102 protein-coding genes, 3 tRNA genes and 1 riboswitch (1 of these 106 running past the window's edge) are annotated in these 114,110 nt (G+C 72.5%); of the genes, 45 read left to right on the forward strand and 60 right to left on the reverse strand.

All coding sequences use genetic code 11. The annotated features are described in order from the left end of the window. Positions 1–220: 220 nt before the first annotated feature. From AB0O09_RS16445 to AB0O09_RS16455, 3 genes are all read right to left on the reverse strand, one after another. Positions 221–2,629, reverse strand: a complete 2,409-nt coding sequence (locus AB0O09_RS16445) for a non-reducing end alpha-L-arabinofuranosidase family hydrolase (RefSeq protein ID WP_363542461.1) — start codon at positions 2,627–2,629, stop codon at positions 221–223. A gap of 265 nt (positions 2,630–2,894) precedes the next feature. Beyond that, positions 2,895–5,525 (reverse strand): RICIN domain-containing protein, encoded by a 2,631-nt coding sequence (locus tag AB0O09_RS16450; protein WP_363542371.1) that lies wholly within the window; start codon positions 5,523–5,525, stop codon positions 2,895–2,897. A 295-nt stretch (positions 5,526–5,820) separates the two neighbouring features. Beyond that, positions 5,821–5,973, reverse strand: coding sequence for a thiamine biosynthesis protein ThiC (locus tag AB0O09_RS16455; protein WP_363542470.1), 153 nt, complete (start codon positions 5,971–5,973; stop codon positions 5,821–5,823). Positions 5,974–6,049: 76 nt separating this feature from the next. Here AB0O09_RS16455 and AB0O09_RS16460 point away from each other — a divergent pair, with 76 nt between their 5' ends. After that, complete coding sequence (locus AB0O09_RS16460; protein ID WP_363542372.1) at positions 6,050–7,621, forward strand: recombinase family protein; 1,572 nt, start codon at positions 6,050–6,052, stop codon at positions 7,619–7,621. A 123-nt stretch (positions 7,622–7,744) separates the two neighbouring features. Here the strand turns inward: AB0O09_RS16460 and AB0O09_RS16465 are convergent, their stop codons facing one another. The 5 genes from AB0O09_RS16465 to AB0O09_RS16485 all read right to left on the reverse strand — a co-directional run bounded on the left by AB0O09_RS16465 (position 7,745) and on the right by AB0O09_RS16485 (position 12,357). Then, entirely contained in the window at positions 7,745–9,205 is a 1,461-nt protein-coding gene (locus AB0O09_RS16465) for a replication initiator (protein WP_363542373.1), read from the reverse strand. Between the two features lie 107 nt (positions 9,206–9,312). After that, positions 9,313–10,221, reverse strand: coding sequence for a DUF2637 domain-containing protein (locus tag AB0O09_RS16470; protein WP_363542374.1), 909 nt, complete (start codon positions 10,219–10,221; stop codon positions 9,313–9,315). A 44-nt stretch (positions 10,222–10,265) separates the two neighbouring features. Then, positions 10,266–11,726 (reverse strand): cell division protein FtsK, encoded by a 1,461-nt coding sequence (locus AB0O09_RS16475; RefSeq protein ID WP_363542375.1) that lies wholly within the window; start codon positions 11,724–11,726, stop codon positions 10,266–10,268. Beyond that, positions 11,726–11,929 carry a hypothetical protein gene (locus AB0O09_RS16480; RefSeq protein WP_363542376.1) on the reverse strand — a complete coding sequence of 68 codons (204 nt, stop codon included), beginning with the start codon at positions 11,927–11,929 and terminating at the stop codon, positions 11,726–11,728. Before AB0O09_RS16480 ends, AB0O09_RS16475 begins: the two co-directional genes overlap by 1 nt. 29 nt (positions 11,930–11,958) lie before the next feature. Next, on the reverse strand, positions 11,959–12,357 hold the full coding sequence (locus AB0O09_RS16485; RefSeq protein WP_363542377.1) for a hypothetical protein: 399 nt from the start codon (positions 12,355–12,357) through the stop codon (positions 11,959–11,961). A gap of 201 nt (positions 12,358–12,558) precedes the next feature. Here AB0O09_RS16485 and AB0O09_RS16490 point away from each other — a divergent pair, with 201 nt between their 5' ends. After that, entirely contained in the window at positions 12,559–12,972 is a 414-nt protein-coding gene (locus AB0O09_RS16490; RefSeq protein ID WP_363542378.1) for a GntR family transcriptional regulator, read from the forward strand. A 1,820-nt stretch (positions 12,973–14,792) separates the two neighbouring features. Here AB0O09_RS16490 and AB0O09_RS16495 read toward each other — a convergent pair. The 3 genes from AB0O09_RS16495 to AB0O09_RS16505 form a co-directional block, all read right to left on the reverse strand. Further along, a complete protein-coding gene (locus AB0O09_RS16495) occupies positions 14,793–15,494 on the reverse strand; it encodes an alpha/beta fold hydrolase (protein ID WP_363542379.1) in 702 nt (233 codons plus the stop codon). A gap of 76 nt (positions 15,495–15,570) precedes the next feature. Further along, a complete protein-coding gene (locus tag AB0O09_RS16500; RefSeq protein WP_363542380.1) occupies positions 15,571–16,548 on the reverse strand; it encodes a TauD/TfdA family dioxygenase in 978 nt (325 codons plus the stop codon). 126 nt (positions 16,549–16,674) lie between these two features. Further along, positions 16,675–17,172 (reverse strand): ATP-binding protein, encoded by a 498-nt coding sequence (locus AB0O09_RS16505; protein ID WP_363542381.1) that lies wholly within the window; start codon positions 17,170–17,172, stop codon positions 16,675–16,677. Positions 17,173–17,357: 185 nt separating this feature from the next. Here AB0O09_RS16505 and AB0O09_RS16510 point away from each other — a divergent pair, with 185 nt between their 5' ends. Continuing rightward, complete coding sequence (locus AB0O09_RS16510) at positions 17,358–18,119, forward strand: DUF5919 domain-containing protein (RefSeq protein ID WP_363542382.1); 762 nt, start codon at positions 17,358–17,360, stop codon at positions 18,117–18,119. Beyond that, positions 18,106–18,573 carry an NUDIX domain-containing protein gene (locus AB0O09_RS16515; protein WP_363542383.1) on the forward strand — a complete coding sequence of 156 codons (468 nt, stop codon included), beginning with the start codon at positions 18,106–18,108 and terminating at the stop codon, positions 18,571–18,573. The genes AB0O09_RS16510 and AB0O09_RS16515 overlap by 14 nt, the downstream gene beginning before the upstream one ends. Before the next feature lie 347 nt (positions 18,574–18,920). On the opposite strand, the gene AB0O09_RS16520 is transcribed toward AB0O09_RS16515, so the two are convergent. Further along, positions 18,921–19,370, reverse strand: coding sequence for a DUF5994 family protein (locus AB0O09_RS16520; protein WP_363542384.1), 450 nt, complete (start codon positions 19,368–19,370; stop codon positions 18,921–18,923). A gap of 255 nt (positions 19,371–19,625) precedes the next feature. Here AB0O09_RS16520 and AB0O09_RS16525 point away from each other — a divergent pair, with 255 nt between their 5' ends. Then, positions 19,626–20,051, forward strand: coding sequence for a CBS domain-containing protein (locus tag AB0O09_RS16525; protein ID WP_363542385.1), 426 nt, complete (start codon positions 19,626–19,628; stop codon positions 20,049–20,051). 77 nt (positions 20,052–20,128) lie between these two features. Here the strand turns inward: AB0O09_RS16525 and thiC are convergent, their stop codons facing one another. After that, the gene (gene thiC, locus AB0O09_RS16530) at positions 20,129–21,940 is read right to left on the reverse strand and encodes a phosphomethylpyrimidine synthase ThiC (protein WP_363542386.1); all 1,812 of its coding nucleotides are present in this window, start codon (positions 21,938–21,940) and stop codon (positions 20,129–20,131) included. After that, positions 21,936–22,067: riboswitch (TPP riboswitch) on the reverse strand. Its footprint overlaps the gene before it by 5 nt. A gap of 98 nt (positions 22,068–22,165) precedes the next feature. Between thiC and AB0O09_RS16535 the strand changes: the two genes are divergently transcribed. Both AB0O09_RS16535 and AB0O09_RS16540 read left to right on the forward strand, forming a co-directional pair. Then, positions 22,166–22,369, forward strand: a complete 204-nt coding sequence (locus AB0O09_RS16535; protein ID WP_179419414.1) for a hypothetical protein — start codon at positions 22,166–22,168, stop codon at positions 22,367–22,369. A gap of 159 nt (positions 22,370–22,528) precedes the next feature. Further along, positions 22,529–24,001, forward strand: a complete 1,473-nt coding sequence (locus tag AB0O09_RS16540; RefSeq protein ID WP_363542387.1) for an SPFH domain-containing protein — start codon at positions 22,529–22,531, stop codon at positions 23,999–24,001. A 74-nt stretch (positions 24,002–24,075) separates the two neighbouring features. Here the strand turns inward: AB0O09_RS16540 and AB0O09_RS16545 are convergent, their stop codons facing one another. Further along, positions 24,076–24,243 (reverse strand): hypothetical protein, encoded by a 168-nt coding sequence (locus AB0O09_RS16545; protein ID WP_363542388.1) that lies wholly within the window; start codon positions 24,241–24,243, stop codon positions 24,076–24,078. Here AB0O09_RS16545 and AB0O09_RS16550 point away from each other — a divergent pair. Further along, positions 24,221–25,036: a hypothetical protein gene (locus AB0O09_RS16550; protein WP_363542389.1), complete on the forward strand. Its 816-nt coding sequence runs from the start codon at positions 24,221–24,223 to the stop codon at positions 25,034–25,036. The genes AB0O09_RS16545 and AB0O09_RS16550 overlap by 23 nt on opposite strands. A gap of 82 nt (positions 25,037–25,118) precedes the next feature. On the opposite strand, the gene AB0O09_RS16555 is transcribed toward AB0O09_RS16550, so the two are convergent. Continuing rightward, positions 25,119–25,829, reverse strand: a complete 711-nt coding sequence (locus AB0O09_RS16555; protein WP_363542390.1) for a VC0807 family protein — start codon at positions 25,827–25,829, stop codon at positions 25,119–25,121. Positions 25,830–26,037: 208 nt separating this feature from the next. Here AB0O09_RS16555 and AB0O09_RS16560 point away from each other — a divergent pair, with 208 nt between their 5' ends. From AB0O09_RS16560 to AB0O09_RS16580, 5 genes are read left to right on the forward strand one after another with little or no spacing between them, the layout of a single operon-like run. After that, a complete protein-coding gene (locus AB0O09_RS16560) occupies positions 26,038–27,048 on the forward strand; it encodes a ketoacyl-ACP synthase III (protein ID WP_363542391.1) in 1,011 nt (336 codons plus the stop codon). After that, complete coding sequence (locus AB0O09_RS16565) at positions 27,045–27,785, forward strand: glycosyltransferase family 2 protein (RefSeq protein ID WP_344623068.1); 741 nt, start codon at positions 27,045–27,047, stop codon at positions 27,783–27,785. The genes AB0O09_RS16560 and AB0O09_RS16565 overlap by 4 nt, the downstream gene beginning before the upstream one ends. Positions 27,786–27,796: 11 nt before the next feature. Continuing rightward, a complete protein-coding gene (locus AB0O09_RS16570) occupies positions 27,797–29,251 on the forward strand; it encodes a class I adenylate-forming enzyme family protein (protein WP_363542392.1) in 1,455 nt (484 codons plus the stop codon). Continuing rightward, positions 29,248–30,294, forward strand: coding sequence for a cytochrome P450 (locus tag AB0O09_RS16575; RefSeq protein ID WP_363542393.1), 1,047 nt, complete (start codon positions 29,248–29,250; stop codon positions 30,292–30,294). Before AB0O09_RS16570 ends, AB0O09_RS16575 begins: the two co-directional genes overlap by 4 nt. A 4-nt stretch (positions 30,295–30,298) precedes the next feature. After that, complete coding sequence (locus tag AB0O09_RS16580; RefSeq protein WP_363542394.1) at positions 30,299–31,174, forward strand: NAD(P)-dependent oxidoreductase; 876 nt, start codon at positions 30,299–30,301, stop codon at positions 31,172–31,174. Between the two features lie 53 nt (positions 31,175–31,227). On the opposite strand, the gene AB0O09_RS16585 is transcribed toward AB0O09_RS16580, so the two are convergent. The 4 genes from AB0O09_RS16585 to AB0O09_RS16600 all read right to left on the reverse strand — a co-directional run bounded on the left by AB0O09_RS16585 (position 31,228) and on the right by AB0O09_RS16600 (position 33,661). Beyond that, on the reverse strand, positions 31,228–31,428 hold the full coding sequence (locus tag AB0O09_RS16585; RefSeq protein WP_030270022.1) for a DUF5326 family protein: 201 nt from the start codon (positions 31,426–31,428) through the stop codon (positions 31,228–31,230). Between the two features lie 171 nt (positions 31,429–31,599). After that, positions 31,600–32,262: a thiaminase II gene (tenA, locus tag AB0O09_RS16590; RefSeq protein ID WP_363542395.1), complete on the reverse strand. Its 663-nt coding sequence runs from the start codon at positions 32,260–32,262 to the stop codon at positions 31,600–31,602. Between the two features lie 55 nt (positions 32,263–32,317). Beyond that, positions 32,318–32,635, reverse strand: coding sequence for a cupin domain-containing protein (locus AB0O09_RS16595; protein WP_030270025.1), 318 nt, complete (start codon positions 32,633–32,635; stop codon positions 32,318–32,320). Positions 32,636–32,731: 96 nt separating this feature from the next. Beyond that, positions 32,732–33,661 (reverse strand): LPXTG cell wall anchor domain-containing protein, encoded by a 930-nt coding sequence (locus AB0O09_RS16600; RefSeq protein ID WP_363542396.1) that lies wholly within the window; start codon positions 33,659–33,661, stop codon positions 32,732–32,734. A gap of 474 nt (positions 33,662–34,135) precedes the next feature. On the opposite strand from AB0O09_RS16600, the gene AB0O09_RS16605 reads away from it, so the two are divergent. Next, the gene (locus AB0O09_RS16605; protein WP_030270030.1) at positions 34,136–34,513 is read left to right on the forward strand and encodes a phage holin family protein; all 378 of its coding nucleotides are present in this window, start codon (positions 34,136–34,138) and stop codon (positions 34,511–34,513) included. 16 nt (positions 34,514–34,529) lie between these two features. On the opposite strand, the gene AB0O09_RS16610 is transcribed toward AB0O09_RS16605, so the two are convergent. Further along, positions 34,530–34,958, reverse strand: coding sequence for an SsgA family sporulation/cell division regulator (locus AB0O09_RS16610; RefSeq protein WP_363542397.1), 429 nt, complete (start codon positions 34,956–34,958; stop codon positions 34,530–34,532). 344 nt (positions 34,959–35,302) lie between these two features. On the opposite strand from AB0O09_RS16610, the gene AB0O09_RS16615 reads away from it, so the two are divergent. Continuing rightward, positions 35,303–35,830, forward strand: a complete 528-nt coding sequence (locus AB0O09_RS16615) for an NUDIX domain-containing protein (RefSeq protein ID WP_344623060.1) — start codon at positions 35,303–35,305, stop codon at positions 35,828–35,830. A 47-nt stretch (positions 35,831–35,877) separates the two neighbouring features. Here AB0O09_RS16615 and AB0O09_RS16620 read toward each other — a convergent pair whose 3' ends face one another. The 4 genes from AB0O09_RS16620 to pdhA form a co-directional block, all read right to left on the reverse strand. Next, positions 35,878–37,563, reverse strand: coding sequence for a globin domain-containing protein (locus tag AB0O09_RS16620; RefSeq protein WP_363542398.1), 1,686 nt, complete (start codon positions 37,561–37,563; stop codon positions 35,878–35,880). 337 nt (positions 37,564–37,900) lie between these two features. Beyond that, positions 37,901–39,232, reverse strand: coding sequence for a dihydrolipoamide acetyltransferase family protein (locus AB0O09_RS16625; RefSeq protein ID WP_363542399.1), 1,332 nt, complete (start codon positions 39,230–39,232; stop codon positions 37,901–37,903). Positions 39,233–39,237: 5 nt separating this feature from the next. After that, a complete protein-coding gene (locus AB0O09_RS16630) occupies positions 39,238–40,233 on the reverse strand; it encodes an alpha-ketoacid dehydrogenase subunit beta (protein WP_263104355.1) in 996 nt (331 codons plus the stop codon). Continuing rightward, positions 40,233–41,375, reverse strand: a complete 1,143-nt coding sequence (gene pdhA / locus AB0O09_RS16635; protein WP_363542400.1) for a pyruvate dehydrogenase (acetyl-transferring) E1 component subunit alpha — start codon at positions 41,373–41,375, stop codon at positions 40,233–40,235. The genes AB0O09_RS16630 and pdhA overlap by 1 nt, the downstream gene beginning before the upstream one ends. Before the next feature lie 148 nt (positions 41,376–41,523). Here pdhA and AB0O09_RS16640 point away from each other — a divergent pair, with 148 nt between their 5' ends. Then, positions 41,524–41,988, forward strand: coding sequence for an Lrp/AsnC family transcriptional regulator (locus AB0O09_RS16640; RefSeq protein WP_344623056.1), 465 nt, complete (start codon positions 41,524–41,526; stop codon positions 41,986–41,988). Positions 41,989–42,058: 70 nt separating this feature from the next. Here AB0O09_RS16640 and AB0O09_RS16645 read toward each other — a convergent pair whose 3' ends face one another. After that, positions 42,059–42,643: a TetR/AcrR family transcriptional regulator gene (locus tag AB0O09_RS16645; RefSeq protein WP_344623055.1), complete on the reverse strand. Its 585-nt coding sequence runs from the start codon at positions 42,641–42,643 to the stop codon at positions 42,059–42,061. Positions 42,644–42,879: 236 nt separating this feature from the next. Here AB0O09_RS16645 and AB0O09_RS16650 point away from each other — a divergent pair, with 236 nt between their 5' ends. The 3 genes from AB0O09_RS16650 (at position 42,880) to paaN (ending at position 46,625) form a co-directional block, all read left to right on the forward strand. Continuing rightward, the gene (locus AB0O09_RS16650) at positions 42,880–43,386 is read left to right on the forward strand and encodes an RICIN domain-containing protein (protein ID WP_363542401.1); all 507 of its coding nucleotides are present in this window, start codon (positions 42,880–42,882) and stop codon (positions 43,384–43,386) included. Between the two features lie 147 nt (positions 43,387–43,533). Further along, a complete protein-coding gene (locus tag AB0O09_RS16655) occupies positions 43,534–44,823 on the forward strand; it encodes a hypothetical protein (protein WP_363542402.1) in 1,290 nt (429 codons plus the stop codon). Positions 44,824–44,924: 101 nt separating this feature from the next. Next, positions 44,925–46,625 carry a phenylacetic acid degradation protein PaaN gene (paaN, locus tag AB0O09_RS16660; RefSeq protein WP_363542403.1) on the forward strand — a complete coding sequence of 567 codons (1,701 nt, stop codon included), beginning with the start codon at positions 44,925–44,927 and terminating at the stop codon, positions 46,623–46,625. A gap of 76 nt (positions 46,626–46,701) precedes the next feature. Here paaN and AB0O09_RS16665 read toward each other — a convergent pair whose 3' ends face one another. Further along, positions 46,702–47,919, reverse strand: a complete 1,218-nt coding sequence (locus tag AB0O09_RS16665; protein WP_363542404.1) for a dolichyl-phosphate beta-glucosyltransferase — start codon at positions 47,917–47,919, stop codon at positions 46,702–46,704. A 104-nt stretch (positions 47,920–48,023) separates the two neighbouring features. Between AB0O09_RS16665 and AB0O09_RS16670 the strand changes: the two genes are divergently transcribed. Next, positions 48,024–49,508: an FAD-dependent monooxygenase gene (locus tag AB0O09_RS16670; protein WP_363542405.1), complete on the forward strand. Its 1,485-nt coding sequence runs from the start codon at positions 48,024–48,026 to the stop codon at positions 49,506–49,508. Between the two features lie 12 nt (positions 49,509–49,520). On the opposite strand, the gene AB0O09_RS16675 is transcribed toward AB0O09_RS16670, so the two are convergent. Beyond that, positions 49,521–50,078: a CGNR zinc finger domain-containing protein gene (locus tag AB0O09_RS16675; RefSeq protein WP_363542406.1), complete on the reverse strand. Its 558-nt coding sequence runs from the start codon at positions 50,076–50,078 to the stop codon at positions 49,521–49,523. Between the two features lie 199 nt (positions 50,079–50,277). On the opposite strand from AB0O09_RS16675, the gene AB0O09_RS16680 reads away from it, so the two are divergent. From AB0O09_RS16680 to AB0O09_RS16700, 5 genes are all read left to right on the forward strand, one after another. Then, positions 50,278–52,425: a protease pro-enzyme activation domain-containing protein gene (locus AB0O09_RS16680; RefSeq protein ID WP_363542407.1), complete on the forward strand. Its 2,148-nt coding sequence runs from the start codon at positions 50,278–50,280 to the stop codon at positions 52,423–52,425. Between the two features lie 237 nt (positions 52,426–52,662). After that, the gene (locus AB0O09_RS16685; protein ID WP_363542408.1) at positions 52,663–53,745 is read left to right on the forward strand and encodes a hypothetical protein; all 1,083 of its coding nucleotides are present in this window, start codon (positions 52,663–52,665) and stop codon (positions 53,743–53,745) included. Positions 53,746–53,864: 119 nt separating this feature from the next. After that, positions 53,865–54,338 carry a VOC family protein gene (locus AB0O09_RS16690; RefSeq protein ID WP_363542409.1) on the forward strand — a complete coding sequence of 158 codons (474 nt, stop codon included), beginning with the start codon at positions 53,865–53,867 and terminating at the stop codon, positions 54,336–54,338. An 8-nt stretch (positions 54,339–54,346) separates the two neighbouring features. Further along, positions 54,347–55,222, forward strand: a complete 876-nt coding sequence (locus tag AB0O09_RS16695; RefSeq protein ID WP_363542410.1) for a pyridoxamine 5'-phosphate oxidase family protein — start codon at positions 54,347–54,349, stop codon at positions 55,220–55,222. Between the two features lie 126 nt (positions 55,223–55,348). Beyond that, positions 55,349–56,689: a peptidoglycan-binding protein gene (locus AB0O09_RS16700; protein ID WP_363542462.1), complete on the forward strand. Its 1,341-nt coding sequence runs from the start codon at positions 55,349–55,351 to the stop codon at positions 56,687–56,689. Between the two features lie 7 nt (positions 56,690–56,696). Here the strand turns inward: AB0O09_RS16700 and AB0O09_RS16705 are convergent, their stop codons facing one another. From AB0O09_RS16705 to AB0O09_RS16725, 5 genes are all read right to left on the reverse strand, one after another. Continuing rightward, positions 56,697–57,356, reverse strand: a complete 660-nt coding sequence (locus tag AB0O09_RS16705; protein ID WP_363542463.1) for a TrmH family RNA methyltransferase — start codon at positions 57,354–57,356, stop codon at positions 56,697–56,699. Positions 57,357–57,367: 11 nt separating this feature from the next. Next, positions 57,368–59,482, reverse strand: a complete 2,115-nt coding sequence (locus AB0O09_RS16710) for an FUSC family protein (RefSeq protein ID WP_363542411.1) — start codon at positions 59,480–59,482, stop codon at positions 57,368–57,370. A gap of 10 nt (positions 59,483–59,492) precedes the next feature. Then, positions 59,493–60,545, reverse strand: coding sequence for an HTTM domain-containing protein (locus AB0O09_RS16715; protein ID WP_363542412.1), 1,053 nt, complete (start codon positions 60,543–60,545; stop codon positions 59,493–59,495). Then, the gene (locus AB0O09_RS16720; protein ID WP_363542413.1) at positions 60,542–61,171 is read right to left on the reverse strand and encodes a DUF5819 family protein; all 630 of its coding nucleotides are present in this window, start codon (positions 61,169–61,171) and stop codon (positions 60,542–60,544) included. Before AB0O09_RS16720 ends, AB0O09_RS16715 begins: the two co-directional genes overlap by 4 nt. A gap of 154 nt (positions 61,172–61,325) precedes the next feature. Continuing rightward, positions 61,326–62,510 carry a rhodanese-like domain-containing protein gene (locus tag AB0O09_RS16725; RefSeq protein ID WP_344623040.1) on the reverse strand — a complete coding sequence of 395 codons (1,185 nt, stop codon included), beginning with the start codon at positions 62,508–62,510 and terminating at the stop codon, positions 61,326–61,328. A gap of 361 nt (positions 62,511–62,871) precedes the next feature. On the opposite strand from AB0O09_RS16725, the gene AB0O09_RS16730 reads away from it, so the two are divergent. Beyond that, the gene (locus tag AB0O09_RS16730) at positions 62,872–65,643 is read left to right on the forward strand and encodes a SpoIIE family protein phosphatase (protein ID WP_363542414.1); all 2,772 of its coding nucleotides are present in this window, start codon (positions 62,872–62,874) and stop codon (positions 65,641–65,643) included. A gap of 60 nt (positions 65,644–65,703) precedes the next feature. On the opposite strand, the gene AB0O09_RS16735 is transcribed toward AB0O09_RS16730, so the two are convergent. Further along, positions 65,704–66,432, reverse strand: a complete 729-nt coding sequence (locus tag AB0O09_RS16735) for a hypothetical protein (RefSeq protein WP_363542415.1) — start codon at positions 66,430–66,432, stop codon at positions 65,704–65,706. 293 nt (positions 66,433–66,725) lie between these two features. Next, on the reverse strand, positions 66,726–68,495 hold the full coding sequence (locus AB0O09_RS16740) for a phosphatidylglycerol lysyltransferase domain-containing protein (protein WP_363542464.1): 1,770 nt from the start codon (positions 68,493–68,495) through the stop codon (positions 66,726–66,728). A gap of 328 nt (positions 68,496–68,823) precedes the next feature. On the opposite strand from AB0O09_RS16740, the gene AB0O09_RS16745 reads away from it, so the two are divergent. Then, complete coding sequence (locus AB0O09_RS16745) at positions 68,824–69,495, forward strand: response regulator transcription factor (RefSeq protein ID WP_363542416.1); 672 nt, start codon at positions 68,824–68,826, stop codon at positions 69,493–69,495. Next, positions 69,492–70,628, forward strand: coding sequence for a histidine kinase (locus tag AB0O09_RS16750; protein ID WP_344623036.1), 1,137 nt, complete (start codon positions 69,492–69,494; stop codon positions 70,626–70,628). The genes AB0O09_RS16745 and AB0O09_RS16750 overlap by 4 nt, the downstream gene beginning before the upstream one ends. Before the next feature lie 152 nt (positions 70,629–70,780). Here AB0O09_RS16750 and AB0O09_RS16755 read toward each other — a convergent pair. Next, positions 70,781–70,864 (reverse strand) — tRNA-Leu (locus AB0O09_RS16755). A gap of 453 nt (positions 70,865–71,317) precedes the next feature. On the opposite strand from AB0O09_RS16755, the gene AB0O09_RS16760 reads away from it, so the two are divergent. The 6 genes from AB0O09_RS16760 (at position 71,318) to pknB (ending at position 79,750) form a co-directional block, all read left to right on the forward strand. Beyond that, positions 71,318–72,187 carry a DUF3662 and FHA domain-containing protein gene (locus AB0O09_RS16760; RefSeq protein WP_363542417.1) on the forward strand — a complete coding sequence of 290 codons (870 nt, stop codon included), beginning with the start codon at positions 71,318–71,320 and terminating at the stop codon, positions 72,185–72,187. A gap of 12 nt (positions 72,188–72,199) precedes the next feature. After that, a complete protein-coding gene (locus AB0O09_RS16765; RefSeq protein WP_363542418.1) occupies positions 72,200–72,712 on the forward strand; it encodes an FHA domain-containing protein in 513 nt (170 codons plus the stop codon). Positions 72,713–72,834: 122 nt separating this feature from the next. Then, the gene (locus AB0O09_RS16770; protein WP_363542419.1) at positions 72,835–74,445 is read left to right on the forward strand and encodes a protein phosphatase 2C domain-containing protein; all 1,611 of its coding nucleotides are present in this window, start codon (positions 72,835–72,837) and stop codon (positions 74,443–74,445) included. A 111-nt stretch (positions 74,446–74,556) separates the two neighbouring features. Next, positions 74,557–75,924: an FtsW/RodA/SpoVE family cell cycle protein gene (locus AB0O09_RS16775; protein WP_344623085.1), complete on the forward strand. Its 1,368-nt coding sequence runs from the start codon at positions 74,557–74,559 to the stop codon at positions 75,922–75,924. Between the two features lie 14 nt (positions 75,925–75,938). Continuing rightward, positions 75,939–77,402 carry a penicillin-binding protein 2 gene (locus tag AB0O09_RS16780; RefSeq protein ID WP_363542420.1) on the forward strand — a complete coding sequence of 488 codons (1,464 nt, stop codon included), beginning with the start codon at positions 75,939–75,941 and terminating at the stop codon, positions 77,400–77,402. Between the two features lie 287 nt (positions 77,403–77,689). Continuing rightward, entirely contained in the window at positions 77,690–79,750 is a 2,061-nt protein-coding gene (gene pknB, locus AB0O09_RS16785) for a Stk1 family PASTA domain-containing Ser/Thr kinase (RefSeq protein WP_363542421.1), read from the forward strand. Positions 79,751–79,827: 77 nt separating this feature from the next. Here the strand turns inward: pknB and AB0O09_RS16790 are convergent, their stop codons facing one another. The 5 genes from AB0O09_RS16790 to AB0O09_RS16810 form a co-directional block, all read right to left on the reverse strand. After that, positions 79,828–80,523 (reverse strand): class E sortase, encoded by a 696-nt coding sequence (locus AB0O09_RS16790; RefSeq protein WP_363542422.1) that lies wholly within the window; start codon positions 80,521–80,523, stop codon positions 79,828–79,830. A gap of 24 nt (positions 80,524–80,547) precedes the next feature. After that, positions 80,548–81,630 (reverse strand): class E sortase, encoded by a 1,083-nt coding sequence (locus AB0O09_RS16795; RefSeq protein WP_363542423.1) that lies wholly within the window; start codon positions 81,628–81,630, stop codon positions 80,548–80,550. Positions 81,631–81,634: 4 nt separating this feature from the next. Continuing rightward, entirely contained in the window at positions 81,635–82,294 is a 660-nt protein-coding gene (locus AB0O09_RS16800) for an aminodeoxychorismate/anthranilate synthase component II (RefSeq protein ID WP_363542424.1), read from the reverse strand. A gap of 62 nt (positions 82,295–82,356) precedes the next feature. After that, entirely contained in the window at positions 82,357–82,524 is a 168-nt protein-coding gene (locus AB0O09_RS16805) for a hypothetical protein (protein WP_363542425.1), read from the reverse strand. A 79-nt stretch (positions 82,525–82,603) separates the two neighbouring features. Beyond that, positions 82,604–83,362: a DUF881 domain-containing protein gene (locus AB0O09_RS16810; protein ID WP_363542426.1), complete on the reverse strand. Its 759-nt coding sequence runs from the start codon at positions 83,360–83,362 to the stop codon at positions 82,604–82,606. Between the two features lie 166 nt (positions 83,363–83,528). On the opposite strand from AB0O09_RS16810, the gene crgA reads away from it, so the two are divergent. After that, positions 83,529–83,777 carry a cell division protein CrgA gene (crgA, locus tag AB0O09_RS16815; RefSeq protein WP_344623025.1) on the forward strand — a complete coding sequence of 83 codons (249 nt, stop codon included), beginning with the start codon at positions 83,529–83,531 and terminating at the stop codon, positions 83,775–83,777. A 296-nt stretch (positions 83,778–84,073) separates the two neighbouring features. Here crgA and AB0O09_RS16820 read toward each other — a convergent pair whose 3' ends face one another. Both AB0O09_RS16820 and AB0O09_RS16825 read right to left on the reverse strand, forming a co-directional pair. Beyond that, positions 84,074–84,964: a rhomboid family intramembrane serine protease gene (locus AB0O09_RS16820; RefSeq protein WP_363542427.1), complete on the reverse strand. Its 891-nt coding sequence runs from the start codon at positions 84,962–84,964 to the stop codon at positions 84,074–84,076. An 81-nt stretch (positions 84,965–85,045) separates the two neighbouring features. Further along, positions 85,046–85,570: a peptidylprolyl isomerase gene (locus tag AB0O09_RS16825; protein ID WP_363542428.1), complete on the reverse strand. Its 525-nt coding sequence runs from the start codon at positions 85,568–85,570 to the stop codon at positions 85,046–85,048. A gap of 175 nt (positions 85,571–85,745) precedes the next feature. Here AB0O09_RS16825 and AB0O09_RS16830 point away from each other — a divergent pair, with 175 nt between their 5' ends. Beyond that, complete coding sequence (locus tag AB0O09_RS16830) at positions 85,746–86,618, forward strand: DUF5324 family protein (protein WP_363542429.1); 873 nt, start codon at positions 85,746–85,748, stop codon at positions 86,616–86,618. Between the two features lie 104 nt (positions 86,619–86,722). Here AB0O09_RS16830 and AB0O09_RS16835 read toward each other — a convergent pair. The 13 genes from AB0O09_RS16835 to dnaA form a co-directional block, all read right to left on the reverse strand. Then, positions 86,723–86,795 (reverse strand) — tRNA-Ala (locus AB0O09_RS16835). 129 nt (positions 86,796–86,924) lie between these two features. Further along, a complete protein-coding gene (locus AB0O09_RS16840) occupies positions 86,925–87,053 on the reverse strand; it encodes a DLW-39 family protein (protein WP_014137031.1) in 129 nt (42 codons plus the stop codon). Positions 87,054–87,215: 162 nt separating this feature from the next. Further along, a complete protein-coding gene (locus AB0O09_RS16845) occupies positions 87,216–87,524 on the reverse strand; it encodes a DUF6191 domain-containing protein (protein ID WP_363542465.1) in 309 nt (102 codons plus the stop codon). Between the two features lie 262 nt (positions 87,525–87,786). After that, positions 87,787–87,860, reverse strand: a tRNA-Ile gene (locus AB0O09_RS16850). A 16-nt stretch (positions 87,861–87,876) separates the two neighbouring features. Then, positions 87,877–89,253: a cyclopropane-fatty-acyl-phospholipid synthase family protein gene (locus AB0O09_RS16855; protein WP_363542430.1), complete on the reverse strand. Its 1,377-nt coding sequence runs from the start codon at positions 89,251–89,253 to the stop codon at positions 87,877–87,879. 216 nt (positions 89,254–89,469) lie between these two features. Continuing rightward, on the reverse strand, positions 89,470–90,102 hold the full coding sequence (locus AB0O09_RS16860; protein WP_363542431.1) for a DUF3566 domain-containing protein: 633 nt from the start codon (positions 90,100–90,102) through the stop codon (positions 89,470–89,472). Between the two features lie 268 nt (positions 90,103–90,370). Further along, the gene (gene gyrA, locus AB0O09_RS16865) at positions 90,371–92,899 is read right to left on the reverse strand and encodes a DNA gyrase subunit A (RefSeq protein ID WP_344623083.1); all 2,529 of its coding nucleotides are present in this window, start codon (positions 92,897–92,899) and stop codon (positions 90,371–90,373) included. 115 nt (positions 92,900–93,014) lie between these two features. Then, positions 93,015–95,015: a DNA topoisomerase (ATP-hydrolyzing) subunit B gene (gene gyrB / locus AB0O09_RS16870; RefSeq protein ID WP_363542432.1), complete on the reverse strand. Its 2,001-nt coding sequence runs from the start codon at positions 95,013–95,015 to the stop codon at positions 93,015–93,017. 271 nt (positions 95,016–95,286) lie between these two features. Continuing rightward, positions 95,287–95,820 carry a DciA family protein gene (locus AB0O09_RS16875; RefSeq protein WP_363542433.1) on the reverse strand — a complete coding sequence of 178 codons (534 nt, stop codon included), beginning with the start codon at positions 95,818–95,820 and terminating at the stop codon, positions 95,287–95,289. Between the two features lie 113 nt (positions 95,821–95,933). Next, on the reverse strand, positions 95,934–97,067 hold the full coding sequence (gene recF, locus AB0O09_RS16880) for a DNA replication/repair protein RecF (protein ID WP_363542434.1): 1,134 nt from the start codon (positions 97,065–97,067) through the stop codon (positions 95,934–95,936). Between the two features lie 29 nt (positions 97,068–97,096). Continuing rightward, the gene (gene gnd / locus AB0O09_RS16885; RefSeq protein WP_363542435.1) at positions 97,097–97,972 is read right to left on the reverse strand and encodes a phosphogluconate dehydrogenase (NAD(+)-dependent, decarboxylating); all 876 of its coding nucleotides are present in this window, start codon (positions 97,970–97,972) and stop codon (positions 97,097–97,099) included. A 171-nt stretch (positions 97,973–98,143) separates the two neighbouring features. Then, positions 98,144–99,274, reverse strand: coding sequence for a DNA polymerase III subunit beta (gene dnaN, locus AB0O09_RS16890; RefSeq protein WP_363542436.1), 1,131 nt, complete (start codon positions 99,272–99,274; stop codon positions 98,144–98,146). 979 nt (positions 99,275–100,253) lie between these two features. Beyond that, positions 100,254–102,119, reverse strand: coding sequence for a chromosomal replication initiator protein DnaA (gene dnaA / locus AB0O09_RS16895; protein ID WP_363542437.1), 1,866 nt, complete (start codon positions 102,117–102,119; stop codon positions 100,254–100,256). Between the two features lie 402 nt (positions 102,120–102,521). Here dnaA and rpmH point away from each other — a divergent pair, with 402 nt between their 5' ends. The 9 genes from rpmH to AB0O09_RS16940 all read left to right on the forward strand — a co-directional run bounded on the left by rpmH (position 102,522) and on the right by AB0O09_RS16940 (position 109,254). Then, on the forward strand, positions 102,522–102,659 hold the full coding sequence (gene rpmH / locus AB0O09_RS16900) for a 50S ribosomal protein L34 (RefSeq protein WP_030059672.1): 138 nt from the start codon (positions 102,522–102,524) through the stop codon (positions 102,657–102,659). Positions 102,660–102,680: 21 nt separating this feature from the next. Next, entirely contained in the window at positions 102,681–103,109 is a 429-nt protein-coding gene (gene rnpA / locus AB0O09_RS16905) for a ribonuclease P protein component (RefSeq protein ID WP_344623014.1), read from the forward strand. Continuing rightward, on the forward strand, positions 103,106–103,420 hold the full coding sequence (gene yidD, locus AB0O09_RS16910; RefSeq protein ID WP_344623013.1) for a membrane protein insertion efficiency factor YidD: 315 nt from the start codon (positions 103,106–103,108) through the stop codon (positions 103,418–103,420). Before rnpA ends, yidD begins: the two co-directional genes overlap by 4 nt. Positions 103,421–103,423: 3 nt before the next feature. Beyond that, positions 103,424–104,584, forward strand: coding sequence for a membrane protein insertase YidC (gene yidC / locus AB0O09_RS16915; protein ID WP_363542438.1), 1,161 nt, complete (start codon positions 103,424–103,426; stop codon positions 104,582–104,584). 151 nt (positions 104,585–104,735) lie between these two features. After that, on the forward strand, positions 104,736–105,194 hold the full coding sequence (locus tag AB0O09_RS16920; protein ID WP_344623082.1) for a R3H domain-containing nucleic acid-binding protein: 459 nt from the start codon (positions 104,736–104,738) through the stop codon (positions 105,192–105,194). A 154-nt stretch (positions 105,195–105,348) separates the two neighbouring features. Beyond that, positions 105,349–106,179: a 16S rRNA (guanine(527)-N(7))-methyltransferase RsmG gene (gene rsmG, locus AB0O09_RS16925; protein ID WP_363542439.1), complete on the forward strand. Its 831-nt coding sequence runs from the start codon at positions 105,349–105,351 to the stop codon at positions 106,177–106,179. A 289-nt stretch (positions 106,180–106,468) separates the two neighbouring features. Further along, positions 106,469–107,437, forward strand: a complete 969-nt coding sequence (locus AB0O09_RS16930) for a ParA family protein (RefSeq protein WP_363542466.1) — start codon at positions 106,469–106,471, stop codon at positions 107,435–107,437. After that, on the forward strand, positions 107,434–108,519 hold the full coding sequence (locus AB0O09_RS16935; protein WP_363542440.1) for a ParB/RepB/Spo0J family partition protein: 1,086 nt from the start codon (positions 107,434–107,436) through the stop codon (positions 108,517–108,519). The genes AB0O09_RS16930 and AB0O09_RS16935 overlap by 4 nt, the downstream gene beginning before the upstream one ends. A 117-nt stretch (positions 108,520–108,636) precedes the next feature. Continuing rightward, positions 108,637–109,254 (forward strand): GNAT family N-acetyltransferase, encoded by a 618-nt coding sequence (locus AB0O09_RS16940; protein ID WP_344623009.1) that lies wholly within the window; start codon positions 108,637–108,639, stop codon positions 109,252–109,254. Between the two features lie 82 nt (positions 109,255–109,336). Here AB0O09_RS16940 and trxA read toward each other — a convergent pair whose 3' ends face one another. The 5 genes from trxA to AB0O09_RS16965 all read right to left on the reverse strand — a co-directional run. Then, entirely contained in the window at positions 109,337–109,663 is a 327-nt protein-coding gene (trxA, locus tag AB0O09_RS16945) for a thioredoxin (RefSeq protein ID WP_263104408.1), read from the reverse strand. A 133-nt stretch (positions 109,664–109,796) separates the two neighbouring features. Further along, positions 109,797–110,762, reverse strand: a complete 966-nt coding sequence (gene trxB / locus AB0O09_RS16950; RefSeq protein ID WP_363542441.1) for a thioredoxin-disulfide reductase — start codon at positions 110,760–110,762, stop codon at positions 109,797–109,799. 201 nt (positions 110,763–110,963) lie between these two features. Next, positions 110,964–111,866 (reverse strand): hypothetical protein, encoded by a 903-nt coding sequence (locus tag AB0O09_RS16955; RefSeq protein ID WP_363542442.1) that lies wholly within the window; start codon positions 111,864–111,866, stop codon positions 110,964–110,966. Beyond that, a complete protein-coding gene (gene sigM, locus AB0O09_RS16960; protein WP_363542443.1) occupies positions 111,863–112,594 on the reverse strand; it encodes an RNA polymerase sigma factor SigM in 732 nt (243 codons plus the stop codon). The genes AB0O09_RS16955 and sigM overlap by 4 nt, the downstream gene beginning before the upstream one ends. 26 nt (positions 112,595–112,620) lie before the next feature. Further along, positions 112,621–114,110 carry the 3' portion of a protein kinase family protein gene (locus tag AB0O09_RS16965; RefSeq protein ID WP_363542444.1) on the reverse strand. It continues 670 nt past the right edge of the window, so 1,490 of the gene's 2,160 nt are visible here — the last part of the coding sequence; its start codon lies off the right edge, out of view; it ends in the stop codon at positions 112,621–112,623.

Below are 114,110 nucleotides of genomic sequence, written 5' to 3' on the forward strand. Positions count from 1 at the left end.
CCCGTCCCGTCCCACCCGACCGGAACGGGCACGGAAGGTCGGGTCGGGCGGGCACGGAAGGTCGGGTCGGGCGGGCACGGCGGAGCGCTGCCCCGGGAGGCCCCCCTCCACCTCCCGGAGCAGCGCGGTCGGTACCGGTCTCAGTCCGCCGGCGGCAGGTGGACCCGGTTGCCCTGGGCGGCGAACTCCACGGACTTCTCGGCCGTGTTGATCGGGCGGGTCAGCGCTGCAGGGTGAGGACGCCGGGCCGGTACGGCAGCTGGTCGTAGGGACCGCTCGCCGTGGGGGACTTGCCCTGGTAGAGGAACTGCAGGTTGCACGGGTCGATGGTCATGGTCTGGTCGGGGTTGGTGCGGACCAGGTCGCCGTGGCTGATGTCGTTGGTCCAGGTGGCACCGCTGTTGGCCTTGCCGGCGAAGGGATTGCTCTCGGTGGCGGCCTGCGGGGTCCACGAGCCGTTCAGACTGGTGGCCGTGAACGAGCGGAAGTAGCGCTGCTCGTTCACGCCACGCGCCTCGACGATCATGAGGTACTGGCTCCGGTCCTTGACCTTGTACACCTGCGGCGCCTCGAACAGGTTCTTCACGGTGTCGCTCATGACCGTGGTGTAGGAGGAGCCGAAGCTGCCCGGGAAGTTCTTGATCGGCATGCTCGCCCGGTAGATGCTGCCGTTGTCACCGGCGAAGAACAGGTACATGTTCTGGTCGTCGGCGATCAGGGTCTGGTCGATCGGGCCGGTCCCGGAACCCGGGATGCTGCCGGTGAACAGCGGCTGCGGCGCGGACCAGCCGTTCGGGTTGGTCGGGTCGCTCGACGTCCGGTAGACGAACGGCCACTGGCCCCACTGGTACGCAAGCACCCAGATGTTCTTCGGCGCGAAGTAGAACAGCGTGGGCGCCACCGCGGCCTGGCCCATCCCGCGCTGACCCGCCGACGCCATGTCCGACCAGTTGGTGAACGGGCTGAACATCATCGAGCCGTACGACGACCCCGACACGTTCGAGCCGTAGACCAGGTGCTTGCCCTTGTACACCACGTCGGTGAAGTCCTTCACCGACGCCCACCCGTTCGCCGGCTGCGCCAGCGCCCCCGTGGAGGACCACCGGTAGCTCGAGGGCAGGGCGCACGTGCCGCCGGGCGCGGGAGTTGTCGGGGTCGGCGTCGGAGTGGGCGACCCGGTCGGCCGGAGGGTCCAGTGCTGGTTGGCGGCGCCCCAGGAGTCCCAGATCTGGACGGGGGTGCCGTTGGCGGTCTGGTTGCCGGGGGTCTCCAGGGCCTTGCCGGTGGCGGCGTTGATGAGGGTGTAGGAGCCGTCGCCGTTCTTGGTGGCCTTCCAGTGCTGGTTGGCTCCGCCGTTGTTGTCCCAGACCAGCATCCTGGTGCCGTTGGCGGCCTGGCCGGCCGGATCGTCCAGGACCCGGCCGCTGGCGAGGTTGGTGAAGGTGTAGGAGCCGTCACCGTTCTTGGTGGCCTTCCACTGCTGGTTGGTGGCGCCGCCGGCGTCCCAGACCTGGAGCGGGGTGCCGTTGCCGTTCTGCCCTGCGGGCTCGTCGAGGACGCGCCCGACGGCGCCCGTCGCGGAGAGCGTGTAAACGGTGCCGGAGGTGATGCCGTCGCTCGGCGTGCTGCCGCCGGCGCCGCCGAGGGTGGTGAGGACGGCGGTGTACGCGGGCTTCTTGGTGCCGTTGCCGTCGAACAGCAGGGGGTTCTCGCCACCGCGCCAGGAGTCGCTGTCACGGATGCCCCAGAGGGTGATGCCGGTGCAGCGGGCGACGTCGAGGCAGGCCTGGACGGCGCTCGTGTAGGCGGTCGGGGACGCCTGGGCGATGTCGAGTTCGGTGATCTGGACGTCCACGCCGAGCGCGGCGAAGCTGGACAGGGTGGTCCGGAAGCCGGCCGGGGGGCCGCCGGCGCCGAAGTGGCTCTGGAATCCGACGCAGTCGATGGGCACGCCGCGGGACTTGAAGTCCTTGACCATGCGGTAGACGCCCTGGGTCTTGGCGTCGGTCCAGTTCTCGATGTTGTAGTCGTTGTAGCAGAGCTTCGCCGAGGAGTCGGCGCTCCGGGCGGTGCGGAAGGCCTCCTCGATGAAGCCGTTGCCCAGCACGTTCTGGAACACCGAACTGCGGTGCTGGCCGCTGCCGCCGTCGGCGAAGGCCTCGTTGACCACGTCCCAGGCGTAGATCCTGTCCTTGTAGTGGGTCATCTCCTGGGCGATGTGGTTGTTCATCACGCTGCGCAGGGTGGTGGCGTCCTTGATGGACGAGACCCAGTTCGGCAGTTGGGAGTGCCAGACCAGGGTGTGGCCGCGCATCCGCTGGCCGTGCGCGGAGGCGTGGTTGACGATCGCGTCGGCGGCGCCGAAGGTGAACGACCCGCGGGAGGGCTCGACGGCGTCCCACTTCATCTCGTTCTCCGGGGTGACCATGGTGAATTCCCGGTCGAGAACGGTGGAGTACGTCGAGTCCCCGAGCCTGCCCGCGGCCACCGCCGTACCGAAGTAGCGGCCACTACCGGCCGCTGCCCCACCGAGGACGGTCGGCGTGCCGGCACTCGACGTGAATGCGGCCTGGGCGACCAGCGGTATGGCAGCACCCACGGCGGCGAGCACCACGGCGGCGGCGATCAGGCGGCGGGTCGCCGGACGGCGGCGATGAGAGCGGTTCTGATCTGGCAACGGCTTGTCCCTCTGGCGCAGTGGGCCGCGGTTCGGCCCGATCACCAATCAGTTGTCGCTGCTCACACGAAGGTTGCCGTGATCGGGAGGAATTTTCCTGTCGAGCCGGAGACCGGCGCGGCCCTCGTCCCGTCGGGGTGAAGTCGCCGCGGATCGCGAGGGCGCCCACAACGGGGCCGCGGGCCGTTCGGCCCGCGGCCCCGCTCAGGGGGTCGGATCAGGAGGGGTCGCCGTACTGGAGACCGCGGCCGTTGGTGCCGATGTACACCCGGCCGTAGGTGTCGGGGTCGCCGGTGACGATGCGCTGGCCGGCGAAGTTGCCCCACTGGTGCGCGTCGTCGTTGATCCGGACCCAGCTCGCGCCCTGGTCGGTGGAGCGGAAGACGCCGGCGGCGCCCTTGACGGTGCCGATCAAATACAGCGCCTGGTACGAGGTACCCGGTGCGGCCTTGCCGAAGCCGACTGCGGAGGCGGACTCGACCGAGGACAGCTTGGTGAAGCTGCGGCCGCCGTCGGTGGAGTGCAGCAGACCCGTGCCGTCGCCGGCGAGCCACAGGTCACCCGCGACACCGGGGACGGCGCTGAGCTTCCCGCCCGGCAGGTTGCCGGAGCGGGAGGTGAAGTTCGCGCCGCCGTCGGTGCTGGCGTAGAGCGTGCCGTTGTTCAGCGAGTAGAAGGTGTTGGCCGAGGACCGGTCGGCGACGACCACGGCCCCGCTGCCGAGACCGTTGACCTTCGACCAGCTCGCGCCCCGGTCGGTGGAGCGGTACGGGGCCTGGCCGGCCTCGGTCCAGACGAAGCTGGAGCCGTCAGCCGCGATCGCGATGTGGCCGCTGTCCGCACTGGACACCGGCTCGCCCTTGAAGCCGTTCCAGGTGTGGCCGCCGTCGGTGGAGAGGGCGCCGTCCTGCGCACCGCCCCGGCCGACCCGGACCACCAGCGAGGGGTTGGACTGGGCGAAGTCGACGGAGGTGCTGTTGTAGATCTCCGGGTTGGTCAGGCGCCCGGTGGGCTCCTTCGTCAGGTCGTCGTACACGAAGCCGCCCTGGTCGCCCATCGAGGTGATGAGGGCGGCGGCGCCGGGCGGGGAGACCGCGTCGTACAGCGCCGTCTCCTCCAGCCCGCGGGCTCCGACGAACCAGTGGCTGGTGCCGCCGTTGTCGGTCGCGTTGGCGTCCTTACTGGCCCAGATGCCGTTGCCGGTGCCGTACATCACGTGCCCGGAGTCGAACGGGTCGATGCTCAGGGCGGTCATCCAGTGCCCGATGCCGGTGCCGAGGTACGGGGCGACGGAGGCGTCCCGCACGGACTTGTCGGACTGGGTCTTCCAGGTCGCACCGCCGTCGGTGCTGCGGTAGAGCTCGTCCTGCGGCCACCAGCGGTCCAGCGTGGTGACCATCACCGTGGACGGCTTCTGCGGGTCGACGGCCAGACCGGAGAACCCGTAGCCGCCCTTGGACGGCGAGATGTTCTTCCACGCCCCGCCGGAGGTGTCGTACTTCCACACCGAACCAGCCGTCACGTCGTTGGGCCCGGGGGCGTTGCCGTACGTCAGGTACAGCGAGCCGTCACCGGAGAGCACGCCGTGCTGCGGCACCTGGCCGGTGGGCTGCCCGGAGACCGCATGCCAGGAGTTGCCGCCGTCGGTGGACCGGTACAGGTTGGTGGACCTGTCGGCGACGCCGACGTAGATCGTGTTGCTGCCGGCCGGGCCGTAGGTCACGAAGGAGATGCCGGTGCCGAAGCTCCCGCCGTCCTTGACCGGGAACGAGGAGACCTGGTTCCAGGTCCGGCCGTGGTCGGTGCTGCGCCACAGGCCGTTCTTGCGGGTGCCCAGCAGCAGGGTCTCGTGGTTCGCGGGATCGATCACCAGGCGCTCGCCCGCCCCGCGGCCGTCCTCGTTGCCGCCCAGCTTGAACGGCAGGTCGGTGCGCTGGAAGGTGCGGCCGCGGTCGGTGGAGCGCAGGATCGCGCCGTTGCCGGCCCAGTCGTTGGTGTAGGTGCCGGCTGCGAGGTAGAGCCGGTCCGGGTCGACCGGATCGGTGGCCAGCGACTCGATGCCCAGCAGGTTCCAGTCCTTCTGACCGACCCAGTCGGTGAGCGGTGTCCACTGTTCGGCCCTGGTGTCCCAACGGTACGCGCCACCCATGTCGGTGCGCGCGTACAGCAGGCCCTTCTCCTTCTGGTTGAAGACCAGGCCGGTGACGTAACCTCCGCCCACCACCGGGGCGTTCTGCCACACGTACGATCCGGACCCGGTCTGCGCGCCGCCGCTCTCCGCCACCTTCACCAGCTTCCACTGCTGGTTGGCGCCGCCCCAGCCGGGCCACTGGATGACCTGCGCGCCCCGGTCCGTGGAGCTTCCGGAGACGTCCAGGACCTGACCGCTCTTGCGGGAGGTGAAGGTGACGGCGTCGGACCCGCTCACGTCGTCGATCCGCCACTGCTGGGACGCCGAGGACCTGTCCGTCTGCTGCTCGGCGGCAGCCGCCCGGCCGGTCGAGTCGCCCGCTATGCCCAGCACCTTGCCACTGTTGCGGTTCACCAGCTCGTAGTAGCCGTCCCCGGTGGACTTCAGTCTCCACTGCTGGTTGGCGGTGTTCTGGTCGGTCCACTGCTGGATCCGGGTTCCGTCCGCGGTGGAGAAGCCGTTGACGTCCAACACCTGGCCGCTGCGCACCGAGACCAGCCTGTAGTAGGCGCCGCCGTCGACCGTCGCGGCCTGGGAGTCCTCGGGTGTGAACATGAAGTACGAGACGCCGGCGAGGGGCACACCGAGCGCCAGGGCGGTGGCGCTCAGACGACGGCGGTGACGCCCGCGGCGCCGGACGTTCGTTGGGTTGCTCATGGGTGGACGTTCTCCTTGCGAACCGTGCACGAGAGAAGGCGGATCGGGAGACCGGAACGGTCCGGATCCGCTTCCTTGTGGTCACAGGCTCCGCAAAGGGTTGCCGCGGGCCGGGAACTTCTTCGGGTCACCTCGTGGTCAGGTGTCGATCAGCGTCCGGGGTGACGTCGGCTCCACGACCGGGCAGTCACCCCGGAGGCGGTGGCGCCGGGAAGCAGTGCTTCTCCGCAATACGGCGGAGCGCTGCCCCGGGAGGCCCCCTCCACCTCCCGGAGCAGCGCGGTCGGTACCGGTCTCAGTCCGCCAGCGGCAGGTAGACCCGGTTGCCCTGGGCGGCGAACTCCGCGGACTTCTCGGCCATGCCGGCCAGCGCCTCGGCGTCGTAGCCGGAGGCGACCGCGGTGGAGCCGTCGCCGTGTTCGTCGCGGATCTTCTGACTGATCTTCATCGAACAGAGCTTGAACAGAAGCGCCACCGGCTAATCTGCGGACTGAAGTTCTCAGTGCAACCGAGGGGGCCAGCACATGGCGGCGCGCGAAGAGATCATCAGCAAACTCAGGGGAGCACCGGCCGGTCTCCCGTCCGTGGCCGAGGTACAGGCCATGCTCGAAGCCAACCCCGGCATGAAGTGCGTCGTCTGCTACGCACGCATCTCGTTCGACGGTCGCGCCAAGGACGCCCACGGCATCGAGGACCAGCACCGCGACCTCACGGACCAGGCCGGCGCGTTCGGTTGGCTGGTCGTCTACCGCTACACGGACAACGACAAGAGCGCGAGCAAGGAAGAGGTCGTCCGTGACGACTTCGAGCAGATGCTCGCGGACCTCGCGGCCGGGCGGACCTCCGAGGGCTATCCGGTACACGGTGTGATGGCGGTGAACGACGACCGGCTGTACCGGCGCCCGGGCGACTGGGAGCGGTATCTCCGGGCGTTCACCGCCCACGAGGGCCGCGTGTACTGGGACTCCAACGGCCTGCAGGACCTGTACGCCGAAGGGTTCGAGATCAAGGGTCTGCTCGGTGTCGCCATGTCGCTCGCCGAGACCAGGAAGAAGCAGCGCCGCGCGCGGGCGAGCCACCGCAGCCGGGCCATCCGAGGGCAGTCCGTCTCGGCGTGGCGACCGTTCGGGTGGGAGGACGACAAGATCACGCTCCGGCCGGTCGAGGCGGCCGCCGTGCACAAGGCCGTGCACGACGTCATCGCCGGGGCGTCCATCTCGGAGATCACCAGGCAGTGGAAGGAGGCCGGCTACCTCACGGCCCGGGGCAACCTGTTCCAGTACCAGAGCGTCAAGCAGGTGCTCATGAACGCCCGTCTCTGCGGCTACCGGGAGGTCAACGGCGAGCTGGTCCGCGACAGCGACGACCAGCCCATCGTCGGCGAATGGGAGCCGATCATCACGCCGAAGGCGTGGTTCGCCCTCGTCGCCACAATCCGGGGGCGCGGCAACGGAGGCCAGCCTACGGGCGGGCTCGTCCACAAGTACCTGTTGACCGGCATCCTGCGGTGCGGCGCGACCTTGAAGGACGGCACGAAGTGCAACGCACCGCTGAAGGGCGAGAAGGCCAACCAGTGGGTGAAGTACAAGCACGGGTACTTCTGCAAGAAGACCGTGGACGGCGGCTGCAACGGCACGTGGAAGCGCGGGGACGAGACGGACAAGCACGTCACCCGCCTGGTGCTGGCGAAGCTGAAGGCCGATGCCGCCGCCGCGGTCACCGACGTGCCGGACTGGGAGCGGGGAGAGGAGCTTGAGGCGGCGCTCCGCCGTCGGAACACGCTCGAACAGCGCTGGCACGGCGGGGAGATCGACGACGAGCAGTTCTTCCGTAATCTGCCGCCGATCGAGAAGGCCATCAAGGAACTCCGCGCCGACGAGGCCAGGAACCTCGCGGCGAAGGCCGCCGCCGAGGAGGCGACGGCCGACGTCGAGAAGGAATGGGAGACGAAGACGCTCGCGCAGAAACGGGAGCTGATCAAGAAGGCGCTGCACGCAGTCATCGCCCTGCCGAGCGGTCAGGGGAACAAGCCGTTCGACGTGAACCAGCTCATCCCCGTGTGGAAGTCCGCCGGGTCAGCTGCACCCCGAGGATGAGGCCCATCTCTCGGAGCTGATCGTCGGAGAAGCGCGGGGCCGTGGCCAGGTGCTTCTCGATCCAGCGCTCCACGGCCTCGTCGTCGCAGAGCCGGGACGCCGAGCGGCGGTCAGTCATCGTGGTCACTGCAAGTCCCCTTCTCGCTTGAGTCGTTGTAGGGCTGCGCGGTTGTGGCGGACGGTCTCGGCGAGGACTTCTTCGCCAGGGCTGTAGCCGGTGGCGAGGAATCGCCAGTCGGAGATGACGAGGGTGGTCTCCGGGTCGACGGGTGGGTGTCCGTGACGGAGGCGGGCCCGTTCGGTCTGCCAGGCGCGGCGGGCACCGCGAAGTGCGCCGAGAGTGGTGGAGTAGCGGCGGGACTTGGTGGAGAAGTGGCCGCGGAAGCCGAGCATGTGAGCCCACTTGGTGAGCTTGAGGTCGGCGAAGTCGGAAACCCAGTGGCCGAGGTCCCAGCAGGTGCGGATCATCTGCCGTACGTGCTGGGCCACGTTGAGGTCCGCGATGGACTCGGCCAGGCCGGTTCCCTCGCACGAGGTGCACTCATCGGAGCGTCCATTGGGCGCGGGGATGCGTCCGCGTCCCGAGCAGGCGCCGCAGTACAGGGGCCGGTCGATGGTGCCGGTTCCTTCGGCGCTCTTGGTGGCGTACTTGGCGACGTAGCCGGCCACGGCGGCATCGGTGAGTGGGGTGGAGGCGTCGGCGGTGGCGTCTGGGCGGGTGATCTCGCGTACGTCGAGCTGCTGCCCCCAGCGCAGTTCGCGCTCTCCGATGGAGTTGCCAGCCACGGTGATGGAGACCTTGGGGGCAGCGTCGCGTACGGCGCCGGTGAGGAGGTCGACGGTGGCCCAGTCGGGCGGGGTGGTGGTGGAGCCTTCGGGGCCGTCGAGGCGCACGATGGCGTGGAAGTGGACCAGACCGCGTTTTTGGAACTCGGCGACCTTGGCGAAGGAGATGCGGCACTGCTCTCGCAGCTCGGCGGCGGTCAGGCCGGCGGCATGGGCGACGGCGCGACGTAGGTAGGTGGTAAAGCGTGCCCACAGGGCCCCGGCGTGGGCGTTGAAAAGGACGGCCCCGGCATAGTCGTAGGTGGTGGGGTCGAGCGGTGTGCCGAGGGCGGGGTGTCCGGCGGGGTGAACGGTGCCGCAGCGGCAGGGGAAGGGCTTGCCGGTGCGGGTGGTGGGCCGGTTGTGGACCGGGCCGAACGAGGGGGCGGTGAGGGTGACGAAGACGCGGGGGTGGGTGCGCACCTCGTCGGGGGTGCCCTTGCCACCAGCGAGGCCCGCGCGGATGAGCTGGTAGGTGTCGGCGGCGTAGGTGCGCGAGCAGGCCGGGCAGCGGGTTGCGCGGCGGTTTCCGCAAGCGATCAGGAGACGGCCGAGGGGTTCGGTGGCGGTGGTGTAGTGCCGTACGGCCTCGCCGGTGGTTGAGAACGTGGTGGTGTGGCCCACGAGTTGGATGGGGCGGGTGCAGCCTGCCAGGCGTTCGACGGTGGCTTCGATGCGGTCGAAGTCGTCGCGCTGGGCGAGGTTGATGAGGTCCCGGACGTACAGAGAGGGGATCTTCCGGGGGTCGAGGTCGGTCATCTGGTCTGTCCTTCCCGGCAGTTGAGCAGCGGGTGAGGCATGGGGGTGCCGTCGCGCCGACCGGGCGGGGTGTGCTCGCGGTCGGCGCGAGGCGGGCGGGGCGGGGATCAGGCGGGGACGGCCGCGAGGTGGGCGTGAGCGGCGTCGGCGAGATGGGCGGGGACGCCGAGGCGGGCGCGGAGCTGGGCCGCTGTGATCGGGTCGCCGGTGGCGGTCTGGTGGTCGTCGGCGAGACGGCGCGCAGCGGCCAGGAGCGCTGCGGGCACCTCGGTCAGCGGGGCCGAGGACGTGGCGGGCCGGGCGGGCGGGGCGGTCGGCGCGGAGGTTCGAAGGTGCGGGGCGAGGGTGGGAGCGGCGACCGGGGCCGGCGGCACTGGATCGGTGGCCACAGGCACGGAGGACGGATCGTGCGGGGGGATCGGGGCGGGCACCTGGGCCGAGGCTGTCGGCGCAGTGGCTGGGCGGGCAGGGGTGTGGGTTCGCTCGGGGGCGGAGGTGTCAGGGGCGGTGTCCTCGGGGTTGTCGGTGATGCCGGTCATCAGATTGGTGTTGACAGAGAGGAGGCCGATTTCGGCGGGGGCGGGCGGGGTGTGGAGGTGGGAGAGGAGTGCGGGGCCGACGGCGCCCCAGCCGAGGAGGAGGGTGGGGGCGACGGCGTCGAGGGCGGCGCGGCCCCAGTGGTCGGCGACGATGGGTTCGGCGATGTTGAGGGCGAGGGTGAGCGCGCCGCACAGGTGCATCAGCCGGCGGGCGGGTGCGAGGTGTGCGGGGTCAGTGCCCTTGAGGGTGAGGTGGTACAGGGCGACGAGGAGGCCGACAACGGAGAGGTCGACCATCGGGCCGATCAGCGGGGCGATCGGGCGAGGGATGCCGAGGCGCAGGGCGAGGGCCCAGATGTTGCCGAAGGAGAAGACGAAGGCGAGGGCTGCGATAACCGCCATCACGGCGGTGATGGTGTGCCGGGTGAAGGCGCTGGTGTCAGCCGGGCCGGGCCCGTGTGCGGTGGTGGCGGTCATCGCCGATTCTCCTTTCTGGCGTGTGGCTTGGAGGCATGGTGGGGTCAGGCGGTCGGGGTGAGGTCGTTGCCTTTGAGGAGGCTGGAGTCCTTCCACATGTTCGGGCCGAGGAGCGATTCAAGGAGTTCCATGGGGTCGGCCGTCAGGTGGGCGGTGTCGGCGGCGATGCGGGCAACGTCGGTCGGCAGCACCTCGGGGATGCGGATGCGGGTGAAGCCTTCGTGTCCCTGGCGGGCCATGGTGGCGACGCCGACGAATCCGGGGTCCTGCATGGTGACCGGGTTGGCGTCGGGCCAGTTGCGGATGTCCTCACCGAGCGCGGCCACTGCGGATTCGCTGGTCTTCTGGGCGAAGGAGAGCGACACCGGGCACACGTCGCGGATGAAGGTGGGGATGGCGTCGCCGGTCGGCTTCTGCGTGGCGACGATGACGACCATGCCGACCGAGCGGCCCTTCTTCACCAGGTCCTCGACGAGACGGGCGTTGTCGGCGGTGAGCGCCGCGAGACGCTTGGTGGCGGTGTCGGAGCCCTTGTAGTCGCGGAAGTAGGTGTGGGCCTCGTCGATGACCAGGACGACCAGCGGCCACGCCTTGATCGGGCCGGTGCCCCACTTGTGAGCGGCCCACATGTTCGGCCCTCCCAGGGCACGGCGGACCCATGAGGATCGCGCGCGCCGGAGGTCGACGAGGCGGGTGAACAGCTTGTTCGCGGCCTCCAGGTCGTCACCGACGAACGCGAACAGCCGGTCAACCACGTCCGCGTAGTCACCTTCGTGGGCTTCGGACACCTTGCCGTCGGCCACGGCGAACTGCACCGCCTCGGACGGGGCGAGGGTGGCGATCAGCTTGTTGATCAGACTGGTCTTGCCGTAGCCGGGCAGGCCCGCGACGCACAGGCCGGGCACGTTGGACATGCGCAGCACGGTGGCGAGGGCGTACTCGTCGATGCCCAGGTCCCACACCGAGAGGTCGGCCGGTGGCGTGCCGTCGGGGGTGAAGGTGTAGGGGATGAGGAGGGGTTCGTCCCGGACGGCGCGGATGCGTAGGTTTCCGGGCTTGCCGGGGTTGATGGACACGCGGGTGCAGGCCCAGGCGTCGGCCAAGTGGTCGGCGTGCTTCTGGAACTCGGCCAAGCCGACCTTGGCCACGGTCTTCACGGTGACCATGACGCCGTACTGGTCCACGGTGGTGGACAGCTTCGGGGTGAGCACCTTGGGTTCGGGCTTACCGCCGTTCTTGTCCGCCGAAGCGGCCAGGGCCTGGAGGAAGGTGGGGGTGCGGTCGAGGGTGACCAGGCCGAGGTTGCGGGCCAGGCGCGGCCAGGTCCGGCGGATGCGCCATGCCTGCCGGATGCTGACGCGGGTGCCCTTGTCGGCCATCAGGTACCGGCCGCAGATGACGAGCAGCCAGGCGAACAGGGCCAGGGCGAGCGCACCGGCGGCGTATGGCAGCCACGGCCAGAAGGTCAGCGGCCCCGAGTCGGGGACCGGGGTGGAGAGGTTCATCAGGTCACGTCCAGGGTGTAGAGGAAGCCGAAGAGGGCTTGCTGTAGGTTCAGGAGGTCCGCGCCGGAGGTGATCGGCGGGTAGCCGTGTTCGGCGAGGACGGCCGCGAGGTCCAGGACCAGGCCGAGGGAGAAGCGGGAGTCGTCGTCCGGCGCGGGCAGCGGATAGACCGCCGGGGCCGGGCCCGCAGACGAGGAGTCCACGGGCCCGACGACACGGGCGGGGCGGGCGGTCACGACGCGGCGACGGGCTCAGCGGTGGACGCCTTGGCCTTCGGCGCGGAGGCCGCAGCGGCCGGGACGGCCGGGACCAGGGCCGCAGCGCGGTAGGCGACACCGGACTGAACCTGACCGTTGAAGAGATTCGCCCACGGGGTGGCGGTCAGGCCGACCGGGCGCACGATCGCACCGGGCACGAGACCTGCGTCGAGACCGGTCTCCGGCACGGTCACCTTGATCAGCTGAGCGGTCGCCTCGAACGTCTCCAGGAGCTGGACCGTGTAGAGGTTCACGCCGGTCTCGCGGTCGGTGGCGACCTGCCCGGTAGCGGCGTCGGCGAACTTCGGCACCGGCGGCACGGCCACCATGTGGGTCGTGCCGGACAGGTCGGGGCGGATGGTGATACGGGCCATGAGGACTCCAGGTGGGAGGTGGAGGGGACGGAGGACACCGGACCCTGCTAGACAGCTAAGCGGTGCTAGGTAGGTTGTAGCACGGACCCACCGATCACTGTCAAGCAGACCTAGCAGTGCGGCGGGCGTGATTGTGCCGAGCGGTGGGAAATTTCAGATGCCACAAGGCTTGGGTGTGCTAGCGGGGGCTACCCTGGCGGCATGAACCGGAGAAGCGACGAGGAGCGCGCGCCCTACCAAAAGGCCGCCGACGCCCTACGCCAGGACATCGCCGAAGGTCGCCTGAAGGCCGGCGACAAGTTGCCCGCCCTCTCGGAGATCGAGAAGCGGTTCAACATCGCCAACATGACCGCCCGCAGCGCGGTCCGCGTCCTGCGCGAAGAGAACCTCGTCTACGCCGTCCAAGGTGTCGGCACGTTCGTGCGCGCCAAGCCCCGGCCGGAAGCCGCCGCCGAGCAGGCCGAGGTGGGCGGCGAAACCATCGAGGTGTCCGCCGCCGACCTCGCCAAGATCACTGATCTGGTCACCGGACTTGCCACCCAGGTTCAGCAGCTCCAGGAACAGCAGGAACAGTTTCGGAGGCAGCTGGCGCAATTCGAGCAAACCTCTCGCTGAGCCGGGCCATTTCGTCGTTTAGGTCGGCCACCTGACCGCCGATCCGAGCCAGCATTTCCATGAGACGGCTGATATCGCCGTGCATCAGATTCCTTTCCCCCGCATGTCGAAGTTGCTTCGCTCGCCCGTACTAAACCCTGCAAAACTCACCACTTCTCTCCCCAAGCCCCCGCACTGTCGGTAACAAATCCGCAACGGGCGCCGGTGAGAAAACCGGTTAGTTTCACGCCCTGCCGCCCGGCCGACTAGCCGGGTGGTGAGAAGGACCCGCGGCCGGTTGGCTACGACACTCAACCCCGCACACCTTGACGGACTCCTTGATAAATCCGCCCCGGTTTACAACGTTTCGATAACCCCTCCCATCAAGGTGTCGCGACCGATCCGTGATCAAGCCATCAAGGTGATCCAAACCCGCAGGCCAGCGGTCATCAAGGTTCACCATGCCGCCGACAGCAGCGCGAACACACACTCGGGTCGGCCGGATCCCGCAAGGTGGGAGAAACGCTCCTCCCGATCCCGCTCCGCGGAATCCATCGCACATACAACTCACAGTGCACCCCGATCCACGATTTGGTTCGGCCGGGAATTCCAGATAGAGGCCCCTGCCGACCGGAGCGACCAGTACGCCCTGCACAGCCTGTGGACAGAATCCGCCAACCCTTCCCTCATATCCGACATGCCCCTATTCCTCCCATTCCGTCCGTCTGACCCAGCAGGCAACCTCCATAGATGGCGGGAAATCGGCCGGTGTGACCGGTCGGCCCAACTTCTTTCAGCGACCCGCGTGGACCCACCGTCCGGCCGGCAGGGCCCGACGCATCGAGCCGACCTTGCGCCAGGTCACAGCCCTCCACTTGGGGATCACTCATACAGGTGTCCGCGAGCGCATCCGTGTGACATGTCGTCCGAGCCCCCTTTCGTGCGGCGTGCACCGGCGTAAAAGTCTCTCCATCCGCCCAAGTCCGGCTGGAGTGCCGATTCAGACATCGAGCCCCGAAGCGTTACCAGTTCGTGACCAAGCTCGGTCGAGTCCAGCCAGCGGCCAGCGAGCGGTAAGGGCTTGGCCAGGTCGAGCAGTTGAAGCCAAGTCCCCGACCGATCGGTGGGTAAACAGTGAAGGACAGGGCGGCGACCAGGCCGCCGACAGACCATCAGGACAACAAGAAGCAGCAGTCGCACGGCCAGCAGCGGACGGCCCGGATCGAGGTCAACGGGAGAGGGAGGGAAGGCGTGTTCAAAGTTTCATTACTGGATCAAGGGCGGCCCGCCAGAGGCGGGCCGCGCGCCGCCGCGTCGCCGCCCGTCGCTCCTGTCTGGCGCCCCGCTTTGGGCGGCCCCGCTGGCGGCGCAACAGAACACCTGGCGGTCAACAGGGTCCAGGAGAAGCCGGACAAGCTGTCCGGCCCTGCCGGGGCAGGTCCAGGCCGATGGTTGCTCGCCGTTCGTCCGGGCTCCCCGCTGCTCGATGATCCGGGGCGGACGGAACCCGTCAAGCCCGCACCGCTCGCCGCCGTCCGTCAGGTACAGGCCCGTACGTGCGGGCTTGACCGAACCCGCCCGCCCCTACTCTCGGCAGCTATCGGGGAGCCCGGCCGGAGTGGTCCCCCGCCTGCCCGTTCCTGACCGCCAGTCGTGCGCACCTCTCCCACCACCGATGACCTCCCGTCATAAACCCGTTCCAAGGCATGCCGAAGGCCCCGATACCATCGGCATCAGGGTTGTCTGAACAGAAGCCCGAGCCGGACCACCCCGCTCCCGCCAAGGTCAAGGGTGGTCCGGCTGCTATGGAGTTCTACGGGCCGTGTTGGGCCAAGGCTGCGCTACGGAGTGCAGAGCTCGACGACCCGCCGTCGGTCGTCCGGGTGCTCGGCGAGCCAGAGCCCCAGCGTGTGTTGCGAGTCGGGGAACATGAGCCGGTCGAAGGTCGCCCGCTTGCGAAGCGCGGCTTCGATGCGGAAGGTGACCCCGGGCGGAATCACCGAATCCTGGTCGGGAACGATCAGCACGGCGCGACCCGTGTACCGCGCGTAGGTGTCGAAGACCGGGCTTCCCCTCCAGCTGTGGGGCGCGCGGATGAGCTCGGTGAAGCCGGAGCCGAACGGGACCTTCCACGCCTCGGCCCCGTATGCGGCTGGCGCTCCGAGAACGATGGTGGTGACGCGCTCGCCCAAGTGCTCGACCAGGTCGGCGATGGTCTGGCCGCTCATGCTGAACCCGACCAGCGTCACCGGCCCGTCAGGCACGAATTCCTCGATGACGCTGCGGGCTTGCAGGAACCGGCGCTCCAGGCTCAGCAATTCCAATCTTCCGGTGCTCTGGCCGTGCCCGGAGAAGTCGAAGGCCAGAGAGTGGAACCCGGCCTTCGCGAAGTCCTGTGCGAGCGGAAGGTTCCGCTGCTTGCTGCCGGCTCCTGCCCCGTGCATGATCACCACACGCTCGGGCCTCTCGCTGCACGCCGGGGTGTAGGCAGTACAGCTCAGTTCTTCGCCGTCGGCGTGGTGGACAAAGTCCCTGTGTGCCAAGGCTCCTCCTAGGGTCGTGGGCAGGCGGCCCGCCTCAGCCGATCGAAGCAGGCCGCCGCCCGTGTCGGGGCGAGGATCAGGCCGAAATCGCCCGGCTCGTCACGCTCTCGCGCCGCGCGCTGGACTGCCGCAGGTCACTCGCGAAGCACAGCCGCGAGAGCCACCGGGACTCGCCGGGCGGCAACGGCTGGTACGCGTCCCTGGCGTGCGCCGTCGTGTAGTTGTTGACGTAGACGTAGTCGCCGCTGCCCAGCGTCAGCGTGACCTTGCGCGCCTCGAAGTGGGCGAGCAGCTTGGTCAGCACCGCCCGCTCCCAGCCCATGAGCGCCGACCAGTCGAGGGCCGCGAAGTTCACCCGCACGTAGGGCCGGTCCTTGCGACCGAAGAACACGGGCTGCCGTTCCTCGATCACCACGCCAGTGGTGTAGTGGATCGGGTTGTGCCCGATCTTGAACCGCGGCTCGAAGAGGAACTCGATCTCGTCAGCGTTCAGGACCTCGGCGACACCGTCGATGCTGGAGACCGTGGTGCCGGCCTTTTCGTCGTTGCGCATGCAGGCCAGGCCGAGAAAGTCAGGCCGGGTGGGGTGGAAGGCGTCCTCGATGTGGAACCCGAAGTCGTGCGCGCTGCCGGAGCTGGAGTTGGGGATCTCCGCCAGGTCCGGAATCGGCACGATCGAGTTGAAGCACGAACCGCCACGCTGGGAGGTGTAGCCGATCGCTTCACCCAGCAGCGAGCCGTACAGGGCGTGGAGGATCTGGGCGTCGTTGAGCTTGAAGCCTGGCTGTTCCTCGACGTAGGTGGTCGGGGTGGGCCCCGGCCCTTCGGCCAGCACGGGGCTGCCGGTGACGTACAGAACCGAGTCCTTCTCGTACCGCTTGAACTCGTAGAACGTACGACGGACCCGGGACGGCAGACCGTGCGACAAGACGTGCGCCTGGTCCAGCAGGGCGTACTGTTCGGTCAGCTTCGGATCAGTGCTGAGCCCGTCGAGCAGTGCCCGGACTTCGCTCGCCTCACCCTTGGTGAGCGCGAGTTGGTGGATGCTGGTCATTGCGGTGCCCCTTTCGATGAAGGTGGGAACGCAGGTGGTGTCGGCCATCGCTCGGTGGAATGGGGTTGGCCGGCACCGTCCGTCCTTTCCGGCGGTCCTGCCGGTCCGGACGGTGTCCTAGGAGGCTCAGGCCGAACGCGTCAGGTGGTCGGCGGCCTGGTTGTGAGCAACGCGTACGAGGGCCGCAAGGCGGCTATCCCCTGTCAGGTGCTGGTCGGCGGCGCACTCGAACCAGACGACCTTCCCCGCGCCTTGCGGGTACCAGCCCCATGAATGGGCGAGGGTCTCGACCAGCAGCAGGCCCCGACCGCCGGTGATCGGGTCGGGCGCCGCGCCAGGGTCGGGCAGGCGGAGGCTTGCGTCCGCGACCTCGACTCGGAGCCGCTCGCCTGTCCAGCGAACCTTGACCCGGCAGCGCTGGCCAGTGTGCTCGATGGCGTTGGCGAGTACCTCGCTGGCGCACAGCTCCACATCGTGCAAGGCGTCGTCCGACAGTGGGACCTTCCAGAAGCGGGCAATCTCCAGGATCAAGCGGCGGGCCGGGGGAACGGCGGAGAAGTCCGGTTCAACGTCCCACTCGTGTGGCACCGGGAACGACGCCGTGTTCGTCGGACTGATCTGCACGGCCAACCCCCTCCAGCTGTCGATAGGCGTGATCGTCCAGCGAGCGCGCGCTCACATTGAGCTGACCCTCGATCACGCTCCGATACTGCGCTGCATGTCAGGCCGTTCCCACCGCGTTTCCAGGACGTTTGGGACGCTTCGCCGTTATGGTTCGTCCCGTCCCTCATGGACCACGGAGGCGAACTATGAACCACGGTCTTCGCCGCGCATTGGCGAGTGCCAAGATGACCGAAGTACAGCTCGCAGAGGCATGCGGCGTCGACGGTAAGACAGTCAGCCGATGGATCGCCGACCCCAGCCGCATCCCCCACGCCCGGCACCGATGGGCGGCCTGCGAGGCGTTAGGTGAGGAGGAAGCCGCCTTGTGGCCCACTGCCGTCCGCTCAGCACTCAAGACCGGACCCGACCGGGAGGTCATCCAGGTCTTCCCGTACCGGTCGGCCGCGCCGGCTTCGCTCTGGCGTTCGCTCATCACCAAGGCACAGCACGAACTGACCTTCGCGGGTTACACCAACTACTTCCTGTGGCTTGAGCAGGCCAACCTCGCCGGAGCACTGCGCCGCAAGGCGCAGACCGGGTGCCGGGTCAGATTCTTGATCGGCGATCCCGACAGCCCCACCACCAGGGCGCGCGAAGCCGAGGAGGGCGTTCCGCTCACTCTCTCCACCCGTATCGCGGTGACCATCAGCGAGTTGGAGCGGCTCCGCGAGGTCGGCAACATCGAGGGCCGCTTCGAGACCGGTCACGTGAACCTGTCCGTCTTCCGCTTCGATGACGAGATGATCGTGACACCGATCCTCGCCCGCAGAGTCGGCCACGACTCGCCGATGATGCACCTGCGGCGTACCCAGGCCGACGGCATGTTCGACCGGTTCGCCGACCATGTCGAAGAGCTGTGGAGCCGTGGACGGAACATCTGGGAGGTGGCTCAGAGTGGCCAGGCGTGACTACGAAGACGACCCGAACGCACCCGAGCCCAACAGCCTGGTCCCCGCGGCTTCCGTGGTCGTAGTGGACGAGGCCGGCCGCATCTTGCTCCAGCGGCGAACGGACAACGGCATGTGGGCACTGCCCGGCGGAAAGATGGAGCTGGGCGAGTCTCTCGCAGATTGCGGCATCCGGGAGACCTACGAAGAGACCGGTATTGACGTCGAGATCACCGGCATCGTGGGCACCTACACCAACCCTGGCCACGTCTTCGCGTACGACGACGGCGAAGTCCGCCAGGAGTTCTCCATCTGTCTGCTTGCGCGGCCCACCGGTGGAACGCTGCATGCGTCCGACGAGTCGTTCGAGGTGGCGTGGTTCAGCCCAGAGGACGTGGATGACCTGCCCATGGTCCCCAGCATCCGGAAGCGGATCAACGACTGGCGGTCCGGACAAGGCCCCGCCGTCCGGTAGCTCAAGCAGCACAACAAAGGGCCCCGGCTTCCGACGCGTATCGCAATGGAAGTCGGGGCTCTCGTCATGCTGTGCTGACCAGCGATGTTGGCATAGGTGAAGCGAGTTGTGACAGAAGAAAAGCCCCAACTTGGGCGCCAAATCGACAACCCGCGAGGAGCCTAAGTCAGGGCCAGGTTACCGGCCTCGATAAAGCTCCATGAAACGCGCCTTCCTGTCCTCAACAGCCGCCTCGTCGTGCTCCGGCGCGGCCTCGCCGATGCCGGACTTCTCATTGATGCTTCTGCCGATCTCCATCGAGGACGGCTCCAGCCGTGAATCGGGCCGGGTGCGATGACGGACGTCGGTCAGCCGAGCAGGAGTTCTGCTGCCGGGGTGTGGTTACCGGTCGATGAGGCTCCGGCCATCGCCGAGGCTGCCGTGTCCGGGGCGGTGCCGGGTGGTACGACCAGCAGCAGGAAGTGGTCCTGGAAGCCCCGTGTGAGGCTGATCGTCGCATCGCTGCCGGCGAACCAGTTGATTCGGACCGCCGAGCCGTTCGCCACGACGGACTGGGGCACGCCGTCCCAGGCCGAGGTGTCGAGGCCGGCCCGGATGATGCGTCCGAGGTGGGCGCCGAGCGCGGTGATCAGGTCCGGAAGCTCTGCGAGGACGTGGTTCGAGCGGGGCCACCAGGCACCGTCGAAGACGCCCTCCCGCGACATGGTCGGTTCCAGTATCAGGCGCGGCAGCAGCGGGACACCGGGCACCGACCACGGTTCGGGAGAGGGGGGCTCAGGGAGGGGGATCGGCATCATGAGGGAGCCGCCCGTCCGGTCCACGAGGGACCAATCATGACCCAGGGCGACGCCGGCGCTGATGCCGGTGTACGGAATGTCCTCGGTTGTCTCCCACGGTACTCCGCAGCGCTCTTCCCCGGGCCGCCCGCCACAGGAGTAGCCTCGAAGACATCCAGGGCATCCCGCATTCCGGTACCCGTTCCGGCTTCGTTCTGGGTGAATGACGGCCCGGCGGCCCCGAACGGGCGGCCGGAGACGGGAACGGTGGACACCGTGACCGCTCACCCTCCGCAGTCGGCACGGCTCGGCCACGGCCTCACGGTCGCCGACGCCATGGATCCCTGCGAATACCAGATAGCCGATGACAGCACCGTCGACCAGGCCAACGACATCTTCCGCAGCGCCCACGTGGAGTACCTGCTCGTCCGCGACCACAACGGCCGGTGCGAAGGACTGGTCACCCGCACCGGACTCCACCCCTTCCTGACCCGCTCCTGGTACACCGAGCGAACCGCGATCAGCACCACCGCGCACCAGCGCGGACCGTTCACGTGGCCGACCATGGGCTTGGCCCTGGCCACGATCGCGATGCGGATCAAGCGCCTGACGGTCTGGCCCGTCGTCGACGAGGACGGCTACCTCCTCGGCGTGCTCACAGCGGACCGCGCCACCGACCTCCTCGCCGCCGCGCCCGTGTGACCCGTCGCGCTGGGCCGAAGCGCTGCCCTGGGAAGCCCCCTCCGCCTCCCCAGGACAGCGCGGTCAGCGGTCCGCCGTCAGTCGGCCAACGGCAGGTAGACCCGGTTGCCCTGGGCCGCGAACTCCTCCGACTTGGCCTTCATGCCCTCGACGGCCTCCGCGTCGTACTCGGGCTCAGGGGCACCATCGCCGTACTTCTCTGTGATGGTTCGACTGATCTTCATCGAGCAGAACTTCGGCCCGCACATGGAGCAGAAGTGCGCGGTCTTGGCGGGCTCGGCGGGCAGCGTCTCGTCGTGGAAGTCGCGGGCGGTCTCGGGATCGAGGGCCAGGTTGAACTGGTCCTCCCAGCGGAACTCGAAGCGCGCGTCGGAGAGCGCGTCGTCCCAGGCCTGGGCGCCGGGGTGGCCCTTGGCGAGGTCGGCCGCGTGGGCGGCGATCTTGTAGGTGATGACGCCGGTCTTCACGTCGTCCCGGTTGGGCAGGCCCAGGTGCTCCTTGGGCGTGACGTAGCAGAGCATGGCGGTGCCCCACCAGGCGATCATCGCGGCGCCGATGCCCGAGGTGATGTGGTCGTAGCCGGGCGCGACGTCCGTGGTGAGCGGGCCGAGGGTGTAGAAGGGCGCCTCGTCGCAGATCTCCTTCTGGAGGTCCATGTTCTCCTTGATCTTGTGCATCGGGACGTGGCCCGGGCCCTCGATCATCACCTGGACGTTGCGCTCGCGGGCGATCCGGCCGAGCTCGCCGAGCGTCTGCAGCTCCGCGAACTGGGCCTCGTCGTTGGCGTCCGCGATCGACCCCGGGCGCAGGCCGTCACCGAGCGAGAAGGTGACGTCGTACGCGGCGAGGATGTCGCAGAGCTCCTCGAAGTTGGTGTAGAGGAAGTTCTCCTCGTGGTGCGCCAGGCACCAGGCGGCCATGATCGAGCCGCCGCGGGAGACGATGCCGGTCTTCCGGCGGGCGGTCAGCGGCACGTAGCGCAGCAGCACGCCGGCGTGCACGGTCATGTAGTCGACGCCCTGCTCGCACTGCTCGACGACGGTGTCGCGGTAGACCTCCCAGCTGAGGTCCTCGGCCCGGCCGTCGACCTTCTCCAGCGCCTGGTAGAGCGGCACGGTGCCGATCGGCACGGGGGAGTTGCGCAGGATCCACTCGCGGGTGGTGTGGATGTTGCGGCCGGTCGAGAGGTCCATGACGGTGTCGGCGCCCCAGCGGGTCGCCCAGGTCATCTTCTCGACCTCCTCCTCGATCGAGGAGGTGACCGCGGAGTTGCCGATGTTGGCGTTGATCTTCACCAGGAAGTTGGTGCCGATGATCGCCGGCTCGACCTCGGGGTGGTTCACGTTGACCGGGATGACGGCCCGGCCGCGGGCGACCTCGTCGCGGACGAACTCCGGGGCGAGCCCCTCGCGCAGCGCCACGAACTCCATCTCGGGCGTGATCACGCCCTGCTTGGCGTACGCGAGCTGGGTGACGGCCGCGCCGGCCCGGCCGCGCAGCGGGCGCCGCGGGCGGCCGGGGAAGACCGCGTCGAGGTTGCGGAGGTTCCCGCCGCGCGGCGAGGTGTGCTTGATGCCGTCGTCCTCGGGGCGGGCCTCGCGGCCCTCGTACTCCTCGACGTCGCCGCGCTGGCGGATCCAGGCGTCGCGCAGGGCGGGCAGGCCGCGCCGCACGTCGGGCTCGTAGGAGGGGTCGGTGTACGGCCCGGAGGTGTCGTACAGCGGGACGGTGCGGCCGTTGGTGAGGAGGACCTCCCGGTACGGCACCCGGAGGTCGGGGCGGCTGCCCTCGCGGTGGGCCTTGCGCCAGGCCGGGGTCGGGTAGCCGGTGGACGCGCTGCTGACGCCCCGGTCGGAGACAGACTGCGGCTGTGCTTCAAAGGTGGTCATGAGACCCTCTACTCCCTACGCCGGCATTACCCGGTCAGGTTCCTGCGGTCGGCGCAGCGGTCGGTCCGTGTACCGCGGACCTTTCAGCGCCCTCTCAGCCCGGTGCTCCGAGCTCCCGTTGGCTGCAGGCGGATGCCTGCAGCAAGACGTCAACACCGTAGCGGCAGCGTCGTGGCAGGTCCAGACGGGTTCCGGCCAGTGGACGGGCACGGCAGACTGGCCGGCATGGTGGGCAGCACAGGGCGGGTGACCGGGCGGACGGGGCCGGGGCTGGTGGGCGAGGTGATGGTGTTCGTCCCCGAACGGCGCGGGACGGAGGCCTTCCTGGCGTATCCGGCGGTGCCGGGCGAGGAGCTGGCGGTGGGCACCCCGGTGGTGGTCGTGGAGTACCAGCCGCCGCGCACGGTGTACGTCGCGGCGGTCCTTTGACGGAATCTTGACGCACTCCTGGGCGAAACACGGCCGCCGGGCCCTTCCCCCGCGATCACGACAGGCGCAGAATCTCCTGCTGCCGCCGGCTACCGCGCCTTCCTGCACACCAGAGCGCAGCCACGGGACACCGGCGTGCCCTGAAGGGGGAATCAGCCGATGTTGATCGGCATCGCGGGGGCCGTCGTGGCTTCCATCGCCGTCCTGGTCGTGCTCTTCAAGCTCATGTGGCGGGTCGCCGAACCGAACGAGGCACTGATCATCTCCGGATCCCGGCACCGCTCCGAAGGGGTCGCGGACGGGCTCGGGTTCCGCATCGTCACCGGGCGCGGCACGCTGGTGCTGCCCGGTGTCCAGGTGGTGCGCCGGCTCTCGCTGGACCTCAACGAGGCCGAGCTGGACGTCGAGTGCGTGACGTCGCAGGGCATCCCGGTGCACGTCAAGGGCGTGGTGATCTTCAAGGTCGGCGACGACCCGGTGTCGATCGCCAATGCCGCCCGCCGCTTCCTCGACCAGCAGAAGATGATGGGCCACCGGGTCCACAACGTCTTCGCCGGCCATCTGCGCTCCATCGTCGGCGGGTTGACGGTCGAGGACATGATCCGTGACCGGGAGCGGATGACCGGGGAGACCCGGGCCGCGTCCGGCAGCGAGATGGAGAAGCTCGGCCTGATCATCGACTCGCTGCAGATCCAGGAGATCCTCGACCCGACCGGCTACATCACCAACCTGGCCGCCCCGCACGCCGCCGCGGTGCAGCGGGACGCCCGGATCGCGGCCGCGGAGGCGGACCGCCGGGCCACCGAGGCCGAGCAGGAGGCCTTCGCCCGCAAGGCCGAGGCCACCCGCAACTCGGGCATCCAGCAGGCCGGTTACCAGGCCGAGCTGGAGACGGCGCAGGCCCGGGCGTTCCAGGCCGGTCCGCTGGCGCAGGCCGCGGCCCGGCAGGAGGTCGTCGTCCAGGAGACCAAGGTCGCCGAGCTGGAGGCGGACCGCAAGGAGCAGCAGCTGCAGGCGGACGTCCGCAAGCCGGCCGACGCCCGGGCGTACGAGACCCGGACGAAGGCGCAGGCCGACCGCGACGCCCGGATCTCGGCGGCCGAGGCGCTGGCCCGGGAGACCGAGCTCAAGGCCGCGGCCGAGGCGAACCGGGTGAAGATCGCCGCCACCGCGGAGGCGGAGGCCACCAAGGCCCGCGGTCTGGCCGCGGCCGAGGCCACCCGGGCGACCGGCCAGGCCGAGGCGGCGGCCGCGGAGGCCAAGGGCCTGGCGGCGGCCGAGGCGGCCCGTGCGCTCGGCCTGGCCGAGGCGGAGGCGATCAAGGCGCGGGCGTCTGCCCTGGCGGAGAACCAGGAGGCGGTCGTCGCGCAGCAGTTGGCGGAGAACTGGCCGGAGATCGTCCGGGCCGGTGCGGAGGCCTTCGGCAACGTCGAGCACATGGTGCTGCTGAACGGCGCCGAGGGCATGGGCGAGATGATGGCCAAGGCGCTCACCATGGGCGGCACGGGTCTCGGTCTGGCCCGGCAGCTGCTCGCCGCGATGGGCCAGCAGCAGGCTCCGGCCGAGCCGGTGGCCGCCGCCGGGCGCGCGGTGAGCCACGCCATCCCCGTCCAGGAGGGCGCGGAGGGCTGAGCACGGCGGCAGCCCGCCCGGCCGCGGTGTGCGGCGGGGCGGGCTGCTGCGTGTCCGGGGGCGGGCGGGCCGGGTCAGGCCCGGTAGGCCTCGGCGAGGGCGGTGAAGACGGCCTTGGGGCGGCTGACGCCGTCCTCCAGGGCGACCGCGCCGTACGAGCCGAGGTCGAGGTCGTGGGCCGGGTCGCCGGGGCGGTGCGGGGCGCGGTAGCCGGCCCGGTTGAACCAGAAGGCGGAGTCCACGCCCTCCTCCTCGAAGACCGGTAGCAGCCTCCTGCAGGTACCGCACCTGCTCCTGCTCGTCGCGGACGAGTCCGGCGCGGACGGCGGGCGGCTGGGCGGTGCGGTCGATCACGTCCCGGCCGAGGCCGCCGCGCTCGCCCGCACCGGCGTAGGTGCAGCAGCCGAACCCGGTGACGGCCACCGGCTTGCCGTGGGCGGGGTGGGCGCGCAGCTCGTCGCGGTAGCGGGCGGCGTTGTGGGCGTCCCGGTAGGCGTCGACGGCGACCAGGTCGAAGGGCGTCCGGTCGATCCGCTCCCAGACGCCGGAGGCGTAGGTGATCCGGCCGCCGAACGCGGCGCGGCAGGCGGCGGCGGTGTCGGCGAGGAAGGCGTCGAGGCGGGCGGTCGCGGCGGGCTCGGCCTGCCGGGTCCCGGGGCGGAGGAGGGTGGCGATCCGCTCGCCGAGGTCGGCTCCGGGCAGGAACCCGTCGGCGAAGAGGGTGGGTTCGCAGCCGAGGACGAGGACCACCTCGGCGCCGGCGGCCCGCAGCCGCTCGGCGCGGCGGGCGCAGTCCGGCAGGACGGGCCGCATGGCCCGCTCGTCCAGGCCGCAGGGGAAGGGCGCGAACCGGACCTCCAGGCCGTGCGCGGCGGCGTGCTCGGCGGCGAGGGCGATCCGCTCCGGGTCGGCGCCGGTGATCCGGACGGCCGTGCCGTGCAGGTCCTCGGCGATGCTGCGCATCTCGGCGCGGACCTCGGCCGGGGCGAAGTGCGGCCGGGAGGACTGCCCGTCGGGGTGAAGCCGGTGTCGTAGTCGATGCCCTCGGCGCGCATGGCGGTCGGTCCCCGTGGTCGTGGTGCGGCTGGTGGTCGGTTGCTCGGCGGGGGCGTTCGGGTCACTCGGCGTCGGCGACGACCTGCTCGGCGATCCGCTCGGCGACCTTGTTGCCGGCGAGGATGCCGACGCCGATCGCGGCGACCAGGAAGACGGTGCCGAGCCAGGCCATGGTCTCCACCGGCAGGGTGTAGGCGCCGACGACCCGGGCGACGCACTCGGCGACCAGGACGGAGCCCCAGACGAGCGAGAAGGTGCGCTCCTGGCGGCGGAAGACGTCCGAGCCGGCGGCCAGCCGGTCCCAGGCGGCGTCCCGGGCGGCGATGCCCTTGACGATGAAGGGCTTGAGGCCGGCGGTCATCAGCGGGCGGCGGCCGAAGGCCGAGACGATGATCGAGATACCGATGATGCTGCTGATCGCGCCGTCCTTGGCGAGCATCAGCCGTGGGTCGCCGCTGATCGCGGAGAGCGCGATGCCGGCGGTGTTGACCACCAGCATGAGCAGCGCGAGCCCGTTGAGGGTGCGCTCGCGGAGCAGTCCGGCGACGGTGCGGACGGCCGGGACGGCGCTGGAGAGCGCCAGCGAGGGCACCAGGCCGAGGCCGAGGGCGCTGTGCGCGGCGAAGTAGACGCCGAGCGGGACGGCGACGTCGACCGCGAGCGGCCTGAGCGCCGCCAGCTTGGTGGCGGTGGCCTCGCTGCGGCCGCTCGTCGCGGTCCGCTCGGTCTGCTCGGTCGTGTCGATCGCCGCGGTGGTGGTGATGGTGGCCATGGTGTCCGCTCCCCGTTGTCGGTGGTGCCCTGTTCCCGATGCATCGAGAATCCCGTGGACGGGGGGTCGCCCGGCAGTGTCGGCCGCACCGGGATCCGCATGACGGATGTCACGGCCGCGTCCCGGCAGGGAGGTTGGGGGGAACACCGGCCGGTCCTGAGTACGGGTACTCAGGCCGTGGGCGTCCGTGCCCGGCAGCATGGCGGGCATGGACCTTCGATTCCCGAGCGTGGGCATCACCGCGGTGGGCGCCGGCCTGCCGGCCCGGGTGCTGACGTCGCAACAGCTCCAGGACGAGGTGGTGGCGGGGAGCGGACTCCGGCTCCCCGAGCGGATGTTCGAGAAGGCCACGGGCATCGTGACCCGCCGCTTCGCCGCCGACGACGAGTACGCCTCCACGCTGGCCCTGGCCGCCGCCCGGAACGCCCTCGACGGCGCCGGGTACGACCCGCTCGACATCGACCTGCTGGTGTACGCCTCCGCCACCCGGGACGTCTGCGAACCCGCCACCGCCCACCTGGTGCAGGCCGAACTCGGCTCCCGGGCGCACGCGTTCGACGTCTCCAACGCCTGCAACAGCTTCATCAACGGCATCGACGTGGCCCGCGCGATGATCCTCGCCGGACGGGCCCGGCGCGCCCTGGTGGTCACCGGTGAGACGCCCAGCCGGGCGATGCGCCGCGACCCGTCCGGTCTGGCCGACTTCCGGGACGGCTTCGCCGGCTACACCTTCGGCGACGCGGGTGCGGCCGTGGTCGTCGAGCCGGTCGAGCGCGGCGGGATCCTCGACGTGGAGACCGAGACGGCCTCCGAGCACTGGGCGGTCGGCGGGATACCCGGCGGCGGATCGCGCCACCCGCGCGGCGACGAGTACAGCTACTTCCGGGGCGGCGGCAAGGAGTTGCGCGGCGTCTTCGAGAAGATCGGCGGCGACATCCTGACCCGGGTGGCGGCCCGCACCGGCCTCGGCTGGGACGCCTACGCCCGGGTGCTGGTGCACCAGGTGACGCTGCCCTACCTGGAGCGCTTCGTGGAGCTCACCGGGGTGCCGGAGGAGAAGCTGGTGCTGACCGTGCCCGAGCTGGGCAACGTGGCCAGCGCCACCCTCGGCGTCCAGCTCGACCGGATCCACGGCCGACTCGCCTCCGGCGACAGGGTGCTGATGGTCGGCCTCGGCGGTGGTGTCAGCCTGATGACGATGGTCTGGGAGGTGCCGTGACCGCGCTCTGGGTGGTCGTCCCCGCGTACCGCGAGGAGGCCCGGATCGGCGGCACCCTGCGCGCCCTGGCCGCGCAGCGGGACACCGACTTCACGCTGCTGGTGGTGGACAACGCCTCGGACGACCGGACGGTCGCCGTGGTCGAGGAGTTCGCCGCCGGGGCGCCCTTCCCGGTGCACGTCCTGGTGGAGCCGGAGAAGGGCGTCGGCTGCGCCGTCGACACCGGGTTCCGGCACGCCATCGCGCACGGAGCCGGCCTGCTCGCCCGCACCGACGCCGACTGCCTGCCGGAACCCGGCTGGACGGCCGCCGCCCGCGCCGGGATGCTCGCCTCCCGCGGCCTGGTCTGCGGTCACATCACCGCCCGGCGCGACGAGCACGGGCCGGTCGGCCGCCGGGTGTTCCGGGCCCTGGTGGTGACGGGTGCCTTCTTCGGCCGGATCCGTCCCGCGCACCACCGCCGGCACGGCTTCCTGGTGCCCTACCGGATGCACGCGGGCAACAACATGGCGATCACCGCGGCCCTGTACGAGGCGGTCGGCGGGATGCCGCGCCGGCCCTCGCCGACCGACCGCACCTTCATCAACCGGGTCCGCCGGCACACCACCGCGATCGTGCAGCAGCGCGACATGGTGGTGCAGAACTCCACCCGCCGGATCCGCGCCTACGGCGTCCTCGGCACCGCCCGCTGGTACCTGGAGCGGGGCAGCGGTGGCCGCTCCGTCGACCCCCGATGAAGGAGCCGGACGTGCTCGACCACCTCAGCCGGGTGCTGCGCGAAGGCGCGGACCGCCCGGCCGTCCTCGGCTGCACCCGCAGCGGCTCCGTCCGGGTGCGGGCCCGCTGCGGCGAGATCGCCGACCTCGCCGACCGGTACGCCGCCGCGCTGCACCACGGCCACGGGCTGACCGCCGGGGACACCCTCGGTGTCGCCGTCCGGCCCGGGCCGCGCGCCCTGGCCCTGATGCTCGCCGCACACCGGCTCGGCCTGCGCGCCGCCGTCCTCGACCCGTCCGCCGGTCCCGACGTGCTGGTCGCCCGCCTCGAACTGGCCCGCCCCGCCCTGGTCGTCGCCGACGCCGCCGCGCAGGCCGTGGCCGGCTGGGCCCGCGGCCTCGCCCGCCGCGCCTCGCTGGAACTGCCCCGGCTGGACACGCTCGGCCCGGTCGCCACCGCCGGTCCGCGCCGCCCCGGCTGCGCCCCCGCCCTGCGCTCCACCGGCGGACGCCCGCCCGCCGGCTACGACGGGGACGGCGACGCCGTGATCGTCTTCACCTCCGGCACCACCTCGGCGCCGCGGGCCGTGGTGCACACCCGCGCCTCGGTCGCCGCCGGGATGCGGGCCGTCGCCGGGCTGGTCCGCCCGCAGGCCGGGCAGGCCGTGCTCGGCGGCACCTTCTTCGTCCTGGTGCCCTCGCTGGCGGCCGGTGCCACCGTCGCCCTGCCGGCCCGCTCGCCGAAGGTGCTCGGCCGGCAGGTCCGCCGCCTGGAACCCTCCGAGACCTATCTGACGCCGCCGCAGCTGCGCGGCCTCGACCACCTCACCGGCCGGGTCTGGACGGGCTCCGCCCCCGCCTCCGCCGAGCTGCTGCGCCGCGCCAAGCAGGCCGGCGCCACCGAGGCCTGGGGCGTGTACGCGCTCACCGAGCTGTTCCCGGCCGCGGCCGTCGAGGAGGCCGAGAAGTCCGCCTTCGACGGCGACGGCGACCTGCTCGGCCACCCGCTGCCCGGCGTCACCACCCGGCTCGCCGACGGCGGCGAACTGCTGCTCTCCGGGGCCGCCGCCCGCGACCGCTACCTCGGCGAACCCCCCGACCCGTGGGTGCGCACCGGCGACCGCGCCCGTCTGGACGCCGACGGCCGGATCGTGCTCGCCGGCCGCTGCAAGGACATGGTGCTGCGCCGCGCCGAGAACATCTACCCGGGTCTGTACGAGCCCGCCCTGCACCTGCCCGGTGTCGAACTCGCTCTGCTGGTGGGCGTGCCCGCCGGGGACGGCGACGAGCGGCTGGTCGCCCTCGTCCAGCCGCGCCGGGGCACCGACCCGCGGCGGCTGCGGGCCGACCTGGAGCGCCCGCTCGCCCGGATGGGCAGTGCCCGCCCCGACGCCGTGCTGCTCGGCGAGGTGCCGCTGGCCGGCCGCTCCCGCAAGCCCGACCGGGCCGCCGCCGCCCGGCTGTGCGCCCGCGAGCTGGCCCGGTGACCGGGGACACGGCCGCCCGGGCCCGCACCCACCGCACCGCCCGGCGGCTCGACCGCAGGGTCTACCTGGGCTCCCATCCGGTGCTGTTCACGCTGCTCGCGGCCACCCGGCGCCGCCCGGTGCTGCGCCTCGGCCGCACCGTGCTGGTGCACGGCGCCGAGGCGTACCGCGAGGTGCTCACCCGGGTCCCGCTGGACCGCACCGCCGAGGGCACCACCGGCGGCGCCGCCGCCCGGCGGACCGACGGCGGACTGCTCTTCGACCAGGACGGCGGCGAGCACCGGGCCGCCCGCCGCGACCTCACCGAACTGTTCGGGGCGAAGGGCACCGAACGGCTCCGCCCGGTCTGGCAGACCGTCCTCGACCGCCGCCTGGGCGAACTCACCGGCACGATCGACCTGGTGGACGTCGTCCGGGAGCTCGCCGGGGCCACCGCCGCCGCGCTCACCGGCTCCGACGCCGATCCGCTGCAGCTCGCCCGGGCCTGCGCCGACGCAGCCGCCGAGGCCGCCCGGGAGCACCTGCCGGGCCTGCCCCGGCGCACCTCCACGACGGCCGCCGAGCACCTCAACTCCCTGCTGCCGCAAGGCCGGGACGCCATGCTCGCGGTCGCCGCGGTCAACACCACGACCGCCGCGCTGCCCAGGGCCGCCGCCTGGTGCGCCCGGGCCGGCCTGTGGGACGAGGTTTCGCCCGAACTCGCCGTCGAGCTGCTCCGGTTGACGGCCCCTTCGCCGCTGCTGCCGCGGGTCGCCGGCGGCGACGGCACCGCGGACGGCTGCCCGATCGGCCGCGGCGACCGGCTCGTCCTGGTCGCCCGGCACGCGGCCGGCGCCCACCGCACCGGGCCCACCGACCCGCAGGCCGCCCAGGCGGTCTTCGGCGCGGGCCCGCACGCCTGTCCCGGCGCCCGGCTCGCCCGCGCCCAGCTCACCGACTTCCTGACCGCGCTGGCCCCGCACCGGCCGGTCGTCGTCCGGGCCTCGGTGGACCGGCGCGCCGCCCTGCCCGGCTACTCCTCGCTGCTCGTACGGAAGGGCTGACCGCATGCTCCGGATCGCCGTGACCGGCGCCAGCGGCTTCTGCGGCTCGTACGTCGCCCGGGCGGCCGCGGCCGGCGGCGCCGAGGTGCGCTGCCTGGGCCGCCGCCCCGGCCCGGTCGGCCGCCACGTCCGCTGGGACGCCGCCGCCGAGGCCCCCGACCTGGCCGGCGCGGACCTGGTGGTGCACTGCGCCGCCGCCGTCGGCGACCACCCGCCGGGCTCGTCCGCCGAGGCCGAGCAGCACGCCGTCAACGTGGACGGCACCGCCCGGCTGCTGGAGGCCGCGGCCGGTCGGCCCGTGGTGTTCGTCTCCAGCGCCAGCGTCTACGACCCGCGCGCCGACCGCGCCCTGGTCCGGGAGGACCACCCCACCGCCGGCGGCCACCGCAACGCCTACGGCCGTACCAAGGCCGCCGCCGACCGGCTGGCCCTGACGGCGGGCGCCGTGGTGCTGCGGCCGCGCGCCGTCTACGGGCCGGGCGATCCGCACCTGGTGCCGCGCCTGCTGGAGCGGGTCCGCCGCGGCCTCCTGCTGCTGCCCGGCCCGGACGTGCCGCTCAGCCTGACGGCCGTGCAGAATCTGGCCGACGCCTGCCTGGCCGCCGCCGACTGGGCGCCGGGCGCGTACAACATCGCCGACGCCCGGCCGTACCGCCGCGACGCCGCCGTCCGCACGGTGCTCGCCGGGCTGGGCGTCCGGGTGCGGATCGGCCACGTGCCGACCGCCGCCGCCGAGTTCGCGGCCCGCCGCGGCCTGCTGCCCGGACTCACCCCGTACGCCGTGGACCAGCTCGCCCGGCCCGTGGTGCTGGACACCGCGAAGGCCGCCGGCCGGGGCTTTCGGCCGCGGTGGGAGCTGGCCTCCGCACTCGCGGCCTGACGCGCCCGGGCCCCGGACACCGTGGGGTGTCCGGGGCCCGGGGGCTGTCCGGCTCAGCTCTTGGCGGCCTTCTTGACCAGGATCACCACCGCGGCGCCGAGGCCGACGACCAGCAGGACCTTGATCAGGAATCCGATCAGCGAGCTGACCACGCCGACCACGAACCAGATCAGGTTCCAGGCCAGGATCAGCACCAGGATCGGGACGACGATGTTGCGCACCCACGAGGGCAGCGACTTCCAGAGCTCGGCCATGTCCGTTCCTTCTCTCCCCTCGGGCTCGGCGCCGGTCCGTCCGCCGCTTTCCCGCTCGCTTCCGATGCTTCGATCGTAGGCGGCACCGGGACGCCGATCGAGGGCCGGCGGCCCGGAGAGAACCCGGAGATCACCCCGAGGCCGACCACCGGGTCATCCCTCACGGGGCCGTCAGACCGGCCAGGTCTCGCCCCGCCAGGCCGCGTCCCAGAACATCCACTCGTAGCGCGAGGTGGTGCTGAAGTGCCGTACCGCCCGGCGCCGTTCGGCCGGGGAGATCTCCTCGCCGAGCCGGTCGGTGAGGTCGAGCACCCGCCGGACGACCGACTGGAAGGCCTCGTCGCCGTAGGTGGCGATCCACTTGGCGTAGAGCGGGTCGGGGGAGGACTTCGCCAGCAGCTCCTCGCCGACCCGGGCGTAGATCCAGTAGCAGGGCAGCACCGCGGCGACCGCCTCGGCGAAGGAGCCGCCGTGCACGGTGGCCAGCAGGTAGCTGGTGTAGGCGAGGGTGGTGGGCAGCACCGGTTCGGCGGCGGCCTGCTCGGCGCTCTCGCCGAAGGCGGTGAGGAACGCGCCGTGCATCTCCTGCTCGGCGGCGAGCGCGCCCACCGCGTCGTCGGCGAAGGCCCGCACGTCGGCCTCGTGCGGCGCCCTGGCGGCGCAGACGGCCAGGGCCCGAGCGTAGTCGCGCAGGTAGTGCGAGTCCTGCACCACGAAGTGGCGGAAGGCCTGCCGGGGGAGGGTGCCGTCGGTGAGGCCGGCCAGGAAGGGGTGGGCCAGGATCTCCTCGTAGACCGGCTCGATCGCCGACCAGAGTTCGTCGGTCAGGGCCACTGCTCTCGCTCCTCGTGTCGGGTGGTCGCGCCCGGCCGACCCTATCCGGCGGAGGTCAGTCCTCGGGCGGCGAGAAGATCACCAGGACGCGCAGCTCCTCGGTGATGTGGTGGAAGCGGTGCGGCACCCCGGCCGGCACGTAGACGACGCTGCCGCGGCCCACGGTGGCGGTCTCCCGGCCGACGGTGATCTCGGCCCGGCCGCTGATCACCTGGTAGATCTCGTCCTGGGCGTGCGGGGCCTGGGTGTCGGTCTCGCCGGGGGCGAGCGCGTACAGGCCGGCGGACATGTTCCGCTCCTTGAGGAACTGCAGGTAGGAGCCCTGGTGGGCGGCCCGTTCCGCGTCCAGCTCGTCCAGCCGGAAGACCTTCATCGCGCGCTGCTCCTCTCCTGGTCGGGGACCATTCAACACCCGGACGGGCTCCGGCCCGGCACCCGCGCGGGTACCGGGCCGGAGGGTGCGCACGCGTCAGGCGCGGTGGGCACCGGCGTTGCGGCGGCGCAGCACGACGAGCGTGCCGACGCCGAGCGCCAGCACACCGGCGCCGGCGGCCGCGATCGCACCGGAGTGGTCGCCGCCACCGGTGTTGGCGAGGCGGTCGCCGGCCTGTGCCTTCGCCTTGGTCACGTCTGTGCTGGAGGGCCGCTTGGTCGTCAGCGCGCCGCCCTGCGGGGCGGTGGGCTTGCCGGTCGGCTTGCGGGTCGGCTTGCCGGTCGGCGTCGCGGTCGGCTTGCCGGTGGGCTTGCCGGTGGGCGTCGCGGTCGGCTTGCCGGTCGGGGTGGTGGTGCCCGCCACGATCGTGAAGGGCTGGACGGGCCCGGTGACGACGGGATCGGCGTCGGGCTCCTCCGCGCTCTCGTCGACCGGGAAGACCGCGGCGGCGGGCGTGGCGGTGGCCTTGCCCGGCTTGGCACCGGCGGTCAGGCTGAGGCGGACGGCGATGCTCACGCTCTCGCCGGCGGGGAGGGAGATGAAGGGGTCCTGGTCGGAGTCCTCGGGGCCGACCTGGGCCAGCACCACGGCGAGGTCGGAGCCGTCCTCCGGGGTGTCGACCTCGACGGTGGCGTTCTTCCACACACCGCTGTCGGGGTCCTTGTACTGGGCCTTCACCTGGTCGACCGCCAGGTGGTCGGCCGAGGCGAGGAGCACGGCCGGGAGGAGCACCGCGTCGCCGCCGGTGTTGGTGATCTCCTGGGTGAAGGAGACCTGGGCGCCGCCGGCGGTGATCTGGCCGGGGAAGTCCTTCAGGGAGAGGGCGGCACCCGTCTTGGCGGGCGCGGCCTTGGCGATGCCCGGCACGGCGGCGGGGGCGGCCAGGGCGGCGGGTGCGGCCGCGAGGGCGGCACCCGTCACGAGCGTCGTGGCGGCGGAGACCGCCAGGGCACGGCGCAGCTTCATCGAAACCTCACAGGTCTGCCGGCACACCCGGTGTGCCGGCACGGGGGAGTGACATGGGGCGGCGTCGCCAGGACGCCGCCGACCTGCGGATTTCCGCACGATCGAAGCCGGATCGTATCCAGATGAATAAGTGCTGGATAAGGGCGGGGTGCCCACCGGGAGGAGGCGTCACGTCCACGGCTCCGGCACGTCACGGACACCTGGTGCCGACATCCGGAATCCAAAGTTCCACGGTTCGTCAGCACCCCTTCCGGGCCGCCGAGATGGCGAGCCGGGCGACGGATGGCGCCGTCCCGCCCCCCGGGCGGACGGACTGCGCCGACGCACAGGGGGAGCCGCGCGGCGCGGCCCGCCGGGGCGTGACGGGAATCACGTCACCGGTCGGCGGGCGGGGTGTCCCGGGATCGGCACGGGTTCACGACGTAACCGCCGGGAGCTTCCCAGCGGGCGGGCGGCCTGCCACCATCCGGTGCCATGAAGAGTTTCGTGATCAAAACGCTCATCAACGCGGCGGCGATCTGGGTCGCCGCCTGGATCGTCGACGGGATCACCCTCTCGGACGGGAGCTGGGGCCACCAGGCGCTGACCGTGATCGCGGTGGCGCTGGTCTTCGGCGTGGTCAACTTCCTGATCAAGCCGTTCGTGAAGCTGCTCTCGCTGCCGCTGTTCGTGCTCACGCTCGGCCTGATCACCTTCGTGATCAACGCGCTGATGCTGTGGCTGACGTCCTGGGCGTCCGACAAGATCGGCCTGGACTTCCACGTCTCGGGCTTCTGGTCGGCGCTGCTCGGCGCCCTGATCATCAGCGTGGTCTCGTGGGGCCTCGACCTGGCCCTGGGGGACGACGACTGAACCGCCGGGCGGGGCGTCAGCCCGCGTTCTCGCAGCCGCCGCTGAGGATCAGGTCGAGCTGGGCCTCCAGTTCGACCTCGCTCTCCTCCTGGCCCATCGGCACCAGCCGGTCGGTGCGGGCGAGGAAGGCGATCAGCGGCGGGGCGGGGGCGTGCAGGGTGGCGTCGCCGTCGGGCGAGCGCAGCACCACGCCGATCTCGGCGAGGTCCTCGCCGATCGGGTGGATGTGGACGTCCCCCTCGCCGGCCGGCCGGCTGATGCCGTCGACCAGCAGCTCGCGGGCGAAGTACCAGGTGACCGGGGTGTCCCCGGGCAGGTGGAAGGTGAAGCGGACCGCGTACGGGTCGTCGGTGTCGTAACCGAGGTCGACGGCGATGCCGACGGAGAGCTCGGCGCCCGCCACGAGGTTCATCACCACGTGGCCCTGGACTGTGCTGCTGTGCATGCCGCGCTACCTCCGCGATCCGTTGGTGTCGCCTGCCCCGGCTGGCGGCCATTGCAGCACAGGGACCACCCCGCTTCAATGATTACAGCGGGTGAAGACGCCAAATGAGCTTCAATACGAAGGCCAAAGCCTATTCGAATCTTAGTGATCGACCACACCTTCCGAGGCGACCTTCGAATGGAAGATCCAATACCGTGACCGCCCGGTCCTGCTCGAACACGCAGCGGCACGCCGAATCATCCGTTCGGCCCAACGTTTTCCTCCTGTTCGCCCATGTGTGCGAGTTTCATTCCCCCCGGCGCGCGGGAGAATCCCGCACAACCCCCGCGCCTCCGGAGGTGGCCATGGCCGTCCCCGTCCGCCCCGTCGTCAAGCGCACCGCGCGGGCGATCCTGCTGGAGGACGACCCCGGCGATCCGCACGCGCCCGCCACCATCGTGCTGATCCGGCGCGTCCGGCCGGGCGCGGCACACCCGTACTGGATCACCCCCGGCGGCGGCGTGGAGCCGGAGGACCGCTCGGTCGTCGACGCCCTGCACCGCGAACTGGACGAGGAGCTCGGCGCCAAGGCCGTCGACGTGGTGCCCGCCTTCGTCGACACCGTCGCCCACTCCCACCACGACGACGGCACCCCCGCCCACCCGCACGGGGTGAAGGTCCAGCACTTCTTCGTCTGCCGGCTGGCCTCCATGGACCTCTCCCGGCGGCACGGTCCCGAACTGGAGGACCCGAACGGCGAGTACGAGATCGTCCGGCTGCCGTTCACCCGCGAGGGGGTCACCTCGGTCAACGTCGTGCCGCCGAGCCTGCGCGCCTACCTGGCGGCCAACATCGAGGGCGTCCGCGCCCTGCTCGCCCGCGACCTGGCCTGAGCCGGACCGGGCCCGCCGGGCGCCCGGGAGGGCCTCCCGCCCGCGGCTCACCCGGCGGGCTGCTCGGCCGCGAGGTCGTGGTGGATCCGGTCCTGCGCGACCCCGGCCCGCAGCAGCACCCCGACGGCCCGGCGCACCATCGCCGCGGGCCCGCTCACGAAGGCGTCGTGGCCGTGCCAGGGCGCGTACCGGGAGACGACCTCGGGCAGCAGGCCGACCACCGCCTCGCCGGGCGCCGTGCCCGGCGACTCGACCACCGGGTGCACCTTCAGCCAGGGGTGCCTCCGGTCGAGCCGGCGCAGTTCCTCCAGGGCGTAGAGCTCGGGCAGGCTGCGGGCGCCGTAGAAGACCTCGACCGAGCGGCCGTTCACGCCGTGCTCGGCGACCTCCTCCACCAGCGCGGCGAGCGGGGCGATCCCGGTGCCGCCGCCCAGGCAGAGCAGGTCCGCACCGCGGGCGTGGTCGACGACCATCCCGCCCGTCGCCGGGCCCAGCCGCAGCACGTCCCCGGGCGCCGCCCGGCCGACCAGGGCGGTGCTCACCCAGCCCGCCTGCACGCCCTTGACGTGGAAGGTCAGCAGTCCGTCCGGGCGCGGCGCCCCGGCCAGCGAGTAGGGCCGCCAGACCCGCGGCCACCAGGGCGTCTCCACCGCCGCGTACTGGCCGGCGCGGAACGGGTAGGGATGGTCGGGCCGGACGGTGAGCACCGCGACGTCACCGGTCCGGCGCTCGTGCGAGACGACCTCGGCGTGCCACCAGGCGGGCGCGGTGCGGGCGGACTCCTCGGCCGCCTCGATCATGATCCCGGAGACCAGCCGGTACACCCGGCGCCAGGCCAGCTCCGTCTCGGCGTCCCAGCGGTCGCCGGAGTACTTGGCGAGCGCGGCCACCAGGCACTCCCCCACCGGCGCGTAGTGCGCGGTCCGCACGCCGTACTTGCGGTGGGCGCGGCCGAGCCCGGTGAGGTACTCGGCGAGCTTCGCCGGCTCCCCGGCGCTGCGGGCGGCCGTCATCAGCGCCCGGAACAACCGGTCGCGCTGCACGTCCATGGCGGCCGGGAAGAGCGCCCGGACCTCCGGGTGGTGGAGGAAGATCAGCGCGTAGAAGTGCGCGGTGGCACGGTCGGCGACCGGTTCGACGGCCGCCAGGCTGTCCCGGATCAGGGCGAGGTCGCGCGGGGTGGGCGGCAGCTCGGCCTCCGGGGACGCGATCCCCGGCAGCTGCCCGGGCGGCGGGACGGGGAGCGGTGCGCCCTCCGTCCAGGCCCGGCTCCAGCGGTCGCCGGGGCCGGACCGGTTGAGGGCGGGGGCACCGGTGAACCGCGGTGCGGGCGGCGGCCCGGCCGGGGCGTCCGGGCCCGCGTCCGGGCGGCCGGGCGCCGGAATGCGCGGCGGCACCGCGGGCGGCGCAGGAACGGCGGGCAGGGCCGGTCGGGGCGCCGGACCGGGCCCGGCGGGGCCGGCCGAAGCGGACGGGAGCACGGCGGGCGGGGCCACCGGGGCGGGTGCCGCGAGGGCGGAGGCCGCCGGGGCGGGTGCCGCGAGGGCGGGGGCCACGGGGACGGGGGCCGCCGGGGCGGGTGCCACGGGGACGGGCAGGGTGTCGGCCGTGGAGTCCGGGACGGCGGGGGTGGGGGTGGTGGGGGCGGTGGATTCGGCCGGGGCCAGCCCCGGAACGGCGGACGGTCCGGCGGAGCCCGAGCCTGCTCTGACCCGCAGCGGACGTGCCCTCAATGCGACATGACGAGTACCCAAGAGAATCGTTTCGCTTCCGGTCGCCCTGCAGCCACGCGGCTGGCTTCTCTCTGCTGACGCCCTCAGCAGACTGGCACGGCCCGGATGCTCGTCCCACGAATCAACGGAACCCCGGACACACGACCGCGGGACGCGCTAGTCTCGCGCAACTCGCGCCCCCCGTCCCCCGGTGCGCGCCCGGGCGCCCGTGACCGGGCGCCCGCGGGACGTCGAGCGCCCTCCTGCATCCGCGCGCCGGGAACGCCGACGGGCCGGGCCCCGACAGGAGCCCGGCCCGGTGCGGGTCGGAGGTGATCCGCCGGCGAACGGCGAACGGCTACAGCGTGCGCAGCAGCAGTCCCGGCTGCTCGACGCAGTCCGCGACGAAGCGCAGGAAGCCGCCGGCCGTACCGCCGTCGCACACCCGGTGGTCGAAGGTGAACGACAGCTGGGTGACCTGCCGGACGGCGAGCTCGCCCTCGTGCACCCACGGCTTCGGCGTGATCCGGCCGACGCCGAGCATCGCCGCCTCCGGGTGGTTGAGGATCGGCGTGGAGCCGTCCACCCCGAAGACCCCGTAGTTGTTCAGGGTGAAGGTGCCGCCGGTGAGTTCGGCCGGGGTGAGCGAACCGGCCCGGGCCGACTCGGTGAGCCGGGCGAGCTCGGCGGTGAGCTTCTCGGTGCCGAGCAGATGGGCGTCGCGGACCACCGGGACGACCAGACCGCGGTCGCTCTGCGCGGCGAAGCCGAGGTGGACCACCCGGTGCCGGAGGATCTGCGAACCGTCCGGCGAGACGCTGGAGTTCAGCTCGGGGAAGCGCTCCAGCGCGGCCGTGCAGATCCGGGCGAGCAGCGCCAGCACGCTGACCTTGGGACCGGGGGAACGGTTCAACTGGGCGCGCAGTGCCATCAGTTCGGTGGCGTCGGCATCCACCCAGCAGGTGGCGGCCGGGATCTCCCGGTGACTGCGGCCGAGCTTCTCGGCGATGGTGCGCCGCAGACCGCGCAGCGGGATCACCTCGGCGTCCCGGTCGGCCGGTGCCGTGACCGGCGCGGCCGCGACGGGCGCGGCCGCGGCGGTGTCCACCGCGCGCTGGACGTCCGCACGCATGATGAGCCCGTCCGGACCGCTGCCGGCCAGGGCGGCCAGGTCGATGCCGTGGTCCCGGGCCATCCGGCGGACCAGCGGCGAGATCACCGGCACCACGGCCGGGACGGCCGCCGCGGCCGGTGCCGGGGCGGCCGGAACGGCCACCGGGACGGGAGCGGGCGCCTGGACGGCCGCGGACGCGGCGGCCCGGACCCGGGCCCGGCGGCTGCCGCGCGACTCGGCGACGCCGTAGCCGACCAGCGGGCGCTCCACCGGCTCGCCGGGGCCGCCCGCGGGCGCCGCGGCGGAGTCCGCCGCACCGGTGCCGCCGCTGCCGGAGACCGCGACGGTCACCAGCGGGGCGCCGACCGGCACCTCCTCGCCGACCTCGCCGAACAGGGCGGTGACCACGCCGCCGTACGGGCAGGGCACCTCCACCACGGCCTTGGCGGTCTCCACCTCGACCACCGGCTGGTCGACGGCGATGACCTCACCGACCTCGACCATCCACCGCACGACCTCGGCCCCGGTGAGACCCTCGCCGAGGTCGGGCAGGGTGAACTCGCGGACGACGGGCATCACAGTCACTCCTCCCACTGCAGCCGGGCGACCGCGTCCAGGATCCGGTCCACCCCGGGCAGGTGGTGGTGCTCCAGCATCGGCGCCGGGTAGGGGATGTCGAAGCCGCTGACCCGCAGCACGGGGGCGGCCAGGTGGTGGAAGCACTTCTCGGTGAGCCGGGCGGCGATCTCCGCGCCCGGGCCGGCGAAGCCGGTGGCCTCGTGGACGACGACGGCGCGGCCGACCGACCGGACGACCTCGCAGGCGGTCTCCTCGTCGAAGGGGACGAGCGAACGCAGGTCGAGCACCGCGAGGTCCCAGCCCTCGGCCTTGGCGGCCTCGGCGGCCTCCAGGCAGACCGGCAGCGAGGGCCCGTAGGTGATCAGCACGGCGGAGCGGCCGGTGCGGCGCAGCACGGCCTTGCCGATCGGCTCGACGGGCGCCGCCGGGTCCCACTCGGACTTGCCCCAGTAGAGCCGCTTGGGCTCCAGGAAGACGACCGGGTCGTCGGAGGCGATGGCCTCGCGGAGCAGGCCGTAGGCGTCGTGGACGGTGGCCGGGGTGACCACGTGCAGACCGGGGGTCTGGACGTAGTACGCCTCGGAGGAGTCGCTGTGGTGCTCGACGCCGCCGATGCCGCCGCCGTAGGGGACGCGGACGGTGATCGGCAGCGGCAGCTTGCCGGCGGTGCGGTTGCGCATCTTGGCGACGTGCGAGAACAGCTGCTCCAGCGCCGGGTAGGCGAAGGCGTCGAACTGCATCTCCACGACCGGGCGCAGGCCGTACATGGCCATGCCGACCGCGGTGCCGAGGATGCCGGCCTCGGCGAGCGGGGTGTCCAGGCAGCGGTCCGGGCCGAACTCGGCGGTCAGGCCGTCGGTGATCCGGAAGACGCCGCCGAGCCTGCCGACGTCCTCGCCCATGACGTGCACGGTCGGGTCGGCCTGCATGGCGTCGCGCAGGGCCGCGTTGAGCGCCTGCGCCATGGTGCTGGTGCGGGCGGAGACAACTGTCGTCATCAGTGGTGCACCTCGGCCTCGGCGGCCAGTTCGGCGGCGAGCTGGGCGGCCTGCTCGCGCAGCTGCGGCGTGGGTTCGGCGTAGACGTGGGCGAAGAGCGACATCGGGTCGAGCTGCGGGTCCTCGTGGAACTCGGCGCGCATCCGGGCGGCCAGCGCCTCGGCCTCGTCGGCGGCCTCCTGGACGAGGGTGTCGTCGAGGACGCCGAGCGGACGCAGGTGGCGCTCCATCAGCAGGATCGGGTCGTGCTCGCGCCAGGCGGCGACCTCGTCGTCCGTCCGGTAGCGGGTGGCGTCGTCGGCGTTGGTGTGCGCCTCGACGCGGTAGGTGAGCGCCTCGACGAGGGTCGGGCCGCCGCCGCCCCGGGCCCGCTCGAACGCCTCGGTGAGGACGGCGTGCACGGCGGGGGCGTCGTTGCCGTCGACCAGTCGGCCCGGCATGCCGTAGCCGACCGCCTTGTGGGCCAGGGTCGGGGCGGCGGACTGCTGGGTGAGCGGGACGGAGATCGCGTAGCCGTTGTTCTGGACGAGGAACACGACCGGGGCGTTCAGCACCGCGGCGAAGTTCAGAGCCTCGTGGAAGTCGCCCTCGCTGGTGCCGCCGTCGCCGAGCATGGCGAGCGCGACGACCGGGTCGCCGGCCAGCCGGGCCGCGTGGGCGAGGCCCACCGCGTGCGGGGCCTGGGTGGCGAGCGGGGTGGAGAGCGGGGCGGTGCGGGTGGCGCGCGGGTCGTAGCCGGTGTGGGCGTTGCCGCGCAGCAGGGTGAGGGCCTCCAGCGGGTCCACGCCGCGGGCGACCACGGCGAGGGTGTCGCGGTAGCTGGGGAACAGCCAGTCCTGCTCGCGCAGCGCCATCGCGGCCGCGACCTCGCAGGCCTCCTGGCCGGTGGTGGCCGGGTAGACGGCGAGGCGGCCCTGCTTGGTGAGGGTGGTGGCCTGCTGGTTGTAGCGGCGGCCGACGACCAGGCGCCGGTACAGCTCGCGCAGCAGGGCCGGGTCGGTCTTCTCCAGTGCCGGGGTGCCCAGGACACGGAAGGGGGAGTCGTCCGGCAGCAGCGGGGCGGGGTCGGTCCGCGGGGCGGTGGCACCGGGCAGCCAGCCGGGTACGGCGGCTGCCTGGTGTCGGTGGTCGAGAACGGTCATCTCGGGGCACCTCCGGAGTGGTGGGGGCTCCCTACCGATTGTTCGGTCGTCTGTTCATCTTGACCAGATGTGCGACAGGGTGGTGGACAATCGGCCTGATCGGCGGTCGACTGGAGGCAGCACGTCCAATCAGGGAGGGTGGGGGGCCATGTCGGCTGAACAGACGTCCAGGCTCGACCGTGTCGACCGTGCGATCCTGCGGCTGCTGCAGCAGGACGGCCGCGCTTCGATCCGCTCGGTGGCCGAGCGGGTGCACGTCTCCCGGGCCAACGCCTACGCCCGGATCTCCAGGATGGTCGAGGAGGGCGTCATCCGCGGCTTCACCGCGCGGGTGGACCACGAGAAGTCCGGGCAGGGCGCGTCCGCCTACATCACGCTGAAGATCGTCCAGAACTCCTGGCGGACGATCCGCGAACAGTTGCTGGGGCTGCCCGGGGTCGCGCACATCGCGCTGGTCGGCGGCGAGTACGACGTGCTGATGCTGGTGCACACCGCCGACAACCGGGCCCTGCGGGAGCTGGTGCTCAACCGCATCCAGGCGATCCCGGACGTCCTGGGCACCCAGACCATGCTGGTCTTCGAGGAGAGCGACCAAGTCCCCCCGGACGCCTGAACCGGGCACCACCGGGGCAGCCGCTCAGGGGCGCGGGGGCCCCTGGGTGGCCTGCCCCGGATCGCTCGCCCTACCGCGCGCGGAGGCCATCGAAGGCGAGGTGGGCGACGGCGTCGGCGACGCCGTCCGCCCCGCGGGTGCCGGGCCGGTACCACTCCACAATGGAGTTGATCATGCCGAAGAGCAGCCGGGTGGCCAGCCGGGGCTCGACGTCCGACCGCAGTTCGCCGGCGGCGACCGCGGCCCTGAGCAGTTCGGCGACCCGGTGGTCGAAGTCGCGGCGGCGCTCCAGCGCCCACTGCTCGGTGGCGGTGTTGCCGCGGACCCGCAGCAGCAGGGTCACGTAGGGGAGTTCGGAGAGGAGCACCTCGGTGGTGCGGCGCACCACGTGCTCCAGCCGGTCCACCGGCTTGCCGGTCTCGGCGGCGGGCTCCTCCAGGATGCCGAAGAGGGCGTCCAGCGCGCGCCCGACGGCCAGCCGCAGCAGTTCCTCCTTGCCGCGGACGTGGTGGTAGATCGAGGACTTGGAGATCCCGGCGGCCCGGGAGAGGTCCTCCATCGAGGTGCCGTCGTACCCGCGCTCGTTGAAGACCCGGACCGTCACGGCGAGCAGCGATTCGACGGTGTAGGCGGTACGGGGGGTGTTCTCGGCCATGGGCACGAGTATCCCCGGCGTCCGGGTGCCGCCTCCGCGCGGGGTGGCGGCGACGGCGGCCGACGGGACCGCCGGACGGGCGCCTACCCAAACGACCGGCAGGCTGGCCTGAATTCCGGTGTTCCGCCCCCGCAGGGCCGCATAAGGTCCATTTCTCGGGGGGACGTAGACGAACCGGAATATCCGGAACGGGTCCTTCAGCATTTCTTTCAACCCATCACCGGAAAGGCTCTTCCATGACGAACTGGATGCGGCGCGCCGCCACCCTCTCGGCCGGTCTGGTGCTCGCCGGCGGTGCCGCCATGGCGACCGCCCCCACCGCGTCCGCGCTGGTCAGCGGCCAGCTGCACCCCGCCAGCTCGGGCAAGTGCCTCGGCGTCTACGGGATGTCGACCGAGAACGGCACGGACGCCGTCCAGTGGGACTGCAACGGCAATGCCGACCAGCGCTGGAGCTACTCCGGCGTCGGCGGCGGCTACTACACGATCACCAACGCGAATTCCGGCAAGTGCCTCGGCGTCTACGGGATGGACCGGAAGAACGGCGCCGTGGCGGTCCAGTGGGACTGCAACGGCAACCCCGACCAGCAGTGGTACATCGACTCGGTCGGCAACGGCGCCGCCCACCTGATCAACCGCAACTCCGGCAAGTGCCTGGGCGTCTACGGCGGCGACACCGCGAATGGCACCATCGCCGTGCAGTGGGACTGCAACGGCAACCCCGACCAGGTCTGGTACTCCTGACGCCCCGCCCGCGGTCGGCCCGGGGCGTGCCCGCGAGGGTGCCCCGGCCGGCCGGCCGCGGGCCTTCGGGACGCTCGGGGGCGGGCGGTAGACTCCGCCGCGCCACCCGCATGCGGCGGGGTGACCGGCGACGGAGGACCGACGTCCATGAGCGCGATACCTGACACCGCGGTGCCGCGTCAGCGGCCCGCCGCCGATCCGGTGCAGGCGGGTGCGGAGGATCGCGGCGACCGGCGGCCCCCGCAGCCGCTGCGCGGCGCGTTCGGCTCGGCGGCGGCGCGCTTCGGGCCGGCGCTCGGGCTGTTCGGCGCGGTCAAGCTGATCGGTTTCGCCGTCTTCATGATGCTGCTGGAGTCGTCCGGCAAGTTCCGCGAGCAGTCGCCGCGGTTCGGCGGCGGCGCGCACCCGTGGGACGTGGTCGGCTCCTGGGACGGCTGGTGGTACCGGCAGATCGCGGAGATCGGCTACGACCCCAAGCTGATACCGGACCCGGGCGGGTTCTTCCCCGTCCACCAGGACTCCTCGGCGTTCTTCCCGCTGTACCCGGGCCTCGTCCGGCTGGTGTCGGACGGCACCGGCCTCGGGCTGTACGGCGCGGGCATGCTCGTCTCGGTGGTCTCCTCCTTCGTGGCCGCGGCCGGCATCTACGCGGTGGCGGCGCACCTCGGCGGCAGGCGGGCCGGCGTGATCGCCGCGGCGGTCTGGGGCGCCTTCCCCGGGGCGGGCGTCGAGTGGGCGGTGTACACGGAGTCGCTGTTCGTGGCGCTGGCCTCGTGGGCCTGCTACTTCACGATCACCCGGCAGTGGTCGCAGGCCGCCCTGGTGGCCTTCGTCGCGGGGCTGAGCCGGCCGACCTCGATGACGCTGATCGCCGGTGTCGCGCTCTCCGCGGCCGTCGCGCTGTTCCGACGCCGGGAGGAGGGCGTGGCCGGGCCGCTGACGGCGATCCTGCTGCCGCCGCTGAGCTTCTTCGGCTACATCGGCTGGGTGGGCTGGCGGATGGGGCACCTGGACGGCTACCTCACCCTGCAGCGCTACGGCTGGCTGCACTTCTTCGACTGGGGCTCGTACACGAGCACGGCCGTCTCCAACATCCTGGTCGGCGAGACCGCCTACCTCTTCCCGTACCCGACCGAGGACCTGGTCGCCGTCCTGGTGCTGTTCGCGCTGCCCTGCCTGCTGGTGCCGTTCCTGTCCCGGCGGCCGCCGCTGGTGCTGGTGGTCTACACGCTGGGGACGCTGGTGCTGGCGCTGGGCAGCCAGCAGATGTTCGGCACGCTCTCCCGCTTCGTGCTGCCGGTGTTCCCGCTGACGATCCCGGTGGCGCTCGGGCTGCGGCGGCTCAGCCTGCCGTCGCTGGCGGTGGTGCTGGGCGTGGCCGGCGTCGCGTCCGGCTGGTACGCCGGCTACGTGATCTTCGAGCTGGGCATTCCGTAACCGCGGAGGCGGCCGGGCGGCGGGCGGCCGCACCCTCTTGTCCCGACCGATCGTTCGGTTACTCTTTGGGGTGTCCCGCCCGCCCCTGTGAGGAGCGCACCATGGCTGCTGCGACCCCCGACCCCAAGGTCGCCGACCTGATCGAACGCCACCAGGACACCCTCGACCGCGCGCTCACCGCGATGGCCGAGCGCGACTACTGGTCGCCCTACCCCGAGTTCCCCAAGGCGTACGGCGAGACCGGCGCCGAGGACGGCAAGGCGGCCTTCGACGCCCTGCTCGGCAACGTGTTCGCGGTCGAGGGCCAGCCCACCGACGGCGACCTGGTCGGCGGCGAGACCTCCCCGTACGGCATCGAGCTCGGCGTCAGCTACCCGCACACCGAGCCCGGCGCGCTGATCGAGGCGCTGGAGGCGGCCCGCCCGGCGTGGGCGGCGGCCGGCCCGGCGGCCCGCGCGGCGGTCTGCCTGGAGATCCTGGCCCGGATCAACGCCCGCTCGCACGAGTTCGCGCACGCGGTGATGCACACCACCGGCCAGGCCTTCGGCATGGCCTTCCAGGCCGGCGGCCCGCACGCCCAGGACCGCGGCCTGGAGGCCGTCGCGTACGCCTACGCCGAGCAGACCCGGCTGCCGCAGAGCGCCGGCTGGACGAAGCCGCAGGGCAAGCGCGAGCCGCTGCAGATGGTCAAGGAGTTCACCGTGGTGCCGCGCGGCACCGCGCTGCTGATCGGCTGCAACACCTTCCCGACCTGGAACGGCTTCCCCGGCCTGTTCGCCTCGCTGGCCACCGGCAACGCCGTGCTGGTCAAGCCGCACCCGCGGGCGGTGCTGCCGCTGGCGCTGACCGTCCGGATCTCCCGCGAGGTGCTCGCCGAGGCCGGCTTCGACCCGAACCTGGTGTGCCTGGCCGCCGAGCACGAGGGCGGCACCGCCGCGCAGGTGCTGGCCGTCCGCCCCGAGGTCAAGGTCATCGACTACACCGGTTCGACCTCCTTCGGCGACTGGCTGGAGGACAACGCCCGCCAGGCCCTCGTCTACACCGAGAAGGCCGGTGTCAACACCGTGCTGGTCGACTCCACCGACGACTACCGCGGCATGCTGAACAACCTGGCGTTCTCGCTGTCCCTGTACAGCGGCCAGATGTGCACCACCCCGCAGAACCTGCTGATCCCGCGCACCGGCATCGCCACCGACCAGGGCGACAAGTCCTACGACGAGGTGGTCGCCGACCTGGCCGCCGCCGTCGACGGGCTGCTCTCGGACGACGCCCGCGCGGCCGCCGTCCTCGGCGCGGTGGTCAACCCGGGCGTGCTGCAGCGCACCGCCCAGGCCGCCGGCGGCGAGTTCGGCGAACTCGCGCTCGCCCCGCGGCCGGTGGTCTCCGCCGAGTTCCCCGGCGCGACCATCCGCACGCCCGCCCTGGTCAAGGCCGACGCCGACAAGCCGGACGACCGGGCGGCCTTCCTGGGCGAGCAGTTCGGCCCGATCTCCTTCACCGTCGCGGTGGAGAACACCGCGGCCGGCATCGAGCTGCTGCGCCGCAGCGTCCGCGAGCAGGGCGCGATGACCGTCGGCGCCTACACCACCTCCCCCGAGGTGGAGCAGGCCCTGGTCCAGGCCTGCCTGGACTCCGGCGTCTCGCTCTCGCTGAACCTCACCGGCGGGGTCTACGTCAACCAGACCGCCGCCTTCTCCGACCTGCACGGCACGGGTGCCAACCCGGCCGCCAACTCGGCCTACTGCGACGGCGCGTTCGTCGCCGGCCGGTTCCGCACGGTGGAGGTCCGCCGGCACAGCTGATCCGGCGTCCGGCACGGTCCGGCGGCCCGCTCCCGTACCGCGGGGGCGGGCCGCCGGTCTTCCCCGGCCCGCCGCCTCACCGGCGGGCCCGCCGCGGGTTGAACACCCAGACCCGCAGCAGCACGAAGCGCACCAGCGTGGCCAGTGCGTTGGCGGCGACCAGGGCGGCCAGCTCGACGGAGTGCCCGGCGGCCGGGGCGGCCGCCCCGAGCAGGGCGATCGCCCCGCTGCTGAGCACCAGCCCGACGACGAAGGCGATCCCGCCCTCGATCTGGTGCTTGAGCGCGTCCCGCCGGCCCGTCACCCCGAAGGTGAAGCGGCGGTTCGCGGCGGTGTTGAACACCGCGGTGACGGCCAGCGCCAGGAAGTTGGCGGCCAGCGCCGGCATCAGCTGACGCATCCCCAGGTAGAGCAGCACGTAGGCGAGCGTGGACACCGTGCCGACCACGGCGAAGCTCGCGAGCTGCCAGCCGAGGCCCGGCGGCAGCCGGTCCTGCCCGGGCCGCTCGGGCGGCTGCACCACGCCGGCGCCGGACAGCGAGCGGCGGGCGACCCTGGCCATGCCCCGGAGGTCGTCGAGGGCGGTGCGGACGATGTCCACCCGGCTGTCCGGGTCGTCCACCCAGTCCACCGGGACCTCGTGGATCCGCATCCCGGACCGCTCGGCGAGCAGCAGCAGCTCGGTGTCGAAGAACCAGGCGTTGTCCTCGACCTCGCCCAGCAGCTGCTTCACCACCGCGGTGCGGCCCGCCTTGAAGCCGCACTGGGCGTCGGAGAACTTGGCCGCCATGGTCGCCCGCAGCAGCAGGTTGTAGGTGCGGGAGATGAACTCCCGCTTGGGCCCGCGCACGACCGCCGAGCCGCGGTGCAGCCGGCTGCCGATGGCGAGGTCGCTGTGGCCGGAGAGCAGCGGCGCCACCAGCGGCAGGAAGGCCTCCAGGCCGGTGGAGAGGTCGACGTCCATGTAGGCGACGACGTCGGCGTCGCTGTCGCCCCAGACCTGCCGCAGCGCGCGGCCGCGGCCCTTGAGGTCCAGGTGGACGGCGGTGACCTGGGGGACCTCCTCGGCGAGGGCGGCCGCGACCTGCCAGGTGCCGTCGGTGGAGGCGTTGTCGGCGACGGTGATCCGGTAGGGGTAGGGGAAGGTCTCGGAGAGGTAGGCGTGCAGCCGCCGGACACACCGCTCCAGGGTGTGCTCCTCGTTGTAGACCGGGACGACCACCTCGACCAGGCTCGTCCGTACCGTGTCACCGCCCGGAGCGGTGTCGGCCGGGATCGTTGCGGGCTCTGTCATGCCAAAGAGGCTCACAGCGGCTGATGGGCCCGGGATGATGGGAGGGTGAGAGCGGACTGAGAACCGCGCAGCCCGCTCGCCGTACCACCAACGGGAGATGACACATGGCTGACAGGCAGCTCGACTCCGATGTCGTGGTCGTCGGCGCAGGCCCCACCGGCCTGCTGCTGGCCGGCGACCTGGCGGCGGCGGGGGTCCGGGTGACGGTGCTGGAGAAGCGCGGCGCCGAGTCCAACCTGACCCGGGCGTTCGCGGTGCACGCCCGGACCCTGGAGCAGTTGGACGCCAGAGGGCTGGCCGACGACCTGATCGCGACCGGGACACCGCTGTCCTCGCTGCGGCTGTTCGGCAAGGTCCGGGTGGAGCTCGGCGACCTGCCGACCCGCTTCCCCTTCGTGCTGATCACCCCGCAGTCGAACACCGAGCGGCTGCTGCAGGAGCGGGCGCTGAAGGCCGGCGCGGTGATCCGCCGGGGCGCCGAGGTGGTGGGGCTGCGGCAGGACGCCGCCGGGGTGCGCCTGGACGTCCGCGAGGACGGCGGCACCGCCTCGTACCGGGCCGCCTACGCGGTCGGCACGGACGGCGTGCACAGCACCGTCCGCGACCTGCTGGGCCTGCCCTTCCCGGGCACCTCGGTGGTGGACTCGGTGATGCTCGCGGACGCCCGGCTGGAGAAGGCGCCGGAGGAGGTCCTCACGGTCGGCGCGAACGAGGCGGGCTTCGCCTTCGTCGCGCCGTTCGGCGACGGCTGGTACCGGGTGATCGCCTGGGACCGGCACCGCGGCCTGCCGGACGCCGCCCCGGTGGACCCGGCCGAACTCACCGGGCTGCTGCGCGCGGTGCTGGGCACCGACCACGGACTCCACGACATCCGCTGGTCCTCCCGCTTCCACAGCGACGAGCGGCAGGTGCCGACCTACCGCTCCGGCCGGGTCTTCCTCGCCGGCGACGCGGCGCACTGCCACTCGCCGGCCGGCGGGCAGGGCATGAACACCGGCCTCCAGGACGCCGCCAACCTGGGCTGGAAGCTCGTCGGCGCGGTGCAGGGCTGGGCGCCGGACGCCCTGCTCGACACCTACCAGAGCGAGCGCCACCCGGTCGGGAAGGCCGTGCTGCGCAGCTCGGGCGCGCTGATCCGGGTGGCGCTGGCGCAGTCCCTGCCGGCCCGGGTGGCGGGCGGGGTGCTGACCGCGGCGGCGGACCGGCTCGGCCCGCTCACCCGGTTCGGCGCGCGGGCGGTCTCCGGCCTCGCGGTGGCGTACCCGCCGGCCGGGGAGGCGCACCCGCTGGTCGGCCGGCGCATCCCCGACCTGCGGCTGGCGGTGGACGAGCCCGGGGGTGCGCCGCGGCTGTACGAGGCGCTGCGCGGCGGCCGCGCGGTGCTGGTCTCCAACGACGAGCAGCCGTACGCCGACCAGTGGGCCGGCCGGGTGGTGACGGCGGCCCCCGCCGACCCGCACGGCAAGCTGCGCGACACCGTCCTGCTGGTCCGCCCGGACGGCTACGCGGCCTGGGCCGCGGTCGACCCCACCCGCACCGAGGTCCGCACCGCCCTCACCGCGCTGCTCGGCCGTCCCGCCCAGCCGTAGAGCCGGGGCGTCCTACGGTGCGCCCGTGCGCCCGCCGGCCGTCCGCTCGTAATGGCGGGCGGCTTTCGAGCGGTTCCCGCAGAGCGCCATCGAGCACCACCGTCGGCGCCCGTTCTGCGATGTGTCGAAGAAGTGCAGAATGCACGCCGGGTGTGCGCACTGCTTGATGCGGTGCGCGCCCCGGCGCAGCAGCGAGAGGTAGTCGTCGGCGGCGAGCCAGGCGGCGAGCTGCTGCGGCGGGTCGGCCTCGGCGGTCTCGGCGGGGCCGTCCGGGCCGAGGCTGTGCCGGAGCCTGCCGTGCGCGAGGACGGCGTTCAGTGCGGCGGCGCCCTCGGCCGAGCCGGGGTCGGCCACGAGCAGGTCGAGGGCGCCGCGGGCGGCCTTCACCGCGGTCAGCGAGGCTTCGTCGGCGGGGCAGCGGTCGGTGAGGCCGGCCGAGGAGAGCCAGATGCGGTAGCCGTCGAGGTCGGCCAGGAGGTCCTGCTGCCCGGCGCCGCGCCAGCGGGTGTTCAGCAGATCGAGGGCGAGCGGTTCGCCGATCAGCGGTCGCGGGTCGCGGGGGTCAGCCATGCCGCCGAGTGTAGTGCGGCACCGCCGGACGCCATTCACTGTATGAATTCACATCCATTCTGTTGATGGATCCGAATTCCACACTTGACTGTTTTTTAGCAAGCGATTGCTGCCGCATGGGCCCATTCCTGGGTGCTTTCTGGGAACTTCGTGCAAGCGTTTTCGAACCCGGAACGCCCCACACCTTCCGGAGGACCCCGTGCGACCCCGCTCGCTCGCCCTTTCCGCGGCCATAGCCGTCCTGCCCCTGACCGTGGTTTCGCTGGGCGTCTCCACCGCCCAGGCCGCGCCGACCCCGCAGGCCGCCTCCCGGGTGGCCCTGCCGAACACCGTGACCCCGGCGGTGGCCCGCTCGCAGAAGCAGGGCGACCTGCCCGCCGACCGGACGATGTCCGTCTCGGTGAACCTGAAGCTGCGCAACACCGCCGACCTCGACCGTTTCCTGAAGGCGGTCAGCACGCCCGGCACCCCGGAGTACGGCCGCTACCTGACGCCGGCGCAGTTCACCGCGCTGTACGGCCCGACCGAGGCGGACGTGGCGAAGGTCCGTGCCTATCTCACCGGCCAGGGCCTGACGGTCGACTCGGTGAGCGCCAACCGCCAGGTGGTGAACGTCCGCGGCACCGCGGCGCAGGTCGCGAAGGCCTTCGGCACCCACGAGAGCTCGTACAGCGACCCGCAGCAGGGCGGGCGCACCTTCTTCGCCAACGACGCGGCGGCCAGCGTGCCGGCCGAGCTGGCCGGCACGGTCGAGGGCGTCTCCGGCCTCGACAACCACACCGTGCGCACCTCACGCGCCGTCAAGCCGAAGGCGGTCACCCCCCACGCGACGCCGAGCGGCTTCGGTCCGGCGCAGTACGACGGCGCCTACCGGCTCGACAAGGTCGGCGCGGACGGCACCGGGACGACCGTCGCCCTCTGGGAGTTCGACGGCTACAGCTCCACCAACCTGCGCACCTACGACAGCCAGTACGGCCTGACCGGCCCGGCGGTCTCCACCGTCTCGGTGGACGGCGCCAACTACGACGCCAAGCCGGGCGACGGCCAGGGCGAGGTCGAGCTGGACAGCGAGATCGTCCGCGGTGTCGCCCCGAAGGCCACCCAGCTGGTCTACGAGGCCCCCAACAGCGACCAGGGCGAGATCGACATGGCCGCCCAGATCGTCTCGGAGAACCGGGTCTCGGTCATCTCGATCTCCTGGGGCTCCTGCGAGCCGGACACCACCGCGTCCTCGATGACCGCGGTGAACAACTCCTTCAAGCAGGCCGCCGCCCAGGGCATCTCGATCTTCTCGGCCTCCGGCGACGACGGCTCCCGCGACTGCACCCGCTCGACCAGCGGCTCCACCGTGAAGGCGGTCGACTTCCCGGCGTCCAGCCCGTACAACACCGGCGTCGGCGGCACCAACCTCAAGGTGAGCGGCAACGCGTACTCCTCGGAGAGCGCCTGGAGCACCGCGGGCGGCGGCGTCTCCACCCAGTTCGCCAAGCCGAGCTGGCAGACCGGCACCGGCGTCACCGGCACCATGCGCACCGTGCCGGACATCGCCTCCAACGCCGACCCGGCGAGCGGCTTCGCGATCTACACCACGGGCGGCTGGCAGGTCTACGGCGGCACCTCCGCCGCGGCCCCGCTGTGGTCCGGCTACACCGCGCTGTTCAACCAGAAGGCCAAGGCGGCCGGCCAGGCCGTGCTCGGCGAGGCCAACCCGAAGCTCTACTCGCTGGCCAACTCCAGCAGCTACGGCACCGTGCTGCACGACGTCACCACCGGCAAGAACCAGGACTTCTCCACCAAGACCGGCTACGACCAGGTCACCGGCTGGGGCACCCCGGTCGCCGACTCGCTGACCACCGCCCTGCTCGGCGGCACCACCCCGCCGCCCACCGGCGGCTGCACCTCCGCCCAGCTGCTCGGCAACGCCGGCTTCGAGACCGGCACCGCCGCGCCGTGGACGGCCTCCTCCGGCGTCGTCGACAACAGCGCCTCCGAGGCCGCGCACGGCGGCTCCTGGAAGGCGTGGATGGACGGCTACGGCTCCGCCCACACCGACTCGGTCTCGCAGACCGTGTCGATCCCGGCCGGCTGCAAGGCGACCTTCACCTTCTGGCTGCACGTGGACACCGCCGAGACCGGCAGCACCGCCTACGACAAGCTGACCGTCGCGGCCGGCTCGACCACCCTGGCCACCTACTCGAACGCGAACGCCGCGAGCGGCTACGTGCAGAAGTCCTTCGACCTGTCGGCCTTCGCCGGGCAGACCGTGACGCTGAAGTTCACCGGCACCGAGGACTCCTCGCTGCAGACCAGCTTCGTCGTGGACGACACCGCGCTCACCGTCTCCTGACACCCGCCTCGCCCCGGCCGGCGCGGACCTCTCCCGGTCCGCGCCGGCCGCACTGTTGCGACTGTGTTTCTATCCGCCGTGAACTGGGACTTTCTTGTCGTGACCACTGTCATATGTCCGAGTTGATGACGTAGCCTCTCGACGGTGCGTAGGGTGTGCCCCCAGCTCGGTGTGGCAGCCCGATCACGGAACGCTGGGCCGACGCCGCCGAACTCGCCTGGTGGGGGAGGTATCCGGATGAGTTCTCAGCAGCCGCAGCACGCGGGTCGGCTCAGGCTGGTCGGTGAGCGCGACGCGGGGCCGGCGTACGGCCGGCCGCGGCCGAACGGCGACCGGGCCGCGGCGCCCCCGCCCGCCCGCACGCCCGGGCAGCCCCCCGCACCGGCCCAGGTCCCGCCCCAGCCCGCGCCGCAGGCGCCCGCCGCCGGCGCGCTCGGCTTCGCCGAGGTGCTGAACGCGGCGATCGAGGCCAGCGGGCTCAGCCTCGACCGGATCCGCGCCGCCCTCGCCCACCAGGGCGTCAGGATCAGCGTCACCACCCTCAGTTACTGGCGGCGCGGCCGCAGCCAGCCCGAACGGGCCGCCTCGCTGCGCGCCGTCCACCTGCTGGAGGAGCTGCTGGCGCTGCGCCGCGGCACCCTCTCCTCGCTGCTCGGGCCGCCCCGCCCGCGCGGCCGCTGGATCGCCCCGACCACCCACGACGCCCTGCGGGTGGAGCAGGTCTGGCCGGGCGAGCAGGAGATCGCCGAGGTCTTCGAGGAGCTGGATGCCCCGCCCACCGGGGACCTGGAGCGCCTCTCCATCCACGACGCGTACTTCGTCGACGCCAACCGCCGCGGCCACCTGCTGAGGATGCGCCAGGTGGTGCGGGCCACCGTCGGCGGGGTCGCCCGCTGCGTGGTGGTGCACAAGGCGGACGAGGGCGCCGTCGGCTGCCCCGAGATCACCTCCGTCCGGCACGCCCGGCTCGGCCGGGTCCGGCGCCGTCCGGAGAGCGGCCTGCTCGTCGCCGAGCTGCTGCTGGACCGTCCGCTGGCGCTCGGCGACTCCACCGTCTTCGAGTACGAGGTGGACATCCCGGACACCGGCCCGACCACCGACTACGGCCGCTTCTTCGCCGTGCCGGTCCGCGAGTACGTGCTGCAGGTGCACTTCGACCCGGCGGCCGTCCCCGCGCACTGCGAGCGCTTCGAGCGCGAGCCGGCCGCCGAGGTCGACCGCAAGCGCGAGCAGCTGTGGATCGGCGCCTCGGCCAGCGCCCACGTGCTGGCCCCGGACCAGCCCCCGGGCCAGGTCGGCATCCGCTGGCAGTGGGAGTAGCCGGATTATCTAACCATTACACGACCCCATACCGGTTTGCGCCCCGATCTTCTAACCCGTACTGTCCCGAAGTACCGGTTAGACGACCGGGCCGTCCCCTCTTCCGGGAGTGATGCGTCGTGTCCACCGCCGCCCTTGCCCCACGCACCCTGCAGACCGGCCACGTCGGGCTGAACGTCACCGACCTGACCCGCTCGGTCGCCTTCTACCGGCGCCTGCTCGGCCTCGACGTGGCCGCCGCGAGCGACGAGCCCGGCCGCCGCCACGCCCTGCTCGGCCGCGACGGCACCCTGGTGCTCACCCTCTGGGAGCAGAGCACCGGCAGCTTCGCCCCCGGCGCCCCCGGGCTGCACCACCTCTCCTTCCGGGTGGACTCGGTCGAGGAGGTCCGGGCCGCCGAGGCCGTCCTCAAGGAGCTCGGCGCCGACTTCGCCCACGAGGGGGTCGTCCCGCACCGCGAGGGCGCCGACTCGGGCGGTGTCTTCTTCACCGACCCGGACGGCATCCGGCTGGAGATCTTCACCCCCGCCGGGGTGGCCGGGACCGGGGCCACCGCGCCCGACGCCACCGCCCCCACCTGCGGATTCTTCTAGGAGTCGGGATGTGGCACGCGGGCGAGCGCGCCGTCCAGCGGCGCACCGGGCAGCAGGAGCGGGCCGAGCACACCGGCCGGTCGATCGGGCGCACGATCCCGCCGGTCGCGGCCCGCTTCCTCACCGAGCGGCGGACGATCGTGGTCGGCGCCGCCGACCCTGCCGGGCGGATCTGGGCCACCCAGCTCGCCGGTCCGCCCGGCTTCGTCCGCGCCGACGGCGACCGCGCCGTGCTGGTGGCCGCCCGGCCGGCCCCCGGCGACCCGCTCGCCGAGGTGCTGGCCGGGCCGGCCGAGGTCGGCACCATCGCGCTGGACGCGGCCGGACGGCGCCGGATGCGGCTCAACGGCCGCTCCGAGCCGGACGGCCCGGACGGCCTGCGGATCACCGCCGAGCAGGTGTACGCCAACTGCCCCAAGTACATCCAGCGGCGCAGCCCGCGCGAGCTGCCGGCCGCCGAGCCCGCCGCCACCGCGGGCGACCGGCTGACGCTGCCCCGGCAGCTCGCCGTCGCCGCCGCCGACACCTTCTTTCTGGCCACCGCCGGCCCGGACGGCCGGGTGGACGCCTCGCACCGCGGCGGCTTCCCCGGCTTCGTCGAGGTGCTGGGGCCGAACCGGCTGCGCTGGGCGGAGTACGCGGGCAACAGCATGTTCATGAGCCTCGGGAACCTGGAGCTCGACCCGGCGGCCGGCCTGCTGCTGCCCGACTGGGACACCGGCGACGCCCTGCTGCTCACCGGCCGCGCCGAGGTCGACTGGTCCGACCCGTCCGCCCCGGTCGTCGACTACACCGTCCTCCGCACGGTCGACCTGACCCATGCCGTACCGCTCACCTGGACGGCCCCCGAGTTCTCCCCGGCGCTCCCCCGCCCGGTCCGCTGACCGGCCGTCGGCGCCCCCTCCGCTTCACCGACTTGTCATATTTTGTTACCTATCAGGTGATATTCCGTCGGCTGACGGTGGAACACATCCCCTTCCTGAATCCGGAGAAAGGGACCCACCGTGCTGATGGAGTTCACCGAGGTCGAGCCGGACGGCGGCTGCGGCTGCCCCGGCTGCGGCGCCCGAAGCCTCGCGCGGCTGCACGCCGCCCGCACCCCGGCCGCCGGGCCGGCCGCCCGGGGAGCCCGCCGAGCCGTCGTGCTGGTCGCCGCGGTCGGCACCGCCCTCGGCGGCGCCACCAGCGCCATAGCCGCCGTCCCGCGGGCCGCCGCCACGGACACCCCCGCCCCGACCCCGACCTCCCCCCAGGGCGAGGTCGCCGGCCCCTACGGCGGCGAGGGCGAGCAGCCCCGCGCCCTGCTCCGCGCCACCACCCGCGAGGAGATCCTCGCCCGCGCCCAGGTGTGGGTGGACAGGAAGGTGCCGTACTCGATGAGCCGGTACTGGTCGGACGGCTACCGCCAGGACTGCTCCGGCTTCATCTCGATGGCCTGGGGCCTGGGCAGCAGCCAGACCACCTGGACGCTGCCGAACTTCGCCGACCGGATCGCCAAGGACGACCTGCAGCCCGGCGACGCGCTGATCTACAACGACTCCGCCAACCCGCAGGGCGGCTCGCACGCCGTCCTCTTCGGCGGCTGGACGGACTCCTCGCACACCCGCTACACGGCGTACGAGCAGACCAGCCCGAACACGATCAAACGCAGCACCCCGTACGCCTACTGGAGCCACTCGGGCTCCTACCTGCCGTACCGCTACCGGGGCGTCGCCGCCGCGGCGGACGGGGAGGCCTTCCCCGGGTCGGTGTGGTTCGGCATCGGCCAGACCAACCAGTACGTGAAGCGGCTGGGCGAGATGCTGGTGCAGCGCGGCGCCGGGCGGTTCTACACCGAGGGCGCGGACGCGACCTGGAGCGAGGCGGACCGCAGGGCGACCCAGGCGTTCCAGCAGGCGCAGGGCTGGACGGGCACCGAGGCGGACGGCGTCCCGGGCAAGGACACCTGGGCGCTGCTGGTGGCCGACCGCGGCCGGGACGTCCCGCCGCAGGCCCCGCAGCCGGTGCCGCCGCCGGTGCCCACCGTCCCCGGCGTTCCCGGCGTGCCGACGGTGCCCGGCGTCCCGACGGTACCGACCGTGCCCCCGGTGCCGAGGGTGCCGGGTGCGCCGTCGCAGGCCTTCCCCGGGACGGACGCCTTCGGTCCGGGCCGGGTGAACGCCGCCGTGCAGCTGCTCGGCGAGCAGCTGGTCCGCAAGGGCTACGGCGGGTTCTACACCGTCGGCCCGGGCCCCGAGTGGACGGAGAGCGACCGGCGCAACGTCGAGGCGTTCCAGCTGGCGCAGGGCTGGACGGGCACCGAGGCGGACGGCTACCCCGGTCCGCACACCTGGCGGCTGCTGTTCGGCTGAGCCGCGCTCAGGGGCGGCCGACGCCCGCGCCGTGCACCCTCACCCAGGCGTGCATGGCGATGGCGGCGGCCGCCCCGGCGTTGATCGACCGGGTGGAGCCGAACTGGGCGATCGAGCAGACCGCGGTGGAGTGCTCCCACGCCTCCGGGGTCAGCCCGGGGCCCTCCTGCCCGAAGAGCAGCACGCAGCGCTCCGGCAGCTCGTAGGTCTCCAGCGGGACGGCGCCGGGCAGGTTGTCGATGCCGATCACCGGCAGTCCCTCGGCGGCCGCGAAGGCGGCCAGCGAGGCGACCGAGTCGTGGTGGCGGACGTGCTGGTAGCGGTCGGTCACCATGGCGCCGCGCCGGTTCCAGCGGCGCCGGCCGACGATGTGCACCTGCCCGGCCAGGAAGGCGTTGGCGGTGCGCACCACCGAGCCGATGTTGAAGTCGTGCTGCCAGTTCTCCACGGCCACGTGGAAGCCGTGCCGCCGGGTGTCGAGGTCGGCGACGATCGCCTCGCGGGTCCAGTACCGGTAGCGGTCCACCACGTTGCGGCGGTCGCCGTCGGCCAGCAGCCCGCGGTCCCAGTGGTCGCCCTCGGGCCACGGCCCGGGGTGCGGGCCGACGCCGATCTCCCGGTCGTCGGGCACGAAGGCGTCGTCGTACTGCTCGCCCTCGTGGGGCACTCCGGTCTCGCTCACGCCCCCGAGGGTACGCGGCGCGGCCGGACGGCCCGTTCCAGGTCGCCGAGCGCCTGCAGCATCAGCTTGGCGCCGGCCCGGGCGACCACCGCGCGGTCCTCGTGTCCGGGCACGGCGTCCCCGACCGGGTACCCGTCCCAGCGGGCGTAGGCCTCGCGCAGCCCGGAGAAGTCGACCGGCTCGCCGATCAGCACCCCGGCCGCGGCGATCGCGGTGGCGTACTGGAGCTCCTCGGCGAACTCGGCCGCGCCGGCGACGGGCGGGCTGTCCCGGTGCGGCACGTGCGCCTCCATCAGGACGGCGCTGCGGGCGAGGAGTCCGACCGCGGTGCGGGCCCGGTCGAGCTGCTTGCGGCTCAGCTCGGGCAGCCGGTCGCCGTGCTTGACCGGCTCGGCGTCGGCCCGTTCGAGCGCCTCCATCAGCTCGGCGCGGGCCTCCCGGGAGTCGAGCAGCGCGTCCCGCACCCCGCGGTCGTCGCGGCCCTCCGGATCGCCGTACGCCTGGAGCACCGCCGCCCCGTAGCGGCCGGCCGCGGCGAGCCACTCGGCGAGCCGCTCCGCGAGCCGCGCGGTCTGCCAGGTCGGGAAGAGCGCGTAGGCGCCGAGCGCGATGGCGCCGCCGAGCAGGGTCAGCAGCACCCGCTCCAGGGCGGTCTCCAGCGGGTTCCCGGCCTGCAGGCCGAGCAGGAACACCACGTAGGAGGAGACGCAGGCGGTGGTGAAGGCGTAACCGGTGCGGATGGTCAGGTAGGCGCCCGCGATGCAGACCACGGCGAGGGCGGCGGAGAGGTACGCGCCCGGGTCCAGCAGCTGCACGACGGCGGTGGTGACGGCCACGCCGACGACCGTCCCGGCCAGCCGGGCCACGCCGCGGCTGAAGGTCTGCGCGAAGTCGGGCCGCATCACCATGGCGGCGGTCAGCGGCGCCCAGTAGCTGTGGTGCAGCCCCGTCGGCCGGGCGGCCAGGTAGGAGAGGGTGACCACGGCGGACATCCGCACGGCGTGCTGGAAGACCGCGGAGCGCGGCTGCAGCTGCCGCCGGACGGCCTGGAGGGCGACCGGAACGATCTTCAGCAGTGGCGGGCGGCGCAGTTGCGGGCCGCTCGTCCGCACGACGGTCCGGTCCTGCCGGTCGAGGGCGCCGACGGCCCGGGAGAGCTGGGAGGCGAGCCGTTTGGCGGCCCGGCGGGCGGCGCCGGTCAGCTCCGGGCTCTGGGCGGCCTCGGCGAGGGTGAGCGCGGGGGTGCTGGTCGGCGGCCGGACGGCCTCCCCGGCCCGCACGGCGGCGGCGACGGCGTCCAGGAGCTCGGCCGCGGCGGCGAGGACCTCGCGGGCCAGATCGCGTCCGGGGCCCTCGGCGGGGGCGCCGACCGCCGGGTCGGCGAGGGCGGCGAGGGCGGGCCGGATGTGTTCGGCGATCCCCCGCAGGCCGCGCATCTCGGGCGGCCGGTGCCGGGCCTGCCAGCCCGTCAGGGCGCCGGCCCGGCGGGCGGTGATGAACGGCTCGGGGTCGAGGACGGCGACCGGGTCGTGGCGCAGTCGGCGGGCGTAGTGGCCGAGTTCGGCGTAGGCGTCGGCGAGGGCGTCGCGGTGGCCGCGCCAGCGGTCGACCGGCCAGAGCAGCGTGACCAGGGCCTGGACGGCCCCGCCGAGGGCGCAGAGCAGGCCGTGGCCGAGCGCGCTGACCAGGCTGACGGGCAGTTGGACGACGACCAGCATCACGGAGATCGTGGTGGCGGCGACCGTACCGCCGGTCGGGCCGACCGCCCAGATCATCCCGGCGCCGAACGCCCAGACGGCGAGCAGCACCGGGAAGGCGCCGGGGACGCCGACGGCAGCGTAGCCGAGGAAGGTGCTGATGCCGAGGCCGAGGCCGGCGCCGACGGCGATCGAGGCGCGCGGGCGGAAGGTCCGCTGGAAGGTCGCGGTGCCGGCGATGAATCCGCCCATCGCGGCCGAGGTGGCCGGGCCGGTGCCGGCGACCGCCAGCACCGGGAACAGCACCAGGCCGACGGCGAGTGCGCCGCGCACGGCCCGTCGCGGGTCGGAGAGTTCACGGGCCGGGACGAGTCCGGCCTTCGCAGTCTCCCGAAGTGCGACAGACCAGGGCATGTCGGGCAGTCTAGGGCGAAGGCGGGCGCGCCGCCGGGAGGCGTACGGCCGCCCGGAGCCGTCGGGCGGCCGGGCCGCAGCGGGCGTCCAGCCGCTCCAGGAAGGCGGTGGGCAGGAAGACCAGGTCGGCGGCGATCATCGCCAGCGAGAAGAACGGCAGCCCGAGGACGACCGCGATCGCGGAGTGCTCGGCGATCATGAGGGCCAGCAGCACGTTCTTCAGGCGCCGGTTCGCGAGCGTGAACGGGAAGGCCACCTGCAGGATCACCGTGCCGTAGCTGAGCACGAAGGTGATCAGCAGGCTGGAGCCCAGCAGCGCGGACAGCTCCGGCCAGGGGGCGAAGTAGTCGAGGTGCAGCGGGTAGTGCAGGGCGGTGCCGTCCTGCCAGCGGGAACCCTGCACCTTGTACCAGCCGGCCGTGGAGTAGATCAGCACCACCTGTGCGGCGATGATCGCCATGCCGCAGTTGTGCAGCATGGTGACGAGCGCGTCGCGGACGGCCGGCAGCTCCCCGGCGGGCGCGGCCGGCGCCTCCCGGCGGGCCCGGCGGCGGGCGTCCAGCGACCACACCAGGCCGGAGCGGACGAGCACCAGGTACATCGCCATCAGGTGCACGACGTTGTCGCCGCCGTCGCCGACCAGCACGTTGCGGTTCTGCAGGGAGAGCACGGTGACGGCGAAGAGCACGGCGCTCGCCCGGGTGCGCCAGCCCAGCACCATCAGCACGGCGGCGAGGATCCCCAGGTGGTAGACGGTCTCGAACCAGAGCCGGCCGTCCGACCAGGAGAGCACGGTGAAGGCGTGGGTCACGGAGAGCAGCCGGTCGGAGAGGTCGGCGGACCACGGCGAGCGGTCGCCGTACAGCACCCGCCGGTTCGGCCACTCGCGGAGCAGGAAGCCGAGCCAGGCGAGGCCGAAGCCGATCCGGACCACCGCCGCCTGGCGGCGGCCGACGACGGTGCCGGTGAAGGCGTCGAAGAGCCGCTCGAAGCGGGTGGGCGGCGCCGCCGCGACCGGCGCGGGATCGGCTGCCGCGACCGGGCCGGTGGCCGTTCCGCTCACAGCAGCCCCCGGTAGTCGTCCTCGTCCACCGGCCACCAGGGCAGTTCCTTGTACGGGGTGGACTCGCCGGGCTCCTCGGTGCTCCAGGCGGGCGGCGGGACGGCCTTCGCCGCCGAGCGGAACTGGATCTGCAGGATCCGCTCGCCGCCGGCGGTGCGGCCGAACCGCTGCAGGGCTATCCGCTTGAGGTACTCCTCGGCGAGCTTGCCGCGCTGTCCCGGCACGGCGCCGTCCTCGGCGGGGTGGCTGGACTCGTAGAAGTCCCAGGCGCGGCGCAGCATGTTCTGGTCGACGTGGCTGGGCGCCGGGTTGTGGCGTATCGCGGCCGCGTCCCGGGCGGTCAGGCCGGTCCAGTCGCGGGTGTGCACCTCGCCGTCCTCGGCGATGGTCTGCACCCGGGCGTCGACGGTGATGTTCTGCTGCAGCGGGTTGGGCGCGAACAGCTTCCAGTTCTGCTCGAACTCGGGGTAGACCAGCCCGTCCAGCTGCTGCCGGTACTCCTGGGAGAGCGCGTTGGACGGGGCGTTGTGCAGGAACAGCGCCGCGAGCAGGATCGCCGTCCCGCCGATCATGCCGGCCCCGGAGAGGCAGAGCACGGTGAGGGCGGGGGTGGACCAGGTGCGCACGCGGTGTCCTCCCCTACGGCTGCTGCGGCACGGTTCGCCCGGTCATCCTGCCGTACCGGCGCGCCGGGGGACAGGGCCGGGGAGTGCCCCGGGCAGCACGGCCGGGGGCCCGCCGGAGCGGGCCCCGGAGCCGGGCGGGCGGCCCGCGGTGCGGTCAGAGGACGAACGGGTCCCGGCCGTCGGCGGCGGTCATCGGGCGGCCGGCGGCCTCCCAGGCGAACATGCCGCCGTCCACGTTGACCGCGTCCCGGCCCTGCGCGACCAGGTACTGGACGACCTGGGCGGAGCGGCCGCCGACCCGGCAGAGCACGTACAGCCTGCCGTCGGGCAGCTCGTCGATCCGGGCGATCACCTGGCCGATCGGGATGTGCAGCGCGCCGTCCACGTGGCCGGCGTCCCACTCGTCCTGCTCGCGGACGTCGAGCAGTGCGGCGTCGGCCGGCACGGACGCGGCGTCGGTGGTGGGCAGCGCTTGCGCGAACATCGTCGGATTCTCCTGGGCGTGGGTGCGGGGGCGGGTCTGCGAGGGGTCCTCCCCTCCATTGTGCCGACCGGTCGGCGCCGGACCCGGCACGACGTCGTCGCCGAGCAGCCGCTCCAGGTCGGCGCGCCGCTCGGAGGCCCGGGCGAGGAGCTGCTCGGCGAGCTCCTCCAGCAGCCGCTCCGGCTCCTGCGGCGCCAGCAGCAGCAGCTCGCCCATCGGGGTGCGCTCCAGGCGGACCTGCTCGGTGGCGAGCTGGCCGATCCGCGCGGTCAGCCACTCCAGGCGGCGCAGCAGCCAGTCCGGCCGGTCGGGGGAGTCGGGGTCGGGCGCGGTCTCCGGGGCGGTCGACCACTCGCCGGCCAGCTCCTCCAGGCCGGCGGTGTCGCCCTGCGCGTACGCCTCGTTGACCCGGGCGATGAAGGCCGAGCGGCGCTCCTGCTCGGCCGGGTCGGTGGTGAGGTCGGGGTGGGCGCGGCGGGCGAGGTCGCGGTAGATCCGCTGGGCGTCCCGGTCGGGCCGGACCTTGGCGGCGGCCGGCGGCTCGGGGGCGAGGTCGGCGGCGGCCGGGTCGTCCGGCTCGGCGACCCGGCTGCGGGCCTCGGCCGCGCGGCGCAGCGCCTCCGGGTCCCCGGTGCGGACGGCGACGGCCTCGGCGATCAGCGCGTCCAGCTCGTCGAGGCGGGCGTACAGAGGCCCGAGCAGCTGGTGGTGGACCAGCGCGAAGTTGTCGATCTCCACCCGGAGGGTGGCGACGTCGACGTCGAGGGTCAGCCAGGCCAGTTCGGCGGCGGCCACCCGCTCCTCGAGCAGCAGCCGATCCTGCTCGCTCCACTGGACGGGGCTCTCCGCGCTCACCAGTCCGCCTCCGCATGCACCCGGTCTCCGAGCCTGCCACCCTACCGGGGGGCCGGACCGGTCCGCCGGGCCCGCGTCCCGGTACCCCTTCCGGTTGAACCCGCAGCGCACACGGGCGCTCACCCAGCGACACGCAACTGATACCGAGGAATCTCCGCGATTCGCTGTCGGAGCCGGGCTCGCACGTGCTTCGCTGGAGGGTGCCTCCGTCCTGCGCCGCGCCTGTGGCCGAGCGCAGCCCGGGGGCCCGCGTACAGAAGGATGGGACACGCAGGAGCGGCCGGGGACAAGGAGCCGGTGCGCCGCGCCGACACGGCGGCCGCTCCCCGGCAGGGCGGCCAGGCGGGAGCAGACCGAACCGATGGTGGACGAGCCGAACTCCGCACCGACGGCGGGAGGGGCCGCGGGGGACCCCCCCTCCGGAGTGGTCGCCCTGCTGCGCGTCGCCGCGGTGATGGTCGACCCGGACGGCCGGATCGCACTGTGGAACCGCGCCGCGGAGGAGCTCTTCGGACACCGGGCGGAGGTCGCCTGCGGCCGCACCGCCTCCGGTCTGCTGCCCGCCGTCGAACCCCGCCCGGAGACCGGGGCGCCGCGTCCGGGCACGCCGCCGCGGCGCTGCGACGCCCTGGACACCCTGGACGACCTGACCCGGCCCGACGCCGCCTGGTCGGGCGCGATGGCCGTGGTCGACCGCGAGGAGCGGCTGCGCGACGTCATCTGGTGGGCGTACCCGCTGGTCGAGCCGGCCGGCCGCAGCCTGCTGGCGCTGGCCGCGGACGCCCGGCCGCTACGGGCCGGCGGGCCGCGGATAGCGCTCGGCGAGCGGCTGCTGGCGTACGCCGCGGCGCCCGCCGCGACCGGCGCCTTCCACCGGGTCTCCCCCGCCTTCGCCCCGGTCGGACCGGGCGGTGCGGCGCAGCTGGACGGCCTGCTGCCGCGCGGCTCCGAGGAGCGCCGCCGACGGCTGCTCGGGCAGGTCGCCGCGGCCGGGGTGCCCGCGCTCTGGGTGGACGCGGCGACCAGACTGCCCGTCCTCCCCTACGAGCCGGCCGGCCGCGGCGCGGCCCGGGTCGCCGCCGGACTGGTCCGCCGGTACCCGACCCCGCAGCAGCGCGCCGACCGGCCCCGGGCGGCCCGCCGCCCGGCCGATCCGGCCGCGCCCGGCGGGCGCCGCACGATCGGCCTGCAGGTCCTGCCCGCCGGGGCGCCGCGCGGCGCCGAGGACGGGCGGGGGATCGGCACCACCGTGCCCGGGCAGCGCGAGTCCGGGGCGGTCACCGCGAACGGCCAGAGCCAGGGAGGCCCAGCCATCGAGTCCACCGCCAACGGCACCGCGCCCGTCAGGGCCGCCGTCGGGTCCGCTCCGCCGCAGGGCCGATCGGACGGGCCGGACGGACACCCCTACGACACCCCCGGTGTCCCGGCACCGCCAGCACCGCCGTCCGTCGAGGTGCTGACCGTCAGCCAGGCCGGCGAGCAGCTGGCCCTGCTGAGCGAGGTCGGCAACCGGGTCGGCACCACCCTGGACCTCGACACGACCGCCCGCGAGCTGTGCGAGGTCCTCGTCCCGCGGGTCGCCGACTTCGCCTGCGTCGACCTCCTGGACGGCCTGATCTCCGACTCGGAGCTGCCCGACGAACGCCCGGACGACCGGACGATGCTGCGCCGGGTCGCCCGCGCGGTGAACAGCTCCCCCGGCCACTGGGACCACGTCCTGGACGAGGGCGCCCTGCTCGCGATGCCCCGTTCCACGCCGCCGGGCCTCGCCCTGCAGGAGAACCAGCCGGTGCTGGTACCGGTGATCGACCCGGACGTGGCGGTGGACTACGCGGCCTCGCTGGGCGGCGGGCCGGACCTGGTGCCGGTGGTGGTCGGCCGGTCGATGCTGGTGCTGCCGCTGTCCGCCCGGGGCACGGTGCTGGGCATCCTGAAGCTGCTGCGGCTGCCGGACCGCTCGCCGTTCGACAAGTCCGACGCCGCCACCCTGAAGGAGCTGGCGGCCCGGGCCGCGCTGTCGCTGGACAACGCCCGGCTGCACCGGGCGGAGTCCCGGGTGGCGACCACCCTGCAGCGGTCGATGATCCCGACCCGGCCGCCGCGGATCCCCGGTGTGCAGATCGCGCACCGCTACCTGCCGGGCGACTCCCGGGCGGAGGTCGGCGGCGACTGGTTCGACGCGATCCAGCTGCCGGGCAGCCGGGTCGCCCTGGTGGTCGGCGACGTGATGGGCCACGGCCTGCACTCGGCGGCCGCGATGGGCCGGTTCCGCACCGCCATGCAGACCCTCGCCGCGCTGGACCTGCCGCCCGGCCAGCTGCTGCGGCACCTGGACAACCTGGCCCACAAGCTCGGCGACGACCACCTGGCGACCTGCCTGTACGCGGTCTACGACCCGATCAACCGCACCTGCGAGCTGGCCAGCGCCGGGCACGTCCCGCCGGTGCTGGTGCACCCCGACGGCCGGGGCGAGCTGCTGGAGATCCCGGAGGGCGCGCCGATCGGCGTCGGCGGGGTCCCGTTCGTGGCGAAGCGGATCGACGTCTCGGACGGCTCGATGCTGGTGATGTGCACCGACGGCCTGGTCGAGGTGCGGGGCGGTGACATAGGAGAGGGCCTGGCCGCGCTCTGCGGCAACCTGATCGACCCCAAGCAGACCCCGGACGAGGCCTGCGACACGGTGCTGGAGCGGCTGCACACCGACGACCGGGCCGACGACGTGGCCCTGCTGGTCGCCCGCTTCGACGGCGTGCCGCCGAGCGAGGTGGCGACCTGGGAGCTCGCCGTCGCGGAGGGCGAGGTCCGCCGGGCCCGGTCGCTGGTCCGCGGCCAGCTCGCCACATGGGGGCTGGACGCCGTGGACGACACGGTGGAACTGCTGGTCAGCGAGCTGGTGACGAACGCCGTCCGGGTCGCCAGGGACCACGTCCAGCTGCAGCTGATCAGGGTCGACAAGTTGCTGGTCGAGGTCAGCGACGACAACCACAACCTGCCGTCGCTGGAGCCCGCCGGTTCCTTGGACGAACACGGCCGGGGGCTCCACCTGGTCAGCAAGCTCGCCGAGCGCTGGGGGACCGCCCGCAAGGCGGTCGGCAAGGTGGTCTGGTTCGAACTGGCACTGCCCAGGGGCTGAAGGGCGCCGCCGTACGGCCCGGGGCCGTACGGCGGGGCCGGGTGGCCCCGGCGCACCAGGTCAGCGGACGAGCGGCACCGCCGTCCGCGGGCCGCCCTCGGCGGCCACGGAGGCGGCCGCGCCCACCCCGGCCAGCACCCGCGGCCAGAACTGCCCGAAGACCTCCAGCGAGGCCGCGATCAGCCCGGCCACCAGCACCGCCACGACGTGCTCCAGCCCGGCGAGGTTCGGCAGCAGCACGGCCTCGACGACCATCGCCAGCACCACCGCGCCGCCCGTCCACCAGGCCCGGCAGCGGATCGCCACGCAGACCGCCAGCGCGACCACGGCCGCGGACGGGCCGGTGTCCCGGACGTGGCCCACCCAGGTGGGGAAACCGAAGAGGTGCTCCGGGCCGAGCTCCACGCCGATCCGGGCGAAGAGCGTGCCCGCCAGGGTGCAGGCGTAGGCGACGGCCACGGTGAGGCGGCGGCCGAGGACGATCTCGGCGATCCCGAAGACCAGGAAGACCTGGACGAGCGCGCCCCACACCGGCAGGTCCAGCGCGGGGACGTACAGCGAGAGCGGTGTCCGCAGCAGCGAGATCCCGAGCGGCAGCGCGGCCCGCACGACGCCGACCTGGGTGACCAGCCGTTCGCCGCCCGGCAGGTGCTGGACGACGGAGAAGAGCAGCACCAGCACGGTCGCCGCGGTGGCCAGCGGGACGGAGGCGAACCGGTGCCGGCGCACGTGCGCGCGGACGATTCCGATCAGCGTGCCCCACTCCGCGACCGCGGCCCGGACCGCCACCGGTCCGACACCCGGTCGTACGCCCCCCGCACGAGCCATCCGATCCACCGCTGAATCTCCCCGTCCGTTTCCGGCCGGGCACCCCCGCGCCCCGCCGTGCAATTCCCGGGACATTTCCCGTACGGCCGGGGTTTCTCCCGCCGATACATCCACGGTAGGCATCGGACAAACGGGGGGCGTCACCTTGCGAGGCGAATCGCGGATCATCCTCAAGTCGGAGGGGGGCGACCACCGGACGCGGCCGCACCCCCCGATCGGCGGTGGCCCTCCGCCCCCCGGCGGAGGGACTACCCCTACCCGTCCCGCTCCGCCGCCGCCCCCCCGCCGGACACCGCCTGCGCGGCGGCCCGGACGTGACGGCGACGGAAGAGGACGGGGAGACTCGGCACCGTGATGAAGCCCTCGGCGCGCGCACTGGCGATGCCGATCCGCGGAATCTCGCTGCTCTTCTCGAAGAGCAGATAACGCGGCTCCCAGATCGGCCGGTACTTCGCATTGGCCCGGTACAGCGATTCGATCTGCCACCAACGGGAGAAGAATCCCAGCACCGAGCGCCACAGCCGCAGCACCGGACCGGCACCCAGCTTGGAACCGCGCTCGAAAACCGAGCGGAACATCGCGAAGTTCAGCGAAACCCGCTCCAGGGCGACCTCGTCGGCGCGCTGCAGCAGTTCGATGACCATGAATTCCATCAGGCCGTTCTCGCTGTCGCGGTCCCGGCGCATCAGGTCCAGCGAGAGGCCGTTGCGGCCCCACGGGACGAAGCTCAGCAACGCCCGCAGCTCGCCGTCCCCGTCGTGGCACTCCAGCATCACGCAGCGGCCGTCGTCCGGGTCGCCGAGCCGGCCCAGCGCCATCGAGAAGCCGCGCTCGGTCTGGCCGTCCCGCCAGTGGTCGGCCTTGTCGAGCAGCTCCGCCATCTCCTCGTCGGGGATGTCCTCGTGCCGCCGGATGCGCACCGTGTACCCGGCCCGCTTGACCCGGTTGTACGCCTGCCGGACGACCCGCATCGCGCGCCCGTCCAGCGAGAACTCGTCGACCTCGACGATCGCCTCGTCGCCCAGCTCCAGCGCGTCCAGGCCGTGCCGGGCGTAGATCACGCCGGCCTCCTCGGAGGCGCCCATCACGGCCGGCACCCAGGCGTGCTCGCGGGCCTCCTCCAGCCACGCGTCGATCGCCCCCGGCCAGGCCTCCGGATCGCCGATCGGATCGCCGGAGGCCAGCGAGACGCCGCCCAGCACCCGGTAGGCCACCGCGGCCTTGCCGGACGGCGAGAAGATCACCGCCTTGTCCCGGCGCAGCGCGAAGTAGCCCAGCGAGTCGCGCTCGCCCTGCCGCTCCAGCAGCTCGCGCAGCCGGACCTCGTCCTGCGCGGTCAGCAGCTCCTGGCCGCGCGGGCTGCGGAAGGCCAGGTACAGCACCAGCAGGAAGAGCACCGCGCCCATCGCGTTGATGAAGGCGTTCACCCAGGTCGGCACGGAGATCTCGTCCGCCAGCCGGCCGGACGGGGTGATCGTCACCATCCGGGCCACCGCGTAGCCGAACCGGGTGCCGAACTCCGCGCCGTGCACGGCGTTGGTCAGCTGCACCAGGGTCGCGCCGACCACGCCGCCGAACAGCAGGCCGCCGATGAACGTCGCCACCCCGGTCTTGGGGTTGGAGCGGTCCCCCTTGGAGGTGAACTCCCGTCGGCCGACCAGCAGCGCCAGGAAGAAGCCGACCGTCAGCACGGTGGAGAACCAGTTCACCGGATGGTCCGCGAACGGGCTGTCCGGCACCAGCATCAGCAGCAGGTACAGCACCGAGAAGAGCCCCGACACCGCCGCGTTGAAGATCCACGCGGCCCGTTTGCGGCGCCGCATCGCCACCGCGAGGAAGAGCGAGAGCAGCACGGTCGTCAGACCGGCCGTCAGCAGGTACGGGGTGAAGTACTCGCCCTCGTTGTGCTCCTGCACCTGGTCCCGGAACGGCACCGCCAGCACCGCGACGAGGTTCAGCAGGGCCAGCAGCCTCAGGTACCAGACCGTCGTCGCGGCGGCCCTCGGCCGCCACCGGGCGAGCAGCCCGGACGGGGATCCGACATGCGCGGGAACGGCGGTGGGCGCCGGCTTCACGGTGGACACAGCTCCAATTGCAGACGATCAACGTGGGGGACGCATCCGTACGACACCCGGGAGGGACGGAGCGGCCCGCACACCCGGTCTCCGAGCGGCCAGGGCCCACAGGGGGCTCCGTGTTCCATGGTTCCCCACCCCGGATGAGAATTGCGTGAATCCGGTAGCGGATTCCGACCCCCGCCGAACGGCGGGGGTCACCACCCCGCCGGTGGACCGGATCGCGCCCCGCCGGCCCCTAGGCTCGAAGACGAGCCGCGCACGCCCGAGGAGAGCCATGCCACCGATCCGCGTCCTGATCGTGGACGACGAGGTCCTCGTCCGCTCGGGCCTCGGCCTGATCGTGGGCTCCGCCCCCGACCTGGAGGTGGTCGGCGGCTGCTCCGGCGGCCAGGCCGAGCAGCAGGCCGTCGAGCTGCGCCCGCAGGTCGTCCTGCTCGACATCCGGATGCCCGACCTGGACGGCATCAGCGTGCTGCGCCGGTTGCGCGCCCTGCCCGACCCGCCGGCCGTGGCCATGCTCACCACCTTCGACACCGACGAGTACATCGGCACCGCCCTGCGCGCCGGCGCGGCCGGCTTCCTGCTGAAGGACACCGCCCCCGAGCAGCTGGTGCACGCCGTCCGGGTGCTCGCCGCCGGCGGCAGCATGCTCTCGCCCACCGTCGCCCGCACGGTCATCAACGGCTACGTCGAGGGCGGCGGCCCCGATGCGGACGCCGCCGCGCTGGCCCGCCAGCTCACCACCCGCGAGCTCGACGTGCTCGCCCTGCTCGGCGAGGGCCTGTCCAACGCGGAGATCGCCGACCGCCTCTACCTCGGCACCGGCACCGTGAAGGACCACATCAGCGCGATCCTCGCCAAGCTCGGCGCGGCGAACCGGGTCCAGGCCGCCGTGGTCGCCCACCGCGCCGGGCTGGTCCGCGCCCAGGGCGGCCCGGGCGCATGACCGGCCCCAGAGCCCTGCCGGCCTGGTGCACCGCGACCTGGCTGATGCTGCTGCTGCCGGTGCTGATCTCGCTCGTCGACGCCGCCCTGGTCTCCAAGGGCGCCAAGTGGTGGGAGGCGGCGCTCTCCGTCCTGGCCGCGCTCGCCCTGCTGCTGCGCCGCCGCCTCCCGGTGACGGTGCTGCTGCTCACCCTGCCCGGGGCGTTCGTCAACTACATCTGGCTGGCGCCGATGACCGCGGTCTACACGGTCGCCGCGCAGCGGGCGGCGCTGAGGGTCACCGCGGCCTGCGCCACCGCCTTCGCCCTGGTCGAGTTCTTCCACTGGCCGCTCGCCGACCACCCGCTCGCCCTCGACCGGGACAACGCGCTGTACGCCATCCAGTGCGTGATGCTGGCCGCCGGGCCCGCCGCACTCGGCCTGCTCGCCCGCACCAGGCGCGAGCTCGCCCACCGCCTCGACGAGCTCACCCGCGGCCAGCAGCGCGAGAGCCGGCTGCTCGCCGAGCGGGTGCTGGCCACCGAGCGGGCCCGGCTGGCCCGCGAGATGCACGACGTGGTCTCCCACCAGGTCAGCCTGATCTCCATCCAGGCCGGTGCGCTGCAGGTGTCCACCGGCGACCCGGCCGCCAAGGACACCGCCTCGACCATCCGCGAGCTGGCCGTCCGCACCCTCCAGGAGCTCCGCCAGATGGTCGGGGTGCTGCGCGCCGCGGGCGTCGAGCCCTCCGAACCGCTCGCCCCGCAGCCGCGGCTGGCCGACCTGCCGAAGCTGATCGACGGCAGCGGCCTGCCGGTGACCAGCGACCTCTCCACCGGCGGCCGGCACTGGCCGGAGGCGGTGGAGCGGGCCGCGTACCGGACGGTCCAGGAGGCGCTGACCAACATCACCAAGTACGCGCCCGGCGCCGCGGTGTCCGTCCGGGTGGCGGGCGGCGGCTCCCGGCTGCTGGTCGAGGTGCGGAACGCGCCGCCGCCCGAGGACGCCTCCGACCGGCCGGTGCTGCCCGGCGGCGGGCACGGACTGGTCGGCCTGCGCGAACGGGCCCAGCTGCTCGGCGGCACCCTGGTGGCCGGCCCCACCGCGGACGGCGGCTTCACCGTCCGGGCCGCCCTCCCGGCCGCCGCGGACTGAACCCCGGCACCGGCCGCGCCCCGGGTGCGGCCGGTGCTCCGGCGGGAATTCCGCCGCCGCCCCGGGCGTCCGCACGGAGGGGAATTGCCGCGGATGTCGTCGCCGGAAAACGAGAAAGCCCCGCAGATCCGAAGATCTGCGGGGCTTCGCTGTGCGCGAGGGGGGAGTTGAACCCCCACGCCCTTTCGGGCACTGGAACCTGAATCCAGCGCGTCTGCCTATTCCGCCACCCGCGCATGGGTGTTGTCGTAAGATGCTTCCCGCTCTTCCGACCTGACGAGAACCTTACCGCATCTCGCCCGGTCTTCCGTTCGGCTCCCTCTCGGGCGCCCCTTCCGACGTGGAAAACATTAGCACGGCCCGCGGGCTACCTCCGAATCCGTTTCCCCGCACCCCGGGGAACCGCTCCGACGCGGGGCGGACGAACGGGTGACCGAGGGATGATCGGGGCCCGCTGCGGGTACCTCCCGCATGCCGTGCGGCTCCCTCCGCACGGCTGTCCGCACCCGGCGCACGCCCCCGCCCGGCCCCCTGCCGGGCAGGTGGCGGGCGGTGTGCCCGGTCTCACGCCCCGGGACCACGTTCCCGGGGAACCGTACGGATGGGCCCGACGTGGATACGATCAGTACGGAAAACCGCAACCCGGCCCGCGAGCGCGGCCCGGCCGACGCCCTGGAAGGGGGTGCCCCGTGGGAGTCCTGAAGAAGTTCGAGCAGCGGCTCGAGGGTCTCGTGAACGGCACCTTCGCCAAGGTGTTCAAGTCCGAGGTCCAGCCGGTCGAGATCGCCGGCGCGCTCCAGCGCGAGTGCGACAACAACGCGACCATCTGGAACCGCGACCGCACGGTCGTCCCGAACGACTTCATCGTCGAGCTCAGCCCGCACGACTACGAGCGGCTCAGCCCGTACGCCGGCCAGCTCGGCACCGAGCTCGCCGGCATGGTCCGCGAGTACGCCGAGGCGCAGCGCTACAGCTTCATGGGCCCGCTCCAGGTGACCCTGGAGAAGGCCGACGAGCTGGACACCGGCCTGTACCGGGTGCGCAGCCGCACCCTGGCCGGCGAGGAGCCCGCGGGGCAGGTGCCGCAGCCGCCGGCCGCCCCGGGCGGCTACGAGCGGCGGCCGACCCCGCCCGCGCCCGGTGCGCCGTGGCAGCAGCAGGGCGCGGCGCCGTACGGTGCGCCGCCGCCGCCCCCCGCTCCCCCGGCGGCGCCGCAGGGTCCGCCCGCGGCCGGCGGGAACGTCCGCCCCTTCCCGGGTGCCAGCCACAGCGGTGCGAACACCCGCCGCTGGGTGGAGGTCAACGGCGCCCGGCACCAGATCACGGGCAACGCGTGCGTGCTCGGCCGCTCCACCGAGGCGGACATCCGGATCGACGACCCCGGGGTCTCCCGCAAGCACGCGGAGATCCGGCCGGGGACGCCCGCGATGGTGCTCGACCTCGGGTCCACCAACGGCATCGTGGTGGACGGACAGCACACCCAGCGCGCTACGCTCCGCGACGGCTCCCGAATCGTCCTCGGGTCCACCACCATCGTCTACCGACAGGTCGAAGGGTAGAGCGGGCCACTCATGTCAGAACTGACCCTCACGGTCATGCGGCTGGGCTTCCTCGCCGTGCTGTGGCTGTTCGTCATCGTCGCGGTCCAGGTCATCCGCAGCGACCTGTTCGGCACCAAGGTCAACCCGCGCACGGCGCGGCGGACCGCGGCCGCCACCGCGTCCACGGGCCGTCCGCCCCAGCAGGGCGGGCAGGCCGCCGCGCCGCCGCAGCCGCGCCAGCGCCGCGGTGCGCCGACCCACCTCGTGGTGGTGCAGGGCTCGCTGGCCGGCACCACCGTCGCCCTGCAGGGGCAGACCATCACGCTCGGCCGGGCGCACGACTCGACGATCGTGCTGGACGACGACTACGCCTCCTCCCGCCATGCCAGGATCTTCCCGGATCAGACTGGGCAGTGGACGGTGGAGGATCTAGGCTCCACCAACGGCACGTATCTGGACCGGCAGCGGCTCACCGCGCCGATGCCGCTCCAGCCCGGCGTGCCGATCCGTATCGGCCGGACCGTCATCGAACTGCGGAAGTAGCGGCGCATGAGGGACACCACCCCGTCCAAGACCAGCCGGGAGCGCGGGCGCCGCGCTGCCGCTGCCGTGCGCGCCCACGGCACGGTCGTCACCGCCCGGGCCCGGAAGGGGGCGGCGACGGCATGAGCCTGGTGCTGCGCTTCGCCGCCGGCTCCCACAAGGGCCTGATCCGGGAGGGGAACGAGGACTCCGGCTACGCCGGTCCGCGGCTGCTCGCCGTCGCCGACGGCATGGGCGGCGCGGCGGCCGGCGAGGTCGCCTCCTCGGAGGTGCTCGGTTCGATCGTCCGGCTGGACGAGGACGTCCCCGGTGCCGACCTGCTGACCCTGCTCGGCGACGCCGTCCAGGGCGCCAACGACCGGCTGCGGCAGATGGTCGAGGAGGACCCGCAGCTGGAGGGCATGGGCTGCACCCTCACCGCGATGCTGTGGACGGGCCAGCGGATGGGCCTGGTGCACATCGGCGACTCCCGGGCGTACCTGCTGCGGGACGGCTCGCTGACCCAGATCACCCAGGACCACACGTGGGTCCAGCGGCTGGTGGACGAGGGCCGGATCACGCCGGAGGAGGCGGAGACGCACCCCCAGCGGTCGCTGCTGATGCGCGCGCTGGACGGCCGCGGCCAGGTCGAGCCCGACCTCTCGATCCGCGAGGTGCGGGCCGGCGACCGCTACCTGATCTGCTCCGACGGCCTGTCCGGACCGGTCAGCCACCAGACCCTGGAGGCCACGCTCGGGAGCTACTACGCCCCGCAGCAGACGGTCCAGGAGCTGATCCAGCTGGCGCTGCGCGGCGGCGGCCCGGACAACATCACCTGCATCGTGGCGGACGTCATCGACGTCGGCGCCACGGACACCCTGAGCGGCCAGCTCGCGGACATCCCGGTGGTCGTCGGCGCGGTGGCCGAGGCGCAGCCGCACCACGGCGACCACAACCTGCTGAACACCCCGGCCGGCCGCGCCGCCGGTCTCGGCCGCCCGCAGGCCCCGCAGGGCGCGTTCGGCCCGGCCAGCGGCTACGAGGCGGCGGGCTTCGGCCCCGCCGAGGGCTACGAGGACGACGGCTACGGCGCGGCCGAGGGCTACGGCGCCGACGCGCAGCCGTACGAGGGCGAGCGCCCGTCCCGGCGCAAGCGCAAGGGCCGGAAGCTGAAGGTCTCACTGGCGGTGCTGGCCGTGCTCGGCCTGCTGGGCGCCGGCGGGTACGTCGGCTGGAAGTGGACGCAGGACCAGTACTACGTCGGTGCGGACGGCGAGGGCGTGGCGGTCTACCGCGGCCTCAACCAGTCGCTGGCCGGGCTGAGCCTGTCCTCGGTGTACGAGCAGCACGACGACATCGAACTCAAGTTCCTGCCGACCTACCAGCGGACGCAGGTCACCAAGACCATCCAGGCGAAGAGCCTGGCGGACGCCCGCGAGCAGGTCCGTACCCTGGGCACCCAGGCCTCGGTCTGCAAGAAGGTCGCGCAGGGCGCCAAGCCGGCGCAGGGCACCACCGGCGGCGGCGCGACGCCGCAGCCCGGGGCGAGCCCGAGCCCGACCGCGTCGGCGGCCGCCCCGTCGGCCTCCGGCACGGCGCTGACCCAGGTGGGCTTCCGCAACGAGACCCCGGCCCCCGGGGTCAGCCAGAGCCCGAGTCCGAGCACCGACACCCTGAGCACCGGCAACCCCGGCACCACGCCCGAACTGACCGAGCAGGAGAAGCAGCTGGCGTCCTCCTGCCCGACCCCCTAGCACCGACCCCGCCAGGGGACTCAGCCGTCGGGGAGCGGCCTACACGTGAGCACCTTTGACCTGAGCAACAGCGACACCGACCGCCGCGGCGCGCGGCGGGGCAACACCACGATCACGCCGCAGAACGCGCCGAACCGCCGCAACACCGAGCTGGCCATGCTCGGCTTCGCGGTGGTGCTGCCGATGTTCGCCTACGCCAACGTGGGCCTCGCGATGGACGGCTCGCTGCCGGCCGGCATGCTGGCGTACGGCCTCGGCATGGGCGCCCTGGCGCTGGTCGCGCACCTGCTGATGCGCCGGTTCGCGCCGTACGCGGACCCGCTGCTGCTGCCGCTGGCCACCCTGCTCAACGGGCTGGGCCTGGTGATGATCTGGCGGCTCGACAAGGCCGGCAAGCTGCTCGCCAACAACTTCCCGGCGGCCGCGAACCAGCTGATGTGGTCGGGCCTGGGCATCGCGTTCTTCATCGGCGTCATGGTGCTGCTGAAGGACCACCGGATCCTGCAGCGGTACACGTACATCTCGATGGCGGTGGCCCTGGTGCTGCTCGCCGCGCCGGCGTTCTTCCCGGCCCGGGCGGGCGACTTCGGCGCCAAGATCTGGATCCACATCGGCAGCTTCTCGATCCAGCCCGGCGAGTTCGCCAAGATCATCCTGACGGTGTTCTTCTCCGGCTACCTGATGGTCAAGCGGGACGCGCTGGCGCTGGCGAGCCGCCGCTTCATGGGCCTGTACCTGCCGCGCGGCCGCGACCTCGGCCCGATCATCGTGGTCTGGCTGCTGTCGATCCTGATCCTGGTCTTCGAGACCGACCTCGGCTCGTCCTTCCTGTTCTTCGGCCTGTTCGTGGTGATGCTGTACGTCGCCACCGAGCGCACCAGCTGGATCGTCTTCGGCCTGGTGATGTCGATCGGCGGCGCCACGGTGGTGGCCTCCGTCGAGTCGCACGTGCAGACCCGCATCAACTCCTGGCTCGACCCGATGGCGGCCTTCGCCGACCCGCCGCCGCCCGGCACCAGCGAGCAGATCGGCCAGACCCTGATGGCCTTCGGCTCCGGCGGCGTCACGGGCAGCGGCCTCGGCCAGGGCCGCTCGTGGCTGATCCAGTTCGCCGCGAAGAGCGACTTCATCCTCGGCTCGTTCGGCGAGGAGCTCGGCCTCACCGGCATGATGGCGGTCTTCCTGCTGTACGGCCTGATCGTGCAGCGCGGCCTGCGGACGGCCGTCGCCGCCCGCGACCCGTTCGGCAAGCTGCTCGCGGTGGGCCTGTCCTCGGCGTTCGCGCTGCAGGTCTTCGTGGTCGCCGGCGGCGTCACCGGCCTGATCCCGCTGACCGGCATGACGATGCCCTTCCTCGCCCAGGGCGGTTCCTCGGTGGTGGCGAACTGGGCCCTGATCGCCATCCTGCTCAAGATCAGCGACAGCGCGCGCCGCCCGGCCGCCGAACCGGAGCCGGCCACCGCCCCGGCCTCGGCCTGAAAGGGATCCGACACGTGAACAAGCCCATCCGCCGGGTCTCGGTCTTCTGCCTGATCCTCGTCCTCGCCCTGATGGTGCGCACCAACTGGGTGCAGGGCGTCCAGGCGCACGCCTGGGCGACCAACAAGAACAACGACCGCAACAAGTACGACCGGTACGCCTACCCGCGCGGCAACATCGTCGTCGGCGGCCAGGCGGTCACCAACTCGGACTTCGTCAACGGCCTGCGCTACAAGTACAAGCGCAGCTGGATCGACGGCCCGATGTACGCCCACGTCACCGGCTACTCCTCGCAGTCCTTCGGCACCAGCCAGCTGGAGTCGCTGGAGGACGGCATCCTGGCCGGCACCGACTCGCGGCTGTTCTTCCGGAACACCCTCGACATGCTGACCGGTGACGACAAGAAGGGCGGCGACGTCGTCACCACGATCGACGCCAAGGCCCAGAAGGCCGCCTTCGAGGGCCTCGGCAACAAGAAGGGCGCGGCGGTCGCCCTCGACCCGCGCACCGGCGCGATCCTGGCCCTGGTCTCCACCCCGTCCTACGACCCGGGCAAGTTCTCCGGCAGCTCGAAGGCGGACCAGGACGCGTGGACGGCCGTCAACGCGGACCCGAACAAGCCGCTGCTGAACCGGGCGCTGCGCGAGACGTACCCGCCGGGCTCGACCTTCAAGCTGGTCACCGCCGCCGCCGCGTTCGAGGACGGCAAGTTCCAGAACCCCGGGGACAAGACCGACACCCCGGAGCAGTTCTTCCTGCCGGGCACCAAGACCGAGCTGAAGAACGCCAGCAAGACCGAGCCCTGCACCAACGCCACGCTGCAGGACGCCATGGACCTGTCCTGCAACACCGTCTTCGGCAAGATCGGCTCGGAGCTGGGCGGGCAGAAGCTCCGGGCGCAGGCGGAGAAGTTCGGCTTCAACAACGCCAAGGTGGACGTGCCGATCCGGGCCTCCGCCAGCGTGTTCCCGTCCAACTCGGCGCCGGACGGCACCGCGATGGACGCCATCGGCCAGCACGACACCCGGGCCACCCCGCTGCAGATGGCGATGGTGGCCGCAGCGATCGCCAACAACGGCACGCTGATGGAGCCGTACCTGGTCGACCAGGAGCGGTCCAGCACCCTCGCGGTGGTGTCCAAGCACTCCGAGAAGGTCATGAGCCAGGCGGTCTCGGCGACCACCGCCCAGAAGCTGCAGCAGCTGATGGAGTCGGTGGTGCAGAACGGCACCGGCACCAAGGCGAAGATCGACGGGGTCACGGTCGGCGGCAAGACCGGCACCGCCCAGCACGGCCAGGACAACAGCGGCCTGCCGTTCGCCTGGTTCATGTCCTACGCCAAGGGCGCGGACGGCAAGCAGGTCGCGGTGGCGGTCGTGGTCGAGGACGGCGACAGCGACCGGAACGAGATCAGCGGCGGTTCGATCGCGGCCCCGATCGCAAAGAGCATCATGCAGGCGGTGGTGCAGGGCAAGTAGCAGCGGGCGCCCGCCCCGAGGATCCGAGGCCCGACGACCTGAGGGAATCGTCACAGTGGGACCGTTCCGGTGCATACCGGTCTGGTCTCAGCTGGCAGGCTGTTCGGGTTGCCACGGGTTCGCCCGGTAGCGTATCCGCCAGCAGCGGGTGTACCCACTGCTGAGCCGCGGCTCCGGCCGCGGGGTCGGCGCCGCAGAACCGCTGTGGCGGTGGCAAGCGTCCAACAGTGCGTGCGGGGTCACCTACGTCACATCCTCACCACCCGGTGAGGGAGAGGGTCGGAACTATGGAAGAGCCTCGTCGCCTCGGCGGCAGGTACGAGCTCGGCGGCGTCCTCGGACGCGGCGGCATGGCCGAGGTCTACCTGGCCCATGACACCCGGCTCGGCCGCACGGTCGCCGTGAAGACCCTCCGCGCGGACATGGCACGCGACCCGTCGTTCCAGGCCCGCTTCCGCCGCGAGGCGCAGTCCGCGGCCTCGCTGAACCACCCCGCGATCGTCGCCGTGTACGACACCGGCGAGGACTACATCGACGGGATCTCCATCCCGTACATCGTGATGGAGTACGTCGAGGGCTCGACCCTGCGCGAGCTGCTGCACTCCGGCCGCCGGCTGCTGCCGGAGCGCGCGCTGGAGATGACGATCGGCATCCTGCAGGCGCTGGAGTACTCGCACCGCGCCGGCATCGTCCACCGCGACATCAAGCCCGCCAACGTGATGCTGACCCGCCAGGGCAACGTCAAGGTGATGGACTTCGGCATCGCCCGGGCGATGGGCGACGCCGGCATGACGATGACGCAGACCTCGGCCGTCATCGGCACCGCCCAGTACCTCTCCCCCGAGCAGGCCAAGGGCGAGACGGTCGACGCCCGCTCCGACCTCTACTCCACCGGCTGCCTGCTGTACGAGCTGCTGACCGTGCGCCCGCCGTTCGTCGGCGACTCGCCGGTGGCGGTGGCGTACCAGCACGTGCGGGAGGAGGCCCAGCCGCCGTCCGCGTTCGACCCGGAGGTCCGCCCCGAGGTCGACGCGATCGTGCTGAAGGCGCTCGCCAAGGAGCGCGACTACCGCTACCAGAGCGCCGACGAGATGCGCGACGACATCGAGCGCTTCCTCGACGGCCTGCCGGTGGCCGCGGCCCAGCAGGCCGCCGCGTACGGCATGGGCGGCGCCGGGTACGGCTACGACCAGGGCGGCGCCGCGCAGTACGACCCGTACGGCCAGACCAACCTGCTGCCGCAGCAGGGCGCGGCCGGCCCGACCACGATGCTGCCGCAGGTCGGCTCCCAGCAGCCGGGCTACGGCTACCCGCCCCAGGCGCAGGACGACGGCTACGGCGGCTCCGGCGGCCGGGGCGGCGGCTACGAGGACGACGACAACTACGGCCGCGGCAGCCGCCGGCAGAGCCAGCAGAAGAAGAACAACACCTCCTGGATCGTGCTGGCCGTCGCGGCCGTGCTGGTGCTGGTGGGTGCGTTCTTCGTCGTGCAGGCGATGCTGAACAGCGGTGGCGGCGGCGGCAAGACGACCGCGCCGAACCTGGTCGGCCTGAGCTTCACCGACGCGCAGGCGAAGGCGAAGACGCAGAACGAGAAGCTGCAGGTGCAGCAGGGCACCCCGATCGCCTGCCCGGACGCCAAGATCCAGAAGGATCAGGTCTGCACCCAGGAGCCGGTCGCCAACTCGCAGATCGACATCAACACGCCGATCAAGGTGCACCTGTCCTCGGGCCCGGTGGAGACGGACATCCCGGACGTCACCGGCCAGTCGGTGGACGCGGCGACCACGACGCTGACGGGCAAGGGCTTCACGGTCAAGACCGAGATCAAGAACGACGACTCGGTCGCCCAGGACAAGGTCATCTCGTACAGCCCGAACGGCAAGGCCGCGGCGGGCACGCAGATCACCCTGACCATCTCCGGCGGCGCCGGCAAGGTCGCGGTGCCGCCGGTGACCGGCCAGACCAAGGACGCGGCCAGCCAGGCGATCACCGACGCCGGCCTGACGGTCAAGGTCGCCACCCAGACGGTGACCGACCCGGCCCAGGTGGACGTCGTCCTCGACCAGAACCCGAAGAGCGGCCAGCTGAAGAAGGGCGCCCAGGTCACCATCACGGTCGGCAAGCTGGCGGAGAAGCCCTCGGTGCCGATCCTCGTGGGCAAGACCTACAAGCAGGCCTTCGCGCTGCTGACCCAGAAGGGCCTCCAGCCGCAGGTCGTCTTCGGCCCGCAGGACGACAACGCGATCGTGCTGAGCAGCGACCCGCCGTCCGGCACCCCGGTCGACGCGGGCTCGGTCGTCCGTCTGACCACCCGGGCCGGTGACGGCCCGCCCACGGGCAACTGACGGACCGAAGTCCACGGAAGGGGCCGCGCAAGCACCGCGCGGCCCCTTCCGCGTTCCCGGGCCGCCGCAGCGGTCCTTCAGGCCGTCAGTTCGGGCGGCGGGGTGCGGCGGGCGTCCACCGGCTCGACCCGCTGCAGGCTCCCCCACACCACCAGCCGGTACAGCGAGGTGTACACCGGCGTGCAGGTGGTCAGGGTGAGGTAGCGGCCGGGCCGGGTGTACGGCGATCGCTCGGGGACGGGGGCGATGACGCCGGTGTCGTCCGGGGAGGTCTGCGGCAGGACGCCGTCGACCCGGTAGACGTACCAGTGGTCGTCGGTCTCGATCACCACCGGGTCGCCGGGGCCGAGCCGGTCGAGGTCGTGGAAGCGGGCGCCGTGCCCGTCCCGGTGCGCGGCCAGGGTGACGTTGCCGACCGGGTCCCAGGGCATCGCGGAGCGGTACGGCGCCTCGTAGAGGCCGGCGACGCCGGTGTCCAGGACGTCGGCACCGGTGCCGGCCCGGATCAGCACCTCGTTGCCCCGGCCGAGCGCGGGGACGTGCAGGAAGCCCACGGCGCCGGCGGACCGGGCCCGGCCCCCGGCGGGCGGCGGGGCGCTCCAGCCGGCCCGCAGCCGGGCCGCCTGCTGCGCGGTCTGCCGGTCCGCGACCAGGTCCGTCCACCAGACCGAGTACACCGCGAAGAGGGCGATCACCGCCCCGAGTGTGATCATCAGCTCGCCCGCGGCGCCGACCACCGCCCGGATCCGACGACCGACGGACACAGGACTCACGGCAGGGCCTCCCGGGGTGCGGGATCAGCCGGTGAGCGCGGCGGGCTTGCCCTGGCTCCTCGGCCGTTCCTCGAGCATCTTCCCGAACACGATCAGGCGTCCACGGGCGCTGAACTCGGGTGTACACGTGGTCAGCGTGATGTAACGACCCGGTTGGGTGAACGGCGAGCCCTTGGGGACGGCCTGGATGACCGTCACGTTGGTCGGCGGGGTCTCCGGGATGCCGCCGGCGACCTCGTAGGTGTAGAAGGTGGTGGCGGTCTCCACCACGATCTTGTCGCCGGGCGCCAACTGGCCGATCTTGCGGAAGGGCTGACCGTGCGTCGTGCGGTGCGCGGCGATCGCGAAGTTGCCGGCCTTGTCCGCCGGCATCGCGGTGCCCGTGTAGTGGCCGACCAGGCCCTTGTCGAGCACCTGCTGCTTCTGGGTGCCCTCGGCGATCGGGTACTTGAGGCCCAGTTTGGGGATGTACAGCAGCGCGAAGCCCTTGCCGGGCTCGAACTGCCCGGCGGGCGCCGCACCGGGCGCGGGCGTCCCGGTGGGCTGCGGGGCGCTGTTCCACTGCTGTTCCAGCCGGTCCCCGGCGGCGTTCGCCGAGGCGTCGGCCTGCACGTTGGTCCACCACAGCTGGTAGGCGACGAAGAGCAGCATCACCAGGCCGAGGGTGATGAAGAGTTCGCCGACCGCCCGGGCCACGACGACGCGCTTCTTCTCCTGCGGCCGCGGCCGGGCGGCGGCGCCGGAGCCGCCCGGGGCCCGGCGCCGGCCGGTGCCGGGGGCGCCCAGCCCGCTCGCCGCCCGGCGGCGCTCGGCGCGGCCCCCGGGGGCGGGCGCCGCGGGCACTGCCGTCTCGGGAACCGTCCGCAGCTGCATCGTCCGGTCGTCGAACTGCGGGCCGCCGAACTGCGGACCGCCGAACTGCGTTTCGGCGAACTGCGGTTCGGCCCGGACGCCCGGCGCCGCGTCACGGTGGGACCCCGGCTGCGGCGGGGTCTGCTGCGGAGCCTGCTGCGGGAACGACTGCGGCAGGTCGGCGGACTCGTAGACGCCCCAGTCGTCGGCCCCCCGACCCGGCTGACCGCCCCCCTCCGGGCGTACGGCGGTCACCGCGTCAGCTCCGGCCGATGACCGGGGCGAGCCCGCGGGACCGTCCGACCGCCTCCGGGAACCCGCATTCGGCGAGCCAGTTGGCCAGCATCCGGTGGCCGCCCTCGGTGAGCACCGACTCGGGGTGGAACTGGACGCCCTCGACGGGCAGCTCGCGGTGGCGCAGGCCCATGATCACGCCGCTCTCCGTCCGTGCGGTCACCACCAGGCCGTCAGGCACGGTGCCGGGCTCGACCGCCAGCGAGTGGTAGCGGGTCGCGGTCATCGGCGAGGGCAGGCCCTCGAAGACGCCGCCGTCCTCGTGCTCCACCAGCGAGGTCTTGCCGTGCAGCAGCTCGGGCGCGCGGCCCACCACGGCGCCGTAGGCCACGGCGATCGACTGCAGGCCGAGACAGACGCCGAACACCGGCAGACCGGTCGAGGCGCAGTGGTGCACCATCTCGACGCAGACGCCGGCCTCCTCCGGGGTGCCGGGGCCGGGGGAGAGCAGCACCCCGTCGAAGCCCTCGTCCCCGGCGCGGCGCACGGCGTGCTCCACGGTCACCTCGTCGTTGCGCACCACCTCGCAGGTGGCGCCCAGCTGGTACAGGTACTGGACGAGGTTGAAGACGAAGCTGTCGTAGTTGTCGACCACGAGGATCCGGGGCGAGCCGGCGGAGCTCATGCGTGCTTCTCCTGGGGTGGGTCCGGGTGCGGATCGGGCAAGGGACGGGGGGCGGCGGCCGGTCAGCCGGTGCCGCTCTCCACCGTGACGTCGCCGAAGGGCAGCAGCGGTTCGGCCCACGGGAAGACGTACGTGAACAGGACGAAGACCGCCCCGAGGACGAGCAGCAGCGAGATGATCGCGCGGACCGGGGTGTTCCCCGGCAGGTGGCGCCAGAGCCAGCCGTACATCGAGCTCCTCGGATCGGGTTCGGGGACCAGATTAGACGCCGTACCGCCGGGGCACGCCGTCCGTCGCCTTCCGCACCCCCTAACGAGCGGCCTGGGCCGAGAGATCCACCGAGCCCTGGTAGCCCGGGACGGTGAGGTCGCCGCTCTCCTGGACCTTCCAGCCGAGACCGTAGGCGGCGACGTACTGCAGGTAGTTCTTGATGGCCGGGTCGGCGTCCACCGCCGTGCGCAGGGCGTCCGTCCTGCCGACCGCCCGGATCACGTACGGCGGGGAGTAGACCCGGCCCTGCAGCAGCAGGGTGTTGCCGACGCAGCGCACCGCGCTGGTGGCGATCAGCCGCTGGTCCATGACCTGGATGCCCTCGGCGCCGCCCCGCCAGAGCGCGTTGACCACGGCCTGGATGTCCTGCTGGTGGATGACGAGGTCGTTGACGCCGGGGTCGGGCACGCCGGGGATGCGGGCGGTGGCGTTGGGCGGGGCGTCGTTGAGGGTGACGGTGAGGCCGGGGCCGCGCAGCGGCTCCAGTCCGGCCGTCCGCTCCAGCGCGTCCAGGTGCGCGGTGTCGGCCGGGTCCTGGCTCCCGTCGCCGGCCAGCCGGTCGACCTGGTCGTGCAGGCCGCCGATCTGCGCCTGGATCTGCTGGTTCTGGGTGCTGCGCTGCTGTATGACGTCGCTGAGCCGCAGCAGGGAGTCGTCGGTGCGCAGGTCGGTGCCCTGGGCGGTGCGGGCACTGATGTAGAAGAGCAGACCGGCCAGCGCGAAAACGGTGCAGGTCAGGGCACGGCCGACAATTCGGATGCGCGAGGGGCGGCGAACTGCCGGAGAAGGGGGAATCATGGAATTAGGCACCGTACCCTTATCTCCTTCAGACCCGGCGAACCACTACGCTAACGGACGCCGGTGGCATGTGCGGAGCACGTCTCCCGCTACGGACCGGCCCCACACAGCCGCCCCGCTCCGCTGCACACCGCGCGGTCACAGCGCATCGACAGGAGAGCCCCTCGTGCCGAAGTCCCGAGTCCGGAAGAAGGCCGACTACACGCCGCCGGCCACCACCGCCGTGAAGATCAGCTCCGGCCGCGGCTGGGTCGCCCCGCTGATGCTGGCGTTCTTCCTCATCGGCCTGGTGTGGATCGTCACCTACTACGTGACGAGCGGCGACTGGCCGGTCGGCAGCTGGGGCAACTGGAACATCCTGGTCGGTTTCGGCTTCATCGCGGCGGGATTCGGCGTCTCCACGCAGTGGAAGTAGCAGCGCGGCGCATCCGTTCAGCCTGCCGCCGCCCCGGCCCGTCCGGGGGGGCGTTTCGCTGCCCGCCGTCCGGGCGATCGTACGTTTATCCACACGGTTATCCACACTGGGGAAAACTCGCCCCAGCCTGTGGATAACCTGTTCGCGTTTCCCCGCCGGGCCGCGGCCCGCATTCCGCGGGACCGTGAATTCACCGAGGGGGACGCGCGTAGACCCGGCGAGTGCACAGCACGGGTGGAACGAGCTGTGCACAACCCGCCGCGCGCTGTGGACAACGACCCGTTCCACGGCCGTCCTCAGGCCCCCAGGCGGGCCGTCTCCACCACCACCATCAGCACCACCACGGCCAGCACGCCGGCCACCGTCAGCCCCTGGACGAGGTTCCGGCGGGCCCGCGGCGCGTACATCAGCCCCGCGCCGGTGACCGCGCCGGCGATCAGCCCGCCGACGTGCGCCCGCCAGTCGATCGCCGACACCGAGAAGGTGATCACCAGGTTGAACACCAGCAGGGCGATCACCGGCCCGAGCGGCGTCCGGGTCACCCGGAACAGCACCGCCGTGGCGCCCAGCAGCCCGAAGATCGCCCCGGACGCACCCACCGAGTAGACGTTGCCCCCGGTCACCACGTACGCGAAGGCGTTCCCCGCCAGGCCGGACAGCAGGTACAGCGCCAGGTAGCGCACCCGTCCCAGCACCCGCTCCAGCTGGGGACCGAGCACCCAGAGCGAGACCATGTTCATCAGGATGTGGAACGGCCCGGCGTGCACGAAGACCGCGGTGGCCAGCCGGTACCACTCCCCCGGCCCCTCGGCGACGCCGAAGCGCACCGGGAGGGCCCCGGCGTGCGTTCCGCTGAGCATCGCCAGTCGGACGCCCCACTCCGGGCTGAGGTACTCCGTCACCAGGAAGACCAGCGCGTTGACCGCGATCAGCGCCTTGGTGACCAGCGCACCGTCCGTCACCGGGAGCCCGCCGAAGAGGGTCCTGGCCGGCCGCCGCTCCGCGGCATCGCCGCGCACGCACTCGGGGCAGTGGAACCCGACCGAGGCGCTCACCATGCAGTCCGGGCAGATCGGCCGGCCGCAGCGGGAGCACCCCACCCCGGTCTCCCGCTCGGGGTGCCGGTAGCAGCCCGGCAGCGGCGCCGGCCCCTCCGGCTGCGGACGTACGGGCTCGTCCGGAAGCATCCGGGATTCCCTCCTCGTGACAGGTCCCGGCGGCCGCCCTGCGCGGGCACCACCGGGACCGTCCAGGCTACTGCCAGCGGCTCAGCGCCGGGTGATCTCCACCGACTCGATCACCACGGGCCGCAGCGGACGGTCGTCGCCGTCGGTCGCCACGGCGGCGATCCTCTTCACGACCTCCCGGGCGGCCGGGTCGGTGACCTCGCCGAAGATCGTGTGCTTGCGGGTCAGCCGGGTGGCCGGCGCGACCGTGATGAAGAACTGCGAGCCGTTGGTCCCCGGGCCGGCGTTGGCCATCGCGAGCAGGAACGGCTTGGTGAACGCCAGCTCCGGGTGGAACTCGTCGGCGAACGCGTAGCCGGGGCCGCCGGTGCCGTCGCCCAGCGGGTCGCCGCCCTGGATCATGAAGCCGCCGATCACCCGGTGGAAGACGGTGCCGTCGTAGAGCGGCCTCGCCACCTTCTCGCCGGACTCCGGGTCCACCCACTCGCGGGTGCCCTCGGCCAGCTCGACGAAGTTCGCCACCGTCCGAGGGGCGTGGAAGGGGAAGAGGTCGACCACGATGTCGCCCTGGTCCGTCCTCAGGGTCGCCGTGCGCACGTGGGCCACGACCGTCCTCCTTCGTTCCGGGTGTCACCCCGGGTCGCTCCGGTCACTCGGCACCGGAATCATCCCACGGGCCCCGCGGACGGCCCAGCCCGGCGTGCCCCCCGCCGTAACGGGATGCATGATCTCGAAAGAGGTGGAAATGTGCATACCGGACGCCACCGAAGAGGAGAAGCCCGTGACCCGTCTGGACTCAGCGCGCGAGAACGCCGGCTGGAACAAGGAAGCCGCCGCCGCTTACGCCGTCACTGCCAAGGACGCCGCGCTCCACTACGCGGACGAGGCCAGGCAGCGGTTCGGCCCGGCCGTCGAGGCGCTCGGACCGAAGGCCGCGGCGGCCGGTGCACAGGCCCGCAGCAGCGCCACCCAGGCCGCGCAGGCGGCCCGCGTTCAGTACGCCAAGCACGTCGCTCCGCAGTTGGAGCAAGCCTTCCTCTCGCTGCCCCCGGGCGCGCAGCAGAGCACCCTGAAGGCCGTCCACCGCGCCCAGGAGGCGGCGCTGGCCGCCAAGATCAACGCAGCGAAGGCCGCCGGGCAGGCCAAGGCCACCCTCGGCCCCAAGGTCACCGACGCGTACAGCGGCGCCAGGGCCACCGTCGTCCCGGTCGCCCATGAGGCCCAGGTCCGCGGCGCCGCGGCGCTCACCGCGCTGCAGGGCCACGTGACCGCCTCCGAGATCAGCGAGCTGGCCGCCAAGAACATCAAGAAGGAGAACCGCAGCGGCTGGGCGACCGGCCTCGCGGTCGGCGGCGTCGTCGCGATCGGCGCCGGCGTCTGCGCCTGGCAGTGGTGGCGCAAGCAGAACAACCCGGAGTGGCTGGTCGAGCCCCCGGCGGGCGCGCACAACGGCACCGCGGAGGGCGCCGCCACGACCGGCACGACGACCGGCGCCGCCACGACCGGCACGGCGGCGACCGCCGCGGACACCCCGGTCAACGGCTCCGTCCCGCACGACCAGCAGGGCGACGACGACGCCCCCAAGCCCACCCCGCCGCCGAGCGGGACGGACGAGGAGCGGCCCAAGCCGCACGACCCGCGCAAACCGCACTGACCCCGCGGGCGCTCCGGGCGGATCCCCGAGGGCACGGGCCCACGCGTCCCCGGAAACGACGATCGGCCGCCGACCTGATTCCAGGTCAGCGGCCGATCCGTGTGTGGAGCTTAGGAGATTCGAACTCCTGACATCTGCCATGCAAAGACAGCGCTCTACCAACTGAGCTAAAGCCCCAGCAACAGCACACGGATGCCGTGCACTGCGCACTAGCGTACCCGCTCCCGACGGAAATCTTGAGCGGGCCGCCGACCACGGCCCCGGCCGGGCCGGCCGGACCGGGACCGACGAAGATCGTCCAGGGTCTCAGCGACCGGCCGGGACCGGGTCGGTGGCCTCGGTCCACAGGTCCTGCTCGGCGCGGTCCGCCTGGACCTGACGGTAGACAAAGAAGCCGCCGAGGGCGACCAGGGCGACCAGGAGAAGCTTCTTCACCGCGGGACCTCGTCCTTCTTGCAGATCGGATGTACGAGCATCAAGGGCGGTCGGGCCGACGGACCGCCCTGCGGCCGATGATACACACCGGTAACCCGCTTCCGAGCGGCCCGCCACCGCGTTCAACGCCGCTCCCCCCGTGCCCGATTGACGCGACGGCTCCTAGCGGCGGCCGTCGGCGCCCGAACGGGCGGACAGCACCGCGGTGCCGCGCCGCAGGTCGACGCCGCCGCGGGGCGGGGCCCCGTCGCCCTCCTCGTCGCGGAGCATCAGCGTGGTACCGCGCTGCTTCAGCTCGTGCTGCTTGCCCGCGGCGAACTGGGCGTGCAGCTGCTCGAACCCGGTCGCCGAGATCTGGCCCTCGCGGCCCGCACCGCGCCACGGCAGCCGCCCGGCCCGCCGCGCCCGCAGGGCCAGCTGGTCCACCACGGCCAGCGCCACCAGGGCGCACACCAGCCCGGGCAGGCTCATCGCCCAGAAGATCGCCACGCGTCGACCACCCCCCGTCCCGCACCCGTGCCCTCGGCACCAGCCTGCCGGGCCCGGGACGAAAGGTCCAGGGAGGCGGTTCACCCGGTCGGCGGCCGGCGCCCCACCCGGGTGGCCGAACGGCGCCCGGCCCGCCACCCCGGGTGGACCGGCCCACGGCCTCCGCCGCCGTCGGCGCGGCTCGCTGCCGCAACGGGCAAAGCGAGAGGCCCGGATGACGAATCATCCGGGCCTCTCGTGCAGGTGGGGCTAACAGGACTTGAACCTGTGGCCTCTTCCTTATCAGGGAAGCGCTCTAACCGTCTGAGCTATAGCCCCTTGCCGCACTGAAAGATTAGCGGACCGACGGCCGATCTCCCAAATCCGTATCGGCCGGGTGCTCCGATCGGGGCCGGTCGGAGCTGTGGCGGGCCTCGGCGAGCCACTGCTCGCGGGTGGCGGGGAGGCCACTGGCGCCGGCCTCGGTGGTGCGGACGGCGAGCACCTGGTTGATGCCGATCCGGTTCTCCTCGAAGGCGACGGCCGAGGCGGCCATGTACAGCCGCCACACCCGGGCACGGCCGCGGCCGGCCAGCTGGGCCGCCGTCTGCCAGTGCGCCTCCAGGTTGGCCACCCACTCGCGCAGGGTCAGTGCGTAGTGCTCGCGCAGCGACTCGACGTCCCTGACCTCGAAGCCGGCCTCCTCCAGGAGGGAGACGGTGCTGCCCACCGGCGCGAGCTCGCCGTCGGGGAAGACGTACCGGTTGATGAAGGGGCTGGGGACGTAGGGCTCGCCGGGGCGGTCGGGGCGGCGGGAGATCTGGTGGTTGAGCAGCCGGCCGCCGGGGGCGAGCAGCCCGTACAGGCCGCGGGCGTAGCCGAGGTACTGGACGGCGCCGACGTGCTCGGCCATGCCGACGCTGGAGATCGCGTCGAAGGGGCCGTCGGGGATCTCCCGGTAGTCCTGCAGCCGGATCTCGATCCGGTCGGCGAGCCCGGCGTCGGCGACCCGGCGGCGTGCGTACTCCACCTGCTCGGCGGAGATGGAGACGCCCACCGCGCTGACGCCGTGGTGCCGGGCCGCGTGCAGCAGCAGGGAGCCCCAGCCGCAGCCCACGTCGAGCAGCCGCAGGCCGGGCCGCAGCCCCAGCTTGCGGCAGATCAGGTCGAGCTTGGCCTCCTGGGCGGCCTCCAGGCTCTTCGCCCCGGGCGTCCAGTAGGCGCACGAGTAGACCATGCTGGGGCCGAGGACGAGCCCGTAGAAGTCGTTGCCGACGTCGTAGTGGTGGCTGATGGCCTCGCGGTCCCGGCGGCGGCTGTGGGCGCGCCCGTGGCCCTTGGGGACCTCCTCCGGCGGGGGAGCGGGCTGCGGGCCCACGGCGCCTGCCACGAGGGCGGTGCGCAGGGCGCGCCGCCCGGGGCCCGAGAGGACGTCGGCGAGGCCGGGCCGGTGGACGTCGGTGCGGTCGGAGAACCGGCCGACGGCGGAGAGCACCTCGTAGAGGTCGGTGTCCGGGGCGGTGTCGAGGTCCCCGGAGACGTAGGCGCGGGCGAGGCCGAGCTCGTCCGGGTGCCAGAGCAGGCGGCGCAGGGCGCGCCGGTTGCGCAGGACGAGTCCGGGGGCGCCGGGCGGGCCGGCGGTGCTGCCGTCCCAGGCCGTCAGGCGCACCGGGATCCGGGCACCGAGCAGTGACTCCACCGCACCGACCAGCTCCGTCGCGACCTCGGCCATCAGACACCTCCGAGCAGTCATACCGGACAGTCCGGGCGCCCCCGGCACCGCCACAGCCAACCGCCGCCCGGGGCCGCGGGGCCGTCCGGCACGCCGGGGCGGTGGCGCTGTCACCCGGATGCCAGCGGGCCCCGACAGCTGCAACAGCCGTCGGGGCCCGCGTTGTTCCCGGGAACTGACCCGATGTCAACGATCAGGGAGAGGAGGAGGTGGAGGTCAGTCCTCCTCGGCGAGGGTCAGCTCGACACCGCCGGTGAAGCCGGCCGCGGTGTTGTAGATGAACGCCGAGAGGGTGGCGAGCGCGGTCATCAGCACGACGTCGATGATGGCGATCAGCGTGGTGAAGACCATCACCCGGCCGAAGCCGATGTACTCCATGAGGTCGAAGCCGCCGGAGGTGTCCGAGCCGGTGACGTCCTTGAGCGTGCTGGTCAGCGAGTCGAAGACGCCGAGCGCGTTGAGGACGATCCACAGCACGGCGGAGGCCACGATGATGACCACGCCGACGGCCAGCGACAGCAGGAAGCTGACCTTCATGACCGACCACGGGTCGGCCTTGATCACCCGCAGCCGGGCCTTGCGGACGCGGCCGCCGGCACCGGCGGCGGAGCCGGGGCTGGCGGAGGGCCGGCGCGCGGCCGGGGCGGACTGCGCCGCCGCGCCGGGGACCCGGGTGCCGCGGGCCGGCGTGGGCTGGCCCTTGGAGTAGGTGGTCGGCTGCGAGTAGCCGCCCGCCGAGGGCGGGGCGCTCGGGGCCGGCGGAGCGGACGGCGCGGTGCCGCCGCCCGCGGCGAAGCCGCCACCGGTGCCGCCGGAGCCGGGCTGGCCGGCGGAGGCGACGGGGGGCATCAGCGAGGTGGAAGCGGCCTGGTGCTCGGCCGGAGGCTGCGGTACGCCGCTGTAGGGCGTTCCGCCCTGCGCGGCACCCGGAGCTCCGCCCGCGGCACCTCCCGCTCCGCCCGTGGCTCCACTCACCCTGGTCCTCCCGCCGTTCCTTCCCGGGAGGCCGCCGCCGCCCGGTCATCGTCTGTCGGCCGGCCCCGGCCAGGTGGGCCGGCGCCGGTCGGCAGCCGGCGCGCCCCTCGGGGAGGGCTGCGCCGGCCGCCCGGACGTGCGGTCAGGCCTGGTCGGCCGTGCCGTCCGCCGTCGTCGTGTCCGCGGCGGCCTGGGCCTCGTCGGCCTCGCCCTCCGCGGTGTCCTCGTCCTCCGCCTCCGCGTTGCGGGCCATGCCCACCACCGCGTCGCGCTTTCCGAGGTTGATCAGTTGGACGCCCATGGTGTCACGTCCGGTTTCACGGACCTCGGAAACCCTCGTCCGGATCACGCCGCCCGAGAGGGTGATGGCCATGATCTCGTCGGTCTCCTCGACGACCAGGGCCCCGACCAACGAGCCCCGGCCCTCGACGATCTTCGCCGCCTTGATGCCGAAGCCTCCGCGTCCCTGGACACGGTACTCGTCGACCGACGTGCGCTTGGCGTAGCCGCCGTCGGTGGCCGTGAACACGAAGGTACCCGGCCGGATCACGTTCATCGAGAGGAGTTCGTCGTCCTCGCGGAAGGCCATGCCCTTCACGCCGGAGGTGGCGCGGCTCATCGGGCGCAGCGCCTCGTCCGTCGCGGTGAACCGGATCGACTGGGCCTTGCGGGAGATCAGCAGCAGGTCGTCGTCGGCGGAGACCAGCTCGGCGCCGATCAGCTCGTCGTCCCGGCCCTCGTCGTCCTGGCGCAGGTTGATCGCGATCAGGCCGCCGGAACGGGGGGAGTCGTAGTCCTTCAGCGCGGACTTCTTGACCAGGCCGGCCCGGGTGGCGAGGACCAGGTACGGCTTGTCCTCGTAGGTGCGCACCGCCATGACCTGGGCGATGTGCTCCTCGGGCTGGAAGGCGAGCAGGTTGGCGACGTGCTGACCGCGGGCGTCGCGGCCGGCGTCCGGCAGCTCGTAGCCCTTGGCCCGGTAGACCCGGCCCTTGTTGGTGAAGAACAGGATCCAGTTGTGGGTCGTCGTCACGAAGAAGTGGTCGACGATGTCGTCCTGCTTCAGCTGGGCGCCGCGCACGCCCTTGCCGCCGCGCTTCTGCGAGCGGTAGAGGTCGGAGCGGGTGCGCTTGACGTAGCCGCCGCGGGTGATGGTGACGACGATGTCCTCCTCGGCGATGAGGTCCTCGATGGAGAGGTCGCCGTCGGAGGGGATGAGGGTGGAGCGCCGCTCGTCGCCGTACTTCTCGACGATCGCGGTGAGCTCCTCGGAGACGATCCCGCGCTGGCGGACGGGGGAGGCGAGGATCTGGTTGTACTCGTTGATCTTCGCCTGCAGCTCGTCGTGCTCGCTGAGGATGCGGGCGCTCTCCAGGGCGGCGAGGCGGCGCAGCTGCATCTCGAGGATGGCGTTGGCCTGGAGCTCGTCGATCTGGAGCAGGCCCATCAGACCGGTGCGGGCGGCGTCGGCGCTCTCCGAGGCCCGGATGAGGGCGATGACCGCGTCGATCTGGTCGAGGGCCTTGAGCAGCGCGCGCAGGATGTGGGCGCGCTCCTCGGCCTTGCGCAGCCGGAAGGTCGTCCGGCGGACGATGACCTCGATCTGGTGGGCGACCCAGTGCCGGATGAAGGCATCCAGCGAGAGGGTGCGCGGCACGCCGTCGACCAGGGCGAGCATGTTGGCGCCGAAGTTGGTCTGCAGGTCGGTGTGCTTGTACAGGTTGTTGAGCACGACCTTGGCGACCGCGTCCCGCTTGAGCACGATGACCAGGCGCTGGCCGGTGCGCGAGGAGGACTCGTCGCGGACGTCCGCGATGCCGGCGATCTTGCCGTCCTTGACCAGGTCGGCGATCTTCAGCGCGAGGTTGTCCGGGTTGACCTGGTAGGGCAGCTCGGTGATGACCAGGCACTGGCGGCCCTGGATCTCCTCGACCTCGACGACCGCGCGCATGGTGATCGAGCCGCGGCCGGTGCGGTACGCGTCCTCGATGCCGCGGCGGCCGACGATCAGCGCGCCGGTCGGGAAGTCGGGGCCCTTGATCCGCTCGATCAGGGCCTCCAGCAGCTCCTCGTTGGAGGCCTCGGGGTGCTCCAGGGCCCACAGGGCACCGGAGGCGACCTCGCGGAGGTTGTGCGGCGGGATGTTGGTGGCCATGCCGACCGCGATGCCGGTGGCACCGTTGATCAGCAGGTTGGGGATGCGCGAGGGCAGGACGGTCGGCTCCTGCGAGCGGCCGTCGTAGTTGGAGGCGAAGTCGACGGTCTCCTCGTCGATGTCGCGCATCATCTCCATGGCCAGCGGCATCATCTTGCACTCGGTGTAGCGCATCGCCGCGGCCGGGTCGTTGCCCGGGGAGCCGAAGTTGCCGTTGCCGTCGACCAGCGGCATCCGCATCGACCACGTCTGGGCGAGGCGCACCAGGGTGTCGTAGATCGACGAGTCGCCGTGCGGGTGGTAGTTGCCCATGACGTCGCCGACGACGCGGGCGCACTTGTAGTAGCCCTTCTCGGGGCGGTAGCCGCCGTCGTACATCGCGTAGAGCACGCGCCGGTGCACCGGCTTGAGGCCGTCGCGGACCTCGGGCAGGGCCCGGCTCACGATGACGCTCATCGCGTAGTCGAGGTACGAGCGCTGCATCTCCGTCTCGAGCTCGATCGGCTCGATCCGCAGGGCGCCCTGGGCCTCGGTGTTCTCCGGAGTCTCGTCGCCGTCCGGACGGTTGTCGTCGACCACTGGTGGTCAGTTTCCTTTCACGCGTGACTGGTCCGTGGGATCCCGGTGGGGATCACACGTCCAGGAAGCGGACGTCCTTGGCGTTGCGCTGGATGAAGGAGCGGCGGGCCTCGACGTCCTCGCCCATCAGGACGGAGAACAGGTCGTCGGCCCGGGCGGCGTCCTCCAGGGTCACCTGCAGCAGCAGGCGGTGCGCCGGGTCCATGGTGGTGATCCGCAGCTCCTCGGCGTTCATCTCGCCGAGACCCTTGAAGCGCTGGATGGCGTCGTCCTTGGGCAGGCGCCGGCCGGCCTCGACGCCGGCCGCGATCACGGCGTCGCGCTCGCGGTCGGAGTAGGCGTACTCGAAGTCGTCCTTGCCCCACTTGATCTTGTACAGCGGGGGCATCGCCAGGTACACGTACCCGGCCTCGACCAGCGGCCGCATGAAGCGGAACAGCAGGGTGAGCAGCAGGGTGCGGATGTGCTGGCCGTCGACGTCGGCGTCGGCCATCAGGACGATCTTGTGGTACCGCAGCTTCTCGGCGTCGTAGTCCTCCTGGATGCCGCAGCCGAAGGCCGAGATCAGCGCCTGGACCTCGGTGTTCTGCAGCACCTTGTCGATCCGCGCCTTCTCGACGTTGAGGATCTTGCCGCGGATCGGGAGGATCGCCTGGGTGCGGGGGTCGCGGCCCTGCTTGGCCGAGCCGCCGGCCGAGTCGCCCTCGACGATGAAGATCTCGCACTCCGCCGCGTCCTTGGACTGGCAGTCGGAGAGCTTGCCCGGCAGCGAGGCGGTCTCCAGCAGGCCCTTGCGGCGCGTCAGGTCGCGGGCCTTGCGGGCGGCGACCCGGGCGCTGGCGGCCTGGATGGACTTGCGGATGATGTCCGCGGCCTCGTTGGGGTTGCGGTCCAGCCAGTCGGCGAGGTGCTCGTTGACGACCTTCTGCACGAAGGTCTTGGCCTCGGTGTTGCCGAGCTTGTCCTTGGTCTGGCCCTCGAACTGCGGCTCGCCGAGCTTGACCGAGATGATCGCGGTCAGACCCTCGCGGATGTCCTCGCCGGAGAGGTTGTCGTCCTTCTCCCGGAGCAGCTTCTTGTCGCGGGCGTACCGGTTCATCAGACCGGTCAGCGCGGCGCGGAAGCCCTCCTCGTGGGTGCCGCCGCCGTGGGTGTGGATGGTGTTGGCGAAGGAGTACACGCCCTCGCTGTACGAGGCGTTCCACTGCATGGCGACCTCGACGGAGATCGTCCGGTCCTTGTCCTCGGCCTCGAAGGAGATGACCGAGGGGTGGACGACCTCGCCCTTGCGGGAGTTGAGGTGCGCGACGAAGTCGGCGATGCCGCCGTCGTAGCGGTAGGTGACGGAGAGCGGGTTGCCCTCGTCGTCGGAGTGCTCGGGGCGCTCGTCGGTCAGCGAGATGGTCAGGCCCTTGTTGAGGAAGGCCATCTCCTGGAAGCGGCGGGAGAGCGTCTCGAAGGAGTAGACGGTGGTCTCGAAGATGTCGCCGTCGGCCCAGAACGTGACGCTGGTGCCGGTGCGCTCGGTGGCCTCGTGCCGGTCGAGCGGGGCGGTCGGCGCACCCATCTTGTAGTCCTGGGTCCAGCGGTGGCCGTCGGTGTGGATCTCGACCGCGAGGCGCGTCGAGAGCGCGTTGACGACCGAGACGCCGACGCCGTGCAGACCGCCGGAGACGGCGTAGCCGCCGCCGCCGAACTTGCCGCCTGCGTGCAGCACGGTGAGGACGACCTCGACGGCGGGCTTCTCCTGCCCCGGCACGATGCCGACGGGAATGCCGCGGCCGTTGTCGACGACCCGGACCCCGCCGTCGGGGAGGATCGTCACGCCGATGGTGTCCGCGTGCCCGGCCAGCGCCTCGTCGACGGAGTTGTCCACGACCTCGTAGACCAGGTGGTGCAGGCCGCGCTCACCTGTCGAGCCGATGTACATGCCCGGGCGCTTGCGGACAGCGTCCAGCCCCTCCAACACCTGGATGGCGTTGGCGTCGTAGGAGGTCCCGGTCACGGGGTCGATGGATTCATTGGTCTGGCTGGGATTGCCGGAATCGGCCACGAAGCGCCCTCTCTGGCACAGCGCGGGCCGCACCCCCGCCCCTTCGTCGGGCGGGTCTGCGACCACGGCGTTTCGACTCGGTTGCTGCGAGCAACAGCGTTTGCTCTTCAGTCTACCGGTACGACTGACAGAGACGGGCGTTTGGCAGCCCCTGAGGGCAGATGTGCCGCCCTGAATCCCCTCCGCACATGTCCCGATACTCGCCAGGGGGTCTCAGAGCCCCTGGACGGGCCGCCAGGCGTTCCGGATCCGTTCACTCCGGGTGATGCCGTCAGCCCCAGGTGTCGCCCGGCCCGCGGCTGCCCGGCGCACGCAGCCGGCCGTAGCCGCGTTTGGGGGCGTCCGGACCCAGGACCTTGATCACCCGTACCGTGCCGTGCCCCAGCTCGTGGTTCAGTCGCGCCACCAACTGCCTTGCCAAAAGGCGTAGTTGAGTGGCCCATGCGGTGGAGTCACACTGCACGGTGAGGACCGCCGCGGCTTCCTCGAACTGCTTGGGCACGCAGTGCGCCGCGATGTCCGGCCCGACGATCTGCGGCCAGCGGCCCATCACCCCGCCGACCGCCGCCGGCGCCTCCCAACCCCGCTCCGTGATCAGACGGTTCAGCGCCGCCCCCAGCGGAACCGGATCGCGGCCGTCCGCCCGCGCCCCGCTGCGCAGCCCGTGCCGCTTTGCCTCGCGCTTCTCCCGGACCTGCTCGCCGCGCTGCCGCGCCTGCTCCTTGGCCGCCCGCAGCGCCACCCGGGCCAGGTCGACCCCGGACGGATCGGCCTGCCCGGCCCCCTGCGGCGGCGTCTCGCCCATGCGCGGCTCTCCCTCGTCGCTGCAACGCTGAGCCTTCCAGGGTACGCACCGGCCCGGCCGCGAGGACGCGCGCGGGCCCGCCCGCGCGCCCGGCAAGATCCGAAAGAAACGTCCTAGGGGTCGAGCCGGGCCACCGTGCCCTCGGAGACTGCGTAGCGCGCGCCGGTCAGGGCCTTCGGGACGTCCTCCGGGACGGCCGCGGTCACCAGCACCTGCTCGCCGCCGGCCACCAGCTCCGCCAGTCGGTCGCGGCGCCGCGCGTCCAGCTCGGCGAAGACGTCGTCCAGGATCAGCACCGGCTCGCCGCCGTCCGCCTTCAGCAGCTCGTACGAGGCCAGCCGCAGCGCCAGCGCGAACGACCAGGACTCGCCGTGGCTGGCGTACCCCTTGGCCGGCAGCGGGCCGAGCCGCAGCACCAGCTCGTCCCGGTGCGGACCGACCAGGGTCAGCCCGCGGGCGACCTCCTGCTTGCGCACCTCCTGCAGCGCGGCGAGCAGCTGCTCCTCCGCCTGCTCCCGGCTGGTGGGCAGCGCCCCCTCGAAGGAGCTTCGGTACTCCAGCACCGTCTCACCGCCGCCCGGCGCGAGCTGCCGGTACGCCTGGGCGACCAGCGGCTGCAGCGCACCGACCAGCTGCAGCCGGAAGGCGGTCAGCTCCGCGCCGGCCCGGGCCAGGTGGCCGTCCCAGACCTCCAGGGTTGAGAGGTCCGCGCCCTTGCCGCCGCCCGCCCGGCGGGCCGTCGCCGCCGTCTTCAGCAGGGCGTTGCGCTGCTTCAGCACCCGCTCGTAGTCCTGCCGGACCCCGGCGAGCCGGGGGGCGCGTGCGGTCAGCAGCTCGTCCAGGAAGCGTCGCCGCTCGCCCGGGTCGCCCTTCACCAGGGCGAGGTCCTCGGGGGCGAACAGCACCGTCCGCAGCAGCCCCAGCACGTCGCGCGGCCGGACGTTGTCCGAGCGGTTGATCCGCGCCCGGTTGGCCTTGCCCGGGGTGATCTCCAGTTCGACCAGGGTGGGCCGCTGCTCACGCACGATCGAGCAGCGGACGACCGCCCGCTCGGCCCCCAGCCGGATCAGCGGGGCGTCGGTGGCCACCCGGTGGCTGCCGAGCGTCGCCACGTAGCCGACGGCCTCGACGAGGTTGGTCTTGCCCTGGCCGTTGGGCCCCACGAACGCGGTGACGCCCGGGTCGAGGGGCACCTCGACCCGGGCGTAGGAACGGAAGTCGGCGAGCGACAGATGCGCGACATGCATGGTGGTGGACTGCGCCCGCCTTCCGTGGACTACTTCGACTCGACCGCGTGGCCGCCGAACTGGTTGCGCAGGGCGGCGATCATCTTCATCTGCGGCGAGTCCTCCTGCCGCGAGGCGAAGCGGGCGAACAGCGAGGCGGTGATCGCCGGCAGCGGCACCGCGTGGTCGATCGCGGCCTCGACCGTCCAGCGGCCCTCGCCGGAGTCCGCCGCCCAGCCCTTGAGCTTGGCGAGGTGCTCGTCGTCGTCCAGCGCCCGGACGGCCAGGTCCAGCAGCCAGGAGCGGATGACCGTGCCCTCCTGCCAGGAGCGGAAGACCTCGCGCACGTCGGTGACCTCGGGGGCCGCCTCCAGCAGCTCCCAGCCCTCGGCGAAGGCCTGCATCATCGCGTACTCGATGCCGTTGTGGACCATCTTCGCGAAGTGGCCGGCACCGACCTTGCCCGCGTGCACCGAGCCGAAGTCGCCCTCGGGCTTCAGCGCGTCGAAGATCGGCTTGACCCGCTCGACGTGCTCGGCGTCGCCGCCGTACATCAGCGCGTAGCCGTTCTCCAGGCCCCAGACACCGCCGGAGACGCCGCAGTCGACGAAGCCGATGCCCTTGGCGGCCAGCAGCTCGGCGTGCTTGATGTCGTCCGTCCAGCGGGAATTGCCGCCGTCGACCACCACGTCGCCGGGCGCGAGGAGCTCGGCGAGCTGCTCCACCGTCTCCTGGGTCGGACCGCCGGCCGGCACCATCACCCACACCACGCGCGGGCCGTGCAGCTTCTCGATGAGCTCCTGGAGGCTGTCGACGTCCGCGAGGTCCGGGTTCCGGTCGAAGCCGATGACGGTGTGGCCGGCGCGGCGGATGCGCTCGCGCATGTTGCCGCCCATCTTGCCGAGACCGATGAGGCCGAGCTCCATGACAAGTCCTTCACTGTGGTTTCGTGCCGAGACGGCGGCGCCGTTGCCGCGCTGCCCTGAGCCTACGCCGCCCAGGGGCGAGGCCCCGCCGGTCGCAGCCGACCGGGCGAGGCCTCGTCGTCCACAGGGTGTGGACCGGGTGCGCCCGCCTGTGGACGGCGGGCGCAGCGGTCAGCCGGAGAGCCGGACCGGCATGATCAGGTACTGGTACGCCTCGTCCGCCTCGGCGTCCACCGCGGGCTTGCCGCTGAGCAGCGCCGGCTTGGTCGGCGTGGTGAAGCTCAGCTGGGCGAAGGCGGAGTCGATGGCCTTGAGGCCCTCCTCCAGGTAGCCCGGGTTGAACGCGATCGAGATGTCGTCGCCCTCGAGGTCGGCGTCGATCCGCTCGGTGGCCTGCGCGTCGTCGCCGGAGCCGGCCTCCAGCGTCAGCACGCCCTGCTCGAAGCTGAGCCGGACCGGGGTGTTGCGCTCGGCCACCAGGGAGACGCGCTTGAGCGCCTCCAGGAACGGCTGGGTCTGGATCGCGGCGACGGCCGAGAACTCCGTCGGGAACAGACTGCGGAACTTCGGGAACTCGCCCTCCAGCAGCCGGGTGGTGGTACGGCGGCCGGCGCCCTCGAAGCCGATCAGGCCCTCGCCCGTACCGCCGGAGGCGAGCGCGATGGAGACCGTGTCGCCGCTGCCGAGGGACTTGGCGATGTCCTGCAGGGTCTTGGCGGGCACCAGGGCGACCGCGCTGATGTCCGGCTGCTCGGGCTTCCACAGCAGCTCGCGGACGGCGAAGCGGTACCGGTCGGTGGCGGCCAGGGTGATCCGGTCGCCCTCGATCTCGACCCGGACGCCGGTCAGCACCGGGAGGGTGTCGTCCCGCCCGGCGGCGACGGCGGCCTGGCTGACGGCGGAGGCGAAGACGTCGCCGGAGACCGTGCCGGTGGCGGTCGGCATCGCCGGCAGGGCCGGGTACTCGTCGACCGGGAGGGTCGGCAGGGTGAACCGGGAGCTGCCGCAGACCACGCTGACCCGCATGCCGTCGGTGGAGATCTCCACCGGCCGGTTCGGCAGGTTGCGGGAGATGTCGTTGAGCAGGCGGCCGGAGACCAGGACGGTGCCGGCCTCCTCGACGTCCGCCTCCAGCTCGACCCTGGCCGAGACCTCGTAGTCGAAGCCGGAGAGGGCCAGGGAGCCCTCCTGGGCCGTCAGCAGCAGGCCGGCCAGCACCGGCACCGGCGGCCGCGCCGGGAGGCTGCGAGCAGCCCAGGCCACCGCCTCCGCGAGGACATCACGCTCCACCCGGAACTTCACCGGTAACCGCCTCCTGGCTCACTGCTGTGCGCTGCGCGCTCGATCGTCTCGGTGCACTGGGCCGCCCGGCGCAACCGCGCGGCTTCCAGTTGCCGAGGACAGTCTGACGTACTCCACCGACAGACGGAGCAGATGGGCGGAAGCAACCCGAACAGGTGTCGGGATCGCGTTGTCCACAGATTTCGGCCCGCCCCCCTGTTGATCAAGCTCAGGGGTCTCTAGGTGTAGTGGTAGTAGTAGGGCCTGTGGAAACCGTGGATAACCCTGTTTCCACAGGTCAGGGCCGATATTTTGTCCACAGTCGCTGTGGACGGCCGCTGTGGACAACCAGGCCCTGCTGTGGACGACCGAGAGTTACCCACAGGGCACGCTGAGTATCCACAGGTTATCCCCAGGACTGTCCCCAGATGATGCCCCGGTTATCCACGGGCGTCGAGCAACATCACGTGACGCCTTTCACACCTGGGGGTGAACATCTACGCCGAGTTGTCGAACTGTGGATACAGCTGTGGAGAACCTGGGGAAAACCGTCCGTTCCCTGGGGACAACCGGTGGACAACCTGATCGGCCGACTGGCGGAACGTCAACTTTCCACACCCTGTGGATAACCGTTGTGCACAAGTCCACAGCCACCTGACCTGCAGGGAAGAGCGTAGCCCGGATGCTCCTGTGGACGAATTCTGGATAACCCGGCGTCCCGGCCCCTGTGGACGGGGGAAAACCCCGCCGTCCTGTGGATTGCAGCGCTCCGCGGCCGACCCGTTCGAATTGCTGGACGCACGTTCCATTCGGCGCATTTCCCGCCCCTCGCGCCGTCCGGTGGATGCTGCCCCGGCGCGGCGGCGTCCACACCTGCCGCACGGCCCCGTCCGGCGCCCGTTCCGGGCCGGCCCCGGGGGGACGGCGAGGGCCCCGCCGACGGTGCGTCGACGGGGCCCTGGAACGCCCGGCTGCCGCCCCCGCGGGGCCGGCCCGGGGATCAGCTCTTGATGCGGTTGGTCAGCTCGGTGACCTGGTTGTAGATCGACCGGCGCTCGGCCATCAGCGAGCGGATCTTCCGGTCGGCGTGCATCACCGTGGTGTGGTCGCGCCCGCCGAACTGCGCGCCGATCTTCGGCAGCGAAAGGTCCGTCAGCTCGCGGCAGAGGTACATGGCGATCTGACGCGCAGTCACCAGCACCCGGCTGCGGGAGGATCCGCAGAGGTCGTCGACGCCGAGGCCGAAGTAGGCGGCCGTCTGCTGCATGATCACCTGTGCGGTGATCTCCGGCCCGGCGTCCTCGTCGCCGCCCGGGATCAGGTCCTTGAGGACGATCCCGGCCAGCTCCAGGTCGACCGGCGCCCGGTTGAGGTTGGCGAAGGCCGTGACCCGGATCAGCGCGCCCTCCAGCTCGCGGATGTTCCGGGTGATCCGGGAGGCGATGAACTCCAGCACGTCGGCCGGGGCGTTCAGCTGCTCCTGGATCGCCTTCTTGCGCAGGATCGCGATCCGGGTCTCCAGCTCCGGCGGGGTGACGTCGGTGATCAGCCCCCACTCGAAGCGGTTGCGCAGCCGGTCCTCCAGCGTGATCAGCTGCTTGGGCGGCCGGTCGGACGACAGCACGATCTGCTTGTTGGCGTTGTGCAGGGTGTTGAAGGTGTGGAAGAACTCCTCCTGCGTGGACTCCTTGCTCGCCAGGAACTGGACGTCGTCCACCAGCAGGATGTCCATGTCCCGGTACCGCTTGCGGAACGCGTCCGCCTTGCCGTCCCGGATCGAGTTGATGAACTCGTTGGTGAACTCCTCGGAGCTCACGTACCGCACCCGCGTGCCGGGGAAGAGGCTGCGCGAGTAGTGGCCGATGGCGTGCAGCAGGTGCGTCTTGCCGAGGCCGGACTCGCCGTAGATGAACAGCGGGTTGTAGGCCTTCGCCGGAGCCTCGGCCACGGCGACCGCGGCCGCGTGCGCGAAGCGGTTGCTCGCGCCGATGACGAAGGTGTCGAAGAGGTACTTGGGGTTCAGCCGGGCCGGCTCGTCCTTGCGGGTGCCGCCCGCCGGCGGGGCCCCGGGCGGCGCGGGCACGCCGGGCGCCGGGGTCCGCTCGGGCAGGGCCGGCGGGCCCGGGGCCGGCGGCGGGGCGACGGGCGGCCGGGCGGCACCGCGGCGCGAGCCGCCGCCGGCCCGCGGCCGGGCCTCGGACGGGTCCGGCCCCAGCACCCCGCCGAACAGGTCGCCCTGCGCGGGGGTGGCGGTCGGCAGCCCCTTCGGCCGGGGCGGCTCGGGCTGCCGCTCGGCCGCGGGCGGAGGCGCCTGCTCGTAGTCGGGGCGGTCCCACTCGGCGGGGGCGGCGGGGCGCTCGCCCCAGGGCCGCTGCTCCTCGGCGTACGGGGCCGGTACCTGCTCGTAGCGGGGGGCGTCGTACCGGTCGGGCCGCTCCGGCTGCTCGTACGGGCGCTCGGGCTGCTGCTCGTACGGCCGGGGCTGGTCGTAGGACGGGGGTGCGTAGCGCTCGGGCTCGCCGTGGTACGGGCGCTCGGCCCACTCCTGGCCGGGCTGCGGGCGCGGCGGCTCGGCCGGCTGCGGCTCGGGGGTCGGCAGCGCGTTGGCGTCCACCATCACGGCGATCCGGACGGGCCGGGCGAACTCGTAGGTGAGCGCCTCGGTGAGCTGGGGGAGGAGACGGCCCTCCAGCACCTGCTTGGCCCGCTCGTTGGGGGCCGCCAGCAGGGCGGTGTCGTGCATCATCCACATCGGCTGGGTGCGCCGCAGCCACATCTTGTCGCTGTCCCCGACCCCGGCGTCGTTGACCAGCCGCTCGACGACCTTCGCCCAGAGCGGGACGAGATCGCTGTTGACATCAGCCACTGGTGCACGCTTTCTCGTTCCCCGCGGTGGGGGGCTCAGGGGGACTCGGGTGCAGGTCCGATCGATGAACAAACCCGACAAGTCCTGCAACGGTAGTCAGCGGGCAGAGCTGATTCAAGTTGTTGTCCACAGGCTGTGGGCGACGGGCGGCGGGGCTGCCGGTTTGACCCTCCGGGGCGGTGCCGCGTACCGTAACCAGGTCGAGTTGTCGATGGCCGCTGCCGCATGCCCGCGGGTCCACCCGCTTCCACAAGGCGCGCAGCACGGGCGCCGTGGATGGCCCCAACCCCAGCAGACCTGGGCCGTTGGGGTGGATTTCCCGTCGAAGGGGAGATCGCGCGGACGCACGGTGACGGCCAAGCGACGTCCCGTCATCCTACGATTCACCTCAGGAGCCCCCGAGTGAGCAAGCGCACCTTCCAGCCGAACAACCGCCGTCGCGCCAAGACCCACGGCTTCCGGCTCCGGATGCGTACCCGCGCCGGCCGCGCCATCCTGGCCGCTCGCCGTGGCAAGGGCCGCGCCAGCCTGTCCGCCTGATCCGGCGCACGGGTTCTGATCGTGCTGCCCTCCGAGAATCGGCTGCGGCGGCGCCAGGACTTCTCGACCGCGGTGAAACGCGGTCGCCGGGCCGGTAAGCCCCTGCTGGTCGTCCACCTCGACAGAGAGGGTGGCCGGCCGGGGCCGACGGACCGGGAAAGCGACTGCGGCCCGCACGCCGCCGAGGGGCTTCCTTCGGCGCGTGCGGGTTTCGTCGTGAGCAAGGCCGTGGGATCCGCGGTCGTGCGCAATCTCGTGAAGCGTCGCCTTCGTCACCTCGTCCGTGAGCGTCTGCCCCGGCTGCCCGCAGGTAGCCTGATAGTGGTACGCGCGTTGCCCCAGGCGGGGTCGGCGTCGTACATCGATCTCGAACACGACCTGGACGCGGCGCTGAGGCGGTTGCTCCGGGCGGAGCCGACCGGCAGTGCGCCGACGGGAGCAGGGCGATGAAGTACCTGCTGATGGGGCTGATCAGGCTCTACCAGTGGACGATCAGTCCGCTGCTCGGGCCGGTGTGCCGTTACTACCCCTCGTGCTCGCACTACGGGTACGAGGCGGTGCGCCAGCACGGTGCGATCAAGGGGAGCGGTCTGACCGCATGGCGCATCCTGCGCTGCAACCCCTGGTCGCCGGGTGGGGTCGACCATGTGCCACCGCGCAAGCACCCGGTGTGGCACCGCCGGGTCCGCAATCTGCTGAGCCCGAAGAGTGGGACCGCCGGGCCGGAGCCGGTGGCCAATCCTGATGTCCAAGGAGCCTGACCGGTGACGTTCTCCTTCCTTAGCCCCCTCTACACAGCGGTGTCCTGGATCATCGTCCAGTTCCACTCGCTGTACAGCCACGTCTTCGATCCGGACGGCGGCTGGGCCTGGGGTCTGTCCATCGTCTCGATGGTGGTCGTCATCCGGATCTGCCTGATCCCGCTCTTCGTGAAGCAGATCAAGGCGACCCGGGCCATGCAGGCGATCCAGCCGAAGATGAAGGCCATCCAGGAGCGCTACAAGAACGACCGGCAGCGCCAGTCCGAAGAGATGATGAAGCTCTACAAGGAGGCGGGCACCAACCCCTTCTCGAGCTGTCTCCCGATCCTGGTGCAGGCCCCGTTCTTCACGGCCCTCTACGGAGTGCTGGCCTCGGTGGCCGCCGATAAGACGATCGGCGTCATCAACGAGCAGCTGCTGGACAGTGCCAAGCAGGCCCACATCTTCGGCGCCCCGCTCTCGGCGACCTTCCTGGGCAGCAGCGAGCTGAGCGTCAAGATCGTCGTCGCGGTGATGATCGTCCTGATGTCGCTGTCGCAGTTCGTCACCCAGCGCCAGCTGATGACGAAGAACGTCGACCTGACGATCAAGACGCCGTTCATGCAGCAGCAGAAGATGCTCATGTACGTCTTCCCGATCATCTTCGCCGTGATGGGCATCAACTTCCCGGTCGGTGTCCTGGTCTACTGGCTGACCACCAACGTCTGGTCGATGGGCCAGCAGCTGATCGTCATCCGCAACAACCCGACGCCGGGCTCCAAGGCCTTCGCCGAGCGCCAGGCCCGCCTGAAGAAGGCCGGCCGGCTGAACCCGGACGGCTCCGTCCGCAAGGCCCCCTGGCTGGCCGCGCTGACCGGTGGCAACAAGCAGCCCGCGGCGACCGCCGAGGCCGTGGTGGCCGAGACCGTCCAGGTCCGTCGCCAGCAGCCGCGCAAGCAGAGCAAGGCGCAGCGCCAGCAGGCCGCCGGCCACCAGGCGCAGACGACGACCGGCGAGCACGTCGAGGAGCACGTCGCCGACGAGCCGGTGGCGCTGTCCAAGCAGGACGACGCCGTCCCGGCCGGCCACTCCGCGGCCAAGCAGCCCGCCGGCAAGACCGGCCCGCGCCAGCAGCCGAAGCGCGGCGGCCAGGGCGGCGGCCAGCGGCCGAAGAAGAAGTCCTGACCGGCCGACGCCGGTCGACGCGGACCCAGATCTTCCCTCTCGGCCCCACCCGAGGGCCCATCCCCGAAGGAGTCCATCAGTGACGGAAGGCACCACCTCCGCCGTCGAGGTCGAGGCAGGCGCGGAGTCCGGCGAGAGCGCCGTCGCGCGGCTGGAGCGCGAGGGCGACATCGCCGCCGACTACCTGGAGGGTCTGCTGGACATCGCGGACCTGGACGGCGACATCGACATGGACGTCGAGGGCGACCGGGCGCTGGTCTCGATCGTCAGCGACGGCACCGACCGGGCGCTGCAGCGGCTGGTCGGCCAGGACGGCGAGGTGCTGGAGGCGCTGCAGGAGCTGACCCGCCTGGCGGTGCACCGGGAGACCGGCGAGCGCAGCCGTCTGATGCTGGACATCGCGGGCTTCCGGGCCCGCAAGCGGGCCGAGCTGGCCACGCTCGGCGCCGAGGCGGCCGAGAAGGCGAAGTCCACCGGCGAGCAGGTCAAGCTCCGCCCGATGACCCCCTTCGAGCGCAAGGTGGTGCACGACGCGGTCGCGGCCGCCGGACTGCGCAGCGAGTCGGAGGGCGAGGAGCCCCAGCGGTGCGTGGTCGTGCTTCCGAGCTGACCCCGTGCCCTGTCGAGCGACCCCGTCCGCCGCGTGCGGGCGGGGTCGTCGTTCCTTCGAGGGTGGTTCGTACGGCCCGGTTTGCGTGCGGGGCGGGTGTCCGCGTGAGGATGGTGCCTGATGTGGGGTGGATACGGTGAGCGGAGAGGCTGACATGGAGACGGACGGCGTGGCGACCGAGGGCGGCCCGTCGGAGGGCGCACCCGGTCGGGGCACCCCGGTGGAGGACGCCGCTGCCGGCGTTCCGACCCCCGGTGCGGGGCCCGGCGAGCCGCCGGCGGCCGCGGCGGGCATCTTCGGGGACCGGCTGCCGGTCGCGGTGCGGTACACCGAGCTGCTCGCGACGGCCGGGGTGCAGCGCGGGCTGATCGGTCCGCGCGAGGTGCCGCGGCTGTGGGACCGCCACGTGCTGAACTGCGCCGTGCTGGCGGAGCTGCTGCCGGCCAACGCCTCGCTCTGCGACGTCGGCTCCGGGGCCGGCCTGCCGGGCATCCCGGTGGCGATGGCCCGGCCGGACGTCTCGGTCACCCTGCTGGAGCCGCTGCTGCGGCGCACCACCTTCCTGGAGGAGGTGGTCCGCGAGCTCGGTCTGGAGAACGTGACGGTGCTGCGCGGGCGGGCCGAGGAGATGGTCGGCAAGGTCGCGGTGGACATCGTCACGGCCCGGGCGGTGGCCCCGCTGGACCGGCTGGCCGGTTGGGGGATGCCGCTGCTGCGGCCGTACGGCCAGATGCTGGCGCTGAAGGGCGACACCGCGGAGCAGGAGATCGAGGACTCGCGGTCCGCGCTCACCAAGCTGGGTGCGGAGCGCTGGTCGGTGATCTCGGTGGGCGAGGGCACGCTGGAGACCTCGACCCGGGTGGTCCGGGTGGAGGCGGGCGAGAGCCCCGGCGGTGTGAGGGCGGCCACTCGGCGGGCCAAGGCGGCCCGGGCCGGCCGCGGCGCCAAGGACGGCGGCCGCGGGGGTGCGCGCCGCCGGCGCTGATCGACCGGTTCCGGAGGTACCGGGAGCGGGTGGCCGTCGGGCTACCCGCTCCTCGCGTTTGTGCAGGCCGGAGGCGGTGCGCCGGACGGGGATGTCGCCAGGAGGGTGGTATCGGATCGGGGACGGAGTGTCGCACCGTCAGATGTGTGACATTCCGGTCATGGTGTTTCACGTGAAACGACGCTCACTGCTCCCCGGAATCCTCGACCGCGCCATGGCGGTGACTGTTGCCGCTCCGGTTTCACGTGAAACACTGACCCCCATGCGGGACTCCGAGACCATTCACCAGATCGACGACACGCCGATCGCGCGCGCCGCCCAGGCCGCGGTGCAGGCCATCGGGCGGGCCGGGGAGGGGCTGCCCAGGCCGGCCAGCACCCGGGTGATCGTGGTGGCCAACCAGAAGGGCGGGGTGGGCAAGACCACCACGACCGTCAACCTGGCCGCCGGCCTGGCGATGCACGGGCTGCGGGTGCTGGTCGTCGACCTCGACCCGCAGGGCAACGCCTCCACCGCGCTCGGCATCGACCACCACGCGGAGGTGCCGTCGATCTACGACGTCCTGGTCGAGGGCAAGCCGCTCGCCGACGTCGTCCAGCCGGTGGTGGACGTGGAGGGGCTGTTCTGTTGCCCGGCCACCATCGACCTGGCCGGTGCGGAGATCGAGCTCGTCTCGCTGGTGGCCCGCGAGAGCCGCCTGCAGCGCGCGATCGCCGCGTACGAGCAGCCGCTGGACTACGTCCTGATCGACTGCCCGCCCTCGCTCGGCCTGCTGACCGTCAACGCCCTGGTCGCCGGCCAGGAGGTGCTGATCCCGATCCAGTGCGAGTACTACGCGCTGGAGGGCCTCGGGCAGCTGCTGCGCAACGTCGAGCTGGTGCGCGCCCACCTCAACCCGGCGCTGCACGTCTCCACGATCCTGCTCACCATGTACGACGCCCGCACCCGGCTGGCGGCCCAGGTCGCGGAGGAGGTCCGGACGCACTTCGAGCACGAGGTGCTGCGGACGGCCATCCCGCGCTCGGTCCGGATCTCCGAGGCGCCCAGCTACGGGCAGACCGTGCTCACCTACGATCCCGGTTCCACGGGCGCGCTCTCCTACCTGGAGGCCGCCCGGGAGATCGCGCTGCGGTCCGCGGAGGGCGGTTTCGCGCCCGGTGCCCCGGCCGGTTACGGTGCGGTCGGGCAGCAGCGGACGGCGGCCGCGGCGGCGACCGCCGCGACGGCACAGCACGGCACGATGGAGGGCAACCGGTGAGTGGTGGGCGCAGAGGACTGGGACGGGGTCTGGGGGCGCTGATCCCGGCCGCCACCCCGGCGGCAGGGGCGCCGACGGCCGTCCCGGCCGCGACCGCGGGGTCGGTGACCCCGGTGGCCGTGCCGGTCCTGCCGACCGGCCGAGGCACGGTGGCGGCGAAGGCCGCCGCGGAGAGCCTGCGGGAGCTGGCGGGCGAGGCCCATGCGCGGAGCGTCCCGGAGGCGGCGCTGGCGCCGGTGGACGGGGCTCGCTTCGCCGAGCTGCCGCTGGACGCGATCACGCCCAATCCCCGGCAGCCGCGCGAGGTCTTCGACGAAGCGAAGCTCGACGAGCTGGTCACCTCCATCAAGGAGGTGGGCCTGCTGCAGCCGGTGGTCGTCCGCCAGGTCGGCCCGGAACGCTTCGAGCTCATCATGGGCGAGCGCCGCTGGCGGGCTTCCCGGGAGGCCGGTCTCGCGGTGATCCCGGCGATCGTCCGGGACACCGAGGACGACAAGCTGCTGCTGGACGCGCTGCTGGAGAACCTGCACCGGGCGGAGTTGAACCCGCTGGAGGAGGCTGCCGCCTACGACCAGCTGCTGCGGGACTTCTCCTGCACCCACGACGAGCTGGCCGACCGGATCGGCCGCTCGCGGTCGCACGTCTCCAACACGCTGCGGCTGATGCGGCTCTCCCCGGCGGTGCAGCGACGGGTCGCGGCCGGGGTGCTGAGCGCCGGCCACGCGCGGGCGCTGCTCGGGATCCGGGACGCCGAACGGCAGGACAACCTGGCCGGACGGATCGTCGCGGAGGGACTCTCGGTGCGGACCACCGAGGAGATCGTCTCGCTCATGGAGCGGGAGGAGAAGCCGAAGAAGGCCGCCGCCCCCAAGGCCGGGCGGATCCTCTCGCCGGCCTTCGACGACCTGGCGGGCCGGCTCTCCGACCGGTTCGAGACCCGGGTGAAGGTCGAGGTCTCGCAGCGCGGCGGCAAGCTCGGCAAGGGCAAGGTGGTGCTGGAGTTCGGTTCGGTCGAGGACCTGAACCGGATCCTGGACAGCCTCGCCCCGGGCGAGGAGGGGCTGCGGCTCTCCCAGGGCTGACCGGAGGCCCACCGAGAATCGGACGAGCGGGTGCATGTTTCACGTGAAACGTGCACCCCTCGCGTTTTTCGGAGCAAGCTCGTGGTGTGGGACCGAGCCGGAGGAGGTGTGTGGGGCGTGGGTCGCAGACTCGCTCCGCTGACGCTGGACAACCTGGCCGACCTGCCGGACGGCTGCCGCTCGTGCGTGTTCTGGGAACTCGACCCGGTCAGCGGACGGGCAGCGGTGGACGGGGGCAAGGGGGAGTTGGAGAAGGAGGGGTGGATCTCTGCGGTGCTGCTGGAGTGGGGCTCCTGCGGACGCATCGTCTACGTGGACGACGTCCCGGCGGGCTTCGTGCTCTTCGCACCGGCGGCGTACGTGCCGCGCTCGCAGTCGTTCCCGACCAGCCCGGTGTCCTCGGACGCCGTGCAGCTGATGGTGAGCCGGGTGGTGCCCGGCTACCAGCGGCAGGGACTCGGCCGGGTGCTGGTCCAGGCGGTCGCCAAGGACGTGCTCCGCAGGGGCTTCCGAGCGATCGAGGCGTTCGGGGCGGTGGGTCGCCCGACGCCGAGCTGCGTGCTGCCCGCCGACCACCTGCTGGCGGTGGGCTTCAAGACCGTACGGCCGCACCACCGCTACCCGCGGCTGCGGCTGGAGGCCAGGAGCACGCTGTCCTGGCGCAGCGACGTCGAGGGGGCACTGGAACGGCTGCTGGGCGGAGCCCGGAAGGAGCCGGCGCTGCGGCCGTTCTGAGCCGTGCCGGAAGGGGCCGGGAAACGCCGGAGGGCCCCCGGATCGTCCGGGGGCCCTCAGCGGCCGGCAGGCGGGCGGCGACTCAGATGAAGTCGGCCAGCTCGCGCAGCAGCGCGGCCTTCGGGCGGGCGCCGGTGATGGTCTTCACCAGCTCGCCGTTCTGGTACACGTTGAGCGTCGGGATCGAGATGACGTTGTAGGCGGCAGCGGTCTCCTGGTTGTTGTCGACGTCGAGCTTGGCGATGGTCAGCTTGTCGCTGTGCTCGGCGGCGATCTCCTCCAGGATCGGAGCGACCTGGCGGCACGGGCCGCACCAGGTGGCCCAGAAGTCGACCAGGACGGGCTTGTCGCTCTTGAGCACCTCGGCGTCGAAGGTCGCGTCGGTCACGGTGATGGTGGCGCCGGCCACGGAACTCTCCTTGGGGTCACGGACGAGGCGGTGCCTCGCCGCCCGGGCGGCGGCTCGGCACCTTCGGTAGGGACAACAACCGCGAGGGCTGTTCTGTTTCGGGGGCCTTCGAGGCCTCGTGGCCTCGGCGGCGTCAGACCGCGACGGCCGCGGCCTGGGCCTCCAGGTCGGCGAGCGAGGCGAGGTAGCGCTCGGCGTCCAGGGCGGCGGAGCAGCCGGTGCCGGCGGCGGTGATGGCCTGGCGGTAGGTGTGGTCGACCACGTCGCCGGCGCCGAAGACGCCGGGGATGTTCGTCCGGGTGGAGGGGGATTCCACCTTGAGGTAGCCCTCGGCGTCCAGGTCGAGCTGGCCGGTGAAGAGCTCGGTGCGCGGGTCGTGGCCGATCGCGATGAACAGGCCGGTGACCGGCAGCTCGCGCATCTCGCCGGTGGTGGTGTCGCGCAGGGTGAGGCCGGTCAGCTTCGGGTCGCCGTGGATCTCCTGGACGGCGCTGTCCCAGGCGAAGGTGATCTTCGGGTCGGCGAAGGCGCGCTCCTGCATGGCCTTGGAGGCGCGCAGGCTGTCGCGGCGGTGCACGACGGTGACGCTGCGGGCGAAGCGCGAGAGGAAGGTGGCCTCCTCCAGGGCGGTGTCGCCGCCGCCGACCACGGCGATGTCCTGGTCGCGGAAGAAGAAGCCGTCGCAGGTGGCGCACCAGGAGACACCGCGCCCGGACAGGACGTCCTCGCGGGGCAGGCCCAGCTTGCGGTGCTGGGAGCCGGTGGCGACGATCACGGCGCGGGCGCGATGGACGGTGCCCTCGGAGTCGGTGACGGTCTTGACGTCGCCGGTGAGGTCGACGGCGACGATGTCGTCCGGGACGAGCTCGGCGCCGAACTTCTCGGCCTGCGCGCGCATGTTGTCCATGAGCTCGGGGCCCATGATGCCGTCGCGGTGGCCGGGGAAGTTCTCGACCTCGGTGGTGTTCATCAGCGCGCCGCCCGCGGTGACGGCGCCCTCGAAGACCAGCGGCTTCAGGGAGGCGCGCGCGGTGTACAGCGCAGCGGTGTATCCGGCGGGGCCGGAACCGATGATGATCACGTTACGGACGTCGCTCACTGCATCTCCTGGTTCGCTTCGCGACCCGCGCTGGGGCGGGGAGGGCGGTCTTGCTCCGCCGCCCGGGACAACGACTGACCAGTCTCCCGCATTCCCGGGCCCGGCTGTGTCACATGCCCGCACTGTGGGAGCGGATGTTCCGATGGGTGGCCGTTCCCGGTACCCGATGCCGGGTGTTCCGGGCCGGGGCGGTCGGCCCGGTCAGCCCGCGGGGACCGTCCGGTGGAGCACGACGCCGGGGGCCGAGCAGTCCGGGGTGATCAGGTAGACGTCCAGCCGGTCGGAGCCGTCGGGGTACACCAGGGCGGTGACGGCCGTGGAGCCGTACCGGCCGCCGGCGACGGCGAGCGGTGTCCGGTCACCCTGCCCGGTGAGGGCCGCGGCGCAGGACGGCGCACCGGCACCGGCGGGGGATCCGTCGCGGTCCGGCTGGGCGAGCCCCTCGGGCGTCTTCGAGCTGCCGGGGGCGGCAGAGGCGGCGCGGACCAGCTGCTGGGCCTGGGCGGCCAGGGTGCCGTCCTGGAAGGCGGTGCCCGCGGTGAGCGCGGGCTTCTGGGCGGAGCCCGCGGCGGGCCGGGCGGCGCTGTCGGCGGGGGCCCCCGCGGTGCCGCCGCCGGTCGTGGAGAGCGGGAGCAGCAGCGCGCCGAAGCCGATCGCGGCGGCGGCCGTGACGGTGGCCAGCAGGAGGCGGACGCGGCGTCGGGGGCGCCGCCCGCGGCCCGGTCCGCCGTTGCCCGGCCGGGTGCCGCCGGCGGGCCGTCCGGCGGAGGGCGAGGCGGCACCGGGACCACCGGGAGCCGTGGCGGGGCGGTCGACAGCCGGCGTCGTGGCGGCGGCCGGTTCGGTGCGGGCCGCGGCCAGGGCGGCGTCGATCCGTTCGGCGACGTCGGCGGGCATCGGCGGCGCCTCCACCTCGCCCAGCAGCTCCCGCACCTCGGCGAGGGCCGTGAAGGTGTCCGCGCACTCGGCGCAGCCCGCGAGGTGGCGCCGGAGGGCCGGTTCGTCGGCGGGGTCGGTCAGCTGCTCGGCGAGGTCGGCCAGTGCCTCGACGTCCGGGTGTCCGGGGTCCGGGGCGGACGGCGTGGAAGGCGGGTGCGGCGTCATCGCTTGGTCGCATCTCCTTCCACCACGCTGCGGCGCCCGGCGGCGTCCGTAGCTGGGACGGTGCGGGTGCCGGACGGGTTCCCGCGGGGCGGCGTTTCACGTGAAACATCCGTGCGGGTGCTACGGGCCGGGCCGTCCTCCTCCGCCGTTTCACGTGAAACGGCGTCGCCGCGCAGATGGCGGACCAGTGGCAGCAGACGGGCCCGGCCGCGGGCGCAGCGGCTCTTCACCGTGCCGACCGGTACGCCCAGCACCTCGGCCGCCTCGGCGACCGGGTACCCCTGCATGTCGACCAGGACGAGGGCGGCCCGTTGTTCGGCCGGCAGGGCGGTCAGTGCCTCGGCGACCTCGCGGCGCAGTTCGGCGCGGACCACCACGCTGTCGGTGGCCTCGGCGCTGCCGAGGGCGGCGTCGAGGCGCTGCGGGTCCTCGTCCAGCGAGCCGGCGCGGCGGGAGGCGGCCCGGCGGGCCCGGTCGAGGCAGGCGTTGACCACGATCCGATGCAGCCAGGTGGTGACCTGGGAGCGCCCCTGGAAGGTGTGGGCGGCGCGGAGTGCGGAGACCAGGGCGTCCTGGAGGGCGTCGGCGGCCTCCTCGCGGTCGCCGAGGGTGCGCAGGGCGACCGCCCACAGGCGGTCCCGGTGGCGCCGGACGAGGAGGCCGAAGGCGTCCGGGTCCCCGGCCGCGTGCCGGGCCAGGAGATCGGCGTCGGACGGCTCCTCCGCCATGTCCGCCACCCCCTGTCCGTCCTCGTTCAGCCGTTGACCGTGATCTCGGCCACCTGGCCCTTGTAGTCGCTCCCATCGTTGGGGATGGCGGTCAGCCAGATCAAGAGGAAGCGGGTGGTGACCGGCTTCTTGGGCTTCAGCTGGAGCTCGTTGCTGCTGGTGCCGGAGGCGATCGCGTCGCCGAAGCTCTCGAAGCCGGCCTTGCTGATCTGCGGGGCCGAGGTGGCGCCGGGCAGCGCCTTCAGCTCGACGGTGTGGGCGCCGCCGGCGAGCTTGACGACGACCGAGCCGACGGGGCGGGCCGAGCCGAGGTCGAGCAGCAGACCCGTGCCGGGCCGGTAGCCGCCGCCGAACGGGTCGTTGTAGCTCTGGGTCGTCCAGGCGGTGTCGGCCTTGCCGTCCTTGAGGAGCGGCAGCGCCGAGGCGTGCTCGTCCTTGCGGTCGCCGAAGGCGTTGAACGAGGTCGGGGTGTAGTCGAGGGTGACGCCCGAGAGCGGCGCACCGGACTGCTGCTGGGCCGGCGGAGCGCTGGACTGCTGGGCCGGCGGGGCGTCGGCCTGCCCGTTCTTCGACTTGTTCAGGTACTCGACGCCCTGCCAGGAACCGACCACGATCGCGGCCAGTGCCACCAGCGAGGCGGTGGTCCGCAGGGCGGTGCGCACCAGCCGGCGGCGGCGCCGGGGGCGCGGGGCCGGCACGGGGTCCGGGTGGGCGGTGTGCGGCGGCCGGGCGTGCGGGGGCTGGAGCACGGCGGTGTGCGCGGCCGCGCCGTGCTGGGCCGGCTGCGGCTGGGGCTTCGGCTTGGCGGTGAACGCCGGGGCCGGCTGCTCGGGCTGTCGGACCTTGGGCATGAGCGCGATCGCCTTGGCGAACTGCTCGGGGGTGGCGATCGGGTCCTGGTGGTGCGGAGGGTGCTCGCACAGGGCCCGGGCGGCCAGCTCGGACAGGCCCTTGTGGACGCCGGCCCGGACCTGGTCCGGCGGCACGCAGCCGAGGCTCTTGGGCATGCCCCGCAGGTCGTAGCGGTCCTCGGGGTACGGCCAGCGGTGGGTGAGCGCGGCGAACAGCAGGGCGCCGATCGCGCGGGTGTCGGTGCGCTCGGCCTCCTCGGTGGGCAGACCGCGCAGGGCGGCGTCCACCGCGATGCCGTTGATCCGGTACTGGCCGGTGTCGGTGCGCAGCACGCAGCGCGGGGTGAGCCGCAGGTGGGCCTGGCCGCGGCGGTGGGCGGCGGCGACCGCGTCGGTGACCTGACGGACCATCTGGTACGCGTCGTAGGGCTCCATCGGGCCGTCGGCCAGCAGGTGGGCCAGGTCGGAGGCGTCCGGCAGCCACTCGCGGACGACGTAGACCAGGTCGCCCTCCTGGACGGCGTCGAGGACCTGGACGAAGCGCGGGTCGTTGAGCAGGGCGGCGGCGCGGGCGGCGGTCAGCACCGCCTTGGCACGCCGGTGGCCGGCCGCCATCAGGTGCACGCCGACCGCGCGGCGGAGCTTCTCGTCGACCGCGCGCCAGC

This window comes from Kitasatospora sp. NPDC093679 (genome assembly GCF_040683455.1).
In the GTDB taxonomy this organism is placed as follows: Bacteria; Actinomycetota; Actinomycetes; order Streptomycetales; family Streptomycetaceae; genus Kitasatospora; species Kitasatospora arboriphila.

Coding starts and splice junctions, on each gene's coding strand:
- AB0O09_RS16450 (WP_363542371.1), bottom strand. CDS start 5,525: ATGAGCAACCCAACGAACGTCCGGCGCCGCGGGCGTCACCGCCGTCGT.
- AB0O09_RS16455 (WP_363542470.1), bottom strand. CDS start 5,973: ATGAAGATCAGTCAGAAGATCCGCGACGAACACGGCGACGGCTCCACC.
- AB0O09_RS16460 (WP_363542372.1), top strand. CDS start 6,050: ATGGCGGCGCGCGAAGAGATCATCAGCAAACTCAGGGGAGCACCGGCC.
- AB0O09_RS16465 (WP_363542373.1), bottom strand. CDS start 9,205: ATGACCGACCTCGACCCCCGGAAGATCCCCTCTCTGTACGTCCGGGAC.
- AB0O09_RS16470 (WP_363542374.1), bottom strand. CDS start 10,221: ATGACCGCCACCACCGCACACGGGCCCGGCCCGGCTGACACCAGCGCC.
- AB0O09_RS16475 (WP_363542375.1), bottom strand. CDS start 11,726: ATGAACCTCTCCACCCCGGTCCCCGACTCGGGGCCGCTGACCTTCTGG.
- AB0O09_RS16485 (WP_363542377.1), bottom strand. CDS start 12,357: ATGGCCCGTATCACCATCCGCCCCGACCTGTCCGGCACGACCCACATG.
- AB0O09_RS16490 (WP_363542378.1), top strand. CDS start 12,559: ATGAACCGGAGAAGCGACGAGGAGCGCGCGCCCTACCAAAAGGCCGCC.
- AB0O09_RS16500 (WP_363542380.1), bottom strand. CDS start 16,548: ATGACCAGCATCCACCAACTCGCGCTCACCAAGGGTGAGGCGAGCGAA.
- AB0O09_RS16510 (WP_363542382.1), top strand. CDS start 17,358: ATGAACCACGGTCTTCGCCGCGCATTGGCGAGTGCCAAGATGACCGAA.
- AB0O09_RS16520 (WP_363542384.1), bottom strand. CDS start 19,370: ATGATGCCGATCCCCCTCCCTGAGCCCCCCTCTCCCGAACCGTGGTCG.
- thiC (WP_363542386.1), bottom strand. CDS start 21,940: ATGACCACCTTTGAAGCACAGCCGCAGTCTGTCTCCGACCGGGGCGTC.
- AB0O09_RS16535 (WP_179419414.1), top strand. CDS start 22,166: ATGGTGGGCAGCACAGGGCGGGTGACCGGGCGGACGGGGCCGGGGCTG.
- AB0O09_RS16540 (WP_363542387.1), top strand. CDS start 22,529: ATGTTGATCGGCATCGCGGGGGCCGTCGTGGCTTCCATCGCCGTCCTG.
- AB0O09_RS16555 (WP_363542390.1), bottom strand. CDS start 25,829: ATGGCCACCATCACCACCACCGCGGCGATCGACACGACCGAGCAGACC.
- AB0O09_RS16560 (WP_363542391.1), top strand. CDS start 26,038: ATGGACCTTCGATTCCCGAGCGTGGGCATCACCGCGGTGGGCGCCGGC.
- AB0O09_RS16580 (WP_363542394.1), top strand. CDS start 30,299: ATGCTCCGGATCGCCGTGACCGGCGCCAGCGGCTTCTGCGGCTCGTAC.
- AB0O09_RS16585 (WP_030270022.1), bottom strand. CDS start 31,428: ATGGCCGAGCTCTGGAAGTCGCTGCCCTCGTGGGTGCGCAACATCGTC.
- AB0O09_RS16595 (WP_030270025.1), bottom strand. CDS start 32,635: ATGAAGGTCTTCCGGCTGGACGAGCTGGACGCGGAACGGGCCGCCCAC.
- AB0O09_RS16600 (WP_363542396.1), bottom strand. CDS start 33,661: ATGAAGCTGCGCCGTGCCCTGGCGGTCTCCGCCGCCACGACGCTCGTG.
- AB0O09_RS16605 (WP_030270030.1), top strand. CDS start 34,136: ATGAAGAGTTTCGTGATCAAAACGCTCATCAACGCGGCGGCGATCTGG.
- AB0O09_RS16610 (WP_363542397.1), bottom strand. CDS start 34,958: ATGCACAGCAGCACAGTCCAGGGCCACGTGGTGATGAACCTCGTGGCG.
- AB0O09_RS16615 (WP_344623060.1), top strand. CDS start 35,303: ATGGCCGTCCCCGTCCGCCCCGTCGTCAAGCGCACCGCGCGGGCGATC.
- AB0O09_RS16625 (WP_363542399.1), bottom strand. CDS start 39,232: ATGCCCGTCGTCCGCGAGTTCACCCTGCCCGACCTCGGCGAGGGTCTC.
- AB0O09_RS16630 (WP_263104355.1), bottom strand. CDS start 40,233: ATGACGACAGTTGTCTCCGCCCGCACCAGCACCATGGCGCAGGCGCTC.
- pdhA (WP_363542400.1), bottom strand. CDS start 41,375: ATGACCGTTCTCGACCACCGACACCAGGCAGCCGCCGTACCCGGCTGG.
- AB0O09_RS16640 (WP_344623056.1), top strand. CDS start 41,524: ATGTCGGCTGAACAGACGTCCAGGCTCGACCGTGTCGACCGTGCGATC.
- AB0O09_RS16645 (WP_344623055.1), bottom strand. CDS start 42,643: ATGGCCGAGAACACCCCCCGTACCGCCTACACCGTCGAATCGCTGCTC.
- AB0O09_RS16650 (WP_363542401.1), top strand. CDS start 42,880: ATGACGAACTGGATGCGGCGCGCCGCCACCCTCTCGGCCGGTCTGGTG.
- AB0O09_RS16655 (WP_363542402.1), top strand. CDS start 43,534: ATGAGCGCGATACCTGACACCGCGGTGCCGCGTCAGCGGCCCGCCGCC.
- paaN (WP_363542403.1), top strand. CDS start 44,925: ATGGCTGCTGCGACCCCCGACCCCAAGGTCGCCGACCTGATCGAACGC.
- AB0O09_RS16665 (WP_363542404.1), bottom strand. CDS start 47,919: ATGACAGAGCCCGCAACGATCCCGGCCGACACCGCTCCGGGCGGTGAC.
- AB0O09_RS16670 (WP_363542405.1), top strand. CDS start 48,024: ATGGCTGACAGGCAGCTCGACTCCGATGTCGTGGTCGTCGGCGCAGGC.
- AB0O09_RS16675 (WP_363542406.1), bottom strand. CDS start 50,078: ATGGCTGACCCCCGCGACCCGCGACCGCTGATCGGCGAACCGCTCGCC.
- AB0O09_RS16685 (WP_363542408.1), top strand. CDS start 52,663: ATGAGTTCTCAGCAGCCGCAGCACGCGGGTCGGCTCAGGCTGGTCGGT.
- AB0O09_RS16695 (WP_363542410.1), top strand. CDS start 54,347: ATGTGGCACGCGGGCGAGCGCGCCGTCCAGCGGCGCACCGGGCAGCAG.
- AB0O09_RS16700 (WP_363542462.1), top strand. CDS start 55,349: ATGGAGTTCACCGAGGTCGAGCCGGACGGCGGCTGCGGCTGCCCCGGC.
- AB0O09_RS16710 (WP_363542411.1), bottom strand. CDS start 59,482: ATGCCCTGGTCTGTCGCACTTCGGGAGACTGCGAAGGCCGGACTCGTC.
- AB0O09_RS16730 (WP_363542414.1), top strand. CDS start 62,872: ATGGTGGACGAGCCGAACTCCGCACCGACGGCGGGAGGGGCCGCGGGG.
- AB0O09_RS16745 (WP_363542416.1), top strand. CDS start 68,824: ATGCCACCGATCCGCGTCCTGATCGTGGACGACGAGGTCCTCGTCCGC.
- AB0O09_RS16750 (WP_344623036.1), top strand. CDS start 69,492: ATGACCGGCCCCAGAGCCCTGCCGGCCTGGTGCACCGCGACCTGGCTG.
- AB0O09_RS16765 (WP_363542418.1), top strand. CDS start 72,200: ATGTCAGAACTGACCCTCACGGTCATGCGGCTGGGCTTCCTCGCCGTG.
- AB0O09_RS16770 (WP_363542419.1), top strand. CDS start 72,835: ATGAGCCTGGTGCTGCGCTTCGCCGCCGGCTCCCACAAGGGCCTGATC.
- pknB (WP_363542421.1), top strand. CDS start 77,690: ATGGAAGAGCCTCGTCGCCTCGGCGGCAGGTACGAGCTCGGCGGCGTC.
- AB0O09_RS16800 (WP_363542424.1), bottom strand. CDS start 82,294: ATGAGCTCCGCCGGCTCGCCCCGGATCCTCGTGGTCGACAACTACGAC.
- AB0O09_RS16805 (WP_363542425.1), bottom strand. CDS start 82,524: ATGTACGGCTGGCTCTGGCGCCACCTGCCGGGGAACACCCCGGTCCGC.
- AB0O09_RS16810 (WP_363542426.1), bottom strand. CDS start 83,362: ATGATTCCCCCTTCTCCGGCAGTTCGCCGCCCCTCGCGCATCCGAATT.
- AB0O09_RS16820 (WP_363542427.1), bottom strand. CDS start 84,964: ATGCTTCCGGACGAGCCCGTACGTCCGCAGCCGGAGGGGCCGGCGCCG.
- AB0O09_RS16845 (WP_363542465.1), bottom strand. CDS start 87,524: ATGAGCCTGCCCGGGCTGGTGTGCGCCCTGGTGGCGCTGGCCGTGGTG.
- AB0O09_RS16855 (WP_363542430.1), bottom strand. CDS start 89,253: ATGGCCGAGGTCGCGACGGAGCTGGTCGGTGCGGTGGAGTCACTGCTC.
- AB0O09_RS16860 (WP_363542431.1), bottom strand. CDS start 90,102: ATGCCCCCCGTCGCCTCCGCCGGCCAGCCCGGCTCCGGCGGCACCGGT.
- AB0O09_RS16875 (WP_363542433.1), bottom strand. CDS start 95,820: ATGGGCGAGACGCCGCCGCAGGGGGCCGGGCAGGCCGATCCGTCCGGG.
- recF (WP_363542434.1), bottom strand. CDS start 97,067: ATGCATGTCGCGCATCTGTCGCTCGCCGACTTCCGTTCCTACGCCCGG.
- gnd (WP_363542435.1), bottom strand. CDS start 97,972: ATGGAGCTCGGCCTCATCGGTCTCGGCAAGATGGGCGGCAACATGCGC.
- yidD (WP_344623013.1), top strand. CDS start 103,106: ATGAAGTACCTGCTGATGGGGCTGATCAGGCTCTACCAGTGGACGATC.
- rsmG (WP_363542439.1), top strand. CDS start 105,349: ATGGAGACGGACGGCGTGGCGACCGAGGGCGGCCCGTCGGAGGGCGCA.
- AB0O09_RS16955 (WP_363542442.1), bottom strand. CDS start 111,866: ATGACGCCGCACCCGCCTTCCACGCCGTCCGCCCCGGACCCCGGACAC.
- sigM (WP_363542443.1), bottom strand. CDS start 112,594: ATGGCGGAGGAGCCGTCCGACGCCGATCTCCTGGCCCGGCACGCGGCC.